The 86570-nt window shown below is 49.7% G+C and carries 92 protein-coding genes and 3 pseudogenes; 93 read left to right on the top strand and 2 right to left on the bottom strand.

Going from position 1 to position 86570, the window contains the following annotated elements:
• Positions 1-287: 287 nt before the first annotated feature.
• The 10 genes from M0R35_00555 to M0R35_00600 all read left to right on the top strand — a co-directional run bounded on the left by M0R35_00555 (position 288) and on the right by M0R35_00600 (position 6161).
• Positions 288-671 carry a hypothetical protein gene (locus M0R35_00555; GenBank protein ID MCK9594152.1) on the top strand — a complete coding sequence of 128 codons (384 nt, stop codon included), beginning with the start codon at positions 288-290 and terminating at the stop codon, positions 669-671.
• Positions 672-718: 47 nt separating this feature from the next.
• A complete protein-coding gene (locus M0R35_00560; GenBank protein MCK9594153.1) occupies positions 719-934 on the top strand; it encodes a hypothetical protein in 216 nt (71 codons plus the stop codon).
• A gap of 126 nt (positions 935-1060) precedes the next feature.
• Complete coding sequence (locus M0R35_00565; protein MCK9594154.1) at positions 1061-2143, top strand: hypothetical protein; 1083 nt, start codon at positions 1061-1063, stop codon at positions 2141-2143.
• 84 nt (positions 2144-2227) lie between these two features.
• On the top strand, positions 2228-2518 hold the full coding sequence (locus M0R35_00570; protein MCK9594155.1) for a hypothetical protein: 291 nt from the start codon (positions 2228-2230) through the stop codon (positions 2516-2518).
• A 58-nt stretch (positions 2519-2576) separates the two neighbouring features.
• Complete coding sequence (locus tag M0R35_00575) at positions 2577-3380, top strand: hypothetical protein (GenBank protein MCK9594156.1); 804 nt, start codon at positions 2577-2579, stop codon at positions 3378-3380.
• Between the two features lie 2 nt (positions 3381-3382).
• The gene (locus tag M0R35_00580; protein MCK9594157.1) at positions 3383-3676 is read left to right on the top strand and encodes a HAMP domain-containing histidine kinase; all 294 of its coding nucleotides are present in this window, start codon (positions 3383-3385) and stop codon (positions 3674-3676) included.
• Positions 3677-3706: 30 nt separating this feature from the next.
• Positions 3707-4084: a YkgJ family cysteine cluster protein gene (locus M0R35_00585; protein MCK9594158.1), complete on the top strand. Its 378-nt coding sequence runs from the start codon at positions 3707-3709 to the stop codon at positions 4082-4084.
• A gap of 7 nt (positions 4085-4091) precedes the next feature.
• Positions 4092-4655, top strand: a complete 564-nt coding sequence (locus tag M0R35_00590; protein ID MCK9594159.1) for a flavin reductase family protein — start codon at positions 4092-4094, stop codon at positions 4653-4655.
• A 27-nt stretch (positions 4656-4682) separates the two neighbouring features.
• Positions 4683-5093 (top strand): hypothetical protein, encoded by a 411-nt coding sequence (locus tag M0R35_00595; GenBank protein ID MCK9594160.1) that lies wholly within the window; start codon positions 4683-4685, stop codon positions 5091-5093.
• A 39-nt stretch (positions 5094-5132) separates the two neighbouring features.
• Complete coding sequence (locus tag M0R35_00600; GenBank protein ID MCK9594161.1) at positions 5133-6161, top strand: 3-deoxy-7-phosphoheptulonate synthase; 1029 nt, start codon at positions 5133-5135, stop codon at positions 6159-6161.
• A 19-nt stretch (positions 6162-6180) separates the two neighbouring features.
• Here the strand turns inward: M0R35_00600 and M0R35_00605 are convergent, their stop codons facing one another.
• Positions 6181-6630, bottom strand: a complete 450-nt coding sequence (locus M0R35_00605) for a peptidylprolyl isomerase (GenBank protein ID MCK9594162.1) — start codon at positions 6628-6630, stop codon at positions 6181-6183.
• 287 nt (positions 6631-6917) lie between these two features.
• Here M0R35_00605 and M0R35_00610 point away from each other — a divergent pair, with 287 nt between their 5' ends.
• From M0R35_00610 to M0R35_00755, 30 genes are all read left to right on the top strand, one after another.
• Positions 6918-7364, top strand: coding sequence for a hypothetical protein (locus tag M0R35_00610; GenBank protein MCK9594163.1), 447 nt, complete (start codon positions 6918-6920; stop codon positions 7362-7364).
• Positions 7361-7585 carry a hypothetical protein gene (locus tag M0R35_00615; GenBank protein MCK9594164.1) on the top strand — a complete coding sequence of 75 codons (225 nt, stop codon included), beginning with the start codon at positions 7361-7363 and terminating at the stop codon, positions 7583-7585. The genes M0R35_00610 and M0R35_00615 overlap by 4 nt, the downstream gene beginning before the upstream one ends.
• 20 nt (positions 7586-7605) lie before the next feature.
• Positions 7606-7926, top strand: a complete 321-nt coding sequence (locus tag M0R35_00620) for a TRL-like family protein (GenBank protein ID MCK9594165.1) — start codon at positions 7606-7608, stop codon at positions 7924-7926.
• A 70-nt stretch (positions 7927-7996) separates the two neighbouring features.
• Positions 7997-8515, top strand: coding sequence for a BatD family protein (locus M0R35_00625; protein ID MCK9594166.1), 519 nt, complete (start codon positions 7997-7999; stop codon positions 8513-8515).
• A gap of 4 nt (positions 8516-8519) precedes the next feature.
• Entirely contained in the window at positions 8520-9890 is a 1371-nt protein-coding gene (locus M0R35_00630) for a PIG-L family deacetylase (GenBank protein ID MCK9594167.1), read from the top strand.
• A gap of 3 nt (positions 9891-9893) precedes the next feature.
• Complete coding sequence (locus M0R35_00635) at positions 9894-10538, top strand: GNAT family N-acetyltransferase (GenBank protein ID MCK9594168.1); 645 nt, start codon at positions 9894-9896, stop codon at positions 10536-10538.
• A gap of 66 nt (positions 10539-10604) precedes the next feature.
• Positions 10605-12698, top strand: a complete 2094-nt coding sequence (gene recG / locus M0R35_00640; protein MCK9594169.1) for an ATP-dependent DNA helicase RecG — start codon at positions 10605-10607, stop codon at positions 12696-12698.
• A gap of 5 nt (positions 12699-12703) precedes the next feature.
• The gene (gene rsmD, locus M0R35_00645) at positions 12704-13249 is read left to right on the top strand and encodes a 16S rRNA (guanine(966)-N(2))-methyltransferase RsmD (GenBank protein MCK9594170.1); all 546 of its coding nucleotides are present in this window, start codon (positions 12704-12706) and stop codon (positions 13247-13249) included.
• A gap of 9 nt (positions 13250-13258) precedes the next feature.
• On the top strand, positions 13259-13750 hold the full coding sequence (gene coaD / locus M0R35_00650) for a pantetheine-phosphate adenylyltransferase (protein MCK9594171.1): 492 nt from the start codon (positions 13259-13261) through the stop codon (positions 13748-13750).
• On the top strand, positions 13750-14166 hold the full coding sequence (locus M0R35_00655) for a DUF177 domain-containing protein (GenBank protein MCK9594172.1): 417 nt from the start codon (positions 13750-13752) through the stop codon (positions 14164-14166). Before coaD ends, M0R35_00655 begins: the two co-directional genes overlap by 1 nt.
• 211 nt (positions 14167-14377) lie before the next feature.
• Positions 14378-14581 carry a 50S ribosomal protein L32 gene (gene rpmF / locus M0R35_00660; GenBank protein ID MCK9594173.1) on the top strand — a complete coding sequence of 68 codons (204 nt, stop codon included), beginning with the start codon at positions 14378-14380 and terminating at the stop codon, positions 14579-14581.
• Between the two features lie 30 nt (positions 14582-14611).
• Entirely contained in the window at positions 14612-15652 is a 1041-nt protein-coding gene (gene plsX / locus M0R35_00665) for a phosphate acyltransferase PlsX (protein MCK9594174.1), read from the top strand.
• Positions 15653-15673: 21 nt separating this feature from the next.
• Positions 15674-16651 (top strand): ketoacyl-ACP synthase III, encoded by a 978-nt coding sequence (locus M0R35_00670; protein MCK9594175.1) that lies wholly within the window; start codon positions 15674-15676, stop codon positions 16649-16651.
• 25 nt (positions 16652-16676) lie between these two features.
• Positions 16677-17591 (top strand): ACP S-malonyltransferase, encoded by a 915-nt coding sequence (gene fabD / locus M0R35_00675; GenBank protein MCK9594176.1) that lies wholly within the window; start codon positions 16677-16679, stop codon positions 17589-17591.
• A gap of 22 nt (positions 17592-17613) precedes the next feature.
• Positions 17614-18357: a 3-oxoacyl-[acyl-carrier-protein] reductase gene (fabG, locus tag M0R35_00680; protein ID MCK9594177.1), complete on the top strand. Its 744-nt coding sequence runs from the start codon at positions 17614-17616 to the stop codon at positions 18355-18357.
• 88 nt (positions 18358-18445) lie between these two features.
• Entirely contained in the window at positions 18446-18685 is a 240-nt protein-coding gene (gene acpP / locus M0R35_00685; protein MCK9594178.1) for an acyl carrier protein, read from the top strand.
• Positions 18686-18784: 99 nt separating this feature from the next.
• Positions 18785-20035, top strand: a complete 1251-nt coding sequence (gene fabF, locus M0R35_00690; protein MCK9594179.1) for a beta-ketoacyl-ACP synthase II — start codon at positions 18785-18787, stop codon at positions 20033-20035.
• A 23-nt stretch (positions 20036-20058) separates the two neighbouring features.
• Positions 20059-21363, top strand: a complete 1305-nt coding sequence (leuC, locus tag M0R35_00695) for a 3-isopropylmalate dehydratase large subunit (GenBank protein MCK9594180.1) — start codon at positions 20059-20061, stop codon at positions 21361-21363.
• Positions 21360-21845, top strand: coding sequence for a 3-isopropylmalate dehydratase small subunit (locus M0R35_00700; protein MCK9594181.1), 486 nt, complete (start codon positions 21360-21362; stop codon positions 21843-21845). Before leuC ends, M0R35_00700 begins: the two co-directional genes overlap by 4 nt.
• Before the next feature lie 21 nt (positions 21846-21866).
• Positions 21867-22916: a 3-isopropylmalate dehydrogenase gene (locus M0R35_00705; GenBank protein ID MCK9594182.1), complete on the top strand. Its 1050-nt coding sequence runs from the start codon at positions 21867-21869 to the stop codon at positions 22914-22916.
• A gap of 20 nt (positions 22917-22936) precedes the next feature.
• Positions 22937-23962, top strand: a complete 1026-nt coding sequence (locus tag M0R35_00710; GenBank protein MCK9594183.1) for an aspartate-semialdehyde dehydrogenase — start codon at positions 22937-22939, stop codon at positions 23960-23962.
• Between the two features lie 87 nt (positions 23963-24049).
• Positions 24050-24790 (top strand): tRNA pseudouridine(38-40) synthase TruA, encoded by a 741-nt coding sequence (gene truA / locus M0R35_00715; GenBank protein ID MCK9594184.1) that lies wholly within the window; start codon positions 24050-24052, stop codon positions 24788-24790.
• 45 nt (positions 24791-24835) lie between these two features.
• The gene (gene glgC / locus M0R35_00720; protein ID MCK9594185.1) at positions 24836-26077 is read left to right on the top strand and encodes a glucose-1-phosphate adenylyltransferase; all 1242 of its coding nucleotides are present in this window, start codon (positions 24836-24838) and stop codon (positions 26075-26077) included.
• Positions 26074-26541 carry an N-acetyltransferase gene (locus M0R35_00725; protein ID MCK9594186.1) on the top strand — a complete coding sequence of 156 codons (468 nt, stop codon included), beginning with the start codon at positions 26074-26076 and terminating at the stop codon, positions 26539-26541. Before glgC ends, M0R35_00725 begins: the two co-directional genes overlap by 4 nt.
• A 230-nt stretch (positions 26542-26771) precedes the next feature.
• On the top strand, positions 26772-27923 hold the full coding sequence (locus M0R35_00730; GenBank protein ID MCK9594187.1) for an acyl-CoA dehydrogenase: 1152 nt from the start codon (positions 26772-26774) through the stop codon (positions 27921-27923).
• A gap of 13 nt (positions 27924-27936) precedes the next feature.
• Positions 27937-28311 carry a PilZ domain-containing protein gene (locus M0R35_00735; protein MCK9594188.1) on the top strand — a complete coding sequence of 125 codons (375 nt, stop codon included), beginning with the start codon at positions 27937-27939 and terminating at the stop codon, positions 28309-28311.
• Positions 28308-29105, top strand: coding sequence for an electron transfer flavoprotein subunit beta/FixA family protein (locus M0R35_00740; GenBank protein ID MCK9594189.1), 798 nt, complete (start codon positions 28308-28310; stop codon positions 29103-29105). The genes M0R35_00735 and M0R35_00740 overlap by 4 nt, the downstream gene beginning before the upstream one ends.
• 9 nt (positions 29106-29114) lie before the next feature.
• Positions 29115-30317, top strand: coding sequence for an electron transfer flavoprotein subunit alpha (locus M0R35_00745; GenBank protein ID MCK9594190.1), 1203 nt, complete (start codon positions 29115-29117; stop codon positions 30315-30317).
• Positions 30318-30630: 313 nt separating this feature from the next.
• Entirely contained in the window at positions 30631-30807 is a 177-nt protein-coding gene (locus M0R35_00750; protein MCK9594191.1) for a helix-turn-helix domain-containing protein, read from the top strand.
• A 52-nt stretch (positions 30808-30859) separates the two neighbouring features.
• Positions 30860-34258 carry an AAA family ATPase gene (locus M0R35_00755; GenBank protein MCK9594192.1) on the top strand — a complete coding sequence of 1133 codons (3399 nt, stop codon included), beginning with the start codon at positions 30860-30862 and terminating at the stop codon, positions 34256-34258.
• A 161-nt stretch (positions 34259-34419) separates the two neighbouring features.
• On the opposite strand, the gene M0R35_00760 is transcribed toward M0R35_00755, so the two are convergent.
• Positions 34420-35583, bottom strand: a complete 1164-nt coding sequence (locus M0R35_00760; protein MCK9594193.1) for a sensor domain-containing diguanylate cyclase — start codon at positions 35581-35583, stop codon at positions 34420-34422.
• Positions 35584-36068: 485 nt separating this feature from the next.
• On the opposite strand from M0R35_00760, the pseudogene recA reads away from it, so the two are divergent.
• The 53 genes and pseudogenes from recA to M0R35_01025 form a co-directional block, all read left to right on the top strand.
• Positions 36069-37022, top strand: a pseudogene (gene recA, locus M0R35_00765) (recombinase RecA).
• A 233-nt stretch (positions 37023-37255) separates the two neighbouring features.
• On the top strand, positions 37256-38809 hold the full coding sequence (locus tag M0R35_00770; GenBank protein MCK9594194.1) for a Do family serine endopeptidase: 1554 nt from the start codon (positions 37256-37258) through the stop codon (positions 38807-38809).
• A complete protein-coding gene (locus tag M0R35_00775) occupies positions 38799-39275 on the top strand; it encodes a recombination regulator RecX (protein MCK9594195.1) in 477 nt (158 codons plus the stop codon). The genes M0R35_00770 and M0R35_00775 overlap by 11 nt, the downstream gene beginning before the upstream one ends.
• Complete coding sequence (gene alaS / locus M0R35_00780; GenBank protein MCK9594196.1) at positions 39272-41902, top strand: alanine--tRNA ligase; 2631 nt, start codon at positions 39272-39274, stop codon at positions 41900-41902. The genes M0R35_00775 and alaS overlap by 4 nt, the downstream gene beginning before the upstream one ends.
• A 2-nt stretch (positions 41903-41904) precedes the next feature.
• On the top strand, positions 41905-43131 hold the full coding sequence (gene hisD / locus M0R35_00785; GenBank protein MCK9594197.1) for a histidinol dehydrogenase: 1227 nt from the start codon (positions 41905-41907) through the stop codon (positions 43129-43131).
• A gap of 12 nt (positions 43132-43143) precedes the next feature.
• Positions 43144-43752, top strand: a complete 609-nt coding sequence (locus M0R35_00790; GenBank protein MCK9594198.1) for an imidazoleglycerol-phosphate dehydratase — start codon at positions 43144-43146, stop codon at positions 43750-43752.
• A 178-nt stretch (positions 43753-43930) separates the two neighbouring features.
• The gene (gene hisH, locus M0R35_00795) at positions 43931-44539 is read left to right on the top strand and encodes an imidazole glycerol phosphate synthase subunit HisH (GenBank protein ID MCK9594199.1); all 609 of its coding nucleotides are present in this window, start codon (positions 43931-43933) and stop codon (positions 44537-44539) included.
• A 6-nt stretch (positions 44540-44545) separates the two neighbouring features.
• Entirely contained in the window at positions 44546-45292 is a 747-nt protein-coding gene (gene hisA, locus M0R35_00800; GenBank protein MCK9594200.1) for a 1-(5-phosphoribosyl)-5-[(5-phosphoribosylamino)methylideneamino]imidazole-4-carboxamide isomerase, read from the top strand.
• A 22-nt stretch (positions 45293-45314) separates the two neighbouring features.
• Complete coding sequence (locus M0R35_00805; GenBank protein ID MCK9594201.1) at positions 45315-45767, top strand: peptidoglycan-binding protein; 453 nt, start codon at positions 45315-45317, stop codon at positions 45765-45767.
• A 21-nt stretch (positions 45768-45788) separates the two neighbouring features.
• Entirely contained in the window at positions 45789-46574 is a 786-nt protein-coding gene (gene hisF, locus M0R35_00810; protein ID MCK9594202.1) for an imidazole glycerol phosphate synthase subunit HisF, read from the top strand.
• Complete coding sequence (gene hisI / locus M0R35_00815) at positions 46561-46893, top strand: phosphoribosyl-AMP cyclohydrolase (GenBank protein MCK9594203.1); 333 nt, start codon at positions 46561-46563, stop codon at positions 46891-46893. Before hisF ends, hisI begins: the two co-directional genes overlap by 14 nt.
• 1 nt (position 46894) lies before the next feature.
• The gene (trpE, locus tag M0R35_00820) at positions 46895-48391 is read left to right on the top strand and encodes an anthranilate synthase component I (GenBank protein ID MCK9594204.1); all 1497 of its coding nucleotides are present in this window, start codon (positions 46895-46897) and stop codon (positions 48389-48391) included.
• Between the two features lie 19 nt (positions 48392-48410).
• Complete coding sequence (gene rpsP / locus M0R35_00825; GenBank protein MCK9594205.1) at positions 48411-48668, top strand: 30S ribosomal protein S16; 258 nt, start codon at positions 48411-48413, stop codon at positions 48666-48668.
• 1 nt (position 48669) lies between these two features.
• Positions 48670-48975 (top strand): preprotein translocase subunit YajC, encoded by a 306-nt coding sequence (gene yajC, locus M0R35_00830; GenBank protein MCK9594206.1) that lies wholly within the window; start codon positions 48670-48672, stop codon positions 48973-48975.
• Position 48976: 1 nt separating this feature from the next.
• Positions 48977-51181 carry a protein translocase subunit SecD gene (gene secD / locus M0R35_00835; protein MCK9594207.1) on the top strand — a complete coding sequence of 735 codons (2205 nt, stop codon included), beginning with the start codon at positions 48977-48979 and terminating at the stop codon, positions 51179-51181.
• Between the two features lie 142 nt (positions 51182-51323).
• A complete protein-coding gene (gene mfd, locus M0R35_00840; protein MCK9594208.1) occupies positions 51324-53216 on the top strand; it encodes a transcription-repair coupling factor in 1893 nt (630 codons plus the stop codon).
• Between the two features lie 2 nt (positions 53217-53218).
• Entirely contained in the window at positions 53219-54133 is a 915-nt protein-coding gene (locus M0R35_00845) for a peptidyl-prolyl cis-trans isomerase (GenBank protein MCK9594209.1), read from the top strand.
• 11 nt (positions 54134-54144) lie between these two features.
• Positions 54145-55095, top strand: coding sequence for a 4-hydroxythreonine-4-phosphate dehydrogenase PdxA (pdxA, locus tag M0R35_00850; GenBank protein ID MCK9594210.1), 951 nt, complete (start codon positions 54145-54147; stop codon positions 55093-55095).
• Positions 55068-55853: a 16S rRNA (adenine(1518)-N(6)/adenine(1519)-N(6))-dimethyltransferase RsmA gene (gene rsmA / locus M0R35_00855; GenBank protein MCK9594211.1), complete on the top strand. Its 786-nt coding sequence runs from the start codon at positions 55068-55070 to the stop codon at positions 55851-55853. Before pdxA ends, rsmA begins: the two co-directional genes overlap by 28 nt.
• A gap of 71 nt (positions 55854-55924) precedes the next feature.
• A complete protein-coding gene (gene crcB, locus M0R35_00860; protein ID MCK9594212.1) occupies positions 55925-56299 on the top strand; it encodes a fluoride efflux transporter CrcB in 375 nt (124 codons plus the stop codon).
• A 19-nt stretch (positions 56300-56318) separates the two neighbouring features.
• Positions 56319-56648: a DUF190 domain-containing protein gene (locus tag M0R35_00865; GenBank protein ID MCK9594213.1), complete on the top strand. Its 330-nt coding sequence runs from the start codon at positions 56319-56321 to the stop codon at positions 56646-56648.
• Positions 56649-56971: 323 nt separating this feature from the next.
• The gene (locus M0R35_00870) at positions 56972-57775 is read left to right on the top strand and encodes a prohibitin family protein (protein ID MCK9594214.1); all 804 of its coding nucleotides are present in this window, start codon (positions 56972-56974) and stop codon (positions 57773-57775) included.
• Positions 57776-58160: 385 nt separating this feature from the next.
• On the top strand, positions 58161-58421 hold the full coding sequence (locus M0R35_00875) for a type II toxin-antitoxin system HicA family toxin (GenBank protein MCK9594215.1): 261 nt from the start codon (positions 58161-58163) through the stop codon (positions 58419-58421).
• A 27-nt stretch (positions 58422-58448) separates the two neighbouring features.
• Positions 58449-58961: a type II toxin-antitoxin system HicB family antitoxin gene (locus tag M0R35_00880; protein ID MCK9594216.1), complete on the top strand. Its 513-nt coding sequence runs from the start codon at positions 58449-58451 to the stop codon at positions 58959-58961.
• Positions 58958-59353 (top strand): hypothetical protein, encoded by a 396-nt coding sequence (locus M0R35_00885; GenBank protein MCK9594217.1) that lies wholly within the window; start codon positions 58958-58960, stop codon positions 59351-59353. Before M0R35_00880 ends, M0R35_00885 begins: the two co-directional genes overlap by 4 nt.
• A 380-nt stretch (positions 59354-59733) precedes the next feature.
• Positions 59734-60917: pseudogene (locus M0R35_00890) on the top strand (phosphoglycerate kinase).
• Positions 60918-61013: 96 nt separating this feature from the next.
• Positions 61014-61787, top strand: a complete 774-nt coding sequence (tpiA, locus tag M0R35_00895) for a triose-phosphate isomerase (protein ID MCK9594218.1) — start codon at positions 61014-61016, stop codon at positions 61785-61787.
• Positions 61787-62197, top strand: coding sequence for a preprotein translocase subunit SecG (secG, locus tag M0R35_00900; protein MCK9594219.1), 411 nt, complete (start codon positions 61787-61789; stop codon positions 62195-62197). Before tpiA ends, secG begins: the two co-directional genes overlap by 1 nt.
• 11 nt (positions 62198-62208) lie before the next feature.
• Entirely contained in the window at positions 62209-63834 is a 1626-nt protein-coding gene (locus M0R35_00905) for a peptide-binding protein (GenBank protein MCK9594220.1), read from the top strand.
• 146 nt (positions 63835-63980) lie between these two features.
• On the top strand, positions 63981-64952 hold the full coding sequence (locus M0R35_00910) for an ABC transporter permease (protein MCK9594221.1): 972 nt from the start codon (positions 63981-63983) through the stop codon (positions 64950-64952).
• A complete protein-coding gene (locus tag M0R35_00915; GenBank protein MCK9594222.1) occupies positions 64949-65743 on the top strand; it encodes an ABC transporter permease in 795 nt (264 codons plus the stop codon). Before M0R35_00910 ends, M0R35_00915 begins: the two co-directional genes overlap by 4 nt.
• Before the next feature lie 5 nt (positions 65744-65748).
• Positions 65749-66543 carry an ABC transporter ATP-binding protein gene (locus tag M0R35_00920; protein ID MCK9594223.1) on the top strand — a complete coding sequence of 265 codons (795 nt, stop codon included), beginning with the start codon at positions 65749-65751 and terminating at the stop codon, positions 66541-66543.
• Between the two features lie 2 nt (positions 66544-66545).
• On the top strand, positions 66546-67319 hold the full coding sequence (locus tag M0R35_00925; protein MCK9594224.1) for an ATP-binding cassette domain-containing protein: 774 nt from the start codon (positions 66546-66548) through the stop codon (positions 67317-67319).
• Positions 67320-67376: 57 nt separating this feature from the next.
• On the top strand, positions 67377-67814 hold the full coding sequence (rplM, locus tag M0R35_00930; GenBank protein ID MCK9594225.1) for a 50S ribosomal protein L13: 438 nt from the start codon (positions 67377-67379) through the stop codon (positions 67812-67814).
• Between the two features lies 1 nt (position 67815).
• A complete protein-coding gene (rpsI, locus tag M0R35_00935) occupies positions 67816-68214 on the top strand; it encodes a 30S ribosomal protein S9 (protein ID MCK9594226.1) in 399 nt (132 codons plus the stop codon).
• Positions 68215-68607: 393 nt separating this feature from the next.
• A complete protein-coding gene (argC, locus tag M0R35_00940; protein MCK9594227.1) occupies positions 68608-69636 on the top strand; it encodes an N-acetyl-gamma-glutamyl-phosphate reductase in 1029 nt (342 codons plus the stop codon).
• 10 nt (positions 69637-69646) lie between these two features.
• Complete coding sequence (argJ, locus tag M0R35_00945) at positions 69647-70783, top strand: bifunctional glutamate N-acetyltransferase/amino-acid acetyltransferase ArgJ (protein MCK9594228.1); 1137 nt, start codon at positions 69647-69649, stop codon at positions 70781-70783.
• 13 nt (positions 70784-70796) lie between these two features.
• Complete coding sequence (gene argB / locus M0R35_00950; protein MCK9594229.1) at positions 70797-71651, top strand: acetylglutamate kinase; 855 nt, start codon at positions 70797-70799, stop codon at positions 71649-71651.
• Between the two features lie 68 nt (positions 71652-71719).
• A complete protein-coding gene (locus tag M0R35_00955) occupies positions 71720-72904 on the top strand; it encodes an aspartate aminotransferase family protein (protein ID MCK9594230.1) in 1185 nt (394 codons plus the stop codon).
• Positions 72901-73815, top strand: a complete 915-nt coding sequence (gene argF / locus M0R35_00960; protein MCK9594231.1) for an ornithine carbamoyltransferase — start codon at positions 72901-72903, stop codon at positions 73813-73815. The genes M0R35_00955 and argF overlap by 4 nt, the downstream gene beginning before the upstream one ends.
• 14 nt (positions 73816-73829) lie before the next feature.
• On the top strand, positions 73830-75002 hold the full coding sequence (locus tag M0R35_00965) for an argininosuccinate synthase (GenBank protein MCK9594232.1): 1173 nt from the start codon (positions 73830-73832) through the stop codon (positions 75000-75002).
• Between the two features lie 65 nt (positions 75003-75067).
• On the top strand, positions 75068-76408 hold the full coding sequence (gene argH / locus M0R35_00970; GenBank protein ID MCK9594233.1) for an argininosuccinate lyase: 1341 nt from the start codon (positions 75068-75070) through the stop codon (positions 76406-76408).
• Between the two features lie 24 nt (positions 76409-76432).
• Entirely contained in the window at positions 76433-77689 is a 1257-nt protein-coding gene (lysA, locus tag M0R35_00975; GenBank protein ID MCK9594234.1) for a diaminopimelate decarboxylase, read from the top strand.
• Positions 77690-77788: 99 nt separating this feature from the next.
• Complete coding sequence (dapF, locus tag M0R35_00980; protein MCK9594235.1) at positions 77789-78616, top strand: diaminopimelate epimerase; 828 nt, start codon at positions 77789-77791, stop codon at positions 78614-78616.
• Positions 78609-79487, top strand: a complete 879-nt coding sequence (gene dapA / locus M0R35_00985) for a 4-hydroxy-tetrahydrodipicolinate synthase (GenBank protein ID MCK9594236.1) — start codon at positions 78609-78611, stop codon at positions 79485-79487. The genes dapF and dapA overlap by 8 nt, the downstream gene beginning before the upstream one ends.
• Positions 79488-79529: 42 nt before the next feature.
• Complete coding sequence (dapB, locus tag M0R35_00990) at positions 79530-80249, top strand: 4-hydroxy-tetrahydrodipicolinate reductase (protein MCK9594237.1); 720 nt, start codon at positions 79530-79532, stop codon at positions 80247-80249.
• 1 nt (position 80250) lies between these two features.
• The gene (locus tag M0R35_00995; protein MCK9594238.1) at positions 80251-81306 is read left to right on the top strand and encodes a M42 family metallopeptidase; all 1056 of its coding nucleotides are present in this window, start codon (positions 80251-80253) and stop codon (positions 81304-81306) included.
• A 19-nt stretch (positions 81307-81325) separates the two neighbouring features.
• Positions 81326-82488: pseudogene (locus M0R35_01000) on the top strand (LL-diaminopimelate aminotransferase).
• A gap of 10 nt (positions 82489-82498) precedes the next feature.
• Positions 82499-82996, top strand: coding sequence for a 2-amino-4-hydroxy-6-hydroxymethyldihydropteridine diphosphokinase (gene folK / locus M0R35_01005; GenBank protein MCK9594239.1), 498 nt, complete (start codon positions 82499-82501; stop codon positions 82994-82996).
• Between the two features lie 3 nt (positions 82997-82999).
• Positions 83000-83857 (top strand): pantoate--beta-alanine ligase, encoded by an 858-nt coding sequence (gene panC / locus M0R35_01010; GenBank protein MCK9594240.1) that lies wholly within the window; start codon positions 83000-83002, stop codon positions 83855-83857.
• A complete protein-coding gene (locus M0R35_01015) occupies positions 83854-84678 on the top strand; it encodes an aspartate dehydrogenase (GenBank protein MCK9594241.1) in 825 nt (274 codons plus the stop codon). Before panC ends, M0R35_01015 begins: the two co-directional genes overlap by 4 nt.
• An 81-nt stretch (positions 84679-84759) precedes the next feature.
• Positions 84760-85002 carry a hypothetical protein gene (locus M0R35_01020; GenBank protein MCK9594242.1) on the top strand — a complete coding sequence of 81 codons (243 nt, stop codon included), beginning with the start codon at positions 84760-84762 and terminating at the stop codon, positions 85000-85002.
• A 76-nt stretch (positions 85003-85078) separates the two neighbouring features.
• Positions 85079-86570 (top strand): excinuclease ABC subunit UvrA (locus M0R35_01025; protein ID MCK9594243.1); only part of this gene is annotated, 1492 nt, incomplete at its 3' end.

Below are 86570 nucleotides of genomic sequence, written 5' to 3' on the forward strand. Positions count from 1 at the left end.
GGTAAGCCGAAAGAAGAGCCGAAAGAAGAGAAGCCGCAAGGTGGTGGATGTTGTTGTGGGGGGAAATAATACACCCGGCGTAAGAGGATAGGGTGTTTCTTAAGCGATACTGGCACCCGGCGTAATTGCACCCGGCGGTATTTGAACCGCCGGTATGTGCCTGTGCATTAGAATATACGCCGGTGTTCAGTCTCTACTGAAAGGTGTTATATGTGCAAATGCTGCGGCAGTCATACTAAGAAGAAGGCGGTAAAGAAAGTAGCCAAGAAGAAAAAGAAGTAATTTTTATGGCCCCGAAGACAAAATTCACCGAGTTGAAAGTGGTTTTTAAGCGGCTGCACGGGCCGAAAGGCTGTCTTTGGGACAAAAAGCAGAGCCATAAAACCCTTATCCCGCATCTAAAAGAGGAAGTAGGCGAGTTTATTGACGCGGTAAGGTCTAATAATACCCGTCATATGCGGGAAGAGTTGGGTGATCTGTTGCTGCATGTGATGTTCAACGCGCAGATCGCGGCGAAGTCTAATCGGTTTGATATTGAGGATGTCATCGCGGAATTGATCGCGAAACTCAAGCGTAGGCATCCGCACGTCTTCGGGAACACACGGGTCAGTTCCGCACGGCAGATCATCAGGAACTGGAACGAGATAAAGAAGAAGGAAAAGCGAAAGTAGTCCATCCCGGATATTTTTAGGCCTGTTTTTCTATTAGCGAGGGTGAAATGGGCTCAAACGAAATGGTCTGGAGATATTGCAGCCTGAAACAGAGGAACGCCGCGTTCATGATCAGCTCCGGGACAAAGATCGAAGACAATGCAGTGGTCGCGGATGAATCTACGGAATGCCTGCATATAGAGCGCGATTGCTCCGCTTTGAAATGTAAATTAGCCGGGGGCGATATTAATCCGTTCAGCGTGGGCAAGCTGGGGAATAAGTGATATAATTTGATTGCCTGTGAAGGGGTTTCGCGATAAAATAACCCCATGCGCCTTAACACGGTGGTTAATAAATATAGGGGACGGATCAAATTAAACAGCCTGTGGAAACGGCTGTTTTTTTATTTTATGCTATGTATTGGCTTGTTCAGTGCCCCTTTCTTTTTTGCGCAGGCGCAGAACGCTAACGAGCCTGATAGGAGGGTCGGCGGGCCCTGTGAATATGATGTGTTTGAAGGCGCCTGCCGGATAATATCGGCTGAGAAAAGCGGGGCATCTATACAGCAGGGTAAGGACATTTCAGGCCCGGGTTATGAAGGGGTCGAGGTGAATTTTGAATTCATTCTTCCTGAAGGCGGTATCTCTTATGTGGAGCATCGGGCTAATCAGGCGGGATACGCCTTGCGCGGCCCGCGGGCCATGCGCCTAACGAATTCCTGGTATCCGGGAAAGGGATTTATCCGAAAATACAAAATAACCCCCGGTTCGGGTTTTGATTGCAGTGTTAATATTATTAAAAGCGGGACATGCACTCCGGTCAACATAAGCTTTAAAGATATCGATCTGGCGGATTACAGCGCGGAGAGTAAAGGCGCTGTTGGGGCAAAAAACGCCTGCTCCGGGCTGGCAGAGGAATTCCACGCTAAAGCAGATCCGGCGAATTACTGCGAGGTTGATTCGGATTGCGGCAGGCTGGACCTTTTGCTCCCGTGCTCTTTCGGCTGCGATACCTATGTCAATGTCAAAGAGAAAGAGGCTTTGGAGGAGTATTGGAATATCCGCGCTCCGGATGATTGCGAAAAATGTGTGCGTGAATGCCCGCCGTCGGCGCCGCTGTGTTTCAAGAACAAATGCGCGCAGGATTACGAGGTGCGGAATATCCGGATGACGGATGCCGCGCAGAAAGCCATTAAACCCGGTGGCGCGGGGTTTATCTATGACGGCGGCTCGGATCCCGGATGGCGCATACTTTATGACAAATGCGATCAGGGCGTAAAGGACAGGCGGTCCTGTGTGCAATGCCTATCAGGTTTTAGCTGGGCCGGGGTCAGCCCGGATGCGGATATAAGCGCGATACGGGAAGGTTATATCGAAATGAACGTGTTCAAGGTCCGCGATGCCCAATTCCCCGGCTCGATCAAGGTGTTTGTCTATGGCGACCTGGCTGTGGATGAGGAGGGGAATATTTACACGCATGGCGAATTAGGTTGATAACCCGGCAGAAAAAAGGAGATCATTACGCGTAGATCCTGGAACAAAACAGCAATCCTGGTTTTATTGGCGTTTATCCCTTTAGTGATAAACGTTGGGCATTGCCAAAAGCCGGCCGCCGAAGAGCCGAAAGAGATAAAACGGCTTTTCGGGACAGTGGCCAAAGTGGAATTTGTGATGTCCTCTATTATGGTTATCTGCGATTTTGGTTATGTGAATATTGACGTGACCGACGCTACGGTTATAACCCGAGGGTCAGGGCAGATCGCCCTTGATGAGATAGACTTGGAAGATTCGGTCATCGTTCATTATTATAATCCTGAGCCGGGTAAGTATGTGGCGGTGTCCATCAGGGACAGCACCACGGAGAAATAGAATTATTGATAATTCGGATAACTGCCGGTATAATAAAACGATATAACATATACGATAAATGAATATAGCCAGAAAAATATTTTCTTATATAGGGCTGATCGCGATAATCCCGCTTTTAGTCAGTCTTTACCTGATTTTTTATCCCGCCGCGTTTAATTCCGGGGAAAAGAAGCTGGTGATTTTTATTACCTCGATCCTGGTTTCGCTGGGGATACTGGGTTTGATCAACCTGGTGCGTTATCTGTCCAGGATCGCCGCGAGCCTGGCCACCATATCAAAAGGGAATTATAACCCGCAGTCGCAGATTCCCGCTGAACCCGGAGTTGAGGCTCAGTTCTCGGATTCGATCAATCAGATCAGCCGGCAGCTCAGGGGCTCGGCGGATGAACTGGAGAAGCGCGCGCTCCTTATCGAACGCTCCAACCAGGAGCTTAAAAGGATGAGCGAGCTTAAAATGCAATTCCTTTCCCAGGTGGCGCATGAATTACGCACCCCGCTGATAAATATCGAGAAGAGCTCGCTTTTACTCCTGGAATCGGATATCTCGCAGCAGCATAAGGATTTTATCAGGATAATCAACGAGAATTCCCGCAGGTTGATGCGGCTTATCAATGAACTGCTGGATATGTCCAAACTGGAAGCGGGGATGTTCCTGTTGAAGCGCGAAGAACTGGAGGTAAAGCCGATCCTTGAGGAAGCGGCTGTTTCCGTGGAAAGGTGGAAGCATAGTAAGGACCTGCAGATCCAATTGAAGGCGGCAGGCTCCCTGGAGCGGATATACGCGGATAAGGACAGGGTCGTGCAGGTCATCATCAATCTGCTGAGCAACGCCATCAAGTTTACGCGGTCTCCGGGGCGATAACCGTGCAGGCGAAGCTTTATGACGGCCCTATACCGTTTGACCGCAAACATGTGGAGATATCGGTCAGCGATACCGGGGTCGGGATCGAGGAATCCAGGATACCTTCAATATTCGAGAAGTATAAAACAGTCAGCGGGCAGGATGCCGCGCTGCCCAGCACGGGGCTGGGGCTGTCGATCGCTAAACAGATTGTGGAGGTGCACGGCGGCCGTATCTGGGTGGAAAGCCGTGTCGGTAAAGGCAGCACATTCGGTTTCACTATCCCTTGTTCGCCCGAAAAAACGCAGGGTGTTTAGGCCCGGGCCAGGGTAAATGTTGAGGTGAATATGTCGAAGGGCGCAAAAAAAACCAGGAAGAAAGCAAAAAAAGATATCTGTGGCGAATGCAAGAGCCAGGCGGATTGCTGTAAATTCGGGGCGTGGGCGGACGTAGAAGAGGCTAAAAAGATAGCGTCCCTGGGATTAAGGGGCGAATTTTTTCAACTGGAGAAGGACACGGATTTCTTATCAGGATACCGGATCGGCACCAGTTATGAAGACGAGCCGTGCACTTTCCTTGACCGTGACGGGCTTTGTTCGATACACAAGATCGATTATAACCTGAAGCCAAAGACCTGCAGGGAATTCCCTTACGAAAAGAGCAGGCTCTCGCCTTATGCCAAGGTTTTATGCACGGTAGTAAAGTCCAAAAAGAAGAAAAGATAAACAGAAAATGAAGAAGTCGATCGGCGCCAAGACCATAGTTTTTCCGACACCGGTTTTCATCATCGGCACATACGATAAGTCCGGCAATCCTAACGCCATGGTTGTTGCCTGGGCAGGGATATGCTGTTCCCAGCCCCCGTGCGTGAGCATATCATTGCGCGAGGCGACTTATACCTACGCGAATATACTGGAGCGCAAGGCGTTCACCGTGAATATCCCTTCGGAGAAGTACATCAAAGAAACGGATTACTGCGGAATCGTTTCCGGTAAGAACGAGAACAAATTCAAATCCACCGGGTTAACCGCGGTAAAAAGCGCTATTGTTGACGCCCCTTATATCGAAGAATTTCCTTTGGCCCTGGAATGCGCTTTGATCCAAAGCGCCAAGGTCGGCCTGCACACGATCTTTGTGGGCGAGGTAAAGGATATAAAGGCCGATGAGACGGCCTTGGACAAGGACGGCCAGCCGGATATCGAGAAGATAAAACCATTCATTTTTAATCCCGCGACCAGGACTTATTACGGCACAGGGAAGTTTCTGGCGCAGGCGTTCTCTGTAGGGAAGAAATAGATATCGACCGATAAAAAAGGAGAGGCTATGCAAATGACATTCACCGATAAAGATAAAAAACAACTGGTCCCTTTGGCGAGAAACGCCAGGATAATCGGGATGTTCTTATTCGTTATGGCGGGGTTTTTGCTGTTGGTCGGAGCGGTCAACCTGTTATGGGCGATCAAGGACGGGGTGCTGACGCAGGATAAGACGATAGCGAAAACCGTGGAATTATTCGTGCAGGCGTTGATATCCGCGGTAATGGGCTTTTATACCGTTAAGTTCTCCGGCGAAATGAGAATGTTCAACGCCAAAGGCGAATCCGACGACCTGATGAAGGCCTTGGGCCGTTTGGCGTCATTATACCGGGTCCAGCTTATCCTGGTTCTGCTCTTTTCAGCGGTAATTATATTCTCATTGGCGATGTTCGCGATAGCATTCTTTGCAAAACATTAAGAGCGGCAATCCCGGCTTTAATTTTAAGAAAGGCACGAAATGAGTTTCGAATATTTAAGGAAGATCCCCAGCGCTAACGAGATAATCAGCCGGATGCCAATACCCGAGGCCTTGCGGAGGGTAAAGAAGGAAAGGGACAGGCAAATAATCGATATATTCACCGGCAAGAGCGATAAACTCCTGGTCATTATCGGGCCGTGTTCCGCGGACAATGAAAAGGCGGTCTGTGAATATGTTTCTCGGTTACAGAAGCTTCAGGACGAGGTGGAGGAAAAGCTGCTTTTGGTCCCGCGTGTTTATACCAATAAACCCAGGACCACCGGTGAGGGGTATAAAGGAATGATGCACCAGCCGGATCCCAAAGACAAACCCAATATCGTGGAGGGGATCAAGGCGTTGCGGAAGATGCATCTGAAGCTGTTGAAAGAGTCGGGACTTACCGCTGCCGATGAGATGCTCTATCCGGCGAATTACCCGTATGTCGAGGACCTGTTAAGCTACGTGGCCATAGGCGCCAGGTCGGTGGAGAACCAGCAGCACCGCTTGACGGTCAGCGGGCTGGATATCCCGGTGGGGATGAAAAATCCCACCAGCGGGGACCTGAACGTGATGCTTAATTCCGTCCAGGCAGGCCAGTCGGCGCATGTTTTTATTTACCGCGGATGGGAGGTAAAGACCTCCGGCAATCCTTATGTGCACAGCATCCTGCGGGGAGCTGTTAATCAGCACGGCCAGAGCATCCCCAACTATCATTATGAGGAAATGGTCAAATTGTCCGAGATGTACCAGAAGCGCGGCCTTTTGAACCCGGCGATCATCGTGGATACCAACCACGCTAATTCCGGCAAGAAATATGAAGAACAGCCCAGGATCGCCCTGGAGGTGATCCGCAGCACGAGGCATTCAAAGGTATTGAAAAAGATGCTCAAGGGGTTCCTGATCGAGAGCTATATTGAGGAAGGAAGCCAGGATATTAACGCGAAGGTTTTCGGGAGATCCATAACCGACCCGTGCCTGGGCTGGGATGATTCGCGCAAACTGATCCGGGAATTAGCGGGGGTTATTTAAGGCCAATTACAAATCCGGTTTATTCGCAGCAGGAGCGCCCGGGCAGTATCTCTTGCAGGGTTATATCGAATACCAGGTCTTTGCCGGCAAGAGGATGGTTGGCGTCCACCACGACTTTTGTTTCGGCGATTTCGTTTACCGTTACTATTAACGGCATATTTTCATCCTGGCTGATCTGTAATTGCTGGCCGACGGACAGCTTAAGGTCTTTAGGAAGCTGATCCCGGTCCAGAGCCAGGAACATTTCCTGACGAGGTTGTCCGTAAGCCCTATCGGCGGGGATCTTTATTGTTTTCCATTCCCCGGCTTTCATCCCGATCACCGCCTGCTCAAAATCCTCCAGAAGATGTTTTTCCCCGATCTTGAACTCCAAAGGTTCGCGTTTCAGCGAATCGTCAAATATCCGCCCATCTTCAAGTTTTCCGGTGTAATGGACCTTTACTTTGTCTCCGAGCTTTGCCAGGGTCATTTTGCCTCCTTTTAAGGCCGTAAAAACAAAAAACCCCCAAACCGTGAAACTTTGGGGTTTTTTGCAGGTGATAGGCCTTTACAGCTTGCGCTATCGGTACGACCTCCTTGTTCACCTACTCCCTACATCTTGACTACAGTATGAGTATGACACGGAATTGCTAAATGTCAAGGGCAGGGCTGACGTTTTTTAGAAGATAAATTTGGTTGCCAAAAGGCTTATTTGGTAATAAAATAAAACAATCAAATATGGCCATATAGGCCGGTAATTTATGGGGAGGTGTCCGGATGAATCGTAATAAATTCTTGTTCGCGTTGGCGACAGGCTTTTTCTTGTTAACGGCGGCATTGTCCAGCGGTTGCGTTACAGCTTCTAAAAAGGCGGATACTCTGCCGGCGCCTGGGGCAGCCGTCCCACAGCCGCCTAAGGTTACCCAGGATGTGAAGGTTTTTCGCGTGTTGCAGCAGATCGACCTGGATAATGACGGCAAGAAGGAGATCGTGGCTATTTATGACACCAACAGCAATGTCTGCGGGGTCAAGGTATTAAAGGATGTGGATGATCAGGCTCAGATAATCTTTGAGCAGGTCTTTGTCGACCCGGGCGTTAAATTTGAAGTGGTCAGTGGGACCCCGAAGATATTATTCTGCCAGCCGATCCAGGATACCGGATATAAGATGAACCGTTCTTATTCCTGGGATGGAAGCACATTCGTGCTTGACCCGGAAAGATGAGATATTTAAACGCAGCGCTTACTATAATAGCTGTTTTTCTCGTAGTGATAGCCGGCCGGCTTTTTCAGTTGGGCATACTTATGGAAGGCAGCCGGGAGAGCAGCCAGTCTTTTATTAACTCCTGCCAGGCTTTGATAAATTCCAACCAGCATCTGGAATCGGAGATCATCAATCTGCGAAAGCAGATCGCCGGCTTGCAGGAACAGGTGTTAAAAAGGTAGCGGTAAAAAAGGAGGAACGGATGCAAAAAGCATCGGGTGTTTGTCTGGTCCTGGTTTTTGCGTGCAGCGTGTTATTGTCAGGCTGCGCTACGCCTTATCCGTATGGAGCGCTTTATACGGAGATCAAGGCCCCCGCGGCTGTCGGCACTGAAGGTCTTGCTTATTCAAAAGTAGGGGTTGCCAAATCCACGTCGATCCTGGGCTTAGTAGCCACAGGCGATGCCAGTATTAAGGCTGCCTCGGATAACGGCGGGATCAAAAAGGTCAAATACGTCGATTACAGCGCCAAGAACATACTGGGCATATTCGGCGAATACACTACCACGGTTTATGGCGACTGATCGTTAAACTAAAAAGGGGCAGCCTTTATGGAACAAGAGGTTGCCCCTTTTTTTATGGATAATTAATGATATGATGAAAAAGGCATTGTTGATTTTTGCGGTTATGTTAACCGGTCTGGCCCTTAGCCGGGGTTATGCTTTTGCCAATACCTCTATCCGCACGGAAGTGGATAAAACCTGCGTCGCGCCTAAAGAACTGCTTACCTACAAGGTGGTCATTGAGTCCACGCGCAGGAGTATTCCCGCTCCGCATATCCCGAAATTCACGAGTTTCAAGATCGTATCCCAGGGGCAGGCTACGAACATATTCAGGCACGCCGGCAAGTTAAAGACCCGGGCGGAATATATTTTCATGCTTTTGCCGAAAAAAACCGGCAGGATAAGGATCTATCCGGCGCGTGTGACGATAGAAGAAAAAAGTTTTACATCAGCGCCGCTGGATATAGAAGTGACTCATGCCTGTTCTTCGCAGGGTAAACGAAAAGCCAGCCCGGGATCCCCGCAGTTAAAAGAAGCGCCGGGACAGGAAGAAGCCCCTGAAAGCCTTCAGGGTGCCCCGGATCCAGACCAGCCACAATACGTTTTGTGAATTAATGAATAAATATCTTAAATATCTGTTGAGCCTGCTTGTCCTGGTTTTTTTGCCGGGCAGTTCATCGTATTCCCGGGATATCCCCGGGCTTGAGGGGTTCGTCAAGGAAGACCGGGTTTTGGTCCTTGCCCCGCATCCCGATGATGAGGCGATAGCCTGCTCAGGTATGATACAGCGGGCGTTAGGGGCCGGGGCAAAAGTGCAGGTGGTTTGCTATACCAACGGCGATAATAATGAATTCGCTTTTATCGTATATGAGAAGCGCATAACTTTTAAAAAAGGCGAATTCCTGCATATGGGGGAGGTGCGCAGAAAAGAAACCCTGTCCGGGATGGGCTATCTGGGGCTGGGGCCGGAGAATGTGAAATTTATGGGGTATCCGGATTTCGGGACTATGGAGATCCTGACAAAATACTGGCAGTCTAAAGTCCCTTTCCGCAGCATGCTGACCAGGATCAGGAAGGTGTCGTATCCTGAGGCCCTTTCGATAGGCGCCCCGTATGAGGGTGAAAGCATCCTGGAGGACCTTAAGACCATATTGCGCGCGTTCAGGCCGACCAAAATATTTGTTTCCCATCCCGCGGACAGTAACCGCGATCATCAGGCATTATACCTTTTTTCCCGTGTGGCGCTATGGGATTTGGAAGGATTGATCGATCCGCCTCAGGTTTACCCTTATATCGTGCATGTGGCTGGCTGGCCCAGGCCGCGCGGCCACCATATTAACCTTGAGCTTCATCCGCCGAATGAATTGGCCGATATGAAGTGGGCCAGGCTTGATCTGATCCCGGAAGAAATAGAGAACAAGCAAAAAGTGATCTCGTTCCATAAAAGCCAGATCGAATATAATCCCCCGTACCTGTTTACCTTTGCCCGCAAGAACGAGCTTTACGGCGATTGTCCGTTGATCCGGGTAAAACGCTCGGAGGAAGAGATAGATTGGCAGGCTACCGATATAAAAAAAGAGCCGGTTGCCGGCGCCCCGCAAACCCGGGAGCGCAAAAATAACGAGACCCCGCTTTTATCATACGCCTGTAAGGATGATTTTCTTTTGATCCGCCTGGCGTTGCGCAACAAGCTATCCAAGAATATGGGCGTATTCATTAATCTATTAGGGTATAGCCACAAGAAGAAATTCAGCCAGATGCCCAAACTGAAGATCACTATCGGTTTATTGGGTATGCGGATAAAAGACAAAAAGGACGTGTTGTTCATCCGGCAGGCGCAGTTGAGATATGAAGGCAAGAATCTGGTCGTCAAGATACCTTTAGCCAGCCTGGATGATCCCGAATACATAATGTCCCGGGTTAGGCGCCGGATGTTCCGGTTCCCTTTGGATGAGGGCGCCTGGAGGGTCGTTAAATTAGAGTAGGAAATGGATGATATAATTATCCGGCTTTATTACGGGGCTGACCGCGATGCTGTCCGGCAGATCGCCTGCGATACTGCGCTTATGGGCGGCCCCGGGGAAATATTCTTCTCGGATAAAGAGGTCCTGGCGGATTTCCTTACTCTTTATTTCACCGACTATGAGCCTGGTTCGAGTTTCGTGGCCCAGTCCGGCAGTGGGGTTATCGGCTATCTGATCGGTTCCCGGGACAGCCGTAAGATGGGAAAGATATTCGGCGGAAAGATCTGCGGCCCGCTTTGCCTGAAGATGCTCATCAGGGGGGCGCTGTTCAACAGGAAAAACCTCGTTTTCATATTCCATAGCCTGAAAAGCCTGATCCGTGGCGAATTTAAATGCCCGGATTTCAGCAATGACTATCCGGCTGTAATGCATATAAACCTTAAAGCAGGTTTTAGGGGTAAGGGGATCGGTTCAAGATTGATCGCGGCTTACCTGAAGCATTTAAAAACGAACAAAGCATCAGCGGTGCGTTTAGCTACCTTTTCGGATAAGGCAAAAGATTTCTTCTTGAAAAACGGGTTCAGCCTGCTTTTTCAGCAGACGAGGTCTTGTTTTCGGTATTTGCTCGGCCGCGATGTACGGGTGTATATTTACGGCAGAAAATTGTGATCCGAGACCCGGTCTTGTAACTTGTTGTAGGCTAATGGTTTACAAGACCGGGTCTTGAAGTGGAATATGGGAAAATTAAGCGATATCTCCATACGCTATGTAAAAGGCGTAGGCCCGAAACGGGAAAAGGTTTTTAACAAGCTGGGCGTCTGCAGCATCGAAGACCTTTTGTATTATTTCCCCAGGCGTTATGAAGACCGGACTAAATTTATTCCCATATCAGCTTTGGAAGAAGGCCGGGAGCAGACAATAAAAGCCCGGGTCCTGGTCAGCGCGGACAGGCGTTCTTTTCGGCGCAGGGGGTTCAGTATTACCGAGGCGCTGGTAGAAGACGCTACCGGCAGGCTTTCCTGCGTATGGTTCAATCAGCCGTATCTTAAGGCTTATTTGCGGCCGGGGACGGAGGTTATTCTTTACGGTAAGATTGAGCGGTATTCGGGAAAACTGCAAATGAACGCGCCGGAATTCGAGGTTGTCTCCGGGGAAAGCGAGGGATCGCTTAATTCCGGCAGGATCGTCCCGGTTTATTCTTTGCCCCAAGGCCTGGGCCAGCGCAGTTTCCGCAAGATGATCCGGATGGCCCTGGATAAATATTTAAGCCAGGTCATAGATTTTATGCCGTTCGATGTAAAGCGGAACCACAAACTGCTTGATCTGGCGCAGAGCATTTTGAATATTCATTTCCCGGAGAATGACGGCCTGCAGAAGGATGCTTATGCCAGACTGGCTTTCGAGGAATTCCTGTTTTTTCAACTGCCGCTTATATTGAGAAAACAAAAAAGGAAAGAGAAGGCAGGGATCGCGCATAAAGTAGAGGGCCGTCTGTTGAATGATTTCCTGGCAAAACTTCCGTTCGAGCTTACCGAGGGCCAGAAAACCGTGATCGCAGAGATAAAGGCGGATATGGCCAAGCCTGAAGCCATGCAAAGGCTGCTTCAGGGGGACGTGGGCTCGGGAAAAACAGTAGTGGCTGCCGGCGCCTGTATGATCGCTATTCAGGGGGGTTTTCAGGCGGCGATAATGGCTCCAACGGAGATACTGTCCAGGCAGCATTTTGAAAAAATAAACTCCCAGCTTTCCGGCTTGAGATCACAGCGGAATAAGATCAAAGTCGGCCTGCTTACCAGCTCCGGACTGAGAAAACAGAAGGATAAGATGATCCGGGATATTAAAGAAGGAAAGGTCGACCTGGTGATCGGCACGCATGCCTTGCTTGAAGAGAACGTGCAGTTCAAGAGCCTCGGTTTGGCGGTGATCGATGAGCAGCATAAATTCGGCGTAGGCCAAAGGGCCCTGCTGCCGGCTAAAGGGAAAAATCCGGATATATTGATAATGACCGCCACGCCTATACCCCGGACATTGGCTATAACCCTTTACGGCGACCTGGATGTTTCGGTGATCCGGCATTTGCCTCCGGGCAGGGGCAGGATCAAGACGCTCTATTTCACCCGGGAGAAACAAGCGCAGGCTTACGCCATTGCCAAAGAGCAGATGGCGGCCGGAAATCAGGCGTATATTGTTTATCCGGTGATCGAGGAATCTTATGCCCTGGATATTGCCGGCGCGGAAAAGATGTACGAACAGTTCAAAAAAGGGGAATTCCGGCAGTTCAGGCTGGGGTTGATCCATGGCAGGATGAAGCATGATGAGCAGGAAGCGGTTATGCTTAAATTCAAGAACAAGGAATTGGACGCTCTGGTATCGACCACTGTTTTGGAGGTAGGGATAGACGTGCCTTCGGCTACCTGTATGATCGTCGAGCATGCCGAACGTTTCGGATTGAGCCAGCTGCATCAACTTCGCGGCAGGGTAGGCCGGGGCGCTATAGAATCATTTTGCGTGCTGGTTTCCGGCGCGGTAACTGAAACCAGCCGGGCCAGGATGCTGGCAATGGCCAGTTACAGCGATGGTTTCAGGATCGCGGAAGAGGACCTTAGAATACGCGGCCCTGGAGAGTACTTCGGCAGCAGGCAGCACGGTTTGACCGGGTTGAGGATCGCCAATCCTTTGACCCAGCTGCAGCTTTTGAAGTCAGCCAGGGAAGAGGCGGTCAATATAGTGGCTCAAGACCCGGGGCTGGGATCCCGGCAGAACGTTTTATTGAAGGAAAAGCTCTTGCAGCGCTTTCCGGAATACGAAAAAGTTATGGTGGTGGGCTAAAGAATATGCGCATAATATCGGGGCAATATAAGAGCAGGATCATTCAGGTCCCGGAAGGCATAAGGCCGACAGAGGACCGGGTAAAAAAGGCTTTTTTTGATATTATGGGAGATGTTTCCGGTTTATCCTGCCTGGAATTGTTCGCCGGTTCGGGTTCTGTGGGCCTGGAGGCGTTGTCTTTAGGCGCAGGGTCGATGGTTTTTGTGGAGATAAGCCGGGCCTGCGTAAAGTCGATCCAGGATAATGTCAAAGTCTTCGGCTTGGAAGATAAGGTAATGGTGCTTGCCAAAGACAGCTTAGAGGCTATAAAGCAGCTTTATGCCAGCCAAAAGAAATTTGATCTGATCTATCTTGATCCTCCGTATTATAAGGGGATATCAGAAAAAGCCTTGCAAATCCTGGCTGATTGTGATATATTACTGCCTTCCGGGTATATAGGGGTGCAGCACTTTAAGAAAGACCCTTTGCCTGAGAAACAAGGAGACCTGTCCAGGTTCAGGCAGTCCAAGTACGGTGATTCCGTGCTTTCTTTTTATAAGAAGGGAATTTAGCCCAAGAATATGCGTCAAAAAGCCATATACCCCGGTACATTCGACCCGGTCACCTTCGGTCATATTGACATAATTAAACGGGCTCAAGAGATATTCTCCGAGGTTATTGTCGCCGTAGCGCATAATCCCAGGAAATCGCCGTTTTTTACCGTTCCGGAAAGGGTCGCTTTGCTTAAAAAAGCTACTTCCGGAATGAAAGGCGTCACTGTTTGCGATTTCAGGGGCCTGGTAGTGGATTTTGCCCGCAAGAACAGATCGCCGGTATTGATCCGGGGATTAAGGATGCTTTCGGATTTTGAATATGAATTCCAGATGGCTTTGACCAATAGAAAGCTGGCCCAGGATATCGAAACCATATTCCTGATGCCGCATGAGTCTTACAGCTATATTTCGTCAAAGCTTTTGAAAGAAGTAGCATTTTTAGGCGCGGATTTATCCCCGTTCCTCCCTGATTTCGTGGAAACCGCATTGAAATCTAAGATCAGACGAAAAAACAAGTAATGAAGATAAATGTAAATCACATCCTTCCCCTAGGGACGGTATTTGAAGAGGATATCTCCGCGGAGGCGCTGGAGGCGGGGACTGATATAACAAAGTTCAAAAGCCCGGTGCATGTTAAGGCCCGGCTGGAAAAAATAACCAACGCGGTAATCGCCGAACTGGAGATAACCGCGCGCGTCAGCCAGGTCTGCGGGCGTTGCCTGAAAGAATTTGACCAGCTCCTGGATAGGAAGTTAAGGTTGAGTTTCGCTTTGGACCGCGGTATTTACGAACTTGACCTGGATCCGGATATCCGGGAAGATATAATCCTGTGGTATCCTTTGCAGCCTTTGTGCAAACCGGATTGCCTGGGATTATGCCCCGGATGCGGGGTGAATCTTAATGAGGCAAAATGCGGTTGTGGGGATAAGAAGTAAATATCAGGATGTTATGCCCGAAGATAAGCCGGGTATTTATTAACCGTTTTGCCCCTTGCTTAGACGCTTTGTAATTTTCAGCGCTTCGCGACTGAAATTACATACGCAAGCTGCGGGGTTAATTCGCAGACGCTTCGACGTATGTCGAAGCCCTGAGTTGCGTCGCTCCGGCGGAGTTTTCGTAACTCAGCTGCTCATTAAGGAGATTAAAATGCCTTTACCAAAGCAACGACATTCGCATACCCGCGGGAAAAAACGCAGGACCCATTGGAAAGTAATCCCGGCCGGCCTTATCGCCTGTCCGCAATGTAAATCATTAAAGAGGCCGCATCGTGTATGTCCGGTTTGCGGGAACTATGATGGAAAGCAGGCAGTGGCGATCAAAGTAAAAAAAGACAAAAAGAAGGCCGCTTAACTAAATCCTATCAGACAGGATCAAGAATAAATGAAGATAATTGTTGATGCTATGGGCGGCGACTATGCCTCTGATGTGGTGGTTGACGGAGCGATAGCCGCGGTTAAAGAATATCAGGTAGGGGTTGTCCTGGTCGGAGATGAAGCAAAGATACGCATGCGTATCAGAAAAATGAAGTTCGATTCCAAGCTTCTTTCGGTATATCCCGCATCCGAAGTCATTGAAATGCATGATTCTCCGGCTACCAGCGTCAGGAGGAAGCGTAATTCTTCTATTGTGCTGGGCCTGAAATTGGTGCGCGACGGCCAGGGGGACGCGTTTTTCAGCGCCGGAAATACCGGGGCTGTTGTTTGCGCGTCCACGTTGACTTTAGGGATGCTGCCCGGCATCGAGCGGCCGGGTATCGCTACGTTAATGCCCAGCCTGAAAGGCGTTTCCCTGATTATCGACGTAGGGGCGAATATTGACCCTAAACCCTTGCATATTTTGCAGTACGCGGTAATGGCAGATGCCTATGCACGTTATATCCTGCATAATCCCAATCCCAGGGTAGGCCTCTTGAACGTGGGCGAGGAGGAAAGCAAAGGGACCGTGCTTCTCAAGGATATCCATGAATCGTTATCCAAGACCCATCTGAATTTTATCGGCAACGTTGAAGGCAGGCATTTGTTCTCCGGAGATTGCGACATTATTGTCTGCGACGGGTTCGTGGGCAATGTCGCGTTAAAGGTTACGGAAAGCCTGGCTGAGGCGATGCAGATCTCTCTGAAAAAGCATATTTTTAGCAATCCCCTTGGTATTATCGGAGGCTTGCTTTTGCGGTCGAGCTTCAGGGCGTTTAAAAAAGAGATAGATTATTCTGAATACGGCGGGGCGCCTCTTTTAGGCGTCAACGGAGTATCGATAATCGGCCACGGCAGGTCGAATGCCAAAGCGATCAAGAACGCGATCCGGGTGGCCAAGGAGGAAGTGGAGAACAGGTTCAACGAGAAGGTCTTGGAGGCGATAAATTTGGAAGGATTGGTTCAAACTAAAGAAAATAACCCTCAAGTTGCGCCGTTAGACAAGTAATCCTTTAACAGAAAGAACTCAATGAAAAAAGTAGGCGTATTGGGATTAGGGAAATACATACCGGAGAAGGTCCTGACCAACGCAGACCTGGAAAAGATGGTCGACACCTCCGATGAATGGATCACTACCCGCACCGGCATTAAAGAGCGACATATAGCCGCTAAAGATGAAGCTACCAGCGACCTGGCCACTAAAGCCGCCAGGCAGGCTTTGAAAGCTGCTTCCCTGGAGCCACAGGATCTGGATATGATAATAGTGGCTACGGTTACTCCGGATATGCAGTTTCCGTCTACGGCTACTTTTGTCCAGGCGAATCTTGGGGCAAAGAAGGCTTTTTGTTTTGATATCTCGGCGGCCTGCGCGGGGTTCATTTACGGGATAACCATTGCCCAGCAGTTTATCGCCCGCGGAACGGTCAAGAACGCGCTGGTCATCGGCGCGGAGACCCTTACCCGGATAACCGATTGGCAGGACCGGAATACCTGCGTTCTTTTCGGGGACGGCGCCGGCGCAATGGTCCTGGGGGAGAGCACAGGTTCCGAGATCCTTTCGGCTTATCTGGGTTCAGACGGGTCCAACACGGGGTTGTTGAATATGCCGGGCGGAGGCTCGCGTAATCCGGCTACAGCCCAGACCGTTCAGGACAGGCTGCATTACATCAAGATGGACGGAAATGCGCTTTTTAAGATCGCGGTCACCAGTATGGCTGACGCCGCGTTAATGGCTCTGAAAAACGCCGGGCTTAAATGCGCGGAAGTGAATTGGATCATCCCGCATCAGGCTAATCTGAGGATCATCAACGCTGTAGCGAAGAGGCTGGGATTCGTCAACGCGCAGGTTTATCTTAATATTGAGAAATACGGGAATATGTCCAGCGCCTGCGTGGCTATAGCTTTATGCGAGGCTGTCCAGGAAGGCAAGATCAAAAAAGGCGATATTGTGCTTCTGGACGCGTTCGGGGGCGGGTTGGTTTGGGGCGCGGTGATTATTAAGTGGTGATCTAAACTAAAACATAAAGGGTTCGATGGATAAATACGGATTTTTATTCGCAGGCCAGGGAAGCCAGTATGTCGGAATGGGCAAGGATCTATGCGAGGCTTTTCCTGAAAGTAAAGCGGTGTTTGAAAAGGCGGAAGAGACCCTGGGTTTGGATCTCAGAAAGTTGTGCTTTGACGGACCGGAAGCCAGTCTTAAGCCGACGAATGTTTCCCAGCCGGCTATTGTCAGCGTGACCCTGGCGGCTTTCGAGGCGTTCCAAGCCCAACACAACATAAAACCCGCTTTTGCCGCCGGCCTTAGCCTGGGTGAGTATTCCGCTTTGATCGCTTTGCGCGCTTTTGAGTTCAAGAACGGCATGAAATTGATCCATAAAAGAGGCCGGATAATGGAAGAGGCTGCCCAAAAAAGGCCCGGCAAGATGGTGGTTATACTGGATCTTTCTATGGACAGGGTCAGGGATATATGCAGAAAAACCGAGTCTGAAATAGCCAATCTTAATGCCCCGGGACAAATCGTTATTTCCGGTTTCGCGGAAAATGTGGAGATGGCAAAGGTGCGTTGCCTGGCCGCCGGAGCTAAGAAAGCCATTGACCTGCCGGTAAGCGGGGGATTTCATTCCCTTTTGATGTTCGAGGCATCGGGCGCGTTAAAGAAAATCTTGGACGATCTGCCTATGTTTATGCCTAAAGCTCCGGTTATCAGCAATTATACTGCGCTACCTATGTACAGGACCGCGGATATAAAGCTGAATCTGGTTTACCAGATATATTCAGCGGTAAGATGGGAAGAGTCAATGAGATATATGCTTAGCCAGGGGGTGACCAAGTTTATCGAATTCGGACCGGGCAAGGTGTTAAGAGGCCTGATGCGCAAGATTGAACCTTCCGCGCAGGTGTTCAACATAGAAAAAGCCGCGGATATCGCTAATTTTGTCAAATAGGAACATTAACGGAGGTAAAATAATGCGTTTAGAAGGGAAAGTGGCTTTGGTTACCGGAGGAGGCAGAGGCATAGGCAAGGAAATATCCCTGTTATTTGCCAGGGAAGGCGCGGATATCGTGATCTGGGATGTTAATCCTCAGGATGCGGATAATACCTGTAAAGAGATCGAGGCTTTAGGCAGGAAGACTTTATCCGGGCAGGTGGATGTCACCGATTATGCCAAGGTAGAAGAAGCGGTCAACAAAATTCTTGACAAATTCAACAAGATTGATATATTAGTTAACAATGCCGGGATCACTAAAGACAATCTGCTTTTGCGGATGAGCCAGGCAGAATGGGATGCGGTCATAAATGTCAACCTTAAAGGGACATTTAACTGCACCAAAGCCTGCGCCAGGCCCCTGATAAAGCAGCGCCAGGGTAAGATTGTCAACATTGCATCGATCATTGGGATAATGGGAAATGCCGGACAGGCAAACTATGCAGCTTCTAAGGCCGGGATAATCGCCTTGACTAAGACCTCGGCCAGGGAAATGGGAAGCCGGAATATCAATGTCAATGCCATAGCCCCTGGATTTATCCAGACGGCTATGACCGACAAGCTTCCCGAAGAAATAAAACAGAAGATGCTGGCTAACATTCCCTTAGGTAAGTTAGGGACCCCTAAGGATGTGGCTAATGCCTGTTTATTCCTGGCCTCGGAGGAGGCGCATTATATAACAGGACAGACCATAGTAGTGGATGGCGGAATGGTGATGGTATAATCGGCGGTTTACAACATATCCCCGCTGTTTCGCGGCGCGCAGCGCAAAGCGAAAACAGGTTCTGGGGATCATTCAAGGAGGAAATAGAATGGCAGTTGAAGAGAAAGTAAAAGCTATAATCGCAGAACAACTTGGCGTAAAACCGGAGGAAGTTACCGCAGAGGCGTCGTTCGTGGATGACCTGGGCGCTGATTCCCTGGATACCGTAGAGCTGGTTATGGCTTTTGAAGAGGAATTCGGTATCGAGATCCCGGATGAGGATGCGGAAAAGATCACCACTGTGAACGAGGCGATTAAATACATCGACGAAAAAACTGCTAATAAATAATATAATGCCGTATTTTGCAGGTTGAATACTACCCCGCCATTTTCACTAGGCGGGGTAAGTTTTAATAAACCAATTAATAATTCATTCAGGTAAAGGATAATGAAGAGCCAGGAAAATAGAGTTGTGGTAACGGGTTTAGGCGTAGTTTCGCCTTTGGGCAACGATATTTCTTCTTTCTGGAGCAGCCTTCAGGCCGGAAAATCGGGGGTGGGTCAGCTTACCACGTTCGATGCCTCGGGATTTGACTGCCATATCGCCGCCGAGGTCAAGGGGTTCGACCCGCAGGCCTTTGGCCTGACCAGGAAAGAAGCTATGCGTATGGAGAAATTCGTCCAATACTCGCTGGCCTGCACTAACCAGGCGGTCAAGAATTCCGGCCTGGACCTTGAGAAAGTTGACAAGGAGCGCGCGGGCGTTATAGTAGGCTCCGGCATAGGCTCTTTGCGGATCATAGAAGAAGAATATAAGGTTTATTTAAAAGGCGGCGCTTCGCGCATTTCGCCTTTTCTTATCCCCAGCCTGATAATCAATGAGGCATCCGGGCATATCGCGATAAAATACGGTTTTAACGGCCCTAATCTGGCGGTGACCACTGCCTGCGCTTCCGGCTCTCATGCTATAGGTAACGCGGTGCGGATCATCCAGCGCGGCGACGCGGATATTATGATCAGCGGAGGCACGGAAAGCTGCGTTACTGCTTTAGGTGTCGGCGGTTTTTGCGCGCTTAAGGCCTTATCTGTGCGTAATGACGAACCGGAGAAAGCCAGCCGGCCGTTCGACGCCCAGCGCACCGGGTTTGTTATGGGTGAAGGCTGCGGCATAGTGATCCTGGAATCACTGGAACACGCCCAAAAAAGAGGGGCGCATATATACTGCGAAGTGCCCGGATTCGGCGCTTCCTGCGACGCCTATCATATAACCGCGCCTGACCCTGACGGCCACGGCGCGTCTTTGGCTATAAAATGGGCGTTAAAAGACAGCGGGCTTAATCCGGAAGATGTGGATTATATAAATGCCCACGGTACATCCACTAAAATGAACGATAAGGTGGAGACCATGGCGATAAAACGGGCGTTGGGCGACCACGCCAAGAAAGTTATGGTAAGTTCGACCAAGTCGATGACCGGACATTTATTGGGCGCGGCAGGCGGTGTGGAGTTTATAGTTTGCTGCCTTGCCATAAAAGATAGTGTTGTCCCTCCCACGATCAACTACGAGTTCCCGGACCCGGACTGCGACCTGGATTATGTCCCGAACGCGGCGCGTAAGGCCGAGGTCGATGTCTGCATCTCAAATTCCCTCGGATTCGGCGGGCATAACGCTACCCTGGTTGCCAAGAGATTCAAATAAAATAAGTTTAAGATAATAGGATTATGGCGCATACAATAGCGGAAAAAATATTATTGGCCCATACGGGCCTTGCCTACCGGCAGGCAGGCAAGAAGGATATCCGCCCGGGCGAATTCATCGAGGCTGATGTGGACGTGGCTTTAGGAAATGATATCACCGCGCCTATCGCCATTTCGGAATTCAAGAAAGCCGGATTTACCAGGGTCTTCGATAAGAATAAGATCGTCCTGGTTCCCGACCATTTCGCCCCGGCAAAAGACCTGAAAAGCGCCAATCAGTGCAAGGCGTTGGCTAATTTCGCCGAGGAACAGAAGATCAAGAATTATTTTGAAGTGGGGTGCATGGGCATAGAGCACGCGTTGCTTCCGGAAAAAGGCATAGTCCTGCCCGGGATGCTGGTCATCGGCGCGGATTCGCATACCTGCACTTACGGCGCCTTAGGCTGTTATTCCACCGGTTTAGGCTCTACTGACCTGGCCAGGGCTTTTGTGGACGGTAAATGCTGGTTCAAGGTCCCGGAGAGCATAAAGTTCATATATAAAGGAAAGCCGAATAAATGGATCTCGGGAAAAGACCTGATCCTTTATACTATCGGCCGGATCGGGGTTGACGGGGCTTTGTATTGCGCGATGGAATTTACCGGCCCGGTGATCAAAAAGCTGCCGATGGATGGCCGGTTCTCTATGTCTAATATGGCGATCGAGGCGGGAGCCAGGGCAGGGATAATCGAAACGGATGAGACTACGCTGGATTATGTAAGATCGACCGGAAAGAAGATCGGCTCTGATTTGAGGAAGAAGTGGCTTAGCCTTAAGGCTGATCCGGACGCGGCATATCAAAAAGTATATGAATGGGATGTTACGGGCCTTAAGCCGCAGGTGGCTTGCCCGCATCTTCCCAGCAATGTAAAACCCGCGGCTGAACTGGGCAATGTCAAGCTTGATCAGGTGGTCATCGGTTCCTGCACCAACGGCAGGATCTCGGACCTGCGGATAGCCGCCAAGATATTAAAAGGCAAGAAGGTTGCCCCGGGATTGCGCTTGATCGTCATCCCGGCGACCCAGAAGATATACCGGGAATGCCTTAAAGAAGGCCTGGCTAAAATTTTCATCAAGTCCGGAGGGGTATTCTCCACTCCGACCTGCGGCCCGTGCCTGGGCGGACATATCGGTATACTTACAGAAGGCGAGACCTGCCTGGCTACCACCAACAGGAATTTTATCGGCAGGATGGGGTCGCCTAAATCATTCGTTTATTTGTCCAGCCCGGCAGTAGCCGCGGTTTCGGCGATCACCGGAAGGATCACTGATCCTAACGAGGTTATATGATACTTAAAGGTAAAGCCCATAAATTCGGCGAGGATGTCAATACCGACGATATAATTTCGGCGAAATACCTGGTTTCCACGGATGCCAAGGAATTGGGCAGCCGCTGTATGGAAGCGATCAGCCCGGATTTCGTCAAAAAGGTCCAGCCCGGGGATATTATCGTGGCCGGCAAGAATTTCGGCTGCGGGTCGTCCCGCGAGCACGCGCCTCTGGCGATAAAAGGATGCGGCATCTCGGCTGTTCTTGCCCCGAGTTTCGCGGCGATCTTTTACCGCAATGCCATAAATATCGGGTTGCCGTTCTTGACCCTGCCGGATACGAGCAGGATCAATGAAGGCGATGAGGTGCAGATCGACCTGAATAACGGCCTGATCAGGAATCTTACCCGAAACGAAGAATATAAGACCCAGCCTTTCCCCCGGTTCCTGCAGGAGCTGGTTGCCAAAGGCGGGTTGATGAATTATATAAAAGAGCGTCGGTAATACAAACCTAATGAGGAAAATATGTATAAAATAGCGGTAATACCCGGAGACGGGACAGGTCCGGAAGTGGTCGCGGAAGGGATGAAAGTCCTGGACGCGGCTTCAAAAAAGTTCGGTTTCAAATATGAATCCAAGGCCTTTGATCTCGGCGGGACGCGTTATTTAAAGACCGGCAAGACCGTTGAAGATGCGGATGTCGAAGAGTTGAAGAAATATTCGGCGATATTCCTGGGGGCTATCGGCCATCCTGAAGTAAAACCCGGGATACTGGAAACCGGCGTGCTTTTGAAATTACGCTTCGCACTGGACCAGTATATCAACCTGCGCCCGGTGAAATTGTACAATCCTGCGTATTGCCCGCTTAAAGATAAGAAGCCTGAAGACATCGATTTTGTGGTCGTGCGCGAGAATTCCGAAGGCCTGTATAAAGGGATGGGCGAGTTCAAGGATAAAGGGACCATGGATGAAGTGGCTATCCAGATATCCTATAATACCCGCAAGGGCGTGGAGCGCTGCATCCGTTACGCCTTTGAGTTCTGCCGCAAACGCAATAAAAGGAAGAAGCTGACCCTGTGCGGTAAGACCAATGTTTTGACCTATGCCTGGGATCTCTGGGAAAGGACCTTTAACGAGGTGGCCAAGGAATACAAAGATATTACCACTGATTACGCGCATGTGGACGCCACAACTATGTGGTTCGTGAAGAATCCCGAATGGTTTGACGTGATCGTTACCGATAATATATTCGGGGACATAATCACCGATCTGGGCGCGATGATCCAGGGCGGAATGGGCATTGCCGCGGGCGGGAATATCAATCCCCAGGGCGTTTCTATGTTCGAGCCTATCGGAGGCTCTGCTCCTAAATATACCGGCAAAAACGTGATCAATCCTCTGGCGGCCATCTGCGCCGCAGGGATGTTGTTGGAGAACCTGGGCGAGGTAAAAGCCGCCAAGGCTATCGAGGATGCGGTGATCGGCATCTGCAATAAAGACCTGAAATCTCTGGCCGCCGGTAAAATGGGTTATTCCACACAGGAGATCGGCGACCTGGTCGTAAAAAAATTATAGAGATAAAAGGGGAAACACATATGAAAAAGAAGGAAAAATATAATATTGCGGTAGTGGGCGCGGGCGCGGTGGGTATAGAGATGCTGCGCTGCCTGAAGGATCGTAAATTCCCGGTTGACCGGTTAAAGATACTGGCGCGCTCTTCACGGGAGATGGAAGTGGACGGCGCGAAATACCAGGTGTCCGCGATATCCCCGGAAGCCTTTGAGGGAGTTGATATCGCGTTGTTCGCCGGCACTGAGGGCGAAAAAGGCGCGTCAGTCACCTATGCGGTCGAGGCGGTAAAAAGAGGCGCGGTGGTGATCGATAACGGAGCGGATTTCCGGATGGACCCGGATGTGCCTTTGGTCGTCCCCGAGGTGAACGCCAAGGATATCAAGAGGCATAAAGGCATAATCGCCAATCCCAATTGTTCGACTATCCAGATGGTCGTGGCTTTAAGCCCGATCCATAAGAAGGCCGGCATTAAAAGGGTCATAGTTACGACCCTGCAGGCTGCATCAGGAGCGGGAAAGGCTGCAGTAGAGCAGTTAAAAGATGAATTAAAGCAGATCGCCGGCAGTGATTACCGGAATATTCAGGCGGATGTCGCCAGTAAAGTTATGCCGCAGCAACTAGCTTATAATGTGTTTCCCCAGATCGGCGGGTTCGCGGATTTTGATTTTACCAGCGAGGAATGGAAACTGGTCAAAGAGACCCATAAGATAATGGGCGATAAAAAGATCAAGGTCTCGGCTACCACTGTAAGGGTGCCGGTGCGCATAGGGCATTCCGAGGCTGTCTATATCGAGACTAAAAAGACGATCGCGCCTGAGGCGGTCAAGGAGCTGCTTTCCAATTCTCCGGGCATTGTCGTGATTGACGATTCCAGGAAGAGCCTTTATCCTATGCCTAAGGATGTAGAAGGCAAGTATGATACTTATGTCGGCCGCATCCGCCAGGATCCGTTCGTCAAGAACGGCCTTTGGTTATGGGTGGTCGCGGATAACCTTTTAAAAGGCGCGGCTTCCAACACCATTCAGATCGCTGAAGAACTGATCCGTTAAAATCCGGGACGGTTCTCAACTGCATCTAAAAGTGTTCCCCCTATGGGGACAGTTTTGTTTGGGTTTGAGGACCGTCCCTGCTAAATTATGCGTAATATAAGCCTTACTCTGCAATATGAGGGGACAAGGTATAACGGCTGGCAGCGCCAGCGCAATACGCGTAATACTATCCAGGAGATAGCCGAGAAAACTCTTTCCCGGATACTGCAATCAAAAATATCTTTGATCGCCTGCGGCAGGACGGACGCCGGGGTGCATGCCCAACAGCAAACCGTTAATTTCAAGACTAAGAATCCTATCCCCTTAAACAATCTCAAAAAGGCTTTAAATTCGCTTTTGCCTGACGATATAAAAGTCAGCGCTGCGCGGATTGTCCCCGCGGATTTCCACAGCCAGTATTCCTGCCTTTCCAAAACATACTGTTATACCATTCTAAACCGCGATCATCCTGACGTATTCCAGCGCGGCCGGGTTTACTTTTATCCGCACCGCCTTGATTTCGCGGCGATGCGCAAGGCCAGCCGGTTCCTGGCCGGGAAACACGATTTTTCTTCTTTTAAGAAAACAGAGATCAGAGGGCCTAAGACCAATGTGCGCGATATCCGCAGCATCCGCTTGAAGAAAAAGAACGGGTTTATCTATATTGAGATCACCGCCAAGGGTTTTTTGTATAATATGGTCCGGAATATAGCCGGGACTCTTATTGAGGTCGGCAGGGGTAAAATACGGATAAGCGACCTGCCCGGGATATTATCCGCTAAGGACAGGAGCGCTGCCGGGCCTACTGCCCCGGCCTGCGGTTTATGTTTGATTAAAGCGAGGTTTTAATATATAATAAACCCGTGTTTCGCGCGTTCGATCACTTTATCCTGAATGAAAATGAAAAATAATGTTTTGACATTTATTATGGCCGGAGGCAAGGGGGAAAGGCTTTGGCCTTTGACCAAAGACCGGACCAAGCCCGCTGTGCCTTTCGGGGGGATATACCGGATAATCGATTTTCCTTTGAGCAACTGCATTAATTCCGGCCTGCGCAAGGTTTACGTGCTTACCCAGTATAAATCCGCTTCTTTACAACGGCATATACGTCTGGGCTGGAATATCCTTTCTTCGGAATTGAACGAATATATCGAACTCCTGCCGGCGCAGCAGCGGGTAGGAGATACCTGGTATCTGGGAACGGCTGACGCGATATACCAGAACCTGAATACCATGGATATCGACCGGCCGGATGATGTGTTGATCCTTGCCGGAGACCATGTTTACAAGATGAATTATTCGGCAATGGTCGATTTTCACCGCCAGTCCAAGGCGGACATTACCTTGAGCGTGGTCGAGATGGATCAGGCAAAATCCGAACACTTCGGCGTGGTGGAGGTGGACAACCAGTCAAGGGTGTGCGGTTTTCAGGAAAAACCCCATTCCCCTCATACGATCCCCGGACAGCCGGGAAAGATATACGCTTCTATGGGTATATATATATTCCGGCATCAGGCGCTTAAAGAGGAGCTTTTAGAGGACGCGCATATGGATAATTCCCAGCATGATTTCGGCAAAGATATCATACCCCGGATGGTCAAGAAGGGCGCGAAGGTTATGGCGTATAATTTTATAGATGAGAACAGGAAAGAAGCCAAATACTGGCGGGATATCGGTGCTATCGACGCCTATTACGAGGCGAATATGGACTTGATCGATGTTGCCCCGGTTTTTAATCTCTATGATAAAAACTGGCCTATCCGCACTTATCAGGAACAGTTCCCCCCGGCCAAGACCGTGTTTGCCGGGGAGGAGATCACCGGCAGGGTGGGGCTTGCCCTGGATTCCCTGGTTTCCGGAGGGAGCATAATCAGCGGCGGCCAGGTAAAACGCTCGATACTTTCCCCTAATGTGAGGATCAACAGCTTTTGCCGGGTGGACGATTCCATATTGATGGAAGGGGTGAATGTCGGCAGGTACGCCAGGATAAAGCGCAGCATAATCGACAAGGACGTGAATATCCCCGAAGGAACGGTAATAGGTTACGATCCGGATGAGGACCGCAAGCGGTTCTATGTCACTGAATCCGGCATTGTGGTGGTGGCCAAGAAAACCGAGATAAGGGAGAGAGAATGAAAAACGCGCAGGTGAGGAAGGCGAATATAAAGGATATAAAGCAGATACAGGGGTTGATAAATTATTTTGCTAAGCATGACCTGATGCTGCCCCGTTCGTTGAATGAGTTGTACGAGAATATACGGGATTTCTGGGTCATCGACCTCAAAGGAAAGATCCTGGGCTGCGCCGCGGTGCATATATCCTGGGATGATCTGGTGGAGATCAAGTCGGTGGCAGTGGATAAGGATCACCATAAGAAAGGCCTGGGCTTGCTGCTTTTAGGCGAATGCTTAAAGGAATCAAGGTCCCTGGGAGCCAAAAGGGTGTTTGTCCTGACCTATGCCCCGGATTTTTTCCGCAAGGCCGGATTCCGCAAGATCGAGCATTCGGCGCTGCCGCATAAGATATGGGCCGAATGCATCAACTGCCCGAAATTCCCGGATTGCAAGGAGACCGCGCTTTTAAAAAATATTGCAAAATAGAACAGGTATAGTATAATTAAGTGTTTTTATATCAAAAGTGTTATGGGGTTGGGATTTGAGGCGGTATTAATATGACTGACACCCGCGCAATGGCACCCGACTTTATTGGAATAAGTCGGTGTGTGCTCGGTAGCACAGAATATGTGCCGGTGTGGTATCTTGAAAAATAGACACCCGGACCAATCGGAATATGGTCCGGTGTCGCATAGGTATGCGAGGAGGTTTGAATGTTGGATTATTTGTTGACTGATGAACAGAAAATGATCAAGGAACTGGCCCATAAGATCGCCGAGGAAAAGGTCAGGCCGGTGGCAGCAAAGCACGATAAAACCGAGGAATTCCCCTGGGAGATTTTGAAGGTTATCGGGGAATCCGATCTTTTCGGATTGTTCATTCCCGAGGAATACGGCGGGATGGGCGTTAATGTGCTCAACCTTTGTCTGGCTACCGAAGAATTATCCCGCGCCTGCGGCGGCATCGCGGTCTGCTATGCGGCTTCGGCTTTGGGGACATTCCCGATAGTATTGTTCGGCAATGACGAGCAGAAAAAGAAATACCTGCCGGACCTGGCCAGGGGGACCAAGATAGCGGCATTCGGCCTTACTGAGCCTGAGGCGGGTTCAGATGCCGGCGCGATCAAGACCACTGCCAGAAAAGAAGGCGATCATTACGTATTGAACGGGACAAAGCATTTTATCACCAACGGCGGCGAGGCTCAGACTTATACCGTGGTGGCGATGACCAATAAGGCTAAAGGGGCTCGCGGGGCCAGCGCTTTTATCGTGGAAAAAGGGACTAAAGGATTTACCTTCGGCAAGAAAGAAGATAAGATGGGTATCCGCGCCTCGATCACCCAGGAACTGGTCTTTAACGAATGCAAGATTCCCAAAGAGAACCTGCTTTCCAAGGAAGGCATGGGTTTTATCGTGACAATGAAAACATTCGATATGTCCCGCCCCGGCGTTGCGGCGCAGGCCTTAGGTATAGCGCAGGGCGCGATGGAGCTGGCGGTAAAGTATGCCAAGCAAAGGCACCAGTTCGGCAAATCCATCTCCAGTTTTCAGGGGATACAGTGGATGCTGGCGGATATGGCCACTGAGATAGAGGCGGCCAGGGCATTGGTTTATTCTTCGGCCAGGATGGTGGACGCCGGAGTAAAAGACGTGGGCAGCGCCTCGGCGATGGCCAAGCTTTACGCCTCGGACGTGGCTATGAGGGTGACTAACGACGCTATCCAGATATTCGGCGGGTACGGTTATATGAAGGATTATCCGATCGAAAAATATATGCGTGACGCGAAGATCACTCAGATATACGAGGGTACCAACCAGATCCAGCGCAATATCATCGGTCTGCAGTTGATAAAAGATCTGGCCAAGTGATCCAAGGAGGGTAATGGATAACGTACCCGAAAGAAGGAAATTCACCAGGGCGCTTTTATTCGCGGAGATCATCTTTAAGCGCAGGAAAACGCCGGATGAACCCGGACAGGTTTCAATAACCCGGAATATCGGCCGGGGAGGGTTGTGCATTATTTCCAGTATCAAGCTGGATGACGGAGAGATATTGGACCTGAGCATATCACTGCCTCAGGAAGATAAAGCGATCGAGGTCGCCAGCAGGGTGGTCTGGGTAAAAGAGTATACAATAAGCGAGACTATACAGGCAAAAAGATATACTGTGGGGGTGGAGTTTTTTGGCGGCAGCGAGCTGGCGATGGAAAAGATCGACCGCTATATAGCCAGCCACAACAACCCGGGAAAATCATGAACATAATCATTTGCATCAAGCAGGTTCCGGAAACAACAGAGGTCAGGATCAATCCCCAGACCAATACCTTGATCCGTGACGGGGTCAAATCAATTATCAACCCTTTTGATATGTACGCCATCGAAGAAGGCGTGCGGCTTAAGGAGCGGTTCGGCGGAAAGATCGTGGTGGTAACTATGGGCCCGCCGCAGGCTGAAGCCGCTTTGCGCGAAGCCATATCTATGGGCTGCGACGAGGCTATTCTGGTATCCGACCGCGCGTTCGCAGGAAGCGATACCTGGGCTACCAGCTATACCTTATCCTGCGCCATAAAAAGGATCGCCAAAGAGGCCGGCGGCATGGACCTGGTGATCTGCGGAAAGCAGGCGTCCGACGGTGACACGGCGCAGGTAGGGCCGGGGATCTCCACGCACCTGGACATCCCCCAGATAACCTATGTCAAGAAGATCGAAGAGATAAAAGAAAAAAAGGCGCGGGTGGAAAGAATGACCGAAGAAGGCTATGACGTAATGGAAGCCCCCCTCCCGGCATTATTTACGGTAGTCAAAGAGATCAATCAGCCGCGCATACCTTCTTTGAAAGGGATGATGAAGGCCAAATCCGCGAAGATTACCCATTGGACGGCCAAGGATATTGACGCGGATCCCCAGAACCTGGGGCTTTCCGGATCGCCTACGAACGTGGTAAGGATATTCACTCCGCCGCAGCGCCAGGGCGGCCAGATGCTTGCCGGGGAGACTCCGGAAATTGTTGAGAAACTGGCGGGATTAATCAAAAGCGAGATAATAGGGTAAATAAAAACTATGGGAATCCAGATCATCGATGATAAGTGCGTGGGATGCGGTTTGTGCGTTAAGGCCTGCCCGTTCGGGGCCGTTACTTCCGTAAACAAGAAAGCGATTATCGACCTGCATAAATGCAATCTCTGCGGGGCGTGCGTGCCGGCCTGCAAGTTCAAGGCCATATTGCTGGAAAAGCCTCAGGCTGTCCAGGCCAAGAAAGACCTCAGCGTTTATAAAGGGGTATGGGTGTTTGCCGAGCAGAAAAAGGGCAAAGTCCAGTCGGTTTCTTTTGAGCTGGTAGGCAAGGCCAGGGAGTTGGCGCAGAAATTGAATACCAGCGTTTCGGCGGTTCTTTTAGGAAGCAATGTCGAGATGGGCGCGCAGGAATTGATCGCCGGCGGCGCGGATAATGTTTACCTGGTGGATTCCCCGGAGTTGGCAAATTTCCTGGATGAGCCGTATACCAACGTATTGGTGAAATTGATCCAGAAATACAAACCGGAGATCGTCTTAAGCGGGGCTACGATAATCGGCAGGTCGCTGATGTCCAGGATCGCCATTAAGATCGACGCCGGGCTTACCGCGGATTGCACCGGATTGGATATTGATCCGGACAGGAAACTGCTTTTGCAGACCAGGCCTGCTTTCGGCGGAAACATTATGGCTACGATCATCAGCCCGAATCACCGGCCGCAGATGTCCACGGTAAGGCATAAGGTTTTTGTCCAGCCGGCATTAGAGAAGCAGAGAAAAGGCAAGGTTATTAAAGAGTCATTCCCGATCTCGGAATTTTCTTCCCGGACCTCGCTCATCGATGTCATTGAGGAAGTGGAGAACCTGGTGAATTTATCCGAAGCGGATATCATAGTTTCCGGAGGAAGGGCCCTGGGCGGCCCGGATAATTTTCAGATGTTAAGGGACCTGGCCCAGGTATTAGGCGCGGCAGTGGGCTCTTCGCGCGCGGCGGTGGATGCCGGATGGATACCATATTCCCATCAGGTCGGCCAGACCGGAAGGACCGTGGCCCCTAAGCTTTATTTCGCCTGCGGTATATCCGGACAGATCCAGCATCTGGTAGGTATGCAGTCCTCCAAGGTGATCATTGCGATCAATAAAGATCCTGATGCGCCTATATTCAAAGTGGCTACGTATGGTATTGTGGGGGACATCTTCGAGATAGTGCCGGCTTTGACCAAAAAATTCAAGGAAGTCTTGAGAAAATAATCCCGTCTAACGCCTCAATCCTGTAAAACCCTTCATGTAGTGATCTGCACACCTTTGCATATTTTAGCATAATTATGTTCTGTTATAGCTAACTATGGCTATAATGTGTCCTTTAAGCTTCTGGTTGTATGTCTATGTTAAGATATGTAAATATTTTCCTTGACAAAAAACATCTTTTTCTTTATAATTGAAACAAGTAAGTTTTGTTTAAACGTGACACCCAACTTAATCGGCACCTTGCCTTAGGGTATAGGCAAGTATCCCGCTCTCTGCGGGAAAAAGTTGGTGTTAAGTCCGTACTTAAGGAAAACATATGTTCGCGAATGACCTGATGACAATAGAAGACTTGGCAGCTTACCTTAAAGTAAGCCGCCGGACTATTTATGAATGGCTCAAGCAGAATAAGGTCCCGGCGTTAAAGATCGTCGGGCAATGGCGTTTTAAAAAAGATAAAATAGATTCATGGATGGAAGCGCAGGCCCATGCATAGATCATATCCGGATAACGGAATACGCGTTTTTAATTTTAATTAGGGAGGGATAATGTATTTTAAAAGATTAGAGATCGTAGGGTTCAAATCGTTTATGGATAAGACTGTTTTGAATTTTGAGCCCGGGGTGACCGCGGTGGTCGGCCCGAACGGCTGCGGAAAATCCAATATCTTCGACAGCATACGCTGGGTGCTGGGAGAGCAGTCTGCCAAATCCCTGCGCGGCTCGGCGATGGAAGACGTGATCTTCAACGGTACGGATACCAAGCCGGCGCTGGGTATGGCTGAGGTCAGCCTGACCTTTGACAATGAGCAGCGGCATTTTAATGTGGACCAGGATGAGGTGGTCATCACCCGCAGGATCTTCCGTTCCGGGGAAAGCGAATACCTGCTGAATAAAAATCTGGGCAGGTTGAAGGATATCCAGGACCTTCTTTTAGGCACGGGTATCGGCGCGGAGAGCTATTCCATTATCGCCCAGGGAAAGATCGACCTGATCTTGAGCTCGCGCCCGGAAGACCGGCGCATGGTTTTTGATGAGGCGTCGGGGATCACCAGGTATAAATCCCAGAAAAGAGAGGCCTTGCGCAGGCTGGAAGAGACCGAACAAAATCTGCTCAGGCTTAATGATATTATAGTGGAAGTAAAACGCTCTATCGGCTACCTGGAGAGGCAGGCGAACAAGGCCCGCAGGTTCCAGATCTGTTTTGATGAATTGAAAGCCAAGGAGATAAAGCTGGCCCTGGCGCAGAAGAAGAATTTGATACAAGAGATCTCCGGGATCACTATATATCTGGACAGCCTGCGTAACAGGGAAGAGGCGTTATTGGCCCAGATAAAAGCGGACGAGAACAACATTGGCCAGCGCAATATGGAATTGAAGGGGCTGGAGGCGGATCTCGCCAATATGAAGAACGCGATCATGAATTCCGAGAACCTCATCGAGCGCAACCGGCAGCATACCTCTTTTAACCACGAGCGGATCAAAGAGCTGGGCAATACCAAGACCTATCTTGAATCCCAGATACTGCAGACCCGGGAGCGCGTGGTTAAGGACGAGGAGAAGCTTAAAGGCCTCAAGGAAGAGCAGGAAGCCATCCGCAAGAGTTTTGAGGAGAAATCTCTGATCTTAAAGACCCATGAAGACAAGCTTAATGATCTGGTTGGCGGCATAAAGAGGTCTCATGACATTATCGCCCAGGACAAAAAGAACATTATGGACCTGGCTAATATGACCACCCAGGTGAAGAACGAGCTTACTGATTTTGCTTCCCGGGAACAGGTTTTTATCGCCAGGCAGAAAAGGCTGGACCTGGAAAAGGCCAAGATCGCCGAGGAAAGATCCCAGGTGGAGGGCAATCTCACGGAATTGGATAAAGAGTTGATGGCCGGCGAAAGCCTGCACCAGGAGCTTTGCGCCAGGATCGCGGCGGCCAAGGCTGAGCTGGACGCGGAAACCCTGAAATTAAAACAGGCGGAAGAGGAATTAGAGACCCTGGAAAGGCAGAAGACCGGGCTTATATCGCAGAAGGAATTCTTGGAGAAGCTGAAGAGCCAGTACGAGGATATCAGCGAATCGATGAACGCGACGATCTATCTGGATAAGCTCCCGGCTGAGACTATCACCGGGCTGGTGGTAAAGCTTAAAGCCGTGCAGGGCGGCCCTGACCCGGTGAATAACGATCTGTCCGCCCAGGGATACAAAATGTCCGGCGAGGCCAAGCCTATCGACCTGGACGCGCAGAGGGTTAATGATAAGATTAAGGAGATCGAGGAAAAGATTTTAGGGTTGGCCGGGACTAAACTCCTTCTGGAAACCCGGATCAAGGAATTGACTGCTTCCAACCAGGCGCTCGATCAGCAGGAGCAGGACCAGGAAATGGCCCTGGCTAACAAGAAGACCGTGCACCACACGATCCTCGAGCAATTCAATAAGATCAAGGAAGAAGAGGAGCTTATTGCTTTGGAGCTGTCCGATGTCCTGGCGGAATTGAAGAGCCTGGAAGAAAAGATACTGGGACTTAAGGCCAGATTGGCCGGGTTGGAAAATAAAGACCGGGAGTTGGAGGCTTCTATACACGCGGAGCAGGAAAGCATCAGCCATAATTCGCGGATAAAAGAAGAAGTCCTGGTGGAGATGACCCAGGTCAAGACCGTATTGGAGAATCTCGGCCAGCGCCTGAATTCCGAAGATGAAACTTTAAAGGCTTTGGAAGACGCCTGCCGCCAGGGTAACGAGGATATACATAACCAGGAGAACAAGATCAAGGAAACTGTTTCCCGGCAGCAGGGTCTGGAAGAGGAGATTAAGAACCTGGACTCGGAGAATCTGGTGCTGGTAAAAGAAATAGACGCTCAACGCAATACCCTTTCCGAAGCCGATAAGAAATACGCGGCGATGTCGGAGAGCGTGAACGGCATAATCTCCCGGATCGACGCCAAAAGAAACGACCATGAGATATTAAAAGAGAATATTTATTCGGAACAGATGCGCCAGAAAGACATAGAGTTCAAATACCAGACCATAAAAGATAGGATGAACTCGGCATATAAGATAGACCTGGACAGGCCGGAGACGATCAGTGCCGCGGATAGCGCTCTGCAAGTTGTGCCTGTTGAGCAAGCCCCTGTTTCCGCGGCTGCGCCGGAGGATAATAGCCGGGATCAGGCAGATGTCGTTTTTCCTGTTGTCACAGACCCGGTATTATTGTTAACCGGGCCGTCAGCGCCGCAGGAACCGGTAGAGGAAGAGGTGATTGATGAGGGGCTGTTGTCCGAGGAGATCGAAAAACTTAAAGAGCGCATTGATTCCTACGGCACGGTCAACCTGGTGGCTATAGCCGAATACGATGAATTAAAGAAGCGTTATGATTTTCTGAATCAGCAGCAGGCTGATCTTGCCGGGGCTAAGGAATCGTTGCAGGAAGCGATCCGCAAGATCAACCATACCACCAAGAAAATGTTTATGGAGACGTTCGAGAAAGTGCGCGAGGAATTCCGCAATTATTTCAAGATGCTCTTTAACGGGGGGGACGCGCAGGTTTACCTGATCGATGAGAATGATCCGCTGGAATCCGGCATAGAGTTGGTCTGCCGGCCTCCGGGGAAGAAGCTGCAGAATGTCCTGCTGCTTTCCGGCGGCGAAAAATCGCTTTCGGCTATCGCGCTGATCTTCGCCATATTCAAGGTCAAGCCCGCGCCTTTCTGCATCCTTGACGAGATCGACGCCGCGCTGGATGAGTCCAACGTGGACCGCTTCAGCAGGATGTTCTCGGAATTCACCGGGACCTCGCAGTTCATAGTGATAACTCATAATAAAAGGACGATCGCCAATGCCAATGTAATGTACGGTATTACTATGCAGGAATCCGGCGTGTCCAAGATAGTATCGGTTAAGTTCGCGGAATCAAAAACAAAGAGTGAACCCGCGCCCCAGCCAGTCGCCGCTTAGTAGGGGACGGTTCCTGCGATCATTATTCATTGCGGCGTAATAAGTTGCAATAAGGCATTTGTCAAGTCCGCAGGAAATGATTTACAATAAATTTGTCAATAGGCTTGTTGTAATTCGTTGGAGGGTAGTTAGTTAGAGCAAGAGGAACCGTCCCCTTTGTTTTAGCCGCAGGTGTTGTTCTTGCCTTTTTTCTTCGCTTCGTAGAGCGCTTTGTCTGAATAAGATCCGAGTTCCGCGGCAGTGTTGCCGTTCTCCGGGAATGTGGCCAGCCCAAGGCTGGTAGTGATGGTCTTTTGGGGAAGGTTCTCCTGATGGATGAAGGGGTGCTTGGCGATATTCTCCCTGAACCTCTCGGCGATCATAAACGCCTCTTTTTTATCGGTATAAGGCAGGATGATCGCGAATTCTTCTCCGCCATAACGGCAGACATAATCCATTTTTCTGGATTGATTCTTGAGCAGGTTGGCCATTTCTTTGAGGATATGATCGCCGGCCTGGTGGCCGAAGGTGTCGTTGTATACCTTGAAATCGTCGATATCCAGCATAAGCAGGCTGAACTGGGTGGATGTGGCTTTGCTTTTTTCCACTTCCACGCCCAGCAGGTATTGGAAGTACCCGTGGTTCCAAAGGTTGGTCAGGGAGTCCAGGTGCACCCGGATAACGGTCTTTTCATATAACTGGGAATTTTCGATAGCCAGGCCTGCCTGGTTGGCGAGCATTCGCAGCATCCGCAGCTCGTCTTTGCCGATAGGTTTATGGGTGATGAAATTATCCGCCATAATGATACCGTTGACCTTGTCTTTGGCTTTCAGCGGGACCAGGACCACTTCGTCGGACTTAAGGATCTGTATGACCGGGTCATTCCGGTAGTTCTGAATGGTCTCCTGGGTCAGGTGCAAAGGCATTCCTTCCGTCACGCATAAAGAAAGAAGGTTGTTTTTTTGTTCGCTTAACGGCATTTTGATCAACTGGACCTGTTGGCTAAAACCGGATTTTGGGGTATTATCCGATACCTTGTAGGCGTTGATCAGGTCTTCCATATCCATTTTTTCCTGTTCGACATAGTTCCAGACCCGGTTGGCTTCTTCCCCTGATTCCGGGCCGATCGCGGTTTTTCCCTCAATGATATTTTCTTTTTCGTTGACCAGGAAGAGGACCGCCCGGTTGAATCCCAGGCCGATGTGTGCGGTTACCCCGGTAAGGATGATGTAAAGGATCTCATCCAGTTTGAGGGTGGTGCGCATAGCGTTGGAGATCTCGTAAAGGATCGTCAGCTCGGATTTTGTGCGTTCCAATTCCTGCTTTATTTTGGCTAATTCGTCCATTGGTTTAAATTTAACACAATTTTGCCTGGCTGTCAACCTAAGCTGAAATATGTTAGAAATCCCGGTAAATTACGTCTATTATATATAGAGAACCAATCCAATTGGAGGCATTGGAATGCAGGATTATCGGCACCCAACCTAAATCATCCGCCATATAAGAATGGCGGGTGTGTCGCTATTTACGCCAGGAAAGGTTGGTGTCGCAACCGTATGTTAAACCCGATCTTATTGGCGCCTGCCATTTTTGGATATGGCAGCATACGCTTTTGCGTTAATAGATCGGTGTTGCATCCGTATATTACACCCGATCTTATTGGATAGATCGGTGTTGCATCCGTATGCAAGGGGGGGGGTGATTATTTGTTTGACAGCCAGACGGCTGTGGGATATAATATTTTCTCTAAAACTATATAAAATACGCTACGTAAATGGAGGCAGGAATGGCAAAAGACCCGAAATCCGGCACTAAAGATGAAGAAGCTGTTTTGAATGATAAAAAGGAGCTTTCCGACCGTCAAAAAGCCCTGGAATTGGCGCTTTCGCATATTGAAAAGCAGTTTGGCAAAGGCTCGATAATGAAATTAGGCGGTAAGATCAAGATTGATGTCGAGGTCATTCCCACCGGCGCGCTTACTTTGGATTCCGCTTTGGGCGTAGGCGGTTTTCCCCGGGGCAGGGTCATTGAAATATTCGGCCCCGAGGCCTCAGGTAAAACTACTCTTACTTTGACCGCCATAAGGGAGATCCAGAAAAAAGGCGGGGTCGCCGCTTTTATTGACGCGGAACACGCCTTTGATTCTACTTACGCTAAAAAAATAGGCCTGAACCTGGATGACCTGCTTATTTCACAGCCGGATACCGGTGAGCAGGCTTTAGAGATCACCGAGACCCTGGTCCGTTCCAACGCGGTTGACCTGGTCGTGGTTGATTCAGTCGCGGCTTTGACGCCCCGGGCTGAGATCGAAGGTGAAATGGGCGATTCGCATATGGGCCTGCAGGCCAGGCTTATGTCCCAGGCTATGCGTAAATTGACCAGCGCGATCAGCAAATCCCGGACCAGCGTTATCTTTATCAATCAGATCCGCGAGAAGATCGGGGTGATGTTCGGCAATCCCGAAACTACTCCCGGCGGCAGGGCTTTGAAATTCTATTGTTCGGTCAGGCTGGATGTGCGCAGGATCGCTTCGCTTAAGGCCGCGGATAATACGGTTTTTGGCGGCAGGGTCAGGGTTAAAGTGGTCAAGAATAAAGTCGCTCCGCCGTTCAGAGAGGCGGAGTTCGATATACTGCATGATGAAGGAATTTCCAAGGCGGGAAGCGTAATCGACGCCGGTCTGAAATTAGAGTTACTGCAGAAATCCGGGACATGGATATCTTTCCAGGACCAGAAGCTCGGCCAGGGCAGGGACGCTGCGGTTAAGACTTTGAAGGAACAGCCGAAACTGCAGGACAGCATTGAGAAAGAGATCAGGAAGAAGATCACCGCGGGATTGGGATAAGGGAAGGGTGTTGTGTAACTTGTTGCCACCCTGCGCAGATCGGTTTTGCGCCGGTGTTGACTAGGTAGTCACACCCAATTTGATTGGTAAGGTTGGTGTTGGGCAAGTAATGCACACCCGGCGCCAATGGGAATTGCGCCGGTGTTGCATTCGTATGCAAGGAGGGTTGGAGGATGAAAGCGAAGAGGTTGGGATGGGCTTTAATGACTTTATCTGTTGGTCTGGTCATCGGGTTGTGCATTGCCGCGGGGTTGAACATGCCGCAAAAGGCGCACAGCCAGGCTGCGAAGCAGGATCGGGTCGTTAGCCTGCAGCCGCAGACAGTCCCTTCTTTGGATGGTTCGCGCATGGAAGACGCAATCATTAACGTCGCCGGCACAGTCGGCAAGGCTGTGGTCTCCATAACGGCGGAGCACATTACTAAGTTCCCCGGGACGACCAGAAGGTTTTATTTCCGCAGCCCGGAGGGCGGCGATAAACCATCTTTCGGAGAGGATGACCCTTTCAGCAAGTTCTTCGACGAATTTTTCGGTGAGATGCCGGAAAGGGAATACCGCCAGGCCGGTGTTGGGTCAGGGGTGATCGTCGATCACCGCGGATATATCCTGACCAATCAGCATGTTATCGCCGACGCGGACAAGCTTAGCATAGTCCTTCCTGACGGCCGGGAATTCAAAGGTGAGGTAACCGGGCAGGACAGCCGTTCAGACCTGGCGATCGTCAAGATCGACGCGGCTAATTTGCCTGTAGCTGTTATGGGGGATTCCGACAGCCTCAGGATCGGGCAATGGGTAGTAGCTATCGGAAATCCTTTTGGTTTTTCGATGCAGAATCCCGAGCCCACTGTGACTACCGGCGTGATCAGCGCCCTGCACCGGACCTTGGGCAGGACTTTGTCCCGCAGCCGGGATTATAATGACCTTATTCAGACCGACGCGGCGATAAACCCGGGTAATTCCGGTGGCCCGTTGGTCAATCTTAAAGGCGAGATTGTGGGGATCAACGTCGCCATATTTTCCACCTCCGGCGGCAGCCAGGGCATAGGTTTTGCCATACCTTCAAATAACGCCAAACGGATCGTCTCCCTGTTGATCGAAGGCAAGAAGGTGAAGTACGGGTGGCTGGGCATCGCGGTGCAGGATCTGACCGAAGACCTGGTTAAATATTTTAAATTGGCCGACAAGAACGGCGCTATGGCGATCAAGGTGCTCAAGGGCAGCCCCGCGGAAAAGGCCGGGATAAAGGCCAATGACGTGATCCGGCAGTTCGACAATACGCGGATCAATACGGTCAAAGAGCTGTTAAGCGCGGTGAATAAGGCGGAAGTGGGTAAGAAGGTCAAGGTTGCCTTGATCCGCGATAAAAAAGATATGACCCTGGATATTATCGTTGAAGAGCGGCCTGCGGATCAGGATGACGCTGAGCCGGGAACCGCCGAACAGGTTAAGCCGGGAAGCTGGAGAGGCATGGATATCGCCGAGCTTGATTCCGCTTCCGGCAAAAGGTTTAGGTTAAGGGACAGCGAAGGCGTGGTAGTTACGAATGTCGAGCCGAACAGCCCGGCGGATGACGCGGGGATCGTACCCGGGGATGTTATCCTGGAAGTTAATGAACAGCCGGTGAGCAACAGCGCCGATTTTAAGAAGGCGGTCCAGGGGCTGAAAGGCGCGGTGTTGGTTTCCTTGAACCGCGGCTACTTGATCATCAAAGAAAAAAGTGAGAAATAGCCGGGACCCGGAAAGCCAGGAGCAGGCCAGGGAATACGCGTTCTTTCTGCTAAAGTTTCGGCTGCGCACGGAAAAAGAGCTTTACCAGAGGCTGAAGAGAAAGAGCTTTTCCGAGGGCTGCGTAAATAAGACCCTGGAGTTCTTAAAGGCAAAGAGATTTATAGACGACCGTTTGTTCGCCAAGGCCTGGGTGGAAAGCAGGCTGAAAAAACCGTTGGGATTGCGAAGGCTGGCGGCGGAATTGAAGATAAAAGGCGTGGCCGAGGAGATCATCAACAGCCGGCTAAATGAAGCGAAAAAAGGTTATTCCGAAGAAGATGTAGTAAAAGAGATAATCAGGCAAAAACAGGAAAAGACAAGAGGCATCGATCCTCTGAAGGCAAAAAAACGCATTTATTCTTATCTGTTGCGTAGGGGTTTCTCGCCGGAAGTAGTAATCGATAGCATCTCCCGACTAAAAATATGAACGCAGACATCATCCGACAAAAATACCTGGATTTTTTTCGCAGCCGCAGGCATAAGGTGGCGGAAAGCGATTCGCTGGTCCCCAAAGAGGACCCTACGGTCTTATTCACTCCCGCCGGGATGAACCAGTTCAAGAAACAGTTCCTGGGGATGATCACGGATTTCAGCCGGGCAGCCAGTTCTCAGCGTTGCCTGCGCACCGATGATCTGGATAAGGTGGGCAAGACCGATTGCCACCATACCTTCTTCGAGATGCTCGGCAATTTTTCCTTCGGCGATTATTTCAAAGAGGACGCGATAATCTGGGCCTGGGAGTTTTTGACCCGGGAGATGGGGATAAAACCGGAAAAGCTATGGGTCTCGGTTTATAAGGATGACGACGAAGCGTATAACATCTGGAAGGATCGCGTGAATTTTCCGGCGAAAAAGATCGTCCGGTTAGGTGATAAGGAAAATTTCTGGCCTTCCGACGCCAAGGAAAAAGGGCCTAACGGGCCGTGCGGGCCGTGCTCCGAGATATTCTTTGACCTCGGAACGGATGTGGGATGTAAGAAGCCGGAATGTTCGCCTGCCTGCAGCTGCGGAAGGTTCATCGAGATATGGAACCTGGTATTTACCCAGTATAACCGCAAGGACAATGGGGCACTTGAGCCTTTGCCGCAGAAGAATATTGATACCGGGATGGGCCTGGAAAGGATCGCCGCTGTAATGCAGGGGGTGACCAATAATTTCCAGACCGATCTGTTCCAGCCGATCATCAAAGAGGTTCTGGCCGGCGCGGAAAAAAGAGGGCACAGCAACCAGGATGTTTACGCCGTCGCCGACCATATCCGGGCGATAGTTTTTTCCATATTCGACGGGATCATCCCTTCGAATGAAGGAAGAGGATATGTCGTGCGCAAACTGATCCGCAAGAGCTCAATGCACCTGCGGACCATAGGTATCAAAGAGCCGTTCTTATACAAGCTTGTGCCCATAGTGGCGCAGGTAATGAAGGGCCATTGCCCGGAATTGACCGGCCGCAGGGAGAATATAGCGGATTTGGTCCTGGCGGAAGAGAAAAACTTCTGGGCGATACTTAAGTCCAGCGATAGATTTCTGAAAGAAAAATTCGGCCAATCTATGGCCCTTTTGGATCCGGCAATGAGCGCCGAAGCGGTCTTTGAGCTTTACGATACGCACGGCCTGCCTTTTGAAATAATTATGGAATGGCTGGAAAAACACAGCTTTAAATTCCCCGCGAAGGCGCAGGAACTTCTGGATAAAAGGATCGAAGAACAGAAATCCCGTTCGAAATCCGGCTCAGCTATGCAGGGCGATGTTTTTAGCGTCAAGGAACTGGAATTGAAGGATGTCCCGGAAACTAAATTTCTGGGATATGAAAAGACAGAGACATCAGCCAGGATCCTGAAGATCCTGAAGGGTGATAAAGAGGTTAATGAGACCTCTGCCGGGGAAGATTTCCGGATCGTATTGGACCAGACAGCTTTTTACGCGGAATCCGGCGGCCAGGCAGGCGACAAAGGAAAGATCAACAGCAATGTAAATTCGTTTGAGGTTTTTGACACTCAAAAAGTCAATAAAGTTATCGTGCATACCGGCAGGATCAAGCACGGTGTTTTGCGCAAAGGCGATACGGTTCAGGCTGAGGTGGATAAAGAAAGGCGAATGTCCATTGCCCGTAACCACACTGCCACGCATCTTCTCCAGGCGGCCCTGCGCAAGGTATTAGGGGCGCACGTCCAACAGCAGGGCTCTCTGGTGGCTGAAGACCGGCTGCGTTTTGATTTTACCCATTTTAAAGGGATATCCCGGGAAGAGCTTAACCGGGTCGAAGAGGTGGTGAATAGTTTTGTTATTTCCAACGCTCTGGTGGCCAAGAAAGAAATGACCCTGGAGGAAGCCAGGAAAGAAGGGGCGTTGGCTTTTTTCGCCGAGAAATATGAGGAATCGGTGCGGGTGGTTTCAGTGGACGGCATCTCCAAGGAATTCTGCGGGGGCACGCACCTGGATAATACCGCGACTATAGGCCTGTTCAAGATAATCCACGAGAGTTCCATTGCCAGCGGTATCCGCAGGATTGAAGGCCTGACAGGAATTTTCGCCTACGCCAAACTCAAGGATGAGGAAGCAACTCTCAAGGAAGTAAGCGAGCTTTTGAAGGTCCCGGAGGATAAGCTGGTCGAGGAACTGGATAAACGCTTAAAATACATAAAAGAGCTGGAAAAACAATTGGTCGCCCATAGATTTAACGCGGTAAAGTCTTCAGTGGATGATTGGATCGCCGAGGCGCAGATAATGAACGGGGTAAAGGTGCTCTGCAAGGAGATAGACGGCGCGGATAATGATCTTTTGCGCAAGGCAGCTGATCTGATCAAGCAGAAGGCGCCGAAAGTGGTTATGGCCCTGGGTTCAAAGAATTCATCCGGTGACGGAGCGGCTTTAGTCACAGCCTCGAACCTTCCGGCTGTTGACGCCGGGGCATTGATCAAAGAGATCGCGCCTGAGATAGGCGGTTCAGGGGGGGGGCGGAAGGATTTTGCTCAAGCTGGAGGGAATAAGCCGGAGAATCTGGAAAAGGCTTTTATTAAATTTGCCGGGTCAGTCGAGAAACTAATCGGGAAATAAAAATGAAGATAATCCGTTTTAACAGCAAGAAGCTGGAGAAGATCTATAACAGGGGTTTTTCCAGGTCCAAGCGAGTGGAGGAGAAGGTCCGGCAGATCATCGACGATGTGCGCACCTGCGGTGATGAGGCGGTATTGAAATATACCCGCAAGTTCGACCAGGTAAAGATGACCGTCAAGCAGCTCAGGGTCGCCCAGACCGAGTTGAGCGGCGCTTACCAGAACATCAGCCCGGATTTTGTCGCCAACCTGAAGATCATAATCGAGAATATCAACCGCTTTTACAGGAAGACCATTAAAAAGTCCTGGAAGATCTCAGCCGGCGACGGCTTGATACTGGGGGAGAATTATCACCCGCTGGAAAAAGTCGGCATTTATATCCCGGCAGGCACGGCGCCTTTGGTTTCCACGGTATATATGTCGGTATTGCCGGCGAAGATCGCCGGTGTAAAAAATATAGTGCTGATCAGCCCCCCGGATAAGAACGGTTATATCAATCCGCATATCCTGGTAGTGGCTGACCTGTTAAAGGTGGATGAGATCTACCGGGTCGGCGGAGCGCAGGGCGTTGCCGCTCTGGCTTACGGGACAAAGACAATCCCTAAGGTGGATAAGATCGTAGGCCCCGGGAATATGTATGTCTCCGAGGCAAAACGCCAGGTCTTCGGCCAGGTGGATATCGATATGATCGCCGGGCCGACTGAGTTGGTGATTATCGCCAACCGTTTCAGCGATCCGAAGTATATAATCGCCGACCTTAAGGCGCAGGGAGAGCATTCCGGCGGCCTGGCTATATTGATCACCAATTCCAAGTCCCTGGCCAAGGAAGTAAGATCGCAGCTTTTGAACGTCAACGGGTTTATTATCCTGACCCAGAATCTGGCTCAGGCAGTGGAGATAACCAATAAGATAGCGCCCGAGCATCTGGAGATAATGGTCAAGAACCCGCGCAAGCTGGTCAAGGACATCAAGAACGCCGGAGCGATTTTTCTGGGGCCGTTCAGCCCCACGGCAGTAGGCGATTATGTAGCCGGCCCGAGCCACGTGCTTCCGACCAACGGAACAGCGCGGTTTTTCTCCGGGCTTTCAGTGTGCGATTTCATCAAGAGCAGCCATATTATCAGTTATTCCAAGAAGGCCCTGGAAAATATTAAAGGCCCGTTGGAGAAAGTCGCGGCCATTGAGGGGTTAAGCCAGCATCTTGATTCGGTAAAGGTCAGGTTCGAATAAACGGAGAAGAATATGAAAAAAAGGGCCGCAGTAATAAAAAGGAAGACCAGAGAGACCGATATTGCCGTTAAGCTGAATGTTGACGGCAGCGGGAAAAGCAAGATAAATACCGGGATCGGCTTCCTGGACCATATGCTCGAGCTATTCGCTTTTTGGGGATTGTTCGACCTGGAGATTTCCACCGGTAAATGCGATCTGAAAGTGGATATCCACCATACCAACGAGGATGTAGGCATCGTTCTGGGCCAGGCTTTCCGGAAGGCGCTGGCAGACAAAAAAGGGATCCGTCGCTTCGGCTATGCCGGCGTGCCTATGGAAGAGGTGGTGGGCAAGGTTGTGCTGGATATCAGCGGCAGGGGCTTCTTCGACATAAAAACCAGCATCGCGGGCACAAAATTCATACCTTCAGAAGGCTATCGCTTCGAATACGCCGGACATTTTTTTGACGGCTTGGCCAAGAACCTGGGAATGAACTTGAATGTACGCATAGAGTACGCTAACCGGGATCTTCACGCGGCTTTAGAGCCGGCATTCAAGGCTTTAGGCATTGCTTTAGACCAGGCCACTCAAATCGACCCGCGGAGAAAAGGTGTTCCTTCAACCAAGGGTGTAATAGATTAAGCGTAAATTCATGTAAGTTTAAGTCAGCGGAGGCTGTGTCACAAAGCGAGTTCCGCAGGCCGAAGGGCCGTACCGGACGTTCCTATAAATCCGGGTGCAGGCCGGGAGGCCGAGGATTGTTCGAGCGACGGACACAGCCGCAGATGACTTAATATTTTATAGAATCAGCAAAGAGAATATGATCGCGATAATCGATTACGGAATGGGCAATATTCACAGCGTGAAGAAAGCGCTGGACGCTATGGGCGCCAAGACCGTAGTCACCAATAAAGCCGAGGATATCAAGAAAGCCGCTAAGGTAGTCCTTCCCGGCGTAGGCGCTTTCGGCGATGCTATGGCCGAGATAGAAAAACAGGGATTATCCGGCGCTGTTGAGGAGCATATAAAAGCGAAGAAGATATTCCTGGGCATATGTTTAGGGATGCATATGCTTTTTGACTCCAGCGAGGAATCGCCTAAGGCCAAAGGTTTGGGTATATTGCGGGGAACGGTAAAGAAGTTCGACTTTACCCTCGGGCTGAAAATACCGCATATGGGATGGAACCAGATAAAGATCAGAAAGATGAATTGTCCGGTTTTTAATGGCCTGAAAGACGGCAGTTCGGTTTATTTCTGCCACTCTTATTATCCTCAGCCGGCCCAACAGGAGATTATAGCCGCTTCCACTGAATACGGCAGGGATTTTGCCTCGATCATCTGGCAGGATAATATATTCGCTATGCAGTTCCATCCGGAGAAAAGCCAGGCGGCAGGTTTGAAGATGCTGGAAAATTTTTTGAGAGCTTAAGGATAAATGTTAATAATACCGGCGATCGACTTAAAAGGCGGGAATGTGGTCAGGCTCTTCCAGGGCAAAGGGGAAGAGACCGTGTATTCGCGCAATCCGGTCGTTTTCGCCAGGCACTGGCAGAAACAGGGGGCAGGGCTTATCCATGTGGTTGACCTGGACGGCGCGTTCAGCGGTAAGCCGCAGAACCTGGCCGCGGTGAAAAAGATCGTCGAGGCCGTGGATACCCCGATAGAGTTCGGCGGCGGCGTGCGCGATGAGAAGACCATCAAGGATATCTTCGCCATCGGTGTAAGCCGGATCGTGCTGGGTACCAGGGCGGTAGAGGACAGTCAATTCCTCAAGGATATGCTCGCAAAATACGCCGAAAAGATCATCGTCAGCATCGACGCCAAGAACGGCGTGGTTATGACCGAAGGATGGCAGTCAGCCAGCCAGGGTAAATTAGGCGCGATAGATTTTGCCAAAGCACTGGAAGATGCGGGTTTTAAGCAGGTAATTTACACCGATACATCCAAAGACGGGACTTTAAGAGGCCCGGATATTGGCGGTATAGCTCAGATCCTGAAAGATACAGGACTGAATGTTGTCGCTTCCGGGGGCATATCCTGCCTTGAGGACCTGAACAAGCTTTACAGCCTTGATCCGAAAAGGGTCTGCGGGGTGATTATCGGCAAGGCTTTGTACGAAGAGAAATTCACTTTAAAAGAGGCGATAAAATTAACCGGGGGAAGCCTGCAGGATGCAGGCTGAGCTCAAATTTGAGGAGGTTCGGATGAAGGCAGGGGTCTTGGTTATAAGCGGGATATTCCTGGTTTGCTTGAGCGGATGCGCGACTATGAGCAATAAAAGCCGGTTGGATATGGAAGCCTTACAAGACAGGGTAAGCGGCCTGGAGTTGCAGCTTCAGCAGAAGACCGCCGAAGTGGGCAGTTTAAGGATAGCCTTGGCTAAAAAGACCGAGGAAGTTGCTTTGGCCCGGCAGGCCAAGGAACCTCAGTCTTTTTCGAAAGAGGATGTTGGCAAGCCTTCGGTGAAGCAGATACAAAGGGCTTTGAAGAACGCCGGTTTTAATCCCGGCCCGGTTGACGGCCGCAGAGGCACCCAGACCAGGCTGGCGATAAAAGAATTTCAGAAGGTGAACAATCTTACTGCCGACGGCAAAGTCGGGAAGCTGACTTGGTCCGTGTTGGAACCGTATTTGAACAAAGAAGCGTCTAACGAATAATCCGTACAACAGTAATAAAATATGCTGAATAAAAGGATCATCCCCTGCCTGGATATTAAAGACGGCCGGGTGGTAAAAGGGGTAAAGTTTTTAGGATTAAAAGACGCCGGAGACCCGGTCGAGGTCGCCAAGCTCTATGACCGGCAAAGAGCGGATGAGTTGGTTTTTCTGGATATAACCGCCAGTTTTGAAAAAAGAAAGACACTGGTAAAGCTGGTCCGGGAGATCGCCGGGAATATCTTTATGCCTTTTACCGTAGGCGGAGGGATAAGCGATACAACCGATATCCGCAACTTGCTTAATGCCGGGGCGGATAAGGTTTCGCTGAACACCGCGGCGGTAAAATTCCCGGAATTGATCTCCGATAGCTCTAAAAAATTCGGCAACCAGTGCATTGTGGTGGCCATTGACGCGAAGAAGACTTATAATGACCTGGGGTCAGCGGATTTCTACTGGCAGGTTTTCATCAACGGCGGAAGGACGCCTACAGAGCTTGACGCGGTAGAGTGGGCGGCGGAGGCCGCAAGGCTGGGAGCGGGAGAGATCCTTCTGACCAGCATGGATTGCGACGGGACCAAGGATGGTTATGACCTGGGATTGACCAAAGCCGTAGCGGAAAAAGTGAATATCCCGGTGATCGCCTCGGGCGGCGCCGGCAAGGTCGAGCATTTTTACAATGTATTAACTGAAGGAAAGGCTGACGCGGCTTTGGCCGCATCGCTTTTTCACTACGGTGAACTTTCCGTGAAACAGGTTAAAGAATACCTGGATAAAAAAGGAGTGCCTGTCCGTTATGAAGAAGACTAAGTTTAGCGTGAGATCTTTGAAGTTCGATAAGAAGGGGCTTATTCCGGCGATCATTCAGGATTATAAAAAGAACGATGTCCTGATGCTGGCGTATATGAACGCTGAATCGGTAAAAAGGACCATTAAGCTGGGAAAGACCTGTTTCTGGTCGAGGTCGCGCAAGGAATACTGGGTCAAGGGCGAGACTTCCGGCAATTTCCAGTTTGTTAAGTCGCTCGCCTATGACTGCGATATGGACGCGTTATTGATCAAGGTGCGCCAGGTAGGCGTCGCCTGCCATACCGGGAACCGCTCGTGTTTTTACAGAAAGGCTGTTTAAATTGTATCAACCGTCTTTAAAAGAATTCCTGAAATTATCGGCTAAGTCCAATGTGATCCCGGTTTACAAAGAGATCAGCGCTGACCTGGATACCCCGGTATCGAGTTTCCTCAAACTTAAGAAGGACGATTACGCGTTCCTGCTGGAATCCGTGGAAGGGCAGGAAAAGATCGCCAGGTATTCTTTTTTGGGAAGCCGGCCCAGCCTTGTCTTCAAGTCCAAAGGCAAAGTAGTCGAGATGATCGGCCAGAACAATGAGAAAGCCTCGCGCCGGTTCATAACCGCGATTGACCCGGTAGGCGAGATGGCTCGGATCATGAAGGGCTTTGTCCCCGCTCAGGTAAAAGGCCTGCCTCGGTTTTACGGCGGATTTGTGGGGTATATGGGCTATGATATGGTCAGGTTCTTTGAGAAGATCCCGGACAAGAACCCGGCTGATTTCGATTACCCGGATTCATTATTCATCCTTACCGACACGATCCTGGCTTTTGACCATATAAATCACACGATCAAGATCATCGCCAACTGCCTTTTGCCGAGATCCGGATCCGGGGCCAAGCTTTCCATCTCCCAAAGAAAACGCATCTACGGCCAGGCAATAAGAAAGATCGAGCGGCTGCAGAAGGATTTTGAGGCGCCTTTAACGGTTAAGCCGGAAAAAGAGCGGGAGAAACGCAAAAAGATAAAAATAACATCTAATTTTGCGAAATCGGGATTTTGTGGTATAGTTAATAAAGCCAAAGAGCACATAAGAAGAGGCGATATCATTCAGGTAGTGCTTTCGCAGAGGTTTCAGGCTCAGATCGAGAGGGAGCCTTTTAATATTTACCGTTCTTTGAGGAGTTCCAATCCTTCGCCGTATATGTTCTACTTGAAACTCGGCGATATCACCTTGATCGGCTCTTCCCCGGAATTGCTGGTCCGCTGCGAGGACGGGGTCATCCAGACCCGGCCGATCGCCGGCACCCGAAAAAGAGGATCTACCGAAGCTGAGGATAAGAAGCTGGCGCGGGAGCTTTTGAACGACCCGAAGGAAAAGGCCGAGCATTTGATGCTGGTTGACCTTGGCAGGAACGACCTGGGCAGGGTGGCGAAACTCGGGAGCGTCAAGGTCAACGAGTTCATGAAGGTGGAGAAATATTCCCACGTTATGCACCTGGTCAGCGATGTGACTGCCTTGCTGGACAAAAAATACAATAGTTTCGACGTTTTAAGGGCCTGTTTCCCGGCCGGGACCTTGAGCGGCGCTCCCAAGGTCAGGGCGATGGAGATAATCGAGGAGCTGGAAAATTCCCGCCGCGGCACGTACGCCGGATGCGTGGGGTATTTCAGCTTTTCCGGGAACCTGGATACCGGGATCACTATCCGGACGATCTGCGTCAAGGGCAAGACCGCGTATATCCAGGCCGGAGCCGGCATAGTCGCGGATTCGGTCCCGCAGAAAGAATACACGGAGACCGTGAACAAAGCAAAAGCTTTAATGGAAGCGATCATTTAATAACAAAAAAGGAGAGAAAATGGCAGTACGCATACGTATGAGAAGGATCGGGAAAAATCCGATAAAGAAGCCGCATTTCCGTATTTCAGTTTTTGACGAGCGCACGACCCGCGACGGCAGGTTTATCGAAGAGCTGGGTTTTTACAACCCGGTATCCAAAGCCGTCAAAGTCGATGAGGCCCGTATCGCTTACTGGGTAAGCAAAGGCGCGAAGCTAACGCCCAGCGTTGTCAACGCCATCAAAAGGTCAAAGTTAACCGCAAAGAAGGAGGGATAAGATGCCCCCGCAAACAGCTCAGTCAGGTTCATTGATCAGCGGCATTCTGCCTTTCGTTTTGGTGATCGGCATCTTTTATTTTATGGTGATCCGGCCGCAGAAAGCGGAGCAGAAGAAACATCAGCAGATGCTTGAAGCTTTGGGAAAGAACGACGAGGTTGTCACTTCCGGCGGCGTCCACGGCACCGTGGTCGCAGTCAAGGATAAAGTGGTCACCCTTCGGGTCGATGAGAACGTGAAGATCGATGTGGAAAAGAACTGCGTGGCGCGCGTGGTCAAGAAACAAAGCGCCAATCAGGGGAATTAAGATGGATAGAAGACTTTTGACAAAGATAGCGGTTATCCTGGGTATTGTGGGCCTCTGCGCGTATTACTCTTTTCCTTTGGAGAAAAGGATCAATCTGGGGTTGGACTTGCAGGGGGGTATGCATCTTTTGCTCAAGGTCGATACCTCAAAGCTTTCCGGCAAGGCTAAGGATGACGCCGGAGACAGGGCGATCGAGGTCATCCGCAACAGGGTCGACCAGTTCGGCGTGCGCGAGCCTACGATCCAGAAACAGGGCGAAGACGAGATAGTTGTCCAGCTCCCCGGGATAACTGACCGCGACCGGGCGATCGAGCTTATCGGACAGACCGCGCTTCTGGAATTCAAACTGGTCAGCGCTGAAGCGGATAAATTAGGCGAGGCGTTGGCGGGCAAAGTCCCGGAAGGCTATGAGTTGAAATACACGGTTGATGACAATGACCCGTTGTTGGTCGAGCAGAACGCCGTGCTTGCCGGAGACTCGCTTACCGACGCAATGGTCCAGTTCAGCTCCGGCGCTTTCAATGAGCCGGCGGTCAGCCTCAAATTCAACGCCGAAGGCGCGAAGAAATTCGCCGAGATCACCGCAGCCAATGTCGGAAGGAGGCTGGCGATCGTATTGGACGGCAAGGTCCAGTCGGCCCCGAACATCCGCGAGCCCATCCCTTCGGGAGAGGCGCAGATCACCGGCCGGTTCACTATGGACGAGGCGCAGGACCTGGCGATCATCTTAAGGGTAGGCGCTTTGCCCGCCCCGATGTATGTGGAAGAGGAACGGACTGTCGGGCCTTTGCTCGGACAGGATTCCATAAACAGCGGGATCAAGGCCAGCCTTATCGGGATACTGCTGGTATTCGCGGCAATGGCTGTTTATTACCTTTTAGCCGGTGTCGTTTCGGTTTTTGCGCTGGTGTTCAATCTTTTGATAACTGTAGGGACATTAGGCCTGCTTCCTTTATTATTTCCGGATTTTTCCGCGACCTTGACTTTGCCGGGTATCGCCGGTATCGTTTTATCATTAGGTATGGCGGTTGACGCCAACGTCCTGATCAATGAAAGGATCAGGGAAGAGCTGGCCGCGGGAAAAGGTTTGAAGGCGGCTTTAGCCAACGGTTATGACAAGGCCTTCAGCGCCATATTTGATTCCAACCTGACTACCTTGATCGCGGCGTTCTTGCTCTTTCAGTTCGGTACAGGTCCGATCCGCGGTTTCGCGGTCACTTTGACCATAGGCCTTATGGCCAGTATGTTTACCGCTATAGTGGTTACCCGGACCATATTCGAAGTCTTGCTGCATTTCAAGCTGATAAAATCCCTGCCTATGCTCAATTTGATCAGGCCGACCAAAGTGGATTTTATAGGCCATCGCCGGATATTCTACGTGATCTCCGCGGTAGTGATAATCGCAGGTTTGTTCGTTTTCTTCAAGAACGGCAAAAAGTCTTTCGGCATAGATTTTGCCGGCGGACAGGTCCAGGAATTCAGCTTTAAGAATCCGGTGCACGCTGATAGGGTGCGCGAGGCGCTTAAAGACCTGGATATGGCCGACGCTTCCATCCAGCAGTTCAGGGATAAGCCTAATGTCATTCTTATCCGCACTGCCCAGGATAAAAGCAAGGAGATGGTGGCGAGGCTGAAATCGGTTTTTCCCGCTGAGGATGTCCAGGTGCTCAAGATCGAAAGGGTAGGCCCGGTTGCCGGGAAGCATTTAAAAGGCAAGGCCGTGAATGCTTTGATTTGGTCATTGATTGGCATACTGATCTATGTGGGATTCCGGTTTAAACATGTTAATTTCGCTATTGCCGGCATCATCGCGCTTTTCCATGACGTGCTGGTGGCGTTCGGGTTCCTGGCGATGACCGGAAGGCAGATCGACCTTTTATCGGTCACGGCTTTCCTGACCATTATCGGTTTTTCGATCAACGATACTATCGTTATATATGACCGGGTCAGGGAGAACAGCCGTTTGTACCGCAAGTTAAGCCTGCGTGAGCTGATCAATCTGAGCGTGAATCAGACGCTTTCCAGAACGATCCTTACTTCCGGCATAACCTTATTGGTGGTATTGGCGATATTCTTCTATGGCGGCGAGGTGCTCAGCAATTTCGCGTTCACCTTGATCGTAGGGTTTGTCTCCGGTGTTTACTCCACTATATTCATCGCATCTCCGTTGGTGCTTGCCTGGAGTAAGAGAGGAAACGCCAAGTAAAAAGTTTTTGATATCGATGTATCCGCCGCCCACTGGAGCTTTAACGCGAAAGTGGGCGGTTGTATTTTATTCATTTCAAGACCCGGTCTTGTAAGTAATTAGCCGGCAACAAGTTGCGAGATCGGGTCTTAAGAGGATAAAAATGTTTAAATCGCTGAAGATATATACCGGACAAACGGTCAGCATTGAATACCTGGCTGAGAGTTTTGTCCGCTTTGGTTACCATCGCCAGTCAGCGGTGGCCGACGAAGGCGATTTCAGCGTGCGCGGCGGGATAATCGATATATTCCCGGTTACCTTTGAACTGCCGGTCAGAATAGACCTGGACGCGGAGAAGATCGTTTCCATAAAAAGTTTTGACCCGCTTAAAGGCACCAGCCTCTGGGAACACACCATAGCCATAATCATCCCTTTCAAAAAAGCCAAAAGCGTTACCCAGCCTTCTTTTAACGAGAAATTCCCCCTGGAGAATTTCGTCGATATTAATATCGGCGATTACGTGGTGCACAACCAGTACGGTATCGGCAGGTTCAAGGGCCTGCAGAAGATAAAAACCGGGGAAAAGGCCCAGGATAACTTAGTCATTGAATACGACGCCGGAGAAAAGCTGTTTGTGCCGGTGGACCAGATGCACCTGGTTCAGAAATACATCTCTTTCCATATAAGAAGGCCGAAACTCTTCCGGCTGGGATCAAAGGAATGGGAACGGATCAAAAACCGGGCCAGGAAGGGCATTGAGAAGCTGGCCTGGGACCTTTTGTCCCTTCAAGCAATGCGGCTCTCTGCGGATGGGTTCGCGTTTTCCGCAGACACTGAACTGCATAAAGAATTCGCCGAAACTTTTCCTTACACCGAAACAGTTGACCAGGTAAAAGCGCTTATGGATGTGACGGCTGATATGGAAAAGGCTAAGACTATGGACCGCCTGCTTTGCGGGGACGTGGGCTACGGCAAGACCGAGGTGGCCATGCGCGCAGGATTCAAGGCTGTGGTGAATAATAAGCAGGTGGCTTATCTTGTCCCGACCACTATCCTGGCTGAACAGCATTTTCAGAATTTCTCCAAGAGGCTGGAGAACTTTCCGGTGATCGTGGAGATGCTTTCCCGTTTCCGCACGCCCGGTCAGCAGGCGGATATCATTAAAAGGGTCAGGGATGGCAAAGTGGATATAGTTATCGGCACTCACCGGTTATTGTCGGATGACGTTATTTTCAAGGATCTGGGCCTGGTGATAATCGATGAGGAGCAGCGTTTCGGGGTTAAGGCCAAGGAAAAGCTCAAGGCCTTGAGGCTGACTACCGATGTGCTGACGCTGACCGCGACCCCCATACCCAGGACTTTGTATATGAGCCTGATGGGCGCCAAAGACCTGTCGGTCATCGATTCTCCGCCGGAAAATAGATTGCCTATCAAGACTGTCGTGGTAGAATATGATGAAGACCTGCTTCGGCAGGCGATTTTGCGGGAGTTGAACCGCAAAGGCCAGGTTTTTTTCCTGCATAACCGCATAGAGGACCTGGAGCGTGTTCAGGAAAAGATCAGCCGCTTATTGCCTAAAGGCGCAAGATTGGCTATAGGCCACGGTCAGATGCCTGCCAGGGAACTGGAACAGGTGATGTCCGCCTTCATAAAAGGCGATATCGATATCCTGTTATCGACTATGATCATTGAGTCCGGCATAGACATACCGAACGCCAATACGATCATAGTCAATAACGCCAATACCTTCGGTCTTTCCGACCTGCACCAATTAAGGGGCAGGGTAGGCAGGTTCAACCGTTCGGCTTACGCTTATTTCGTGGTCCCCCGGTCGGGGATTTTATCAGCCATATCCCAAAAAAGGCTTTCCGCGTTGCAGGAATATAGCCACCTTGGCGCGGGGTTCAAGATCGCTATGGAAGACCTTGAGATCCGCGGCGCAGGCAACCTCTTAGGCGTCCAACAGCACGGCTTCGTCAACGCGGTGGGTTTTGACCTTTACTGCCGGCTCTTGAAAGAAGCTATAAATACGCTTCAAAAAATACCGAAAGGATGATTATGTCAGCCAGAGATTTATTCTTGAAGTCAGCATTAACGGTGATAAGTTTATCGGTTCTGATATCTCCAGCCGCGGCGCAGGATAAAATAGTGGCTGTGGTCGGTAATGAGGTCATTACCCAGACCGACCTGGATAATTTTGTAAATTTTACCCGCATACAAATGGCGGATAAGTTGAGCGGCAGCCAGCTTGAAGAAAAAATAACCGGTATGAAGGCGGGCCTTTTACAGCGGCTTATCGAGGATAAGCTTATTTTGCAGGAGGCTAAAAAGAACGGCGTCAGGGCCGATGAATCCCGGGTAAACTCCCGGATAACCGAGATAAAGCGGCGTTATCCGTCCGAGAAGCATTTTCGCAGCGCGTTAGCTGAAGACGGCATGGTCGAGGCCAACCTGGTCACTAAGATAAGGGACCAGATGCTGATGTATAACATCATCGACAGCAAGGTCAGGTCAAAAATCGTGGTAAATCCTGTTGAGATCACGGATTTCTACAACCGGAATATGTCTTTGTTCAAGACCAGGGAAGAGCGCAAATTTCAGTCTTTACTTTTTGAAAGCCAGGATCTGGCTAAGAGCGTATATAAGCAGTTGAAAGACGGCCTGGATATTAATGAGGCGGCGAAAAAATACTCGCTTACCTTGAGCGACCTTGATGCCCGCAAGACGGAATTGAGGAAAGAGATCGAGGATGTCTTGTTCAATCTCCAGGTCGGCGAGATATCCCAGCCTGTGGCAAACCTGGGCAAGTTCTATCTGCTTAAACTTAGTGCTATAATCCCGCCGCGTCAGCAGACCTTAGCCGAGGTCAGGGAGCAGATAAATAACAGCTTGCTCGAGCGGAAGATGCAGGAGGCTTTGGTTAAATGGGTGGATGGGCTTAAGAAAACCGCGTATATAAAGATAATGCCGTAAGGATAACGAATATGGCTTTAAGATCATCGAGAATAAGTATCGGCATTACCATAGGGGATCCGGCTGGCATCGGGCCTGAGGTAGTTGCCAAGGCCTTGGGGTATCGCTATAACGCGAAGATAACCGTTATAGGCGATAAACGGGTTTTTGATAAATATGGCCGCAAGGCTAAAGGATTTGAGTTCATTGACCTGAATAATGTAAAGCGCGGCGGTTTTAAACCCGGACAGGTTAAACCTGCTTATGGCCGGGCATCAATGGAATATCTGGACCTGGCTATGGATCTGTTGAAGTTCGGCTCAATTCACAGCCTGGTCACCGCTCCGATATCCAAAGAGGCGATAAACCTGGCGGGTTATCATTATTCCGGGCACACCGAATATCTGGAAAAGCAAAGCCGTGTTCCTCATTCGGTAATGATGCTTTTGAATGATAAATTCCGTTTCAGCCTGGTCACCCGGCATATACCTCTAAAAGATGCGGCATCCCGGATCAGCGCTAAGTCAATAGAAGAGACTATTGCCATAACTTATAATTCCCTGAAGAATATCTTTGGCGTATCGTATCCCAGGATCGTGGTCTGCGGTATCAATCCGCATGCCTCGGATAACGGCTTGATCGGTGATGAAGAGAACCGGATCATTATTCCCTGCCTTAAGCGTTTAAGCAAAAAGATCAAGGGAATAGCCGGGCCTCTGCCCGCTGATATTGCCATAGCCAGGGCTGCCAAAGGCAAATTTGACGCGGTTATCGCTATGTTCCACGACCAGGCGCTTATCCCTTTGAAACTGACCGGTGATCAAAGCGGGGTGAATATAACCCTGGGGCTTAATTTCATCCGGACTTCGCCTCTACACGGCACTGCCTTTGATATCGCCGGCAAAGGCAAGGCTGATCCGGGCTCAATGATCTCTGCCATAAAACTCGCCTTAGAATGCACAGCAAACCAAAAAAAAGCTTAGGACAGAACTTTCTGGTTGACCGGAATATCCAGCGCAAGCTGGTGGAATTCTGCGATTTCAGCCGATCTGATAGTGTATTAGAGATCGGCTCAGGCCAGGGCGCAATGACCGGCTTGATCGCCGACAAGGTAAAGAAATTATTCGCCCTGGAGATCGACAGCTCGCTTATCCCGATCCTCAAAGAGTCTTTGGCCGGCCGCGACAATGCCGAGGTGATCCATCATGATATACTTAAATTCGATATTAAACAGCTTGGCGAGAAAAAGATCAAAGTCTTTGGCAACATTCCTTATTACATTACTTCGCCGATAATCGAGCGCCTCTTGAATTATAAGGAAATGATCTCGGAGATATTCCTGACTGTGCAGAAAGAATTCGGCCAGAGGATCGCTGCCAGCCCGGGGTCAAAGGAATACGGGTCTTTCAGCTGTTTTACCCAGTATTATCTTGAGCCGAAGATACTGTTTACGGTCAAGAAAAACAGCTTTCACCCGGTCCCCAAAGTGGATTCCTGTTTTTTGCGGCTTTTGGTCAGGAAAACCCCGGCGGTAGATGTTCGGGATGAACAGCTGTTGTTCAAGATCATCCGTACTTCATTCCAGCAAAGAAGGAAGACCCTGCGCAACAGCCTGGCGGATGTTGTTTCTAAGGAAAAACTGGAAGAATTCTTCGCGAAATATAAAATTAACCCCAAGATCAGGCCGGAAGAGCTTAGTTTGCAGCAATTTGCGTATCTAGTAAATCAGGAACGCTTCTGAACTCAAAGCGGAAACTGGGCGGGGATTAAAGGGAGAAGTGTATTGAACTCAACCGGAGAAGTGTATTACCTATGATAAAATTCCTTTATTTGATCGTTGGCGGCGCAGTAGGCACGGTGGCGCGTTATTTTTTATCCGGTCTTGTTTACCGGATCGCCGGCGCGGCTTTCCCTTATGGCACATTAGTAGTTAACCTGGTTGGATGTTTTATAATCGGTTTTCTGGTCTCGATCTCCGATAATAAGTTCATGCTGGGCACCAACGCTAAATTATTACTGATGATCGGTTTCTGCGGCGCGTTCACCACGTTTTCGGCATTGATCATGGAAACTAACGGTTTGATCAAAGACGGGGAAAGCCTCAGGGCTTTTATGAACGTGTTGGTCAGCGTGGTATTCGGTTTTATCGTATTCCGGCTGGGTGTTCTATTAGGCGAAGCTATATAAATTAAAATAGGGAGGCGTTATGAAACTTCCGGCTGAAGGAAAATTACTTAGGATATTCATCGGTGAAGCGGATAAATGGCAGGGCAAGCCTCTTTATGAGGAGATAATCTTTCTGGCGAAGCAAAATGGAATGGCAGGAGCGACCGCTATTAAAGGCTTTATGGGGTTCGGCTGCAAAAGCCATATGCATACAGCCAAGATAATGCGGCTTTCCGAGGACCTGCCCATAATAATAGAGATCGTGGACAGTGAAGAGAAGATCTCCGCGTTTATTCCCAGTTTGGATGAAATGGTTAAGGAAGGCTTGATCACCCTGGAAAAAGCTAACGTGATAATGTACCGCGCTTGATTTTACGTTAATCGAGGCGTTAAGTCAGTGAGGACTGTGTCAGTCGCTCGAACAGTCCTCGACCTTCCGGCCTGCACCCGGGCGTATGGCACCTCGCCATATAGGAGTGGCGAGTATGTCGCTTTCTGCGTCAGAACGTCCGGTGTGGCCCTGTGGCCAACGAAACTCGCTTTGTGACACAGCCCGCACTGCTTTTTTCGGTCAAATATACTCGCCTTCCACAAAATCAGAATATTTTTAGGGCGCTAATGTGTTTGCAATCCATGGTTCTGTGGTACAATATCATTCAAGGTTGGTTTTATTAAAATAACAGGAGGAGAAAAATGGAACAGCGGGATACAATTAATTTTGCGATAAATTGGTTGATCAAAACCGGGGTCTTTGTCGTGGCTTTAGTAATCTTCTTTGGAAGTTTTTATGTAATAGGCGTCGGCCAGGTAGGCGTAATATTTAATCAGGCTACGGGGCAGACTAAATCGGTTCAATCGGGGTTCAACTTGAAAATGCCGGTCATTGAACAGCTCAGTGTATTTGATATCAGAACGCAGCGGATCGATATAGTGGAAGATTGCGCTTCCAAAGATCTGCAGCTGGTTAGGATGAAAACCGTAATAAACTACCATCTTGATTATACCAAAGTAAATGAAATATTCACAAAAGTAGGCAGGGATTATACGGATAAGATCATCATCCCTATAACCAATGAGATCGCCAAGTCTTTAGTATCTCAATACACTGTGGAGAATATTATTGTAAAGCGCGCGGAATTGAAAGATGCTATTGAAGTGGCCTTGCGTGTAAAATTAGGCGAGTATTTTATCGTAATCGAGAGTGTTAATTTAGTGAATGTGGATTTCACCCCGGAATTCAACCGGATAGTTGAGGCGAAACAGATCGAAGAGCAGAAGATCAAAACAGCTGAGTATAAGAAGATGCAGGCCGCTCAAAACAAAGAAGCGGTTATTTTAGAAGCCGAGGGGGAATCCAAACGGCAGGAATTGATCAAGGCAACGGTTAATCCGCAGATCGTTTCTTTGGAATGGATCAAAAAATGGGATGGCAAGCTCCCGGTCACTATGTTAGGGGATAAAACAGTAATGATGGTTAATCAGGATGAAAACAAATAAAGCTTTTTAAGCAGATCCCAAAAGGGCTGGACTTGATCGTCCAGCCCTTTTTTATTACTGATTTTGCGGGTCCTGGCCTGCCGGCAGGCAGGCTGTCGAGCCGTTAAGTTAGTGAGGCCTGTGTCAGTCGCTCGGACAGTCCTCGGCCTTTGGCCTGCGGAACTCGCTTTGTGACACAGCCCTCACATGTATTTGCCGAAAATCTCCTGATTGTGCGCTCCAGCAAACCCGCAAGGCTAATCTTGTTATCTTGATTTTTTTGTGTTTCACTAAACAGGATGAAAACAAAAATTTTACTTGACAGTGATACCGGATATGGTACCATAAATTTCGATATGGACTTGAAAAATGGTTCCAGATATGGTATCATTGTGATGGAGAGAAGATGCCGGATATCTTCAAAATTTATGAAAAGGCTTGTGCTTCTTCGAATAATCTTTCTTTTCTAGAGTTATGTAACTTAGTAGAAGGAGCGGGTTTCGTTTTTGATAGGCAGAAAGGTACATCGCATAAGATTTACAAGCATCCATTAATACGGGATAGGATAGATGCAATGGTTAATATACAAGATGTACATGGCAAAGCTAAAAGCTGGCAAGTGAAAGTAGTCTTAGATTTGATCGAAAAATACGGCTTAATAAAATAATAAAGAATAAAAAAGGGGGCGGGCGCCATGGGGAAATATTCAATTAATATTGTTTGGAGTGATGAGGATGCTGGATTCATTGCTACTATCCCTGAATTTAAGAATTTGTCAGCTTTTGGAAATACTTATGAAGAGGCTCTGAAAGAAGCTGAAACTGTTCTAGAAGGCTATATTGAATCTCTGAAAGCCGAGAATGTACCCTTACCAGAACCACACAAGATATCAGAATATAGTGGACAAACTCGTTTAAGAATGCCACGTGATTTACATCAGGCAATAGCGTTAGGAGCGCAAAGACAAGGGGTGTCCCAAAATACTTATATGGTAATGCTTCTTTCAATGAATTATACGATTAATTCCATGTTGCCAATAATTGAACACGCAGGAGAACATATATTTATAACTCGTGTAAGTTCCCGGGGCGTTGATAATGACAAAACATATTATAACCCGCTAGTAGCTCATCGGAATAATTTAGTAACAAATGATAATACAATTGAAGTCAAAGGGTTGAATAATATTGTGAGAGGTGATTTATGATTAAAAATATTTGGACGGTGTTAGCATCTAATATTATAACTGATAAAGAAACAAATATGGTAAGTTATGTTAATTGTATTGAAATAGTTATAACTAAAGGTTTACCAGCGAAAATGCCAACTATTGGTATTGGCACTCTTTGGGAAAAAGAAACTGATCAAGATAATTCCTTAATGGTTAAAATAACATTAATTTCGCCCTCGGGGAAAATCAAAGATGTTTTTAAAACCGACAGTATACCTTTACCAGTTCGCCGACATCGGTTAAACATAATTGCTGGTAATTTGGTAGCTGAAGAAGAAGGTGAATATAAGATTCGAGTCGAGGTTATGGGTTTGGATAAATGGATTATTGCGAATGAAGTTCCATTTGTTGTTACGGTAAGAAAATAAAAGACAATAAGTAGAGTAATTAAATAATTAGCTAATTTGGAATGCCAATAAAAGAATTTGGCGGGAGTGCGAGCGAATGGAGATTTTAGCCAAAGCAGCTTGAGTATTTTGGGTATCCCGGCGGAGCGTAGCGACAACACCGGGACAGCGAGGATGTTAAGGAGCATTTGTTAGAATAAATGCGACGAGTTCCGCAACTGCCAAAATGCGAAAGACCTTTGGCGGCTCGATAGGGTAAAATCGACTTTGAGCGAACAACCCGGCAAATTCATTAAAATACCTTCCTATATCCGCTATCCGCAAAGCCGCAAGACCAGAAAATCTTTTGACAAATTAGCCAATTTCGTATATATTAATACTTTCTAATACTGGAGGAAAAGATGGCAAAATTGACTGTAAAAGACCTGGATTTGAAGAACAAAACTGTATTAATGAGAGCGGATTTTAATGTTCCGCTGGACGCTAACCTCAACATTACTGACGATACCCGCATCCGCGAAACTTTACCCACGATCAAGTTTATCCTTGAAAAAGGCGCAAAAAAGCTCGTTCTGATGAGCCATTTAGGCAGGCCGGACGGCAAAAGAGTGGATAAATACAGCTTGAAACCGGTAGCAGCCAAGCTGGAAGAATTACTCAAAGAAAAAGTAAATTTCCTGAATGATTGCGTTGGCCCGGAAGTCAAGGCCGGAGTGATCAATTCTAAGGAAAGGATTGTCCTTTTAGAGAACCTTAGATATCACGCAGAAGAAGAGGGCAATAACGCGGATTTCAGCCAGCAGTTAGCCGCATTAGGCGAAGTTTTCGTTAATGACGCCTTTGGCACAGCGCACCGCGCTCACGCTTCCACAGCCGGAGTGACAGATTCCTTAAATCCGCCGCTGGTTTCCTGCTGGAAAAAGAGATCAAATATTTAGGCGACGCGGTAAGCAATCCCCAGAAGCCTTTTATGGTCATCCTGGGCGGGGCTAAAGTTTCCGATAAGATCGGGGTTATTGAGAATTTACTGCCAAAATGCGAGGCTATTATCATCGGCGGCGGCATGGCTTATACCTTCCTGAAAGCCCAGGGCAAGGCTATCGGTAATTCCAAATTAGAGAAAGACAAGCTGGACCTGGCTAAATCCATCCTGGATAAAGCCGGCTCTTTGAAGAAAGAGATCGTTCTGCCGGTGGATCATGTGGTAGTTGAGACTGTGGACGCCAACGCCAAGTTCGAGATCACCTTGACAGACGCGATCCCTGATGGAAAGATCGCAGTGGATATCGGCCCGAAAACCATAGAATTGTTCAATTCCAAATTAAGCACGGCAAAAACCATTGTCTGGAATGGCCCGCTGGGTATCTTTGAGATGGACGCGTTCAGCAAAGGCACCTCTGAAGTAGGCAAATGCCTGGCAGGGCTTAAGGCAGTCACTATTATTGGCGGCGGTGATACCGCGGCCGCAGTGGCTAAATTCAAATTACAGGATAAGATGACCCATATTTCCACGGGCGGCGGAGCAAGCCTGGAATTCTTAGAGGGCAAGAATCTTCCCGGGATCGAGGCATTAACTGATAAATAAGATGTAGGGAGTTCTCATTCCGACTCGTAGGCATGCCGAAATGTATTTCGGCATACTCCTCGGAATCTCACTCCAAATAAAAACATAAGGAGTTCGATGCGAAAAACTATTATAGCGGGTAACTGGAAGATGTATAAGACCATAGGCCAGGCAATAGAATTGGCTAATGGTTTAAAGAGAGAACTTTTCAAAGTAGATGCCGCGAAAATAGATATCGTGATCTGCCCGGTGTTCACCGCGTTAAGCGAGACCGCTGAGGTGGTCGTTAATTCCAATATCGCTTTAGGCTGCCAGGATGTTTATTGGCAGGATGAAGGCGCGTTCACCGGTGAGGTATCGGTGCCGATGGCAAAGGACGCCGGATGCAAATACGTGATCATCGGGCATTCCGAGCGCAGGCAGTTCTTCGCAGAGACCAATGAGACAGTGAATAACAAGGTAAAGGCGGTATTAAAGCACGGGCTTACCCCGATCATCTGCTGCGGCGAATTACTGGCGGAGCGGGAGGGCAACAAGACTTTTGATGTTTTGACCGACCATATCCAGAACGGCCTTAAAGGCCTGAGCGCTGATGACGCCTTGAAATGCGTTATCGCCTATGAACCGGTTTGGGCGATCGGCACCGGAAAGACCGCTACCCCGGAGCAGGCCCAGGAAGCGCATAAATTTATCCGCGGTTTGCTGGAAAAGATGTATAATAAACAAACAGCTGACGCCATAAGGATACAATACGGCGGAAGCGTTAAGCCTGAGAATATCACGGAGTTAATGAGCCAGCCTGATGTTGACGGCGCCCTGGTGGGCGGCGCCAGCCTGAAGGTGGAGTCGTTCTCTGAAATTATCAAACAGGCAGAAAAGGTGAATAAATAATGACTATAATTCTCTGGATCCATCTTATTGCTTGCTTTGCGCTGATCGCTCTTATACTTGTTCAAAGAGGAAGAGGCGGCGGGTTCGTGGATAGCTTCTCCAATCTTGAATCAATGTTCGGCACCAAAACCAGCTCGTTTTTGACCAAATTGACCACAGGCGCGGCAATAACTTTTTTTCTGACCTGCCTGATACTTACCGGCCTGTCTTTGAAGCAGAGCCGTTCTTTGATGCGCGATGTTAAGAGCAAGCCGAAAGCGAGCGCGGCTGCTGCGGCGACTCCCGTGGCAAACGCCACTGCCGCTGCTCCGGCCGGACATACGCCTGCTGCTGCGAGCGCGGTGACTGAACAAAAGGCTCCGGCACCGGAAAAGGCCGCGGAAGAGACTAAGCCAGCGGTTAATAAATAAACATAAACTCAGTGGGCAATGTAATTCCTAAAAATATTGTTATCATAAGAAAGCTGCCAATCATACTGGTAGCTTTTTTATTTGTTTTGCTTGCCGGGCTGGCTTTCGGCCAGGATAGAGGGGATGCCGTTGTCAGCGCTTCCATAGCCGACGCCCGCAATCTCCTTCCTATGCTGGCTTCGGACAGCTCTTCCAGCGAGGTAAGCGGGATGATCTTTAACGGCCTGGTCAAATACGATAAAGACCTGAATTTGACCGGAGACCTGGCGCAAAGCTGGGAGGTGCTGGAAGGCGGTCTGGTCATTATTTTCCATCTCAGAAAGAACATTGTCTGGCAGGACGGGGTCCCTTTTACCGCTGCTGATGTGGAATTCACCTATAACAAGATGATTGATCCGCAGGTCCGGACTCCATACGGCGGTGATTTTGAGCGGGTCAAGTCCCTGGAAGTCCTGGACGACCATAATATCAAGGTAACTTATAAGGAGCCTTTTGTCCCGGGACTGGCCAGTTGGGGGATGTCCATAATCCCAAAGCATCTATTGGAAAAAGAGGACCTTAATGATACCAAATTCAGCCGTAACCCGGTGGGGACTGGCCCGTATAAATTAAAATCCTGGAAGCCGCAGGAAAAGATTGAGCTGACAGCCAACCCGAGGTATTTCGAGCATCAGCCGTATATCGACCGGGCAATTACCCGGGTTATCCCTGATGAATCCACGATATTTCTGGAACTGCAGACCCAGGGCGTTGATTCCTCAGGCCTGAGCCCTTTGCAATACAGCCGCCAGACTGACAGCGAGTTTTTTATAAAATATTACCGTAAGTTCCGGCTGCCGGGTTTTAATTACACATATCTGGGGTATAATCTGCGCGATTCCAGATTTTCGGACAAGCGGATCAGGCAGGCCTTGAATTACGCGGTGGATAAGAAAGAGATAATTGATATGGTCTTATTGGGATTCGGCAATATCGCCACCGGTCCGTATGTCCAGCAGTCCTGGGCGTATAACCGGTCGGTGAGCCCGGTGCCTTTCGATCCTAAAAAAGCTAAGCAATTGCTCAAGCAGGCTGGCTGGGCAGACAGTGAAAGAAGCGGCTGGCTTGAAAAGAACGGGAGGATCTTTGAGTTTACCATTGTCACCAACCAGGGCAATGAAGAGCGCTTGAAGGTCGCGGAAATAATCCAGCGCAGGCTTAAGGATATCGGCATCCGGGTAAAGATCAAGGTGGTGGAATGGAGCGTTTTCCTTTCGGAGGTGATCGATAAAAAGAATTTTGAGGCGATCCTTCTGGGCTGGAGCGTGCCCAGGGAGCCGGATAATTTCGATATTTGGCATTCTTCCAAGACCAGGGAAGGGGAATTCAATTTCATCGGTTACAAGAATGAAGAGGTGGATAAGCTCCTTCTGGAAGGCCGCAGGACCTTTGACCAGCAGGAAAGGCGCAAGATATACAATCGGATCCATACTATAATTTATGATGAACAACCGTATATGTTCCTGTTCACTTCGGAGAGTTTGTCCATACTGCATAAGCGCTTCCAGGGTATCAAGCCGGCTCCGGCGGGCATTGGCTATAATTTCATCGACTGGTGGGTCAAAACTGCCGATCAGAAATACCGAATAATTAAATAGGGGACGGTTCCTCGTTATCTAACCTATTAGCAGATATTGAGATATAAGAAGGCTCTTAGCAGGCGAAATGGCATTATTTTTGGCAATTGCGTGGTTGTAACTTAAGGAGTGGGAAGCGGTTCGGAAGCAAGGAACCGTCCCCTAAGATGAGCAAATATATTCTAAAAAGATTATTAGGGATGATACCGGTGCTCTTTGGGATCACTATTATCAGTTTTACCCTGATACATTTAGCCCCGGGAAAACCGACTACCCTTGACCAGGCGCTGAACCCTAAGGTCTCGCCGGAGATCCGGCTGAAGATGGTTAAGCTCTACGGTTTGGATAAACCTTTGGTCAGCCAGTACCTGGATTGGGTGAAGAGGCTTTGCGTTCTTGATTTGGGCCGTTCTTTCGGGGATAACCGGCCGGTCCTGGATAAGATCGTGGAAAGGATCCCTTTGACCCTGGCCATAAATATAAGTTCTTTGATCTTTGTTTTTCTGGTAGCCATACCTGTCGGCATAAAAGCCAGCCTTAAGCCGGGAAAGGGATTCGATAATTTTACCACTTTCCTGGGGTTTATTCTTTTCGCCATGCCGACTTTCTGGCTGGCTTTGCTGTTGATGCAGTTGCTATGCATAACTTTGGGCTGGCTGCCGATCTCCGGGATAAAATCCCTGGACTATGAGTATTTCACTTTAGCGCATAAAGTCTGGGACCGGGTATGGCATTTGATCCTGCCGGTATTTGTTTCCAGCCTGGGAAGCCTGGCAGTCATCTCGCGTTATATGCGCTCAAGCATGATGGAGGCCTTGAGCCAGCCATATATTTATACTGCCAGGGCTAAAGGCCTGCCGGAAAGCAAAGTTGTTTATAAGCACGCTTTGCGCAACGCCAGCCTTCCCATAGTCACGATCATCGGTCTTTCCATACCCGGGCTCTTGGGAGGGAGCGTTATTTTTGAATCGCTCTTCGCCTTGCCCGGTTTGGGCAGGCTGTTCTATGAAGCGGTAATGATGCGGGACTACCCCTTGATCATGGCAGAGGTGGCTCTGGGCGCTGTTCTGACTATGCTGGGTAACCTGATCGCGGATATAAGTTACGCTTACGTTGACCCGAGGATACGCTATAAATGAAAAATAATCCATATCTTATCTGCGGGATATTCATCATCGGCATTCTCAGCCTGGCCGCGATATTCGCTCCCTTGATCAGCTCTTATGATCCTTCGCAGATAGATAGCCGGAGTTTATTGAGTTCGCCTTCTTCAGCGCATTGGCTGGGCACGGACAGCCTGGGCAGGGACCTGTTCAGCAGGATGATCTGGGGGGCGCGGATATCTTTGTGCATCGGGATCATTGCAGTGGGCATATCCACTTTTTTAGGGCTGTTCCTGGGCGCTCTTGCCGGGTTCTACGGCAGGTTCATTGATACTTTGATCATGCGTTTTTGCGATATCATGTTATGTTTTCCCACGTTCTTTCTGATCCTGGCTGTAGTGGCGATATTAGAGCCGTCCATCTTCAATATTATGATCATTATCGGTTTGACCAGCTGGATGGGGCCGGCCAGGCTGGTCAGGGGAGAGATCTTGTCTTTGAAAGAGCGGGAATTTATCCAGGCGGAAACCGCGATAGGTTGCTCCGACCTGCGCATTATTGTCCGGCATCTGATACCCAATGCCGCGGGCCCGGTTTTGGTCAACGCTACCCTGGGTATTGCCGGAGCGATCCTGTTGGAATCCGGTTTAAGCTTTTTAGGCCTGGGCGTGCAGCCGCCTATGCCAAGCTGGGGAAACATCCTTATTGAATCCAAATCCACGCTGGGAATAGCCTGGTGGATAACTGTGTTCCCCGGGCTGGCTATTTTGATCACCATCCTGGGGTTTAATTTTATCGCCGAAGGGTTGAAGAAAGTCATCGGGTAAGTATTATGGATAAACTGCTGGAAGTTAAAAATCTGAAAGTCGAATTCCGGGTGGAAGATAAGTTCATCCACGCTGTTGCCGGCGTCGATCTGCAGGTCAATGCGAATGAAATAGTGGTCCTGGCAGGGGAATCCGGCTCAGGCAAGAGCGCGACTGCGCTGGCTTTGACCAGGATACTTCCGGCCAACGCCAGGATAACTTCCGGGGAGGTTGTTTTTCAAGGAAGGGATATCCTGGGGCTTACGGAAAAAGAACTGATAAATATCCGGGGCAAAGACATATCTTATATATTCCAGGAGCCGGCAAGTTATTTGAATCCGGTTTACACTATCGGCAGCCAGATATCCGAGGTGATTGTTCTGCATCAGCACAAGAGCAGGAAAGAGGCGGATGAATTGGCCCTGGGATTGCTGGAGCAGGTCAGGATAACCGAGCCCAAGAGGGTTTTCTTCAGCTATCCGCATCAGCTTTCCGGGGGGATGAACCAGCGGGCTTTTATCGCTATGAGCCTGGCGGGCAACCCAAAGCTTTTGATCGCCGATGAGCCGACCACTGCCCTGGATGTCACTATAGAGGCGCAGATACTGGAATTGCTTTCGCAATTGCAGCAGCGGATGAAGTTTTCAATGGTCTTTATCACCCACAACCTGTCCATTGCCCGCAGGATCAGCCGGCGGGTTATTGTTATGTATCAGGGGAAGATCGTTGAGCAGGCGGACACGGCGGCTATATTTAAGTCGCCGGAGCATTTTCATACCAAAGAGCTGATCGCAGCTTATGAAAAGATCGGAAGGATTTAGAAATGATCCTGGAGCTTAAGAACGTCACCAAGTCATTTCCCGGCCAGCAGGGGCTTATTAGCCGGCCGGGCCGGGTGTTCAATGCCTTGGACAATGTCAGCTTTAAGGTCGATGAATTTACCACGCTGGGGATTGTGGGAGAGTCGGGTTCAGGCAAGACCACTTTAGCCAAGATAATACTGGATCTTATCCCTTTGACTTCAGGCGAGGTTATTTTTAACCGGGAATTGATAGGTGATTTCCGCAAGGACGTGCAGATCATTTTTCAGAACCCGTATAACAGTCTTGACCCCAAGATGCGGATAAAGGAAATGCTCTTTGAGCCGTTATCAATCCATAAGATAGCGCACGGCAGTGCCCGGTTAAAGAAAGCGATAGAACTATTGCAAATGGTGGAAATGGATGAGACTGCTTTGAACCGTTATCCTGCGGAATTCTCCGGAGGCCAGAGGCAGATGATCTGCATTGCCCGGGCATTGGCCAGCGAGCCGCGGCTGTTGGTCTTGGATGAGCCGGTGTCATCTTTGGACCTGACCATTCAGGCCAGGATATTGGAGCTGTTAGCCAGGCTGAAACAGAAGTTCCGGCTTACCTATATATTCATCAGCCATAATCTGGGGGTCGTTAAATATATGGCGGATTCGGTGGCGGTGATGCGCGAAGGCAAAGTTGTGGAGTTAGCCAAGGCAGGGGATATATTCAGCAGCCCGGGGCAGGATTATACAAAAAGGCTGTTGGAGGCGGCTGCGCTGTCCCCATCAGTTGTGGCCTCATGAAAATTATTTTAAAAAAATGTTTGACAGAATTGCAAAGTATGATATACTTTTAAAACTATGCAAAAAACCTATTTACCTAAAGAAAGTGAAATTCAGAGAAAGTGGTTCCTGGTAGATGCTTCGGATCAGATCCTGGGCAGGCTTGCCTCGCGCATTGCCATGATATTGAGAGGAAAACACAAGGCTATTTTTACCCCGCATATGGACACAGGAGACGGGGTCATAGTCATCAACGCCTCAAAGATCAAGGTTACCGGAAAGAAGCTCTCGGATAAGGTTTATCAGAGATATTCCGGATATCCCGATGGCCAAAAAAGGATCACCATGGATACTATGCTGGCTAACAGGCCCGAGACAGTGATGAAGCTGGCTGTGCAAAGAATGCTGCCTAAAGGGGCTTTAGCCGAGAAGCAGATAAAGAAATTAAAAATATATGCGGGCGGTGATTATCCGCATGCGGGTTTAAAACCGGAAAAGGTGGAATTGGTCAAATAATATGGATAGCATAATCAAACATAACGCGGTTGGAAGACGTAAAGAAGCGGTTGCCAGGGTATTCCTTATCCCGGGCGGAAAAGGCAACATCACGGTTAACGGTGTGGCCGCGGATTCATATTTTCCCAGGGAGACCGACAGGATCATCATCAGGCAGCCGTTGCGGTTGACCAATACTATTGCTAAATACGATGTAGTGGTGAATATCCGCGGAGGCGGAATTACCGGGCAGGCCGGCGCTTTAAGGCACGCCATATCCAGGACTTTAGTGCTCGCAGAGCCGGAGTTGAAGGATATGCTGCGCAAAAACGGATACCTGACCCGCGACCCCCGTATGAAGGAGCGCAAGAAGTACGGATTGAAGGGGGCACGTAAACGCTTCCAGTGGACAAAGAGGTAAAGCATATTTAAAAAGATTCGCAAATACATTTAGTAAAGGCCATAAAGGTCCCGCTGGAAACAGCGGGATTTTTTTTTAATGAGCGCATAATTTATGGAGCTGCCGTCGGTAAGTTGGCAGAGCGACATAAATTATATGCGCGAATTAATCCAGGATGCACGCAAACCAGGCGTCCTGGAGAGGCCGTGAAACGGTTGTTTGTGGACGAGCTAAGCCGTTTGGCCGAAAAATCCGGCAGATACGAGCGCATCTGCGCGAAGTGTCTATCTGACGGGATAATACGACTGTTTTGTCGAGAAGGGCTATTTTAGCTTCCGACGAGAAAATACTTGAAAATATTTTTTATTACAGGTATAATGAATACCTGATTATAAAAAAATCCGAGGAGAGAAAATGAATATAACTGTGGATATCGTCGGGGCGACAGGCTACACCGGACAGGAATTGATCGGGATACTGCTGCGCCATCCCAATGTCCGGATCGGCCGCCTTTATTCTACCACCGACGAGCCGAAGAAACTTTCGGAGCTTTTGCCGCGGTTCAATAATAAGACGGACCTGGTCTGCCAGAAGCTGGATAAAAAAGCGCTGGCCTCAAGCGACGCCGATCTGGTCTTCCTGGCTATGCCGCATACTTATTCCATGGCGATCGTCCCCGAGCTGCTTAAGGCCGGTAAACGAGTGATCGACCTGGGAGCGGATTTCCGGATCAAGGATGCCAGGGTCTATGAGGAGTATTACGACGTCAAACATACGGATAGAGGGCTGCTTAACCAGGCGGTTTACGGCCTTCCGGAGATGAACCGGCAGAAGATCAAGAAGGCCAAGCTTATAGCCAATCCCGGATGCTATCCGACCGCGGCTATCCTGGGGCTGTCGCCTCTTTTGAGAGCCGGCTGCGTAGGCCTGGATTCTATAATAATTGACGCCAAGTCCGGGACCAGCGGCGCGGGCAAAAAAGCGGTGAAGGATTTTCTCTTTACCGAGGTGGATGAGGATTTCCGGGCTTATAAAATAAACAGGCATCAGCATATGCCGGAGATAAAACAGGAACTGTCAAGGCAGGCCGATAAGGAGATCCAGATAACCTTTGTTCCGCATTTATTGCCTTTGAAGCGGGGGATACTGGAGACCATATATGTAAAGAGCAACGCCAGCAGAAAACCCGATACGCAGGATATTATATCTTTGTATAAAAGGTTTTACCAGAATGAGCCTTTTGTGCGGATCAGGGAAGAAGGCCATTTCCCGACCTTAAAGGACGTGGTCGGCACCAATTACTGCGATATCGGCATAAGCGTGTCCGGCAAGGATATAATAATCATCGCGGTCATCGATAATCTGTTAAAAGGCGCTTCCGGACAGGCTGTCCAGAATATGAATATTATGTTCCGTTTTCCGGAAGAAGCAGCGTTAATATAAGGGGATTTTCGTGCGGATAATCAAGAAGGCTATTTTACCTGCGGGTTTCGCGGCCAACGGCATTAACTGCGGATTGAAAAAGTCCGGCAAGCCGGATCTGGCGGTTTTTTATTCCGTTGTCCGGGCTAAGGCCGCGGGTATGTTCACTACCAATAAAATAGCCTCGCCGGCAGTGGCGTTGTGCAAGAGTTACCTTAAATCCGGTAAAGGTTTTCACGCGGTCATCGCCAATTCCGGCAACGCCAATTGTTTCACCGGAAAACAGGGGATGTCTGACGCGGTCAAGGTGACCGCTGAGTCAGGCAAAATATTTAAGATCGGCAAAAGCGCGGTTTTTCCGGCATCTACCGGGATCATCGGAAAGCGGCTGGATGTAACCAAGATTACCAAGGCTTTGCCGGGTTTGATCAGCGGCGCGTCCGCCGCAGGCATAGAAAAGGCCAAACTGGCGATAATGACCACGGATAAATTTCCCAAAGAGGTTACCGCTAAGCTCAAGATAGGCGGTAAAGTAGTTACGATCTGCGGGGTAGGCAAAGGCGTGGGGATGATCTCCCCGAAAATGGCGACTATGCTGGTCTTTATTTTTACCGACGCGGCTATCTCGCAAAGGGCTTTGAAAAAATCCCTGACCGGCGCGGTGGAGCGCTCTTTCAACTGCATAACCGTTGACGGATGTATGAGCACTAATGATACGGTGATCCTGATGGCCAATTCCTGCGCCGGAAATAAGATTATTACTGAGACCGCGAATTTCAGGCCTTTCAGCGCTGCGTTGGATATTATCTGCCTGGAACTGGCTAAACTTATGGTCAAAGACGGCGAAGGAGCGAGCAAGCTGATCGAGATAAGGGTCAAGGGGGCGCGGAATGGGAGCCAGGCGAAGTCAGCTGCTTTGGCGGTCGCCAATTCCAACCTTTTCAAGACCGCGATATACGGAGAAAATCCGAATTTCGGCAGGGTGGTTGCGGCTGTGGGAGCAAGCGGGGCTGAGGTCAAAGAGGAAAAATTGAAGGTAAAGCTTGGGCCCCTGAATAAGAAGGAAGTCCGGGTTGATGTGGATCTGGGCCTGGGTAAAGGCGGGTGCGTTGTTTACACCTCGGACCTTACCCCTGAATATATCAAGATAAACGCGGCGTACAATTAGAAAAGGGTGATAAATGGAAGAAGCGATAAAGAAAGCTGAAGTTCTTATAGAAGCCCTGCCGTATATCAGGCAGTTCAAGGATAAGATCATCGTGATCAAATACGGCGGCAGTATCCTGGGCGAGGAGAAGATCAGGGAAGGCGTGCTCGAGGATATAGTTTTCCTGAATTTCATGGGGCTTAAGCCTGTTCTGGTCCACGGCGGCGGGCCGAACATCAGCGGCAGGATGCGGGCTACCGGCAAGAAGACGGACTTTGTGGACGGGATGCGCGTGACCGACGAAGAGACGCTGATGCTGGTCGAGGAAGAGCTGAAGAAATTGAACGACCTGATTGTTGGCGAGATCAAAGATCTGGGCGCGAAGGCGGTGGGTTTGAACGGCAGGGACAAGAATCTTATCCAGACTGAAAAGAAGAAGGCCAAGATCGACTTGGGCCTGGTAGGCCATATCGTGGGAGTGAACAGCAAGGCGATAAACGACGAATTACAGCATAACCATGTCCCGGTGATCATACCGATGGGCATAGGCCAGGATAAAAAGACTTACAACGTGAACGCGGATGAGGCGGCGGCGAGCATAGCCGCCGAGCTTAAAGCGGAAAAGCTGGTTCTTCTGACCAACGTCAAAGGGATCATGCGCGACGCCGAAGACCCGCATTCATTTATCTCCACGCTGACCGGCGAGTCAGCCAAGGCGTTGATCGAGCAGAAAGTCATACAGACAGGGATGATCCCGAAAGTAATGGCTTGTATGGATTCGTTGAGCAGAGGGGTAAAGAAAACACATATGGTTGATGCCTGTATTCCACACGCGCTGCTTCTGGAGATATTCACCGATAAAGGCATCGGCACTGAAATCGTTTTATAGATCGAGACCCGATCTCCTAAATCGTTGGGGGATGAAGCGTTAGAAGACCGGGTCTTGAGAAAGATGGGATGAAATTGCAGGAGATATTCGATACATATAAAGATTATGTGGCGCCCAGTTACACCAAGGTGCCGCTGATATTCGTCAAAGGAAAGGGCAGTTTCCTTTGGGATATCCACGGCAAGAAATATTTGGATTTCTTCCCCGGCTGGGGAGTAGGGTCTTTGGGGCATTGCCATCCCGGGGTAATGAATGCGGTCAGGGACCAGATATCCAAACTGATCTTTGTCCCCAATAATTATTACAATCTTCCGCAGGCTAAGTTGGCCAAAGAGTTGAATTACTGGACCCGGCAGGATTTTAAAGTGTTCTTCGCCAATTCCGGGGCAGAGGCTAACGAAGCGGCGATAAAGCTTTCCCGGAAATACGGCAACGGACGCAATGAGATCATCACCTTCGAGAATGCCTTTCACGGACGGACCACCGGCGCTTTAGCCGCCACCGGCCAGGAAAAATACATGCAGGGATTTAAGCCCCTGCTGGAGGGGTTCAAACAGGTAAAATTCAATGACCTGGACGCGGTAAAAAAGGCTGTATCCGAAAAGACCGTGGGGATAATGCTTGAACTGGTCCAGGGCGAGGGCGGGATAAATATCGCGGATAAGAATTTCGTGGCTGGTCTGCGCAAGCTTTGCGATGAGAAGAAGCTCCTGTTGATCATCGATGAAGTGCAGACAGGCATCGGCAGGACCGGAAAGATGTTCTGTTGGCAGAATTACGGGATCGTCCCGGATATCTTCGTCCTGGCCAAGGCTTTGGCCGGCGGATTGCCGATCGGTGTGATGCTTGCCAGGAAAGAGCTGGCTGACTTGTTTACTCCGGGCACGCACGCTTCTACTTTTGGCGGCGGACCGGTGATCTGCAAGGCGGCTCTGGCTGTTTTGACCGCGGTACAGAAAGAGAAGATGCTGTATAATGCCAATAGTATGGGAGGGCATCTTCTGAATAAATTAAATCTTTTAAAAGAAAAATACCCGGTGATCAAGGATGTCCGGGGAATGGGGCTGATGTGCGGGGTGGAATTATCCATACCCGGTAAACCGATAGTCGAGGCCTGCGTCAAAGAAGGGCTTTTGATCAACTGCACGCATGACAGCGTGCTCCGGGTAATGCCGGCTTTGAACGTGACTATCGGACAGATAAACACAGCGGTAAAAATAATGGAAAAAGCAATCAAAGAGGCGAAACTATGAAGAGAGACCTGATATCCATAAAGACATTAACCTTGGAGCAGATCAAGGATATATTCGATCTGACACATAAGATCAAGAAGAGCCCGAAAAGGTTCACCGGTGTACTTAAAGGCAAGACCCTGGCTTTGATCTTTGAGAAGCCTTCCAACCGGACCTATGTTTCATTCCAGGTGGGGATGTATGAATTGGGCGGCAACTCCGTATATCTCGGCCCGGCGCAGATCAAGCTTGGGGTGAGGGAAACCATTCATGACGTGGCCAAGACCCTGAGCCGGTATGTTGACGGAATTGTCCTGCGTACTTTCGCTCATCAGAACGTCCTGGATATGGCTAAATACGCCGGCGTGCCGGTGATCAACGGGCTTTCGGACTTGTCGCATCCCTGCCAGGCATTGGCCGATACCTTTACCATAAAGGAGAAATTCGGAGGCTTCAAAAATATCACCGTGGCTTATATAGGAGACGGCAACAACGTCTGTAATTCCCTGCTTTACGCCTGCGCTAAGTTGGGAGTAAATATCAATGTGGCGACGCCTCAGGGTTACGACCCGGACGCGGATATGGTCCTGGGCGCAAAGTCCGCCGCGGAGAAGACCGGTTCCAGGATAAGTCTTTTTCATAAGGCGCAGACCGCGGTGCAAGGGGCCAACGTGATCTATACCGATGTCTGGGCCTCAATGGGCCAGGAAAGCGAAGCGCAAAAACGCAAGCAGGATTTTAAGGACTATCAGGTGAATAAGAAACTGTTATCTCTGGCGGATAAGAATTGCCTGGTTATGCATTGTTTGCCGGCGCACCGCGGCGAAGAGATCTCGGATGAAGTCATTGACGGGGATAATTCCATAATATTTGACCAGGCGGAGAACCGGCTGCACGTGCAGAAGGCGATACTGGTGAAACTGTTAAAATAAATGTCTGAGGTGGTATAGTGAAAAAGATCGTGTTGGCGTATTCTGGCGGGTTGGATACATCCTGCGCCATAAAATGGCTCAAGGATAAAGGTTTTGACGTGGTCTGTTTTATCGCCGACCTGGGCCAGGGCGAGGATTTTCAGAAGATCGAGGAGCGCGGCCTGGCTGCCGGCGCTTCCAAGGTCTATATCAAAGACCTGCAGGATGAATTCATCAAGGATTTCATTGTTCCGTCATTAAAGGCCAACGCCGTATATGAGGGGAAATATTTCCTGGCTACGGCTTTGGGCAGGCCGCTGATCGCCAAGTATCTGGTAGAGGTGGCGCATAAAGAAAAGGCCGAGTACGTCGGCCACGGCTGCACCGGAAAAGGCAATGACCAGGTCAGGCTGGAGGTCACTACCGCCATACTCGACCCGAAACTGCAGATTATCGCGCCTTTAAGGGACTGGGAATTCAAATCCCGGGAAGAGGAGATCGAATACGCTTTGAAGAATAACATACCGATCGACGTCACCAAGAAAAAACCGTACAGCCTGGACCGGAATATCTGGGGGATCAGTATTGAGGCCGGGGTATTGGAGAACCTGGACCAGGAGCCGCCGGAAGACGCTTATATCATGACTAAGAGCCCGAGCGGAGGGTCCACTTATCCTAAATACATAGAGATCGCCTTTGAAAAAGGCGTGCCTAAGAAATTAGACGGAAAGACCTATAAGCTCAAGGAGATGATCGAGGAGCTTAACCGGATCGGCGGGGCTTTCGGCATCGGCAGGTACGATATGGTGGAGAACAGATTAGTCGGGATAAAATCCCGCGAGATATACGAGGCTCCTGCCGGGACCATACTTTATACCGCGCATAAAGAATTGGAGAGCCTGGTCCTGGACCGGGAAGTCGCCCATTTCAAGGAAATCGTCTCATTGAAATATTCGGAGCTGGTGTATTACGGGTTATGGTATTCTCATCTTAAGCAGGCCCTGGACAGCTTTGTGGAATCCACCCAGAAACACGTCACCGGCACGATCCGCTTGAAGCTGTTCAAAGGGAATTGCGCGGCGGTAGGCAGGAAATCAACGCACTCGCTGTATAAAAAAGAGCTGGCCACTTATGGCGCCGAGGACAAATTCGACCAGAAGCTGGCTGAGGGATTCATCAAGCTTTGGGGCATGCCGTATAAAAGATAGGCAAAGGTATAGGCATAGAAAAATTGAATGGTAGTTTTAAACCTTAAAATTTAAAAGAGGCGGATATGGCGAAAAAACTGTGGGGAGGAAGGTTCAAGAAGCCTATAGACAAGGATTTTGAATCTTTTCAGAAATCCATAGGATATGATCATGAATTAGCCAAGTATGATGTTTATCATTCGCTGATCCATGTCCAGGCCCTGGTTTATGCCAAGGTATTGACCAATGCCGAGGCTAAGAAGTTGACCGCCGCGTTAAAAGGCATTTTAAGCCAGATAGAAAAAGGCGCGTTTGTCTATGACCCCGATTCCGAGGATATCCACACCGAGATCCAGAACCGGCTGGAGGCTAAGGCGAAATCCGCGGCCTTGAAGCTGCACAGCTTCCGGTCTCGGAACGATATGGTGGCTTTTGACGAACAGTTCTATTGCTATGATCAGGCCGGCCGGATACTGGGGTTGATCGCGGATATAAATAATAAGGCGATACCGCAGTTAGCCGGAAAATATCCCAAAGAGCATATCGTGGGATATACCCATACCCAGCGGGCCCAGGTGGTAAGCTTCGCAGAATATATGAACAGCTTTGCCTTTATGCTCCACGCCGACTTCAAGCGGATATACGGGTTCAAACAGGGCCTTAAGGTTTCTTTAGGGGCAGGGGCTTTGGCCGGGAGCTTCATTAAAAAGGCCGATTATGACCGGGCGATCAAAAGCGTTTTGAACGCCGGGTTTATCGGCACCGCGGGGAATTCTCTGCATAATGTCAGCGCCAGGGATTTCATCATCGAATTCATGGCTGCGTTGGCCATACTGCAGATGCATATTTCGCGGATGGCCGAGGACCTGATCCTTTATTCGACCAAGGAATTCGATTTCCTGGACCTGCCGGAGGAATTCTGCACCGGCTCGAGCCTTATGCCGCATAAGAAGAACCCGGATTTTCTGGAATTGGCCCGGGGTTATTCCGGAAGGATATACGGTAATCTGGTCTCAATCCTGACCACGATGAAAGGCCTGCCTTTGACCTATAACCGGGATATGCAGCTGGATAAGGAGCCTTTATTCTCTTCGGTGGAGACGGTCAAGGATGAATTGAATATCCTGGCTAAATTCATTCCCGGGATAAAGCTGAATAAGGCCGCGGTTGGCAAGGCCCTGGAAGACGAAAGTTTATACGCCACGGAGCTGGCCGAATATCTGGTAAGTAAAGGCGTAGCTTTTAAAACCGCTCATGAGATCGTGGGCAGGCTGATCCGTTTTGCCGAAGACAAGAAGATCAAGATCAAGGGCATCGGCGATAGCGAACTGAAAGCCTTCTCGGCGCATTTGAACAAGCAGGTGATCAGGAAGGTGTTCGATCCGGTTTTTGCCTGCGCAACAAAGAGATCGATCAAAAGAAAATAGCTGGTTTCAACTCAGGGAGCGGATATGCATGATTTCAGGTACAAGAACGGGCAGCTTTACTGCGAGGACGTCAGGATAAAAGACCTGGCGGATAAGTTCGGCACTCCGCTTTACGTGTACAGCTACAACACTTTTACGGCGCATTTCCTCAAGCTGAAGAAGGCTTTTTGTGATGTAAATCCGTTGATTTGTTATTCAGTCAAGGCTAATTCCAACCTTTCGATATTAAAGGCCCTGGTAGCCAAGGGCGCCGGCCTGGATATCGTCTCCGGCGGGGAGCTGTTCCGGGCGATAAAAGCCGGATGCCCGGCGCAGAAGATCGTTTACGCCTCTGTAGGCAAGACCGATAAAGAGATCGAGGATGCCATAAAGCAAGGGATACTTTTCTTTAATGCCGAGTCATTGCCGGAGCTGGAGAACATCAACCGGATCGCCAAGAGGTTGAATAAATTCACCAATGTGGCCTTAAGGATCAACCCGGATGTCGAGCCTAAGACGCATAAATATATAACTACCGGCAAGCTGACCAATAAATTCGGGATCGATTTTGACACCGCCGCCGGGATATTGAAGATGGCGGATAAGTTCTTCTACGCCAGGATCAAGGGCCTGCATATCCATATCGGCTCCCAGATTACCGAAGGGGATTCTTTTGTCGCGGCGATCAAGAAGGTCACCGCGTTTATCTCTGCTCAGCGGGATAAGGGGCTGAAACTGGAATATCTGAACATCGGCGGCGGCCTGGGCATAGTTTATAACAATGAGGCCCCGCAGACCGCTGATCAGTTTGCCCGTAAGGTCATACCGATCTTAAAAAAAAGCGGGTTGAAGATCATTATGGAACCGGGCAGGTTCATTATCGGCTCAGCCGCGGCCTTGGTGGTCAAGACCCTTTACGTGAAGAAGACCCCGCTTAAGAAATTTGTGATTCAAGATGGGGGAATGAACGATTTGATCCGCCCGGCGCTATATGAGGCGCATCATGAGATCTGGCCGTTGGCCAAGTCCCAGGCGAAGAAGAGCAAGGTTGACGTGGTGGGCCCGATCTGCGAGAGCGGGGATTTCTTCGCCAAGGATCGGAATATCCCGGAAGTCAGCGCGGGCGATCTTCTGGCAGTGATGTGCAGCGGCGCGTACGGATTCAGCATGGCCAGCAATTATAATTCCCGGCGCAGGCCGGCAGAGGTCCTGGTCAGCTGCAAGAAAACGATGCTTATTCGTCGGCGGGAGACTTATAATGACCTGGTTCATAATGAGGTCATCGCGAGTAAGTTTGAGTAAGTTTAAGTAAATCTGCATATATGTAAGTAGATGTATAAGTAGTATAGATTAAATATAAGTAAAACCGAGTAAGTTTAGGTAAGTAGTCGGGAGAGGCAAATGGCGCAAAAGATCGATTTCACTAAATTAGTCGGCGCGGGGAATGATTTTGTCCTTATCGATAACCGCCGCCTTAAAATATACTTAAAACAAAAGTTGTCCGCGTTGGCTAAGGAGATGTGCGACCGGAAATTCGGGATCGGCGCCGACGGGTTATTGATCTGGGATAATGTTAAAGGCGCGGCTGCCAGGATGCGCATTTTTAATTCCGACGGCTCCGAGGCGGAGATGTGCGGTAATGGCGGCCGTTGTTTCGCTCTTTATGTCAGCCGCAAGATCAAAGGCATCAAAAGCTGTTTTGAGGTCAAGACTATGGCCGGCCTGGTAAAGGCGCAGGTAAACAAGGACGGGGTAAGGATACAACTGACTGATCCAAAACAAATGAAATTTAATATGCCTTTGAGATTGAACAACCGCTCGATCCGGGTAAATTTTATCAATACCGGCGTTCCGCATACCGTAATATTTGTCCAGGACCTGGATAATATCGCTGTGGCCCAGTTGGGCAGGCAGATCAGGTATCATAAAGATTTCGCGCCTGCCGGGACCAACGTGGATTTTGTGGAGATCGAGGATAAGGATTCAATAAGGATCAGGACTTATGAAAGAGGGGTGGAGGGTGAGACCCTGGCCTGCGGCACTGGGGCTACCGCGGCCGCTCTGGTTACCGCCGAAAAACTCAGCGCTTTACCCTTGAAAAAGATCAATGTGATCACCAAAAGTAATGAAGTTTTAAAGGTGCATTTTGAAAGGGAAGAGAGCTCATTCAAAAATGTATGGCTGGAAGGAAAAGCCAGGATAGTTTACCAGGGGGTATATTATGTTTAGCGGTTCTCTTGTAGCGCTGGTCACACCGTTCAAGAACGAAAGGATCGATGAAAAGAGGCTGAAAGAGTTGATAGAATTACATATCAATAACGGGACTTCCGGCATTGTCCCCTGCGGGACCACCGGGGAGTCGGCGACGTTATCTCCGGCCGAGCATGAACGGGTTATTGAGATCATCGTTAAACAGGTGAATAAAAGGATACCGGTTATGGCTGGGACGGGTTCTAATTCCACGGAAGAGGCGGTTGCTTTGACTAAACACGCGGCTGCCATCGGAGCGGATGCCTCTTTACAGATAGCGCCTTATTACAACCGGCCCACGCAAAAAGGCCTTTATCTGCATTTCAAGGCAGTAGCGGATGCCGCGGATATCCCGATCATCCTTTATAATATCGCATCGCGCACCGGGGTGAACATCGAACCGGAGACTATGGCAAGGCTGGCCAAAGAATGCAGGAATATAGTGGGCGTAAAAGAGGCCTCAGGCAGTTTAGAGCAGATGTCCCGGATAAGGGCGTTGTGCCCTGAAGGCTTCGACCTTATTTCAGGCGATGACGCGCTTACGCTTCCGCTTTTGTCCATCGGCGGCACAGGGATAATATCGGTAGTGGCGAATATCGTTCCCCGGGACGTGGCAGAGATGGTGAAGGAGTTTGAAAAAGGGGATGTCAAGAAAGCCCGGGAGATACATTATAAATTGCTTCCTTTGATCAAGGCGATGTTCATCGAGACCAATCCCATACCGGTAAAAACCGCGATGGGGCTTTTGGGGATGTGCGAACCGGACCTGCGGCTTCCGATGTGCGGGATGCTGCCGGAGAACCTGGAAAAATTAAAAAAGGCTTTGAAGGAATACGGACTTTTAAAATAGCCCTAAGCGGACAGCTGAAAGCTGAAAAGACGAGGTTGTTAAATGATAAAATTAGGAGTGGCCGGAGCGATCGGAAAAATGGGGAGAAGGATCATCGAAATGGCCCAGCAGGACAAGGATTTTGAAGTCGCGTTCGCGCTGGAGCGCAGAGGGATACCCGAGATCGGCAAGGAGATCGGCAGGCTGAAGATATCCTCCAATCCCGACGGGATGTTCCTGATCGATGTGTTCGTGGATTTTACCCTCCCCGAAGCCACCGACCAGCACCTGGATTATGTCGCCAGTTACAAGAAAGGCCTGGTCCTGGGGACTACCGGTTTGTCCGATAGCCAGATAAAAAAAGTCGAGGAAGTATCTAAAGTGGTCCCGGTGGTTTTTTCCCCTAATATGTCCATCGGGGTGAACACGCTTTTTAATGTCCTGCCGGAGATCGCCAAAAAGCTCGGCCCGGATTACAGCATAGAGATAGTCGAGGCCCATCATAAGTTCAAGAAGGACGCGCCTTCGGGCACGGCCAAGAAGCTGGCCCAGGTGATAACTTCGGTAACCGGGAAAACGATACCTACCCATGCCATAAGGCTGGGGGATATATTCGGCGACCACACGGTGATCTTCTGCGGCAATTCCGAACGCATTGAAATAAAGCACCAGGCGCATAACCGCGACCTTTTTGTGGTCGGGGCTTTGAAAGCGGCGAAATGGATCGCCGATAAGCCCGCGGGATTATACACTATGCAGGATGTGTTATTTGGGGGTAGATAAAATGGATCCGCTGCTCAAAAGAATATTGGACGCTTCAGGCGTTTCAGGATACGAGGAAGAGATCGCCGGGATAATGAAGGCCGAGCTTAAGAAAAGCTGCGATGAGGTTTTGATCGATAATTTCGGCAATGTCATCGCCAGGAAGGGCCCGCCTGCCGGCAGGCAGGGAAAAGGCAAGGTCAAGATAATGCTCGCCGCGCATATGGACGAGATCGGTTTATTGGTCAAGCATATCTCCAAAGAAGGTTACTTGAATTTTATCAAGGTCGGCGGGATCGATGACCGCGTGCTGGTTGGCCAGAAGGTAATAGTCAAATCCAAGGGCCAGGATATTTATGGGATAATCGGGACAAAACCGCCGCATCTTCAGAAAGACGAAGAACGCAAGCATCCGCTTAAATACGAGGATATGTTTATCGATATCGGCGCCAAAAGCAGGGAAGACGCGGAAAAAAGAGTAAGCATCGCTGATCCGGTGGTTTTTGATTCGCAATCCGGGGTATTGAACGGCCCTTTATGCTACGGCAAAGCGGTGGATAACCGCGTAGGCTGTTACGCCCTGATCAAGATCATGGAGAAATTAAAGGTTAACGCCGAGGTTTACGCTGTGGCTACTGTCCAGGAAGAGGTGGGCTTAAAAGGCGCCAGGACATCGTCATTCAAGATCAACCCGGATTTCGCCATTGCCCTGGATACCTCGGTTGCCGGGGATACCCCGGGGATAAAGGAAACAGAATCTTCGCTTAAGCTGGGCAGCGGCGCAGGCATTACTATTATCGAGGCTTCCGGAAGAGGCCTGATCGTCAGCCGCAAGATCAAGGATATGTTCGTAGATACCGCCAAAAAGAATAAGATAAAATACCAGATGGATGTGCTGGAAGGCGGGATGACCGACGGGGCGATAATCTATATGAACCGCGAGGGCGTATCCACCGGAGTGCTGAGCATCCCTACCCGGTATGTTCACGCGCCTACCGGAGTGTTTTCTATCGATGATCTGGAGTCTGTAGTGGAATTGGCGGTTAAAATAGCCGAAAAGGTAGCTAAAGGATATTAGAAAGGAGCAAAGTATTTAAATGGAATTTTCGATCTCAAAACGCCTGCAGGAATTGCCGCCGTATCTTTTTCTGGAAATCGATAAAGCCAAAAGAAAGGCGCGCCAGGAAGGCCGCGATATAATCGATTTAGGCATAGGCGACCCGGACCAGCCTACGCCGGATTTCATTATTCAATCATTGCAGAAGGCCGCGACTGACCCGGCGAACCACCGTTATGCCCTGGACCAGGGGATGCCGGTTTTGCGCCAGGCGATCAGCGAGTGGTATAAAGAGCGGTTCGGGGTTAATCTGGAGCCGGATCACGAGGTGCTTCCTTTGATCGGCTCAAAAGAAGGGATAGCGCATTTCCCTCTGGCATTCACCAATCCCGGGGAATATTCTTTAGTGCCGGACCCGTGTTATCCCCCTTATAAAGGCGGGACGATCTTTGCCGGAGGCAAGCCCTATTTGATGCCTTTGCTGGAAAAGAACAAATTTCTTCCTGACCTGAAAGCGATCCCTCAATCCGTGCTTGAAAAAGCCAGGATGATCTATCTTAATTATCCGAATAATCCCACCGGCGCCACCTGTGAAAAGGATTTTTATGAGCAGGTAATAAATCTCGCGTTGAAATATAAGCTCATAGTCATTTCAGATCTGGCATATTCGGAAATGGCTTATGACGGCTATAAACCTTTGAGTTTTCTGGATGTGGATGGCGCCAAAGAAGTCGGAATTGAATTCCATTCGCTTTCCAAGACCTGCAATATGACCGGCTGGAGAGTGGGCTGGGCCTGCGGAAATAAGGCCCTGGTTGCCGGACTGGCTAAAGTCAAGTCCAATATCGATTCCGGGATATTCTCCGCGGTCCAGGTCAGCGCGGTAACGGCAATAAAGGAAAGCGGCAGCCATATCAGCAAGATGTGTAAGGTGTACGAGGAGCGCAGGGATATCCTGCGGACGGATTGAACGCCATGGGCTGGAAGGTGAATAAACCCAAGGCTACTTTTTACGTCTGGGCAGACATTCCCAAGGGCAACAAGTCTATAGATTTCTGCGCCAGGATCCTGGAAAAGGCGAACATCGTGGTCACCCCTGGCGTGGGATTCGGAGAAAGCGGCGAAGGTTATATCCGGTTCGCTTTGACCGTGGATAAGGCCAGGATAAAGGAAGCAGTGGAGAGGTTGAAGAAAATAATTTAAGTCGAATTATATGGCCACTTGTTACATAGGTATTGGTTCTAACCTCGGCGATAGAAGATATCATATCGATAAAGCCATAAAAGAGATCCGTATGCTTGGTGTAACCAAAGTAAAGAAAATCTCCCGCATCATTGAAACTTTACCGCAAGGCGGCCCTGTTCAGGGCCCGTATCTTAACGGCGTATTGGAAATCGAGACGCAACTCAGCCCCTATCAGCTTTTGCAGGAACTCCAAAAAATAGAAACAGCCCTGGGAAGGGTGCGCGCAGTAGTCAACGGCCCGCGCACCATTGACCTGGATATATTGACTTACGCCGGCCTGCGTATCCATGAGGACGCGCTGTGTATACCGCATCCCAGGATGATGGAGCGCGATTTTGTCCTTGGCCCTTTAAAAGAGATCGCCCCTGAGGTTATAGGCAGTCTCCGGAAAGCAAAAGGTAAACCAGTTAAACCCGGATTTAAGAGGAAGGCTATTGTTAAACGCAGATCAAAGGCTAAGAAATAATTGATGAAGATAATCCGCGGCATAAGGGTAATGCAGGATTTGAGCGGCCGATGTAAGAGAAAAGGCCTGCGTATCGGCCTGGTGCCGACAATGGGGGCTTTGCACGAGGGGCATCTAAGCCTGGTGCGGGGCTGCCGCAGGGACAATGATATTACTGTAGTCAGCATATTCGTCAATCCCATCCAGTTCGGCCCTAAAGAGGATTTCAGGCGTTATCCCCGGACGGCGCGAAAAGACGCAATGCTCTGCCGTAAACAAGGAGTGGATTATATATTTTATCCGTCAGCCAAGGATATGTATCCGCCTGGTTTCAAGACCGGCGTTTCTGTCAGGGAACTGGGAAAAGGTTTATGCGGCGCATCCCGGCCAGGGCATTTTGACGGAGTGACCACAGTAGTGGCCAAACTATTCAATATCGTCCGTCCGGATAACGCCTATTTCGGCCAGAAGGACTGCCAGCAGGCGGTGATCATCAAGCGGATGGCCCAAGACCTGGATTTCGGCATAAATATAAACGTGATGCCTATTGTCAGAGAAGAAGACGGCCTGGCTTTAAGCTCAAGGAATATTTATCTGGATGACCGGCAAAGGAACGACGCGTTATGCCTTTGCGCCGCTTTAAGCCTGGCAAAGGACCTGATCAAAGCCGGGCAAAGGGATCCCCAAGCGATCATCCGCAGAATGTCGGCTTTGATCGCAGCGGCAAAGAATGCTGATGTCGATTATATAAAGATCGTGGACCCAGACAACCTAAAGGAGATATCCCGGATAAGCGATGAATGTTTGATCTGCCTGGCGGTAAAGATCGGCAATACCAGGCTGATCGATAATATCGTGATAAGGCCCGGATTAAAAAAATGAATAAGAAATTAAGGATCGGAATAGTCGGGTGCGGGGCGATAGGCAGTTCATTGGCTAAGATAATCACGAGGGATTTTGCCAAGAAAGCCGGTTTATCCGCTTTGCAGGACATTAATTGCGCCAGGTCCAGGGACTTGTCAAAGCGCGTTTCGCCGGGGAAAGATCTGGCGGTCCCTTGTTTGGATGAATTGATCCGCAGGTCCGACCTAGTGATCGAAGCGGCGCATGCCAGTGTTTCGGCTGAGATCGCCTCGCGGGTGCTTAAGTCAAAGCGCGACATAATGATAATGAGCGTGGGTGGTATTGTCGGGTCTTTTGGCAAGTTGAGCAGGTTAGCGGACGCGAATAACCGCAGGATATATATACCCAGCGGAGCGATCGCCGGGGTGGACGCTTTAAAGGCGGCTGCCATGGGTAAGATAAGAAAAGTTATCCTGACCACGCGCAAGAACCCGAAGTCTTTTTCCGGGGTTAAATACATCGCGGATAAGAAGATCGACCTGAAAAAAATAAAAAAGGACACGGCGATATTTTCGGGTTCCGCGGCGCAGGCGATGAAATTCTTTCCCCAGAATATCAATGTGGCGGGGGTTTTGAGCATTGCCGGGATAGGGCCGGTCAAAACGCAGGTCAGGCTGATCGCCTCGCCGTCAACCACGAAGAATATCCACGAGATCCGGATACAGGCTGAGGCGGGCGATATCTTCACCCGCACAGAAAATATATTGCATCCGGATAATCCCAAGACCAGTTATATGGCGGTGCTTTCCGCCCTGGCTACCTTGAAACAGGTGCTTTATCCGGTGCGGGTAGGGACTTGACGGTAGATTGTCGCGCGCCGGCAATGACGATTGCCGGCGAATGTTTAACTCACAAACTTGTGAAGGGAGGTGAATACATATATGGCCAAGAAATTAGTCAAAGTCGGAGTAAAGAGGCAGAAGGGCTATCTTTATTACGTTGATAAAGCCGGTGATGTGTCTTGCGCGAAAATGGCAAGAGGCAAGAGCAAAGGCGGTAAGCCCCAGAAAGTCGCCAAGTGCGGCATAAAGAGAGAGGTTGGTTATCTCTACTTTGTGGACAAGCAAGGTGATGTCTCCTGCGCGAAGATGCAGAGAGGCGGCAAAAAGAAGAAAAAGAGATAAGCACGTTCCTTAAAATAAGGCCCCTGGAGTCCGGTTGGGATTTACAGGGGCCTTGTTTTTTGTTATAATCCTTTCTATGGAAGAATTCATCGTAATACGTAAAGCGAGAGAGCATAATCTTAAAGGCATAGACCTTAAACTGCCGAGGAATAAATTTATCGTGGTCACCGGGCTTTCCGGATCGGGCAAGTCCAGCCTGGCCTTCGATACCATATACGCCGAAGGCCAGCGCCGTTATGTAGAGAGCCTTTCCAGCTACGCCAGGCAGTTCCTGGAACAGTTGCAGAAGCCTGATGTGGAATATATCGAGGGCCTTTCTCCGGCTATAGCCATCGAGCAAAGGACAGCCGGCGGCAGCCCGCGCTCCACAGTAGGGACGCAGACCGAGATCTATGATTACCTGCGCCTGCTTTTTGCCCGCATCGGGCACGCCTCCTGCTATAAATGCGGCGCGCCTATAAACCGCCAGAGCTCCCAGGAGATAGTGGATAAGGTTATGGAATTGCCTCAGAATAAGGCTATCGTTATACTGGCTCCGGTGATCCGCGGCAAAAAAGGCGAATACAGGGATATTCCCGGGCAGATGCAGAAAGCCGGTTTTGTCCGGCTGCGCGTCGATAATGAAATAGTAGAACTGCCGGCAAAGATCAAGCTGGATAGATACAAGATCCACAATATCGAAGCTGTGGTGGACAGGCTGGCAATAAAACCCGGGATAAAAAGCCGGCTGGTGGATTCGGTCGAGACCGCTTTGAAATTCGGCAAAGGCCTGCTTATCGTCCATCTTTCTGATGAAAAAAAAGACCTGGCGTTCAGCGAGGAATACGCCTGTTCAAAATGCGGCATCAGTATCCCTGAAATAGAACCTCGGCTTTTTTCCTTTAATTCCCCGTTCGGCGCCTGCCCGGATTGCAACGGCCTGGGCATAAAGCTGGAATTTGACCCTGCCTTGGTGATCCCGGACCGTTCCAAGTCTATCAACGAAGGCGCAATCGCTGTCTGGAAGCGCGGCGGCAGAGGTTATATACTTTATTACCGCTGGCTTTTGCGCGAACTGGCCAGCCAGATCGGTTTTGACCTGGATATGCCTTTTAATAAACTGGGAAAAGATATCCAGCAGACTATTCTTTACGGCACGGACGAATATGTCGCCGGAAAGCGTTTTGAGGGGGTCATCCCGCATTTGGAGCGGCTTTTCCATGAGACCGACAGCGAGTATTTGAAAACAGAGATCCATAAGTTTATGTCCACCCAGGATTGCCCGGGATGCGGCGGGACAAGGCTGAAAAAGGAGAGCCTGGCGGTAAAGATAAACGGAAAGAATATTTATGAAGTGACAGGGATGTCTTTGGTCAAGTCCAGGGATTTTTTCCGGGGCCTGACTTTGAGCGATAAAGAAAAAATAATCAGCCGCCAGGTGCTCAAGGAGATAATCGCCAGGCTGGGGTTTTGCATTGATGTCGGACTGGATTATCTCACGCTGGACAGGAAGAGCTCAACGCTTTCAGGCGGTGAATCGCAGCGGGTCAGGCTGGCTACCCAGGTAGGCTCGGGGCTGGTCGGGGGGC

The organism is Candidatus Omnitrophota bacterium, assembly GCA_023227985.1.
Lineage (GTDB): Bacteria > Omnitrophota > Gorgyraeia > Gygaellales > Profunditerraquicolaceae > JALOCB01.

Excerpts from the sequence above, each read along its gene's own strand:
- M0R35_00555 (MCK9594152.1), top strand. The coding sequence starts at position 288 with ATGGCCCCGAAGACAAAATTCACCGAGTTGAAAGTGGTTTTTAAGCGG.
- M0R35_00560 (MCK9594153.1), top strand. The coding sequence starts at position 719 with ATGGGCTCAAACGAAATGGTCTGGAGATATTGCAGCCTGAAACAGAGG.
- M0R35_00565 (MCK9594154.1), top strand. The coding sequence starts at position 1,061 with ATGCTATGTATTGGCTTGTTCAGTGCCCCTTTCTTTTTTGCGCAGGCG.
- M0R35_00575 (MCK9594156.1), top strand. The coding sequence starts at position 2,577 with ATGAATATAGCCAGAAAAATATTTTCTTATATAGGGCTGATCGCGATA.
- M0R35_00585 (MCK9594158.1), top strand. The coding sequence starts at position 3,707 with ATGTCGAAGGGCGCAAAAAAAACCAGGAAGAAAGCAAAAAAAGATATC.
- M0R35_00590 (MCK9594159.1), top strand. The coding sequence starts at position 4,092 with ATGAAGAAGTCGATCGGCGCCAAGACCATAGTTTTTCCGACACCGGTT.
- M0R35_00595 (MCK9594160.1), top strand. The coding sequence starts at position 4,683 with ATGCAAATGACATTCACCGATAAAGATAAAAAACAACTGGTCCCTTTG.
- M0R35_00600 (MCK9594161.1), top strand. The coding sequence starts at position 5,133 with ATGAGTTTCGAATATTTAAGGAAGATCCCCAGCGCTAACGAGATAATC.
- M0R35_00605 (MCK9594162.1), bottom strand. The coding sequence starts at position 6,630 with ATGACCCTGGCAAAGCTCGGAGACAAAGTAAAGGTCCATTACACCGGA.
- M0R35_00610 (MCK9594163.1), top strand. The coding sequence starts at position 6,918 with ATGAATCGTAATAAATTCTTGTTCGCGTTGGCGACAGGCTTTTTCTTG.
- M0R35_00615 (MCK9594164.1), top strand. The coding sequence starts at position 7,361 with ATGAGATATTTAAACGCAGCGCTTACTATAATAGCTGTTTTTCTCGTA.
- M0R35_00620 (MCK9594165.1), top strand. The coding sequence starts at position 7,606 with ATGCAAAAAGCATCGGGTGTTTGTCTGGTCCTGGTTTTTGCGTGCAGC.
- M0R35_00625 (MCK9594166.1), top strand. The coding sequence starts at position 7,997 with ATGATGAAAAAGGCATTGTTGATTTTTGCGGTTATGTTAACCGGTCTG.
- M0R35_00630 (MCK9594167.1), top strand. The coding sequence starts at position 8,520 with ATGAATAAATATCTTAAATATCTGTTGAGCCTGCTTGTCCTGGTTTTT.
- M0R35_00635 (MCK9594168.1), top strand. The coding sequence starts at position 9,894 with ATGGATGATATAATTATCCGGCTTTATTACGGGGCTGACCGCGATGCT.
- recG (MCK9594169.1), top strand. The coding sequence starts at position 10,605 with ATGGGAAAATTAAGCGATATCTCCATACGCTATGTAAAAGGCGTAGGC.
- rsmD (MCK9594170.1), top strand. The coding sequence starts at position 12,704 with ATGCGCATAATATCGGGGCAATATAAGAGCAGGATCATTCAGGTCCCG.
- coaD (MCK9594171.1), top strand. The coding sequence starts at position 13,259 with ATGCGTCAAAAAGCCATATACCCCGGTACATTCGACCCGGTCACCTTC.
- M0R35_00655 (MCK9594172.1), top strand. The coding sequence starts at position 13,750 with ATGAAGATAAATGTAAATCACATCCTTCCCCTAGGGACGGTATTTGAA.
- rpmF (MCK9594173.1), top strand. The coding sequence starts at position 14,378 with ATGCCTTTACCAAAGCAACGACATTCGCATACCCGCGGGAAAAAACGC.
- plsX (MCK9594174.1), top strand. The coding sequence starts at position 14,612 with ATGAAGATAATTGTTGATGCTATGGGCGGCGACTATGCCTCTGATGTG.
- M0R35_00670 (MCK9594175.1), top strand. The coding sequence starts at position 15,674 with ATGAAAAAAGTAGGCGTATTGGGATTAGGGAAATACATACCGGAGAAG.
- fabD (MCK9594176.1), top strand. The coding sequence starts at position 16,677 with ATGGATAAATACGGATTTTTATTCGCAGGCCAGGGAAGCCAGTATGTC.
- fabG (MCK9594177.1), top strand. The coding sequence starts at position 17,614 with ATGCGTTTAGAAGGGAAAGTGGCTTTGGTTACCGGAGGAGGCAGAGGC.
- acpP (MCK9594178.1), top strand. The coding sequence starts at position 18,446 with ATGGCAGTTGAAGAGAAAGTAAAAGCTATAATCGCAGAACAACTTGGC.
- fabF (MCK9594179.1), top strand. The coding sequence starts at position 18,785 with ATGAAGAGCCAGGAAAATAGAGTTGTGGTAACGGGTTTAGGCGTAGTT.
- leuC (MCK9594180.1), top strand. The coding sequence starts at position 20,059 with ATGGCGCATACAATAGCGGAAAAAATATTATTGGCCCATACGGGCCTT.
- M0R35_00700 (MCK9594181.1), top strand. The coding sequence starts at position 21,360 with ATGATACTTAAAGGTAAAGCCCATAAATTCGGCGAGGATGTCAATACC.
- M0R35_00705 (MCK9594182.1), top strand. The coding sequence starts at position 21,867 with ATGTATAAAATAGCGGTAATACCCGGAGACGGGACAGGTCCGGAAGTG.
- M0R35_00710 (MCK9594183.1), top strand. The coding sequence starts at position 22,937 with ATGAAAAAGAAGGAAAAATATAATATTGCGGTAGTGGGCGCGGGCGCG.
- truA (MCK9594184.1), top strand. The coding sequence starts at position 24,050 with ATGCGTAATATAAGCCTTACTCTGCAATATGAGGGGACAAGGTATAAC.
- glgC (MCK9594185.1), top strand. The coding sequence starts at position 24,836 with ATGAAAATGAAAAATAATGTTTTGACATTTATTATGGCCGGAGGCAAG.
- M0R35_00725 (MCK9594186.1), top strand. The coding sequence starts at position 26,074 with ATGAAAAACGCGCAGGTGAGGAAGGCGAATATAAAGGATATAAAGCAG.
- M0R35_00735 (MCK9594188.1), top strand. The coding sequence starts at position 27,937 with ATGGATAACGTACCCGAAAGAAGGAAATTCACCAGGGCGCTTTTATTC.
- M0R35_00740 (MCK9594189.1), top strand. The coding sequence starts at position 28,308 with ATGAACATAATCATTTGCATCAAGCAGGTTCCGGAAACAACAGAGGTC.
- M0R35_00745 (MCK9594190.1), top strand. The coding sequence starts at position 29,115 with ATGGGAATCCAGATCATCGATGATAAGTGCGTGGGATGCGGTTTGTGC.
- M0R35_00750 (MCK9594191.1), top strand. The coding sequence starts at position 30,631 with ATGTTCGCGAATGACCTGATGACAATAGAAGACTTGGCAGCTTACCTT.
- M0R35_00755 (MCK9594192.1), top strand. The coding sequence starts at position 30,860 with ATGTATTTTAAAAGATTAGAGATCGTAGGGTTCAAATCGTTTATGGAT.
- M0R35_00760 (MCK9594193.1), bottom strand. The coding sequence starts at position 35,583 with ATGGACGAATTAGCCAAAATAAAGCAGGAATTGGAACGCACAAAATCC.
- M0R35_00770 (MCK9594194.1), top strand. The coding sequence starts at position 37,256 with ATGAAAGCGAAGAGGTTGGGATGGGCTTTAATGACTTTATCTGTTGGT.
- alaS (MCK9594196.1), top strand. The coding sequence starts at position 39,272 with ATGAACGCAGACATCATCCGACAAAAATACCTGGATTTTTTTCGCAGC.
- hisD (MCK9594197.1), top strand. The coding sequence starts at position 41,905 with ATGAAGATAATCCGTTTTAACAGCAAGAAGCTGGAGAAGATCTATAAC.
- M0R35_00790 (MCK9594198.1), top strand. The coding sequence starts at position 43,144 with ATGAAAAAAAGGGCCGCAGTAATAAAAAGGAAGACCAGAGAGACCGAT.
- hisH (MCK9594199.1), top strand. The coding sequence starts at position 43,931 with ATGATCGCGATAATCGATTACGGAATGGGCAATATTCACAGCGTGAAG.
- hisA (MCK9594200.1), top strand. The coding sequence starts at position 44,546 with ATGTTAATAATACCGGCGATCGACTTAAAAGGCGGGAATGTGGTCAGG.
- M0R35_00805 (MCK9594201.1), top strand. The coding sequence starts at position 45,315 with ATGAAGGCAGGGGTCTTGGTTATAAGCGGGATATTCCTGGTTTGCTTG.
- hisF (MCK9594202.1), top strand. The coding sequence starts at position 45,789 with ATGCTGAATAAAAGGATCATCCCCTGCCTGGATATTAAAGACGGCCGG.
- hisI (MCK9594203.1), top strand. The coding sequence starts at position 46,561 with ATGAAGAAGACTAAGTTTAGCGTGAGATCTTTGAAGTTCGATAAGAAG.
- rpsP (MCK9594205.1), top strand. The coding sequence starts at position 48,411 with ATGGCAGTACGCATACGTATGAGAAGGATCGGGAAAAATCCGATAAAG.
- yajC (MCK9594206.1), top strand. The coding sequence starts at position 48,670 with ATGCCCCCGCAAACAGCTCAGTCAGGTTCATTGATCAGCGGCATTCTG.
- secD (MCK9594207.1), top strand. The coding sequence starts at position 48,977 with ATGGATAGAAGACTTTTGACAAAGATAGCGGTTATCCTGGGTATTGTG.
- mfd (MCK9594208.1), top strand. The coding sequence starts at position 51,324 with ATGTTTAAATCGCTGAAGATATATACCGGACAAACGGTCAGCATTGAA.
- M0R35_00845 (MCK9594209.1), top strand. The coding sequence starts at position 53,219 with ATGTCAGCCAGAGATTTATTCTTGAAGTCAGCATTAACGGTGATAAGT.
- pdxA (MCK9594210.1), top strand. The coding sequence starts at position 54,145 with ATGGCTTTAAGATCATCGAGAATAAGTATCGGCATTACCATAGGGGAT.
- rsmA (MCK9594211.1), top strand. The coding sequence starts at position 55,068 with ATGCACAGCAAACCAAAAAAAAGCTTAGGACAGAACTTTCTGGTTGAC.
- crcB (MCK9594212.1), top strand. The coding sequence starts at position 55,925 with ATGATAAAATTCCTTTATTTGATCGTTGGCGGCGCAGTAGGCACGGTG.
- M0R35_00865 (MCK9594213.1), top strand. The coding sequence starts at position 56,319 with ATGAAACTTCCGGCTGAAGGAAAATTACTTAGGATATTCATCGGTGAA.
- M0R35_00870 (MCK9594214.1), top strand. The coding sequence starts at position 56,972 with ATGGAACAGCGGGATACAATTAATTTTGCGATAAATTGGTTGATCAAA.
- M0R35_00875 (MCK9594215.1), top strand. The coding sequence starts at position 58,161 with ATGCCGGATATCTTCAAAATTTATGAAAAGGCTTGTGCTTCTTCGAAT.
- M0R35_00880 (MCK9594216.1), top strand. The coding sequence starts at position 58,449 with ATGGGGAAATATTCAATTAATATTGTTTGGAGTGATGAGGATGCTGGA.
- M0R35_00885 (MCK9594217.1), top strand. The coding sequence starts at position 58,958 with ATGATTAAAAATATTTGGACGGTGTTAGCATCTAATATTATAACTGAT.
- tpiA (MCK9594218.1), top strand. The coding sequence starts at position 61,014 with ATGCGAAAAACTATTATAGCGGGTAACTGGAAGATGTATAAGACCATA.
- secG (MCK9594219.1), top strand. The coding sequence starts at position 61,787 with ATGACTATAATTCTCTGGATCCATCTTATTGCTTGCTTTGCGCTGATC.
- M0R35_00910 (MCK9594221.1), top strand. The coding sequence starts at position 63,981 with ATGAGCAAATATATTCTAAAAAGATTATTAGGGATGATACCGGTGCTC.
- M0R35_00915 (MCK9594222.1), top strand. The coding sequence starts at position 64,949 with ATGAAAAATAATCCATATCTTATCTGCGGGATATTCATCATCGGCATT.
- M0R35_00920 (MCK9594223.1), top strand. The coding sequence starts at position 65,749 with ATGGATAAACTGCTGGAAGTTAAAAATCTGAAAGTCGAATTCCGGGTG.
- M0R35_00925 (MCK9594224.1), top strand. The coding sequence starts at position 66,546 with ATGATCCTGGAGCTTAAGAACGTCACCAAGTCATTTCCCGGCCAGCAG.
- rplM (MCK9594225.1), top strand. The coding sequence starts at position 67,377 with ATGCAAAAAACCTATTTACCTAAAGAAAGTGAAATTCAGAGAAAGTGG.
- rpsI (MCK9594226.1), top strand. The coding sequence starts at position 67,816 with ATGGATAGCATAATCAAACATAACGCGGTTGGAAGACGTAAAGAAGCG.
- argC (MCK9594227.1), top strand. The coding sequence starts at position 68,608 with ATGAATATAACTGTGGATATCGTCGGGGCGACAGGCTACACCGGACAG.
- argB (MCK9594229.1), top strand. The coding sequence starts at position 70,797 with ATGGAAGAAGCGATAAAGAAAGCTGAAGTTCTTATAGAAGCCCTGCCG.
- M0R35_00955 (MCK9594230.1), top strand. The coding sequence starts at position 71,720 with ATGAAATTGCAGGAGATATTCGATACATATAAAGATTATGTGGCGCCC.
- argF (MCK9594231.1), top strand. The coding sequence starts at position 72,901 with ATGAAGAGAGACCTGATATCCATAAAGACATTAACCTTGGAGCAGATC.
- argH (MCK9594233.1), top strand. The coding sequence starts at position 75,068 with ATGGCGAAAAAACTGTGGGGAGGAAGGTTCAAGAAGCCTATAGACAAG.
- lysA (MCK9594234.1), top strand. The coding sequence starts at position 76,433 with ATGCATGATTTCAGGTACAAGAACGGGCAGCTTTACTGCGAGGACGTC.
- dapF (MCK9594235.1), top strand. The coding sequence starts at position 77,789 with ATGGCGCAAAAGATCGATTTCACTAAATTAGTCGGCGCGGGGAATGAT.
- dapA (MCK9594236.1), top strand. The coding sequence starts at position 78,609 with ATGTTTAGCGGTTCTCTTGTAGCGCTGGTCACACCGTTCAAGAACGAA.
- dapB (MCK9594237.1), top strand. The coding sequence starts at position 79,530 with ATGATAAAATTAGGAGTGGCCGGAGCGATCGGAAAAATGGGGAGAAGG.
- M0R35_00995 (MCK9594238.1), top strand. The coding sequence starts at position 80,251 with ATGGATCCGCTGCTCAAAAGAATATTGGACGCTTCAGGCGTTTCAGGA.
- folK (MCK9594239.1), top strand. The coding sequence starts at position 82,499 with ATGGCCACTTGTTACATAGGTATTGGTTCTAACCTCGGCGATAGAAGA.
- panC (MCK9594240.1), top strand. The coding sequence starts at position 83,000 with ATGAAGATAATCCGCGGCATAAGGGTAATGCAGGATTTGAGCGGCCGA.
- M0R35_01015 (MCK9594241.1), top strand. The coding sequence starts at position 83,854 with ATGAATAAGAAATTAAGGATCGGAATAGTCGGGTGCGGGGCGATAGGC.
- M0R35_01020 (MCK9594242.1), top strand. The coding sequence starts at position 84,760 with ATGGCCAAGAAATTAGTCAAAGTCGGAGTAAAGAGGCAGAAGGGCTAT.